Consider the following 92,601-nt stretch of genomic DNA (forward strand, 5'->3'; position numbering starts at 1 on the left):
CCCCCCCTAACCAACATATTTCAATACCTGGTTAATAAGGGCTCACAACGAGCCTGACTTATTATTCAGCTTCTACGAAGCTTTCTTCCGCTTGAACGGCCAAGTCTTGAGAACGACCTTCAGTGACAGCAGTCGCAACAGCGTTCAGGTACAGTTTAACTGCACGGATCGCGTCATCGTTACCTGGGATGATAAAGTCAACGCCATCTGGATCGGAGTTAGTATCAACGATAGAGAATACCGGGATACCCAGGTTGTTAGCTTCTTTGATAGCGATGTGTTCGTGATCAGCATCAACAACAAACAGAGCGTCAGGTAAACCGCCCATGTCTTTGATACCGCCCAGGCTGTTTTCCAGCTTGGTCAGTTCACGAGTACGCATCAGCGCTTCTTTTTTGGTCAGCTTGTCAAAGGTGCCGTCTTGAGACTGGATTTCCAAATCTTTCAAACGTTTGATGGACTGACGAACTGTTTTCCAGTTAGTCAGCATCCCGCCCAACCAGCGATGGTTCACGAAGAACTGGTCACAGTTGTTGGCAGCGTCTTTTACCGCTTCGCTTGCTGCGCGTTTAGTACCAACGAACAAGATCTTACCTTTACGGGAAGAGATCTTTTTCAATTCAGCCAGAGCTTCGTTGAACAATGGTACGGTCTTTTCCAAGTTGATGATGTGAACTTTGTTACGTGAGCCGAAGATGAAAGGCTTCATTTTCGGGTTCCAGTAACGGGTCTGGTGACCGAAGTGAACACCGGCCTGGAGCATGTCGCGCATGGAAACAGTTGCCATGATTAAAACCTCTATAGTATCAGTTGGGGTTATGCCTCCACGTGCCCCATAACGCCGACCCCATAAGCAATCGATAATAATCAAAAACTTTAGGGCACCCCGGCGTATGTGTCGACACGTGTGTGTTATTTACACATATGAGTGCGATTGGTATTACTCAGCTAAACAACCATTTGCCATCAGAGAATATGCCTCGAACAAACATTTCTCGTACAAACATAGTGCGGTTCGCCGGCGCGCTTTATACCATAAACAGCCACTACACACCAACTTTTGTTGCATTTAGTGTCGTCACTGCAAACGAAAGTTTGGCAGCAAATTGCAGGGCTGATACCATTAGCGCAGATTTTTTATTTATACCCGTCATACTTCAAGCTGCATGTGTGTTGGCTACGCTCTATCACCCGAATCACTTACTTATGTAAGCTCATCGGGACTCTCTCGCTTGCCGCCTTCCTGCACTCGAATTATTTAGGGTATATGATATTTATTTACCTGCTTATTATCACGGCGGTTGGTACTCACGGCCCCTACGGACACTTTTGCATGGCAATTTCAATCAAAACACCTGAAGATATTCAAAAAATGCGCGTTGCTGGCCGACTGGCTGCTGAAGTGCTGGAAATTATCGAACCCCACGTGAAACCGGGCGTCACCACCGGTGAACTTGATCGAATCTGTCACGATCATATCACCCACCATCAGCAGGCTATTTCTGCCTGTTTGGGATATCACGGTTTTCCTAAATCGGTGTGTATCTCCGTTAATGAAGTCATTTGTCATGGTATTCCAAGCGATGACAAAGTGCTGAAAGATGGTGATATCGTCAATATCGACGTTACCGTAATTAAAGACGGCTTCCATGGTGATACCTCAAAAATGTTTATTGTTGGCAAGCCAACCATTCTGGGTGAACGCCTATGCCGCGTGACTCAAGAGAGCCTGTATCTGGCAATCAAAATGGTGAAGCCGGGTATCCGTCTGCGCACGCTGGGCAAAGCTATCCAGCAATTTGTCGAGGCCGAGAAATTTTCTGTGGTGCGTGAGTACTGTGGTCACGGTATCGGTGAAGGCTTCCATGAAGAGCCACAAGTGCTGCATTACGATGCCGATGACAGTGGCGTCATTCTGCAACCAGGGATGGCGTTCACCATTGAACCGATGGTGAACGCAGGCGATTACCGGATCCGTACCATGAAAGACGGTTGGACCGTAAAAACTAAAGATCGCAGCTTGTCGGCACAGTATGAGCATACTATTGTAGTAACTGATAACGGCTGCGAAATAATGACGTTGCGAAAGGATGACACCATCCCCAACATCATAACGCACGAGTAATAATGACCAGCCGGCACCCGCCGGCTTTTTTATGGGCTGCGTCCTTCATCTGATTATTTATCCTCGGGAAGTATATGTCTGACAACCACACTGAGCACCTTCTGTCGCCGACGCTCACACCGGTCATTTCCGAGCAGCCCGCCCCTCCCAGTACCTATCTTGATAGTGAACTTAATTGCCCACAGCTCAAGCAACGGCTTGAGGCTTTCCAGTTGTGGCTCGCCGAGGCATTCAATGGCGGAGTCAGTGCTGAGATATTAATTGCTGCGCGCAGCGATTACATCGATCGTTTGTTACGCCGACTGTGGACTTTCTACGACTTTGATGATGTGCCGGAAACCGCGCTGGTCGCCGTCGGGGGCTATGGTCGTGGTGAACTGCATCCGTTGTCCGATATTGATGTATTGGTGTTAAGCAAGCAGCGCCTGAGTGATGAACATGCACAGCGCGTTGGCCAATTAATCACTTTGCTGTGGGATCTGAAGCTGGAAGTGGGTCACAGTGTGCGCACCCTGGAAGAGTGTTTACTGGAAGGGCTAGCCGATCTTACCGTCGCCACCAATATGATTGAGTCACGCTTAATTTGCGGCGATGTTGCTCTATTCCTACAGATGCAAAAGCACATTTTCAGCGATAATTTCTGGCCCTCTCCCCAATTTTTCCATGCCAAAATCGTTGAGCAACAAGAGCGCCATAAGCGTTATCACGGTACCAGCTACAATCTGGAGCCGGATATCAAAAGTAGCCCCGGAGGTTTACGCGATATCCATACCCTGTTGTGGGTTGCCCGCCGCCACTTTGGTGCCACATCGCTAAGTGAAATGGTTGATTTCGGTTTTCTGACCAAAGCTGAGCGTAACGAACTCATTGAAAGCCAAAGTTTTTTGTGGCGCATCCGTTTTGCACTGCATCTGGTATTGACCCGCTACGATAACCGTTTGCTATTTGATCGTCAGCTCAGTGTTGCCCAGCTTTTGCAATACCAAGGTGAAGGCAATGAGCCGGTCGAACGCATGATGAAAGATTTTTATCGTATGACGCGTCGGGTCAGTGAATTGAACAATATGCTATTGCAGCTGTTTGATGAAGCCATACTGGCGCTGGATACCAATGAAAAACCACGTCCACTGGATGATGAATTTCAGTTACGCGGCGATTTAATAGATCTGCGTGATGAGAACCTGTTTGTACAGCATCCTGAAGCGATTATGCGCATGTTCTACCTGATGGTGCGTAATCAGGACATCAAAGGCATCTACTCCACCACGGTACGGCGCTTGCGCCATGCCCGCCGGCACCTAAAACAGCCGTTATGTAACATCCCTGAAGCCCGTAAGCTGTTTATGGCCATTTTGCGCCATCCGGGTGCCGTTTCGCGCGCATTATTACCGATGCATCGTCACAGTGTCCTGTCGGCCTATATGCCGCAATGGGGCAGTATTGTCGGCCAGATGCAATTTGACCTGTTTCATGCTTATACCGTCGATGAACACACCGTTCGGGTTTTACTGAAGCTCGAAAGTTTTGCCGATGAAAACACTCGGCCAAAACATCCCCTCTGCGTCGAGCTTTATCCTCGCTTGCCTCAACCCGAATTGCTGCTGCTGGCGGCACTGTTTCACGATATTGCTAAAGGGCGTGGTGGCGATCACTCCATTCTCGGCGCACAAGATGTGTTGGAGTTTGCCGAGCAACACAGGCTTAGCTCACGCGAGGCTCAGCTTGTTGCCTGGTTAGTCCGTTGCCATTTATTGATGTCAGTGACTGCTCAACGTCGGGATATCCAGGACCCAACCGTTATCCAGCAATTTTCAGCCGAAGTGCAAAGCGAAACCCGCTTGCGCTATTTAGTCAGCCTGACAGTGGCAGATATTTGCGCCACCAATGAAAACCTGTGGAATAGCTGGAAACAAAGCCTGTTACGTGAACTTTATTTTGCGACAGAAAAACAGCTCCGCCGTGGCATGCAAAATAGCCCGGATTTGCGCGAGCGAGTTCGCCATCATCGGCTACAGGCCCTGGCGCTGCTGCGGATGGATAATATCGATGAAGAAGCGCTACACCGCATCTGGAGTCGCTGTCGGGCGGATTACTTCCTACGTCATTCGCCTAATCAATTGGCCTGGCATGCCCGCAATTTACTGGAACATGACTCAACCAAACCACTGGTGTTGGTGAGCCGCCAGGCAACCCGCGGTGGGACCGAAATATTCATCTGGAGCCCAGACCGCCCATCACTGTTTGCTGCGGTGGTCGGTGAACTGGATCGCCGTAATCTGAGCGTCCATGACGCGCAGATTTTCACCAATCGTGATGGCATGGCGATGGATACTTTTATCGTACTGGAGCCGGATGGCAGCCCACTGGCACAAGATAGGCATCCCATCATTAGTCACGCCTTGCAACAAGCTATGACCCAGCCAAACTATCAGCATCCACGAGTCAGGCGGTTATCGCCTAAATTACGGCATTTCAGTGTACCGACTGAAACCAATTTCTTGCCGACCCACAACGAGCGTCGTACTTATCTGGAGTTAATTGCGCTGGACCAGCCGGGCTTACTGGCTCAAGTGGGTGGAATTTTTGCGGATTTAGGCTTATCACTGCATAGCGCACGTATCACCACTATTGGCGAACGGGTGGAGGATTTATTTGTGTTAGCAGATAAAGATCGACGCGCTTTAAGTGTCGAAACCCGTCGCGAGTTAGCACAACGGTTGACAGATACCCTCAATCCGAACGATAAACTGTGATACAAATAACTTTTTAATCATTAATTTTTCTTACAACCTATTTTAAAAGGGAACAGGATGCAGCAACTACAGAACGTTATTGAAACCGCCTTCGAACGCCGTGCAGACATTACTCCGGCTAACGTAGACACCATAACGCGCGAAGCGATTAATCACGTGATTGATCTGCTGGATACCGGCGCTCTGCGCGTTGCAGAAAAGATTGATGGTCAGTGGGTCACTCACCAATGGCTGAAAAAAGCCGTGTTGCTGTCTTTCCGCATCAACGATAACCAAGTCATGGAAGGTGCAGAAACACGTTACTACGATAAAGTGCCAATGAAATTCGCTGGTTATGATGAAGCACGTTTCCAACGTGAAGGCTTCCGTGTCGTACCACCAGCAACCGTACGTAAAGGCGCATTTATCGCCCGTAATACCGTATTGATGCCTTCTTATGTCAATATTGGCGCTTTCGTCGATGAAGGTACCATGGTCGACACATGGGCAACCGTCGGTTCTTGCGCGCAAATTGGTAAGAACGTGCACCTGTCTGGCGGTGTTGGCATTGGCGGCGTACTGGAGCCACTGCAAGCCAACCCAACCATTATTGAGGACAACTGCTTTGTCGGCGCGCGTTCAGAAGTGGTTGAAGGGGTTATCGTCGAAGAAGGCTCCGTTATTTCCATGGGCGTATTTATTGGTCAAAGTACCCGTATTTACGATCGTGAAACCGGTGAAATCCATTATGGCCGTGTTCCGGCGGGTTCAGTGGTCGTATCAGGCAACCTGCCCTCGAAAGACGGCAGCTACAGCCTATACTGTGCGGTTATCGTGAAGAAAGTCGATGCGAAAACCCGAGGAAAAGTCGGTATTAATGAGTTATTACGCACCATCGACTAAGATTTAAGATAGCGGGCTAATCACCCGCTATTGTTTGCTTTACGAAGTTATCGCCTACAATCACATACTTTGGCAAAATTTACCGTCATAATCATAAACTGTGGAATATAAAATCAAAAAGGTGGCGCTATGTATGACAACCTGAAAAGCTTAGGAATCACACAACCAGAAGATGTCGATCGCTATAGTCTGCGTCAGGAGGCCAATAACGACATTCTGAAAATTTACTTCCGCAAAGATAAAGGCGAGTTTTTTGCTAAGAGTGTGAAATTTAAATATCCACGCCAACGCAAAACCGTAATTGCTGATAATGCCGGCCATGGTTACAAAGAAATCAATGAAATCAATCCGAATCTACGTTATGTCATTGATGAATTAGATCAACTGTGCAAACGTGACAAAATTGAAGTAGATTTGAAACGTAAAATTTTGGATGACTTGCGTCACTTAGAAAGCGTTGTCGCCAATAAGATTTCTGAAATTGAATCTGACCTGGAAAAATTGACCAACGGCCGTTAAATCGGGTGGTGCAGGTTATATAGCCGAAGTCATTGGCGTTACAGGTAAGCAGCGTATTGTGGCAGCAACGTCACACCACAATACGCTATTCATTAACCCATTAAGCCAACAACAACTTTATTCAAGTAAACGGCCCCACTGCTCTACCCACGAACTCGAAATAACTTCTGGCTCCGGGTGCTCCATAGCATCAATTTCTAAGCGTTCGCCAATCCGTGTCGCACCTTGCTCTTGCAGCAATTCATCGAATACACGCCCAGCGCCACAGAAATTATCATAACTGCTGTCACCCAGCGCAATGACACCATAACGTAGCTCTGGCTGGAACCCCACGTGATCACGCACCGCGACAAAGAGCGAGGCAATGCTGTCAGGGAAATCACCCTGCCCGGTGGTTGAGGTAACCACCAGTGCATAATGTTGACGATAATACTGCCAAGCCTCTAAGGTGCCCTCGTCAAACAATTTTACCTCGTGCCCCTGCTCTTTCAGTATGTTCTCAGCTTCTTCTGCCACTAATAACGCATTACCGTAGACAGTGCCGACAAAGATCCCGACCTGAGCCATAAACAATGTTCCTTTTTAACTAGAAAAAATCATTCACTATCCTGACCCGCAGTGGCCGGAAACTCAACCCTTTCAAGATTAGGGGCAATGCCTGACCAACCAAAATGTGACATCAATCCTTGCCAGGCGTCATCCCAACGTGCGGTTAACGTGAGCACCGCACCGGTCACCGGGTGATTCAGGTATAAATGGCTGGCGTGCAACATAAGCCGAGGGCAATCAAAATGTTGTGCAATGCCTCGATTCTGACGTAAGTCACCGTGGGCACTATCACCGATGATAGGGTGGCGAATATGCGCCATATGCCGCCGTAGCTGGTGCTTACGCCCCGTTTCCGGTTTCAGCTCCAACAAGCTGAAACGCGCAGTATCATAGCGCCCGATGGCAAGAGGAACGTCTACTTGAGCCAGGGGTTGATAGTGAGTGACTGAAGGCTGAGGCGCTTTATCTTGTTTAGAATGTTTATCCGCAATTTTATCCAACTCTTCGGCCATCGCGTAATCAACAGTGCCATCTTCCAGCACATATCCACGGACCACTGCATGATATGTTTTCTGGATCTGATGCTGTTCAAACTGCAAAGAAAGCGCACGGGCCACATCACTGGATAGCGCCATAAGTAGCACCCCGGATGTCGGACGATCCAAACGGTGGACGGTATAAACATGCTGCCCAATTTGGTCGCGCACCGTTTGCATCACAAATACAGTTTCATGACTGTCTAGCCAACTACGGTGCACCAGCCAACCGGCCGGTTTATTTACCGCAACTATATGTTCATCTTGATAGAGTATTTCCAGCATTAGTTACTTTCTTTATTCAGCAGGTCATCGAGACGCTGTAATTGTACCAACAATGCAGTGCAATCTGGCCGGTCATCGCCACTTAGGGCCTCTTCGAAGTACGGCGTAATGGCAAAACGCAGAGGAAATGGACTATTCGACGCCAACAATGCATACATCCGGGGAATAAGTACCCATTGCAACCACTGCTCAGCATCCATGGTATCGATGCTGAAAGGTTCATTACTTTCGAAAGCTTCAGCTGGCGGCGGGACCGTTTGCCAAAGTGAGATAGCCCGCATAGCAAGCTCGATATCTTGAAGGATCTGACGCACCTGATTTTCTGTATTCATGATTATACTCTCAACCAAAAAACAGCCATTCACCGGGCTGGTTCAACGGCGGCCAAGCATATCATTGAAGACGATGATGCCCAAATTCACAGCATAGATAACAGCGGTGAATTAAGATCAATGAGAATAAAAAAAGGGGTACTGTTTTACCAGTACCCCTCAATTCGTTTCATAGCAATCCCGCTAAAAGTAATGCTCCCTGCTCAATCCTTGAAAACTTTTCCGTTTAGTCATCCTGACCAGCAATCCGTTGCAGTGTCCTACACCATCCCGATGCTAATCCTGAGGTTATCCTAACCCACCGTTCATCCTGAACCGGCTCTCAATCTCCATCCTGGAGGTGTCCTTTGTTTCATCCTGAAACATCCCTTCACTCATCCTAAGCAGTCCCTTTGTTCTTCATCCTGAAGTGGTAGCATCCATATACCGTCCTTCTCCGCCAGATCCTATCCGGCACTAGAAGGATCGCTCAATCGACAAAGGGAGACAAGGTACTGAAGAATAATGAGGCAGGCACTTTTATATATAAAAATATGAAAATTTGTAACAAATTGATTTTATTGAAAATATATTTTAAACCCGAATTTTACATATGAGGAATAGAAGTGATGTCGCACAAGCGGTGTGCGAGATATCTCACACCACTTGTGCGCGAAGAAGCAATATCCATTTATTTATTCAGGTAATACAGGCCGTAATGCATCAAGGAAATGTATCAGTGTTGAGGCTAACAATGTACGTTTCTCGCTACCGAATTGCTCTAACACTACATTGCCACTGACATTACACAATGAGGCCATGGTCATTTCCGAGGTGGTCGTTGCCAAAAACAGTGTCGGCGAAAGTTTCAGCCTTTTTTGCGTGACCAGGTGGCCAATCAGATTCTCCTGCAAACGGATAAAATCATCTTCACTCCACACTTGCAGCAAGGTAAAACGGTGATCACCTAAGTCAGCCATCATGTCACCCGCATATTGGTGGGTGTAAAATTCATGAATATCTGGGTGAAGCTGAATCTCTAGCGCCCGTTCAATATTGCCCAACGTCGCACCGGCAACAAAAGGCTGAGGTAACCAAACCACCTGATTATTCTGTGCTTCTACAATGCAGGGTGAAGGTACGCCATAGAGTTCTTCACTGACGGGCGGATGCCCGGTTTGCTGCTGCCATAAATCAATATAGCGTTGAGTAAAGCTATTCAGTGCCGTTGAAACGTTCTGGTCCATTCTTAATTCTCAGTATCGCGGCGGCTTGTGCTGTACCAGAGTGGAAATTGCTCCCACTCAGAAATGCAGTTAATCGCGGCATAAATTGATAAACTAACGCTATTGTACCGATCTCTCATCATGGGAACAGCATGTCTTCATATCAAGACCACAAGGCTCTGGCGGAACTGACGTTGGGCAAACCGACCGCTTATCGCGATCACTACGATGTCAGCTTGTTACAGGCAGTGCCACGCAGTATGAACCGTGAGCCTCTCGGTTTATATCCGGATAGCCTGCCTTTTCATGGTGCCGATATCTGGACACTCTATGAATTGTCCTGGCTAAACAGTAATGGCCTGCCGCAAGTTGCCGTGGGTGAAATCAGCCTGAATGCCGATAGTGTGAATCTGATTGAATCAAAAAGCTTTAAACTCTACCTCAACAGCTTTAACCAAACCGCTTTTACTGACTGGAAAAGTGTACGCACTACTTTGCAACGTGATTTAGCCGCCTGCGCTCAAGGTGAGGTCAGTGTCACGCTATATTCACTGGACGAAATAACCCATCAACCGATTGCCAATTTTTCGGGGGAATGTCTGGAGCAACAAGATATTCGCATTGATAGTTATGAATTTAGTGCAGATTATTTACAAGGCGCGGCGGGTACAAACCGTGTGGAAGAGAGCCTGGTGAGCCACCTGCTCAAATCTAACTGCCTGATAACCCACCAACCCGATTGGGGATCAGTGCAAATCAACTACAGCGGCCCACAGATTGATCGGGAAGCACTGCTGCGCTATCTGGTCTCTTTTCGGCATCATAATGAATTTCACGAACAGTGCGTAGAGCGTATTTTCAATGACATCATGCACTTTTGTCAGCCTGAAAAACTGTCGGTCTATGCTCGCTATACCCGTCGAGGTGGGTTAGATATCAACCCTTGGCGCTCCAATACTGACTTTGTTCCATCTACTGGCCGCCTGGCACGGCAATAAATGCGCGCATGTGCGCAACATTTCACCCCAGCGCACATTAATATTGGTAAAAATAGAGGGACAACGTTAAGGTTAATTACAGTATCGTTATGCAGTTTCCAGTAGAAAAATCAGTGGCGGATACTTAAAGATCTCTTTGAGATGCCACAGCAAAACAGAATATACACGGACACAACCCCTCAGGGGTGTAAAGGAGTAACTTTGATTACACATGTCAGCCCACTCGGCTCAATGGATCTGTTGTCACAGCTAGAAGTGGATATGCTCAAGCGTACAGCCAGTAGTGATCTGTACCGTTTATTCCGTAATTGCTCATTGGCGGTTCTCAATTCAGGTAGCCTGACTGATAACAGTAAAGAGCTTTTATCACGCAATGAAACCTTTGATATCAACGTACTGCGTCGTGAGCGAGGTGTTAAACTCGAACTGATTAATCCGCCAGAACACGCATTTGTTGATGGTAAAATCATCCGTTCATTGCAAGCAAACCTGTTTGCCGTTCTGCGTGACATCTTATTTGTAAATGGTCAAATTGTGAATGCTGAACACTTCCAGAATCTGAATACGGAAAATTCCATCCATTTGACCAATTTGGTCTTCTCTATTTTACGCAATGCGCGCGCCCTGCATCTTGATGAAGACCCGAATATGATTGTGTGCTGGGGCGGCCATTCAATCAATGAAACTGAATACTTGTATGCCCGTAAAGTGGGGAGCCAACTGGGTTTACGGGAGCTAAATATTTGCACTGGCTGTGGGCCAGGAGCGATGGAAGCACCAATGAAAGGTGCTGCGGTTGGTCATGCCCAACAACGTTACAGAAATGGCCGTTTTATCGGGATGACCGAGCCTTCGATTATCGCCGCAGAACCGCCAAATCCACTGGTTAACGAACTGGTTATCATGCCAGACATTGAAAAACGGTTGGAAGCCTTCGTCCGTATCGCCCATGGCATCATTATCTTCCCAGGCGGTGTAGGTACGGCTGAAGAGTTACTTTATCTGTTAGGTATTCTGATGAATCCGGATAACAGTGAGCAGGTGTTGCCATTGATCCTCACCGGGCCAAAAGAGAGCGCGGATTACTTCAGCGTGGTGGATAAGTTCATCATAAATACGCTGGGTGATGAAGCGCGTAAATACTACACAATCATTATTGATGACCCGGATGAAGTCGCCCGTCAAATGAAAAAAGCGATGCCATTGGTGAAAGAGAATCGCCGTAATACCGGTGATGCTTATAGCTTCAACTGGTCTATCCGTATCGAGTCTGATTTGCAACACCCGTTCGTGCCAAACCATGAAAACATGGCGAATCTGGACTTGTCTCATAATCAGCCACCAGAGAAGCTAGCCGCAGCACTGCGCCGAGCATTTTCCGGAATTGTGGCGGGTAATGTTAAAGAAGTCGGGATCCATGCTATTGAGGCTCACGGGCCATTCAAATTACACGGTGACCCGCAACTGATGAAGCAAATGGATAACCTATTGCAAGGCTTTATCGCTCAACATCGAATGAAGTTACCGGGCAGTGCTTATACCCCTTGCTATGAAATCTGTAGCTAACCTAAGCAAAACCTTCACCGGGCAACATTACCACTCAATACATTGGCTGATGTTGCCCGACATTAATCTGGCTTAATGACTATCCAGCCCTTAGCTCTCGTATAAGACAGACTATGCAAATCCACCTTCTTATCGTCGATGCCCTTAATCTGATTCGCCGCATTCATGCCGTTCAGGGTTCGCCATGTATTAATGCTTGCCAGCATGCATTACAGCAATTGATTCAGCACAGCCAGCCCACTCATGCTGTCGCAGTTTTTGATGAAGATGATCGCTCTGACAGTTGGCGTCATCAATGCCTGCCGGACTACAAAGCAGGCCGCTCACCAATGCCAGATAACCTGCAACAGGAAATGCCCCTTATTCGTGAGGCCTTCCGTTCACTAGGTGTCTCTTGCTGGCATTCGCCAGGTAATGAAGCCGATGATCTGGCTGCTACGCTGGTAACCAAAGTTGGTGGTACCGGGCATCAGGTGACGATTGTTTCGACCGATAAAGGCTACTGCCAACTGTTAGCACCAAAGGTGCAGATTCGTGATTATTTCCAAAAGCGCTGGTTGGATATGCCATTTGTGAAGCAAGAATTTGGCGTATTACCGCACCAGTTACCTGACTATTGGGGGCTTGCCGGGATAAGTAGCAGTAAAATCCCTGGTGTCGCGGGTATCGGAGCCAAAACGGCCGCATTGCTATTGCAACAAGCCAGTAGCCTTGAGGCGCTTTATCAAAATCTGGAGTCCGTCCCGGAGAAATGGCGTAAAAAGTTGCAGCAACACCAAGAGATGGCATTTATCTGCAAGCAAATCGCCACACTGAAAACCGATTTGCCATTAAGTGGTAACTTACAGCAACTTCGTTTACATAAAAATTAAGGGGCCAAACAGCCCCTTCAGACTGCTGACAAACCTCGACGATTCGATCTTACGAGGTGAGGACGGGTAGAGAAGTAAAGCGTCCGCGTCAGGGATGGCGCGGCTCGAGCCTACATGGATGTATTTACGGCGTCTTTACGATCTGCCTGTTTTCACCGCCGTGGGCACTTTGTCATTGACCTCAAGGGGCCAAACAGCCCCTTGAACATAATGCTATACCCAAAGTCATTGGAAGTTGCAGGTAGACAGCAAGCGCCCCCGCAACTTCAGCTAAAGATATAGGATTACTCACGCTCATCACGGCGGCCAGGTGCGCCAGACCAGATACGGCGTACATGTACCGTCACTTCTTCACGGTCATGATAAAGTTGCTTAGCCTGAATATGGGCATTGATTCCATTTTCCTTCAATTGCTCATCCATCATTTCCAGATTTTCCAAAACGATTTCAAAACGTTTCTTCATCGGCAACTTCAGGTTAAAGATCGCCTCACGGCACCAACCGTTTACCAACCATTTGATGATAAGTTGCGTCACTTTGGCCGGTTTTTCTACCATATCGCACACTAACCAGTAAATATTGCTGCGCGTTGGCTCATATTTAAAACCATCAACACGATGATGTGTAACCTGCCCAGTATCCATCAAGCTTTGTGCCATGGAACCGTTATCAATGGCTTGCACCATCATGCTACGTTGCACTAGTTGATAGGTCCAGCCACCGGGACACGCACCTAAATCTACAGCATGCATCCCACTTGCCAGACGCTCTTCCCATTCATCTTGTGGGATAAATACGTGGAAAGCTTCTTCCAGTTTTAACGTTGAACGGCTTGGTGCGTCTGATGGGAATTTAAGACGCGGGATCCCCATATAGAACGGGGAGTTATTATTGCTATAGGAATAGCCGACATAACAACAACCCGATGCAATAAAGAACACATGGACCACTGGCCGGTGCGCATTCTCACGGGCTGATAGAATTTTCTGTTCACGCATCGCACTACGCAAAGGAACCGTCAGCTTACGACAGAACTTAAGTAACTCTTTGCTTTCGTTAGTATCAGCGACTTCAACACGTAATTCACCGGCTTTTTCAATAACGCCGACCAACATCCCCACAATCGGTGAGACACGGTCTTCCGGTGGCAAATCTTTCAATAACTCACCCACCACCATCATCTGGCGGGCAAAAATCAATTCACGAAATGGGACTTCACGGATCAAGCGATCAGCATCTTCCAACTGATAACACTCAAACATTACATAACCGCTGTTGTCTTTTACCCGGGCGAAACCAAAGATTTCAAGCTGTGCCGCTCTCGCGGTAATTTCCGCCGCACACTCTTTTTCAAAGCCGGAGCGACAATATAAAGCAATTTTATTATTCATGGCGTTCTGCCCTTTTTCTTAGACGCAGCGCGCCAATCAACATCAAAATCCATCCCGCCAGAAAACATACTCCGCCCACTGGCGTGATATATACCCACAGTTTCAGGTGTGATAGAGCCAGGCAGTATAAACTGCCACTAAAGAGTAGTATTCCGAGCGCTAACAAGGCCCCACTCCAGTAAAACCAAATACTTATCTGCCGTTGCATCGCAACGGCTAATGCTAGAATTGCCAGCGTATGGAGCCCTTGGTACTCCAGCCCGGTACGGATCCAGGCCATCTCATTTGGCCCCAACGTAGAACTCAAAACATGAGCACCAAAGGCACCGAGAGCGACGTAGAAAAACCCGCTCAGCGCGGCAAATATCAGCATTAAACGACCATTCATCGTATTAACCTTACATTAAATAGAGTTATATCCTTCGTACTTGACGTTGCACAAGTGCTAGCTACGATTTCAATGACGTTGGATATGTCGTTATATCACCCGACAATGACCCATTTTATCGTAGCGGGTTACCATCGTGAATGGGTTGTCATTACTACGCAGATACCGTGATCAGCCAGGGTTCGATGATTGATCAGTTGTCATAGCGAAAACGCAACTTTTCCTGTTCGCTGGCGGCCTTTGCCAATATCCACTGACGAAAGGCGGCTATTTTACCCAGTTCTGCCTGACTGTCATGACAAACCAGATAAAAAGCATTTTTACTTACCAATACATCGTTAAACGGACACACCAATCGCCCAGCTTCAATCTCGGACTGAGCCATAACGTTATTCACCAGCGCAATACCTTGGCCATGGACTGCGGCCTGAACCACCATTGCACTGTGGCTAAATATCGGGCCTTGTTGCACATTAATCTGCGGTACACCCAGTTGACGGGTATAGGCCATCCAGTCACGGCGGGAAGTATCATGCAACAGAGTGTGATTAGCCAGATCTGCCGGTAGTTTTAATCCATGCTCGCCCGTTAACAAGCTCGGAGCACACACTGGAAGTAAGAATTCGGCATATAAACGTTCAGTACGCAAACCGGTCCAGTTACCCCGGCCATAAAATATCGCCACATCGACGTCATCAGCGAGTTTGTCCTCTTCCCGATCAACCGCTTGGATCCTGACATCAATTCCGGGATAAGCCACATTAAAACTTGAGAGGCGAGGAACCAACCATTGAATGGCAAAACTGGGAGGCAAGCTGACAGTCAACGCACCTTTCGCACTGCGGGCCTGTAATTTTCGGGTTGCCTCGTTGATTGAGGTGAAAATTTCTTTGATGTCGAGGTAATAGCTCTGACCTTCTTCGGTCAACAGCAAAGAGCGGTTACGGCGACGGAACAATTTTAGTCCGAGAAAATCCTCCAGTGACTTTATCTGGTGGCTAACGGCGGCTTGAGTGACAAATAATTCCTCAGCAGCTTTAGTAAAACTCAGGTGGCGTGCGGCTGCATCGAAAACCCGCAAAGCATTCAGAGGTGGTAATCGTTTTGACATGAATTGGATACTTTTTTATAACGGCTCATCTTTAGATGAAACCCTTTGTTTACTTATTAGTTTTTGTAATCCGAGACATTATAAATTGTCCGTTGATGATGCGCCAGCAAATACCTATAGTGGCGGCACTTCCCAAGCCGGAACGAAAAGTAGGTTTAGTATCCAGGTACTGAAATGCTTTTGGCTTTGTGGTTGTGATGTTGTGTTTGCAAATGGTCTGGTGTACCAGACATAGTAGCTAAGCTACTGTTTTTTTTCACTTCCTGTACATTTACCCTGTCTGTCCATAGTGATTTTATGCAGCACCGCTATTTTGCGGTGCTTTTTTTTACCCTATTTTCAGGGATTACTTATTTTTAGAACCTAAGTGTAAGCGCCACTTTGCATTGCACAGAGTCAAAGCTTACATTTAAGTTGCTGTCGAGGGTTGCCAAGCTGAGTCAGGTTTCTGTTCAACAACGGCTTAGCACTGCCCTAATTAGCCTCAGCCATTTCTTTTATTTCTGAACGATTAATTTGCTGCTCGGTACCATTAGCATCGGTGTAGCTTATCATTCCAGTGTCATCATCTACTTTAGGTTTACCATTAGCAACGATAGTGCGACCATCATTAGTGTGCATAACATAGTTGCTTGAACAGGCTGCTAAGGTAAAGGTGAGCATAAGTGCGGAAATTACGGCAATTGTTTTTTTCATGAGTGACTCCGTGCAGATTAAAATGCTGAAAATTTCATTTCCATTACCAAATAAATGGTTCCGTCCATTACCATTCAGCATAACCTGCTTGTGACATATATCCAGCAAACAGAGCCATAAGTGGACGAATTATAAACAAAATGCGTCAGAATGAGACAGTTCCGAAGTAACCTAAAGGATACGAACAACGGTATGAAGGCTTTTAATCCAACGGATTTTCGTCAGGAATTCCCGGCGATCAGTGATGAAATAACCTATCTGGACAGTGCAGCAACTGCCCTCAAGCCCCATGCCATGATTGAGGCAACACAGCAGTTTTATCAGCAGGATTCCGCGACAGTGCATCGCAGCCAGCATCAATCGGCATTGTCATTGACGGTTCGTTTTGAAGAAACCCGTCAACAGGTGGCTGACTTTATTAATGCTCCCGCAGCAGAAAATATCATTTGGACGCGAGGCACTACCGAAGCCATTAATCTGATAGCGCAGAGCTATGCCCGCCCCCGTCTGCAAGCGGGGGATGAAATTATTGTCAGCGAAGCAGAGCATCATGCCAATCTCATCCCCTGGCTGATGGTCGCGGAGCAAACAGGTGCCAGAATGGTTAAATTGCCTATCAATCCTGATAACCTACCCGACTTACAACAATTGCCGCAGTTACTGAACAATAAAACCCGCATATTAGCGCTAGGGCAAATGTCTAACGTGACTGGCGGTAGCCCGAATTTGGCTTATGCAATCGAACTCGCCCATCAATATAACTGCGTGGTCGTCATAGACGGCGCACAGGGGATCGTTCATAGCCCGGCTGATGTTCAGGCTCTTGATATCGATTTCTATGCTTTTTCTGCCCATAAATTATATGGGCCAACCGGCATTGGCGTGCTGTATGGCAAATCTGAATTGCTCGAAGAGATGCCTGCCTGGCAAGGTGGCGGTAAAATGCTAACTCATGCTGCATTCGACGGTTTTACTCCCCATGAGGTGCCCTATCGCTTTGAAGCAGGCACGCCTAATATTGCGGGTGTGATTGGTTTATCGGCGGTACTCAGTTGGCTGGAGCGTATTGATCTGGAAGAAGCCGAGGCTTATAGCCAAAGTTTAGCCACGCTGGCAGAGCATAAGCTGGCTAAATTACCAGGGTTTCGTCACTTTCGTTGCCAGCAATCCAGCCTGTTAGCATTTACTTTTGATGGCGTTCATCACAGTGATTTAGTCACGCTGTTAGCCGAACAAGGTATTGCGCTGCGCGCCGGACAACATTGCGCACAGCCACTAATGGCAGCACTGGGGGTCAGTGGTAGCTTGCGTGCATCATTTGCACCTTACAATACAACTAAAGATGTTGAAACACTGTGTACCGCTATCGCTAAGGCATTGGAGCTATTGCAAGATTAAGTGACAACGGATGATAATCTCAATAAATAGCTATCTGTAATAATATGAGAATATGATGATTGCTCCACATCCTTTTGGTCACGACATTACTGCCGCTAACCTGTTAGAGATATTCAGTACTCATAAACAGTGGGAGGATCGCTACCGCCAGTTGATTTTGCTGGCTAAGCAACTCCCGCCGTTACCGGTGCCATTAAAGCAGAATGAACTGGAGTTGACCGGTTGTGAAAACCGAGTGTGGCTTGGGCATCAGCGTCTACCGGATGGCAGTTTACATTTCTATGGCGACAGTGAGGGCCGGATTGTACGCGGATTACTGGCAGTGATTTTGACCGCCGTAGAAGGTAAAACCCCACAGCAGGTATTGGCAGCAGATCCATTAGCGCTGTTTGATCAGTTAGGGTTACGACAACAACTCAGTACCTCACGCGCCAACGGTTTACAGGCTTTGGCGCTGGGGGTACAGGCAATTGCCGCCCAATATGTAGATTAAGGGTTACTTCTCCTGGCGGGCTGCTTTCGCCATCATTTTTTTCAATGCATGGGACACCGCAACAAAGCCAAATGTGGCGGTGACCATAGTTGCGGAACCAAAGCCTGAAGTGCAGTCCATTCTTTTCGGCCCTTCAGCGGTACTGCGAGATGCACACACCGAACCATCGGCCTGTGGATAAACCAATGGTTCGCTGGAAAAAACGCAATCGATCCCCAGTTTACCTTTACTGTTCTTCACCACGTTAAAATCATTTTTCAGCCTTTCACGCAACTTGGCCGCCAGCGGGTCCTGAATAGTTTTCGCCAAATCAACCACCGTAATACGCGTTGGATCAATTTGCCCCCCCGCACCACCCGTCGTCACCACTGGGATTTTGTAACGACGACAATAGGACAACAGCGCAGCTTTCGGGCGGACACTGTCTATAGCATCAATGACATAGCTGAAATTATTATTTAAAAGCTCCGCAACATTATCTGCGGTAATGAAATCATCAATACAAGTCACACGGCATTCAGGATTGATTGCCAGAATACGTTCCGCCATCACTTCTGTTTTAGCCTGCCCAACATTGTGCCGCAAAGCATGGATCTGACGATTGGTATTGGTGACACAAACATCATCCATATCAATCAATGTGATCGCGCCAATACCGGTGCGAGCCAGTGCTTCCGCCGCCCACGAACCCACACCGCCAATGCCTATCACACCAACATGAGCCTGTGAGAAAAGCGTCAGTGCCTGCTGCCCATATAGGCGCGCAATACCACCAAAACGCTGTTGGTAAGCGGCGGAAAAGGCAGTGTCCATAATCTTGTTACCTTAATGAGTTAGAAATAAGAGATGGCTTTAATGTAAGAAGGGGATTTACTGGCCCTGATTACTCACCAGTAGCGATGATCCATTACCCGTTGGTGCGGTTTTAGCACCACCTTGATAAGCCGTAAACAATGGCCCGTTGCTTTGGGCGTTTTTCAACACCCAAACTCGACCATAATGGTTGTAGAACCCGGCAGCTTGCCCTGCTTCATGGCCAATCCCCTGATAGATATCAAAGTGCTGACCTTTAATAGCACCACCGACATCCAATGACACCATCAGGCGCATCTGATATTGACCGGTAAATTTCCCCTGATTATCCAGCAAAGGCACTTCGGCCAATAACGTGGTACCCGGTGGGATCAATGAACGATCAGACGCAACCGACGCTTTAGCTATCAATGGAACCGCACTGGCTCCTTTCACTGGCGCGTACATTTCCGGCTTGAAGAAGACAAAGGACGGGTTCTGCTCCAAAAGCTCTCTGACTTCAGCTTCACTATGAGTTTCAGCCCAGTGGCGGATGGCCTGCATTGACATATCAGCTTTCGCCACTTCACCACGATCAATCAACACTTTACCGATACTGCGATAGGCATGACCATTTTTGCCGGCATAACCAAAGAAGGTCAGCGGCCGGCCATCACCATAATCAACATAGCCACTGCCTTGCACTTCCATCATAAAGTTATCCACCAACGAATTGGTGTAAGCAATAATTAAGTTACGGTCATCCAAAGCGCCAGAATAAATAGCGGCACGATCAGGTAAACGGCGTTTGCCTTTAGCTGGCATACGATAAAGTGGATGGCGGAATTCACCTTGTGGCGTATAGCGAGCCTGAAGTACCGGGGTGTAGTAACCGGTAAATTGCACATTACCGAAATTATCCACCCCTTCCATCTGGTAAGCATTCAAACCAAACAGACTTAACTTACTGGTATCTGCCCCAGCTAACATCCAGTTTTCAACCGCATTAAAGGTGCTGCTGTTGCGGTTATACAGACCCGGTGAAGATTGGTTAATCACTTTCACCTGATCAGAATAATCTTTTGCGTTGACTGGCTTACCTGTTGCGTGTGGTTCATTCACCAACTCCAGTGGATGCTCCAGACGCCCATCCTTATACTGTTGCCCACGATCAGTTGGCCGCGATTGGCAACCTGCCAGAACAGCAATCATTATTCCACTTAGTAGGTATTTGCCCCAACGACTTGTCATTTCACGCCTTCTCTTACTCATTTTATCTACCGGCGAACGATAACAAACACCTATAGATAAAGGAATCAGCAGGCGGAAAAAAATCCCCTGATGCCATTATGGGGAAAAAGGAAACAGATAGTTGATAAATTAATCGAATAACTCTATTTACCCTAATTAAGTGGTAAAACTACTTGCAACAGATCTCATCCAGAGTATAGTGCGCTCAATCGGACGCGGGGTGGAGCAGCCTGGTAGCTCGTCGGGCTCATAACCCGAAGGTCGTCGGTTCAAATCCGGCCCCCGCAACCAACCGATACTGATTACCAGCAGTATCAAATGTCGTCCGATAGTCTTGAAAGTTAAGATGAATTGAGTACAATAGCGGCTCGAAGTATGTAGTTAAAGATAAAGTGTAGTGACGGACGCGGGGTGGAGCAGCCTGGTAGCTCGTCGGGCTCATAACCCGAAGGTCGTCGGTTCAAATCCGGCCCCCGCAACCAATTACACTATTAAGTGATAAAAAGTAGCATTAAGATAGAAAAGTATTAAGACGGACGCGGGGTGGAGCAGTCTGGTAGCTCGTCGGGCTCATAACCCGAAGGTCGTCGGTTCAAATCCGGCCCCCGCAACCAATTCTTAATCATTTTATATCAACATCAGACACCCTCAAGGGTGTTTTTTTGTTTCTGGCTTGCAATGAATGACCGCCCCTTGAGCAAGAGCTATCTCCCGCCCTTACTACAAATTAATCCCCCCCATCTACGTTAGAGCCGCGCCATCGCCCCACCATTGGCAAAATAAGCTTTGATACCGGCAAAAATAGATTCAGCGACTTGTTGTTGAAAACGACTGGTACGCAATTTTCGCTCTTCTTCCAGATTGCTGATAAAAGCCGTTTCAACCAAAATTGACGGAATATCAGGTGCTTTCAATACAGCAAAGCCGGCCTGATCCACACGATTTTTGTGTAGCTTATTAATTTTCCCCATACGGTTCAGTACTTCTTTACCAAACTTCAGACTGTCATTGATGGTCGCCGTTTGCAGTAAATCAATCATGGTATGGTCCAGATAGCGATCGCCGCTCTTGCTGACACCACCAATCAGGTCCGCTTCATTCTGTGTTTGAGCCAGAAAACGTGCCGCAGTACTGGTTGCCCCTTTGGTCGACAACGCAAAAACCGAAGACCCCCTGGCTGCCGGACTGGTAAATGCATCGGCATGAATCGAAATAAATAAATCTGCATGAAGTTTGCGGGCTTTTGCCACCCGCACTTTCAGTGGGATGAAAACATCTTCATTACGGGTCATAAACACCCGCATATTGGCTTCTTTCTGAATCAACGCCCGCAGTCGGCGAGCAATTTGCAGCACAATATCTTTCTCGCGGGTTTTATTTCTACCAATGGCCCCAGGGTCTTCCCCACCATGTCCGGGATCTAACATGATAACTATCGGCCTATCCCGCCCTGCTTTACCTGCTTTTGGTGTCTCTGTTGGTAAATTACGCTCCACGTTGCCTTTATTATAATCTTCCAGTAATGCCAACAATGGATCGTCTTCAGCCGAAGTACCGCCTTGGGCAGGATACAAGTCCACCACCAAACGGTTACGAAATTCAGCAAAGGGTTTTAGCGCAAATAGCTGTGGGCTGATGCTTTGTTTTAATTCCAAGACCAGACGGACGGTATTTTTATCAAACTGCCCTACTCGCGCCTGTTTCAGGTAAGGATCACCGGACTGAACCTGATTACTGATCTCTTTCAGTACACTATTTAAATGCACGCCTTCAATATCAACCACAATACGATCAGGATCCGTCAGCGCGAACTGGCGATACTTCAACGGAGTATTGGATTCTAGTGTCACCCGCGTATAAGTTGAAGAGGGCCAGACCCGGACCGCGATGATATGTGAGGAAGCAGCAAATCCAACCCGGCTAACACTCAGCATCCAGGCGCTCGCAGCACCTTGCAAGAGACGACGACGCCCAGAATTATGATTTGAATCTGCCATATAACTCCAAAGTAACTGCCAAAAAATGAATAAAAACAAACAAAAAAGTTATGAGGAAAAACTTTAACGAATCAATCCTACGCTGTCACCAGAAAAACATTTTTATGTTATTCAATTTATTAATACTTATGTGTCATACATATGCATTTGATAGCAATTTGTTGCTTGCCATCTTGGTAAAAAAAGAATAAAAATACAAAAATACCGAATAAAAATTCAAAGAGGGTCTGCCGTGAAGGAACGTAGTACTGAACTGGTCCAGGGATTTCGCCACTCAGTTCCCTATATCAATGCGCACCGTGGCAAGACATTCGTTGTCATGTTGGGTGGCGAGGCGATTGAGCATGAAAACTTCGCTAGCATCGTCAACGATATCGGCTTATTGCATAGTCTGGGGATCAGGCTGGTCGTGGTATACGGCGCACGTCCACAAATCGACAACAATCTGGCGCAGCATAACTACGAACCTATTTATCACAAGCATACCAGGGTAACCGATGCTCGGACTCTGGAAATGGTTAAACAAGCGGCTGGCTTATTGCAGTTGGATATCACTGCAAGATTATCAATGAGTCTGAATAATACTCCGCTACAAGGCGCGCATATCAATGTGGTCAGCGGTAACTTCATTATTGCTCAACCGCTGGGGGTTGATGATGGTGTGGACTATTGCCATAGCGGGCGTATTCGGCGGATCGATGAAGAGGCTATTCATCGTCAATTAGATAATGGCGCTATCGTGTTACTGGGGCCGGTGGCGGTGTCAGTGACCGGTGAGAGCTTTAATCTCACGTCAGAAGAAGTTGCCACACAGTTAGCTATCAAACTGAAGGCTGAAAAGATGATCGGTTTCTGCTCATCCCAAGGGGTGACAGACAACGAAGGTAATATTATTTCAGAGTTGTTCCCCAATGATGCTCAAAAACGGATCGAGGATTTAGAGCAAGAAGGCGATTACAACTCGGGTACTGTGCGTTTTCTACGTGGAGCGGTGAAAGCGTGCCGCAGCGGCGTGCGTCGCAGCCATTTACTCAGCTATCAGGAAGATGGTGCATTGGTGCAAGAGCTGTTCTCACGTGATGGTATCGGTACCCAGATTGTTATGGAAAGCGCAGAACAGGTACGCCGCGCCACCATCAATGATATTGGCGGCATACTAGAGCTGATTCGCCCACTGGAACAGCAAGGCATTCTGGTGCGCCGCTCACGTGAACAGCTTGAAATGGAAATAGATAAATTCACCATTATTGAACGGGATAATCTAACTATTGCTTGCGCCGCACTTTATCCATTTCCTGAGGAACAAATAGGTGAAATGGCCTGTGTCGCGGTACATCCGGATTATCGCAGCTCTTCCCGTGGTGAAATGCTTTTACAGCGAGTGACCAATCAGGCACGACAAATGGGCCTTAAAAAGCTATTTGTCTTAACCACTCGCAGTATTCACTGGTTCCAGGAGCGCGGTTTTACTCCGGCAGAAGTTGAAGTTTTACCGATTCAGAAACAAGAGTTATATAACTATCAGCGACGCTCAAAGATTATGTTGGCTGACCTGTAGCAGCTCGGTTGACTAAACCCAATTCTGTAGCAACATAGGTTATAGCGTTGCGACCAGGCATTCCATCAGGGGGCCTTTGCCCCTTGAGTTTTCTTTAATTTAACGCATTCAAACGATCCACTAATCCACTGAGACGACGTGTCGGTGTCCGTATCGCATGACTCAATACCGCATCGCTGCAATACAGTGTTAAGCGCTGGCGGGCGCGGGTTATTGCGGTATAGACCAATTCACGGGTTAACACCGGCATAGCGGTATTAGGTAAGACAAATGCCGTATGTTCAAACTCCGACCCTTGAGATTTATGGACCGTCATAGCATAAGCAGTTTCATGACTGGGAAGACGGCTAGGTTGCACCGATTTTATATTGCCATCTGGCAACTGAAAATGTACCCGTAGCTCCCTCTCAGCATCATATAAAGCGATACCAATATCACCATTGAACAGGCCAAGAGCGCTGTCATTAAGCCCAATCATCACCGGCCGACCGACATACCAGCGGCCAGATGGCCCCGGCGTACGTTCAATCAACCTTTTACGATGTAAAAGCTGCTCAATTCGCTCATTTAGCCCACTGACACCAAATGGCCCGGTTCGCAGTGCACACAGCAGTTGATAACGGCCAAAGGCCGCCAGTACATCACCGGCATCTGCCCCTGTTACTGCCAATTGGAGATAATGCTGATAGCCAGAAGCACACTCTTCCAGCAGCACCTGATAATCATCCGAATCGGCCAGAGAGAAATGTTCAACATCTGAATATGCACCGTTTAATACTGATAATGCATCCCGATACCTCCCCGCATTAACCGCCAAAGCGAGTTGCCCAATGCCAGATTTTTCATCAAAACGATAGCTCTTACGCAACAAACACAAACTATCGCGAACATTGACCTTGTCCGTGGGCACTTCACCAATAGGTATATTACCGGTCAATGAGTATCCGGTTAGCCGCGCTAACTGCTCAGCACGGGGTTCGCTGTAACCCAATTCAGCAAAACGGCAAATATCGCCTAATACCGCACCAGCCTCAACTGAAGCCAGTTGGTCACGATCGCCGAGAAAAATAACCTGCGCTTTGGTGGGCAATGCTGCAATTAACCGCGCCATCATGGGTAAATCCACCATAGACGCTTCATCGACTACCAGTACATCAAGGTTTAGTGGATTGCCGCGATGATAACGCAAGCGCTGGCTGTTCGGTTGAGCCCCCAGTAAACGGTGCAAAGTGGACGCCTGATCGGGGAATAACGTGCGCTCAGCATCAGTCAGTGAGATCTGCCGAATTGCGTTACTCAGTGACTCGGTCAACCGTGCGGCGGCCTTGCCGGTTGGCGCGGCAAGCTGGATACGTAGACGCTGCCCTTGGCTAAGCTGTATCAGCGCGGTTAATAACTTTGCCACGGTGGTCGTTTTCCCCGTACCCGGCCCACCGGAAATCACTGAGATACGGCGGGTAGCAGCAACGGCTGCGGCCATTTTCTGCCAGTCAACTTCAGTACCGGCCAGACCAAAAAGGCGATCCAGTGTTTCTCTTAATAAGGTTTCGTTTACCTCTCTGGTTTCATTAACAAATGAAGCCGTATTGTCACTGGCAATAAACCTGACCACATCCCCTTCGTATTGCCACATCCGTTGCAGGTATAAACGTTCATTTTGTAAAACCAACGGAGTTGGTTGTGAGCCATCACTGACTGCCGGAGCGTTATTTAACGCCTGTATCCAACGCGACAGGTCAGGAGCACCAGCAGCTTGCCACAGTGCTTGAGATAAACCCGGTTGCCGCCCGCCAAACAACTGATCTGGCTGCAAATAGCTTAATGGCAGGCATACATGCCCGGCCCCCGCTTCTGCGCTGAGAATAACTGCAGCCAATTGCAGCATTGGGGCATCATCGCCGGCTATCATGCGTGAGAACTGAACATCCAGTGGGCGTAGTAAGTGGTCACGGACAGCTTGATCCAGTAGCGCCATCATATTGATGAACCTTCATCTGTGTGGGCAACGCCGCTGTTGTCATTAGGACGCGGGTCTGTTCCATGGCCACTGAATAAATGGTCCATCCCTTCAATCAAGCCAAACTCAGGGCGGCAGCTAAAGATGCCATTACCCGCATGTCGTTTATCAACACCACGCAAGAAGAGATAAATGACACCGCCAAAATCACGTTGATAGTCATAATTACCCAACCGATGACGTAAGTAGCGGTGCAATGCCAAAGTATAAAGCTGATATTGCAGATCATAGCGGTGTTCAGCCATGGCTTGAGCCATCGCATCGTAGGTGTAGGCGCTACTGTCTTCACCCAGCCAGTTAGATTTGTAATCCAATAAATAATACTTACCCTGCCAGCAGAAAACCACGTCGATAAACCCCTTAAGCATCCCTCTGACTTGCTGAAAATCCAGTACCGGACATTGACGAGAGAGCGGATCATAGTGCTTGATTAAGGTATCTAATTCGCCTGCACGTAGCAGGGTATCGATGGGCAGATAAAATTGTAATTCCGCCTGCTTGCTCTCTGGCTTCAACCCCGCCAGGGTGGCACCCGCCTCATTAAGGGGGACCTGTACAATATCATTTAGCCACTGATACAACATTGGCGACCATTGCTCACCAAAACCCTGTTGTTGTAATTGTTCTGTCAGCCAATCCGGTTCGATGGCTTGGCTAAAATCCAAAGGTTCAAGTAGATCATGTAGGAAAGTACCCGGTGCCGCGCCACGAGGGAAAGTATGGGGGGTTAAATCAGCATCCGTTATTAATGCCTGCTCACCGACAGCATCTGTGTCCAGCCGTGGCAATAACTCCTGTAGAGGCACATTCAAAACCTGCGGGATGCCGCCTTTAGCAGAACCATGCTGTTGTAGGCCGGAGTAGCTGGTAACACGCCAATAATCGTGTATTTGTCGGTTAAACTGACGCGCAGCAAGCTCTGGCAAGATTTCCGACTGCGGCTGCCAAGGTGTATCATCGGGGCGAAGTGCCAGTGAAACAGCAATATCACCGTCCGCTGATGCCATTAATTCTGCTAATTTGTCGGCCAGATATTGTGCATCTCCAGCGTGGCCCTGTTGCACCAGATAGCCTAACGCGCTGTGATGCATGTCACTTTCGCCCTGTTTTTTCCGCCCGCCTTTAATCAGCGGCGCGATACCAATGCTGCAATGATAAACCGCACGGGTCAGCGCAACGTAAAGTAACCGTAAGTCCTCCGCCAGCCGCTCTTCTTCTGCCAAAGCCTGACTCTCTTCATCGGCATTCAGATCAAGCAATGCCTCAAAGCTGTGGCGATCGTGGTACAGCACGTCCTGCTGCTGGCGAAAATTGCCCACAAAAGGTAGCCAAACCAACGGATATTCCAGCCCTTTCGACTTATGGATGGTAATAACCTGTACCAGATGGCGATCACTTTCCAAACGCAATTGTTGGTTATCTGACTGATGATTTGGCTGGGCTATTTGTTGTGCCAACCAGCGGATTAGTGCGTGCTCACTATCGAGTTGTGACGCAGCCTCTTGCAATAGCTCCCCCAAATGCAGCACATCGGTCAGCCGACGTTCTCCACCCGGTGTCGCCAGCAGATTTTCCGCTAAATGGCGGTGAGCCATTATCTCCCGCAGCATAGGGAGCACGCCACGGCGCTGCCAATGTTGGCGATAGCCATCGAATTCATCGACCAGAACATCCCACGCGCGCTCATCGTGATTCAGCTCATCCAACATTTTTGCATCCAGCCCTAGCATCCCTGTGGCCATAGCACTGCGCAATGCTCGCTCCTGCTCCGGAGCCAGAACTGCCTGCAATAACCACAGCAGATCTTTGGCTTCTGCGGTATCAAACACGCTGTCACGATTGGATAGATAAACCGACGGAATGGCCAATGCACTAAGAGCATCACGCACTAATGCGGCCTCTGCGCGGCTGCGTACCAGTATGGTGATATCAGATGCCTGAACGGGTCTGGAGCCTGTCGCGGTCACTAATTGAGCCAATCCATTCTGACCGGCAGTTAACCAGTCCCGTATTTGGGCGGCACACTGTCGAGCCATCAACTGTTGGTATTCACTAACCCCAACACCATCCCCCGGTTGTAACCAAAAGGATATAGCGGGTTGTTTCTTCCCATTAATTTCAAAAGATAGACAGCTATTTTTCTCAGCAGCAGCCACATTTATAAAGGGGATCTGTTCAAACAGGAAAGGGACTTCAACCAAATTAAAGAGTCGGTTCACTGATTGCACCATCGGGAAAGAGGAGCGCCAGTTTGTCTCTAATGTGTAGTGGGCACTTACTTCTGAACGCGCACGGATATAGGTAAAAATATCCGCACCACGGAAAGCATAAATAGCCTGTTTGGGGTCACCAATCAGTAACAGGCCGCACTCTCCTTGTCCGCCATAAAGCGCGTGGAAAATACGGTATTGCTGCGGGTCGGTATCCTGAAACTCATCAATCATTGCTACGGGATAACGGGTGCGAATAGATTTAGCCAACAGCTCACCACCCGGTTGCTGTAACGCCGCATCCAGTTTGCTGAGCAGGTCATCAAACCCCAACTCCGCCCGTTGCCGTTTTTCCTGCTGAACGGAAGTTCGTATCTCGCTAATCGCTCGGGCTAAAATCAGATCTCTTAGCGTCAAAGGTTGCTCGAATATGCGGTCTATCGCACTGAACAGAGCATGTTGTGGTGCCACACCCTTTTTAGTCTTTTCAAATAATACCGACTGGCGAAACTTTTCTAGTTCTTTGGGTAACTGATAATCACCCGTTTCCTGCTCTGCCCATATACCAACTTTTTCCAGCCAATTAGGTAAATAGCGGGTACTGTAGCTGCGTTTATCAACACCAGACCTACTGATTAAGTCCTCTAACTCAGGCGCTGCCGCACGCCATTGCGCTTTGACCGCGTCAATTTGCACGATTATCTGCTGATGGCGACTGAGTATTGTTTCATCATCACCGGGAGTCTGGCGAAATTTGGGGGTTTCACCTTGCAAATAAGCAGAAAGGTCTTTGAGCAACGCTTCAGGCCCACTCCATTCTTGGCTGATAGCCCGTGCAACCGCTAACGGGAGCGGATAACAATGACGCCGCCAGAAATCAGCGCAAGCTTGCCGACGCAATGGCAGTTCATCCTGCACTAATGTTTGCTCGAATAAGATGCCAGATTCAAAAGCATTATTAGCCAGCATTCTCTGACAAAAACCGTGAATGGTATAAATTGCCGCTTCATCCATCTGCCGTTCAGCGGCTAAAAGCTGTGCTGCGGCCTCTTTCAGATCAATGATTTCGGCTAATAGAGCCTTATGCATTGGATCATTGCTGACTCCCCGCACGCAAGCGATACGCAACCCATGAATATTGTCGCGAATTCGCCCTCTTAACTCTTCGGTTGCTGCCTCGGTAAAGGTCACCACAAGGATTTCCTCTACCATCAGGGGGCGACTAAACGCAGCCTCCCCGCCCAAGCCAAGCAGTAATCTCAGATAAAGAACCCCGATGGTAAACGTTTTACCGGTACCGGCGGAGGCTTCAATCAACCTCTCGCCATAGAGGGGTAACGTCAGCGGCTCCAACCGCTGGGGAGTCATTGGTGTCATGGAGCCAATACCTTCTGCGGCAAGGTAGCCTGTAAGGCAGAAGTTGTTGGATACGTGGTCCATCCTTTAAGAACCGCATACCCACCTGTTGTTTGCCCCTGGCCTTTAACCTGAGAAAGCAGCGCCAAACCTTGTGGTTTAATCACCGCTTGTTGGAAGAAATTGGCCAATGCGGTGTTAGTCAGCAACTTCACCTGAGTAATCATTTTCTCACGGCTATCAAACGCAAAATTATTACGATTGAAATCATTGCTGTAACGGCTGGCCTCTTCATCCAGTGTTTGTGGCCGTTGCAGTAATTGGTTGATTAACCCTTGTTTATATTGTTCAAAATCAGCCGACTTCATTTCACGCAGGCGCTTTTCAGCCTGTGGATAGAAGGCAAGATATCGCTGATAAAGATAATCAGGCTGTTTACTGTTACTTTGCAGTAAGAAGCCTAAGCCCCACTGACGCCCAACCGACATCGGGAAGGCAAATACCGCATAGCCGAGCTGTTCTTCCGTCCGCAATTTATCATAGAACCACGGTTGAACAATTTGCCCCAGCAAAGCACTGTGCGCCATACCATCAATTTCTGTATAACCGGTAGGAACATAGACCGCCGCCAGTGCCGCATCTGAGCTACTACTGAGCCGCTCCATGTTGGCTAACTGAGTCTTATCAACCACCACATCTTCGCCGGTCCACCAAGTAGTACCGGTCAAACTCAATTGTTTTTTCAACGATTCAGCCAATGAGGTAACTTGTTGGGCTGTCATGTTACCGACAGCCAACACTTCGACGGCAGATTGTTTGAGTAAGTTATCGCGATAGGTCACGATATCTTGCACGCTAATCGTATCGAGCAATTCGCGTCGTTCGCTGCGTTCTGAATAAGGGACATGGGATAGCAGCTTAGCTGGCTGAATTGCCAGTTCATAAGCTTTACCCTTCTCGGCAACTTCCAGTTGTTCACGATACCAAGACTTGGCCTGTATCAATTGATCTTCTGTTGGCGTGAAACCGGAGTAACCTTCAACCAGAGAACTTAGCAACTGCGGCATCCGCTGTGTGAAGCCATTTGCACTGACATATAACCCGTTGTTTGGCGCGGTAGAGAAGCTAATCCCGCCAATAGAAGCCTGATAACTCAATTCGTCGAGTGACAGACCTGCCAGATAATCAGTCAGAGCAAAAAGAACCTGATGACGGGCAGTATCCAATGCATGCGGGTTACGGAAAGCAACCGAGATATCGGCTTTCGGTTCCTCTGCAAAATACTGACTTGGCATATAAAACACCCGTAATCCCGGCTGTTCTGCGACTTTCTGCGGTCGGGTAATATTTTTATCTGCTTTGATTAAAGAGAAGTTATCCGGAATATAGGGGTTAAGCGCCGGTAGGCTCAAGCTGATGTCTTTCCCCAGTTGCTGCCATTCTTTCATCTCTTGTGGGCTGATCTTATTGACCTGATAAGGGGCATCGACAAAATAGGCCACTTTGTTGTGAGGTTCTTCAGGGCTGACAAACCAGATACGGGCATTTTCAGGGGTCATTTCAGCCAAACGGGCTGCAATGGCTTTTGGATCATAATGATCGGCCAAATAAGGCGCATCTAGCACATGTGTTACCGGCACCCGCAGCATCATATCCACCAACCACTCGATATAATCCATATCCCGCGTGATAGAGGGATAGCGGAAATCGAGATTCAGTACATGTGCAATTTCATCAAAATAGCTCTTTTTAATGCCATCTTTGTGCAACATATTGATGTAATCAAAGATAGCCGCCACAACCACATCACGTTTAGCCAAACCTTTATCGGTGAGGGATACCGAGATGGAGAACACACCACCATTTCGGTCGACCATTGGGTCAGCACCGGCATTAATTGCCTCTGCCAACCCCTGTTTTTGCAGCCAATCTGACAAGGTATCTTTACTGCGATTACCGATCAAATAACTAATATAGGTATCTGTTTTGCTACGAAACTCTGCACTGTTATTCTCAATGCGGAATTCTACTTTTAACTGCTTACGAGGTTGCGCCGGAACATAGTGAATAATGATACCGGTTTGATCCGCTGTTACAGCGGGTACCGTAATCGGTGGTACTTTTGCATCCCGATTAGGAATTCGACCAAATGTATCAGCCGCTAATTGTGCTAACTGCTCCAAAGACTGGTTGCTATACAGCACACCCACCATCAGATTGGCTGAATAGTAATGATGATAGAAGTTCAGTAGCTCATCATGTAATTTGCCATCAGGCTTATCTTTAAGCGTATCCAGATTCCCCCCCGAGAAACGCGCACTTGGATGAGCCGGATTGAGGGTTTCTGCATTCACCTGCGCCATGCGCATACCGTCACGAGAACGGGCCATGGTTAATTCAGCGTTAACCGCATTACGCTCACGATCGGCATTAATCGGATCTAACAGTGGTTCGGCAATCGCATCGGCCAAGCGCTCAACTGCCGGTGCCAGGGCATCATTTTCAATTTCAAGATAAAAGGCAGTTCGATAAGAAGCAGTGCTCGCGTTATGGCTACCGCCATGTTTCTTCAGAAACTCGGAGAAACTGCCGGGTTCAGGGAAACGTTTAGACCCCATCAGGACCATGTGTTCCAAATAATGGGCTAAGCCAAGCTGGTTATTCGGATCCTCCAGTGAACCGACAGGCAACGCCAGTGCTGCCAAGGACTTAGGCGCTTGCGCATCAGAAACCAATAATACTGTCATGCCGTTAGGCAGCTTTATTGCCTGATATTTACGCAGGTCATGTTCACTTTTGTGAATAGCTTCTGCCAGTGGTTGCCACGCAGGTGCTGCGGCCCAGCTCAGTGGGGCCAGCAAACCTAATAATAAAAATATGCCAATGATGCGGGCAAACTGTTTATGCATTCCGTTTCTCCCTTAACCTCTTAAAATTGCCGCTAAAATAGGTATTCGGCATTCTTGTATTGAATATGTACGAAAACCTAGCTTAATAATAAACCGCTCTCACGCCTTATTATGGCGGGCAATCGGTAATAAATAACGTTCCGTTTCGTGTAATATCATGTCTAGATGTTGGTTATCCATCAGACGCAACACTCTTTGTACGTAGTTATCCTCGCCTTCTCCGGCAACACGTTGATCACCTTGCCAAACCTGCAAAAATTTCATCCGTGCTTTAGCTTGTGTTTCGTCATCCCACAAAATCTGGTCAGATTCGCGATCAAAGCACTGGCTTAGCCATGCCCAACCACTTTTACTCAACAGCAGCAGCGGTTCACACATCCCTTGCTGATACCCGGTGATTAACTGCTGCAAGTATTGTCGAGCTTCATCGCAACCCAAAGAATCGTAGCGCCATGCGGTTCCTTTACGGCCATACATTCGACTTTCGCCCTCCCCCCCTGCGGCGCAATACACCAAATGCTCAATCCACAATAAAAGCCCATCAACTGCCGTCAATGCCGCAGGACGCCAGCGAATTAAACCATCTGCCTGCACCTGATGAATCCAGCCCGTAAGAAGGGTATCGTCAAAGTTAATATTAAGCTCAATGCTATGATGTTCTTTACGTTCAGTACGAATTTGTTCGGCCAACGGCACCATTTCCTCTTGTTGGCTTTCCCAGTAAAGCTCACCGAATGATCCATAAGGCAGGCTACCGGCCGCACGGGCGCGAGTAAACACGGTATTAATATCACCGTTATCGATCAACGTATTGAGTAATTGGGTATTAAATTGGTAACGGTTAAGGTTATCTAAGGTAAATGGCTCTTCATCAGGCAATTCTGTTTCTTCAATAACAAAGTTAACCCCTAAACGTAGCTGGAAGAATGCCCTTACTGGATGACGATAAAAGCGGATTAACTCATCCAGAGTAATTTCAGGTAAGGGTTCAGGCGACAAGGGTTGATTAAACTCTGGGTGTGCCTGTCCTTTGGCTCCAGCAGAGGGTAGCCATTCAGCAGCATAGCTCTGTAATTCACTGTGTTGAATAAAGTTTTCCGCCGCAAATGGCATACGTGCATGCAAGCAGAGTAAATGTTGAACCACCCGCTGGGCGCTATCATCAGCGCTGAGCATTTCATCACCCGGTAGATGGTAGCTTTGTGATATGTATTCAATCAGTTCACTGACCAATACTGAAGGGTAACGTTTACTGTTGTCTTGAATCGAGCGCCCGATATAACTGATATAAAGCTGCTGTTGAGCAGAGAGCAATGCTTCAAGGAACAGATAGCGATCATCGTCACGGCGACTGCGATCCCCACGCCGAACTTGTTTTGCCATCAAATCAAATCCCAGCGGCGGAAGTGTTCGTGGATAAACACCGTCGTTCATACCCAATAAACAAACAACGTTAAATGGGATGGAACGCATAGGCATCAGGGTACAAAAGTTGATTGGCCCAGCCAGAAACCGCTGGCTAATGCGCTCATTGTCTAAACGCGCGGCCAGTTCATCCCGCAGTAGATTAAGCGGTACGATATCCGGATATTGAGCCGCAATACCGTAACTGATCACTTTCTGCCACTGCTGCTCAATGAGTACCAAAACCGCTTCCGTATCATTATCGGGTTCGAAGAAGGTATCCAATAATTGGCGGCATAATGGCAACCATTCGCTAAGCGCTCGGGACTCACTTAATTGCTGCCGCCATTGGCTCAGTTGCATCAACATGTCAGCTAATTGCCCAGCGAGAACCGCCGCCAAACCACTTGATTCATCATACGGCAGGACACCTTGCCAATCCCCGGCGCTGCTATCCATGGCATAACCCAGTAACATGCGGGTGATACCGAAATGCCAGGTATGCTGGCCTGTCGCGGGTAAGGATAGCTCCCGCACATTGTCATCATCTAACCCCCAGCGAATACCCGATTCCCCAACCCATTGCCGTAAACGGCGCAATCCATCTTCGGTAATACCAAATTTATTCGCTAAAGCAGGCACCTCCAGTAGTGCTAATACCTGTTCAGAAGTAAAGCGGCTCTGGGGTAAATCCAGTAAGGTAATAAAAGCCTGTAACGCCGGATGGGCCTGACTGGCCTTACGGTCTGAAATCGCGAAGGGTAAATAACGTTCCCCCGTTGCATTACCAAATGTGGCCTGAATATAGGGGGTATAGCTGTCAATATCTGCCACCATCACAATGATGTCGCGTGGGGTAAGTTCAGGGGAGGCAGCTAATAATCTCAGCAGGTTATCTTGTAAGACCTCAACTTCCCGTTGGGGGCTGTGGCAAACATGCAGGCTTAGAGATCGATCCGTGGGATCTAATAACCGTTTTTGATCACTACTGGCTAATGTTTCCGGTGTGGTGCCAATAATGGCGTGGTCTTCCAGCTCCAACATATCGTGCTGAATAGCATGTAGTAGATTATCTGGCTCGATATCGACAAAGGCATGAACCTCTTGAATATCATCAACCTGAGACAATAAATACATATGATCCCGCCCTAACCGACCCCATGAGGCTAAGAGCGGGTTACTGAGTTCTTGTTCACCCTCTGCATTAAATAGCTGTTCGGCTTGCTCTGGGTGGCGAAACAGATTCACTTCAATCGATTCACGATAATGTCTGCGTTTGCGGCTTTGTAATTTGGCGAGAAAGGCATAGTCCTGAATATCGCCCCAGAAGTAGCGACAGGGGTTGGTAAACATTAAATGAATATCAATGTGCTTACCCAGTGCTTGCAGTGCCTGTAAATAGATCGGAGGTAATGCCGATATACCGCAAATAAATACCCGCTTTGGTAGCCCGACTGGGCAAACATCGGATTCGAGTAGTGTACGAATAAAACGCTGATAGAGATTGGCTCGATGCCATTCGGGTTGTTCCAACTCGCGAGTATAACGTGTCAGTTCGCCCCATAATTTGGCTTGCCACAACTGGGCCTCATCCAGATTATCAATTAATTGCCCCCGTTCCCAGCTAGCTAGCCATTCCGGGCGATACACCAAATACTGGTCAAAAAGGTCAGCAACCCGTGCTGCAAGTTGGTGAATTTTACGCTTATCGCTATCGTCACTTAAATAGCGTTTCATGGGGGAAAATACCGGATCATCCAGTAAATCCGGTAGCAACCACATGAGCTTCCATGTCATGGCATCTTTGCTGAATGCACTTTCTTTTGGGATCCCAGGCAACACACGGGTAAACATGTCCCAGATAAAGGTCGCGGGCAATGGAAACTCAATATTGGCTGCAATGCTGAATTGTTGTGCCAGTTGCATTTGTAACCATTGGGCCATACCGGGGCTTTGAACCAGTACCACTTCTTGCTGGAAAGGGTTATCCAACGGCTCTCGTTCTATCAGCGCAGTCGTTAGCGCTTTGAGTAAATCCAGTTGATTAGAATGATAAACCGTGAACATGATGACTCCCTTAAGGCACGGTGGAAAATATCCATAAATAATTAAACCAATTTATTATTACTTGTGGATAAATCCTGAGGTTTAATACTTTAACTTGATAATGAGTCAACGCCAATTACCTTGGGTATATTTGCATACTTACTCTCTCACATAGCAAAACCAGCGACTTAATTCTGCGCTATAGTCTTGCTGAATAGTGAGAGTAAAATTAAATTCAGTGCACTCCCCATCAGTTCTACCAATAGACTGCCGGTACTGCCAACCAGGTTTCATTTCAGCATGGCGCGGCCTTTCCGGTAGTCCGTCAACCACACTTTCAATATGCTGATGAAGCAGTGTCCAAGCTTGACGCCGTTGCCACAGAGATGAAAACCCCTGCAAAAGGGCCTGATGGTATTGCAGCAAACCCAGTAGTGAGACGGAGAAGAATAGCGCCGCAATCAATGCTTCAGGTAAGCTAAATCCGTACTGATAACACGGGTGGCGCTTAATACCCCGCCTTACTGCGAGTTGCCAGTATCGAGTTCTGGTGATTAATAAATACAAAACTGTTCATCCTTATCCGGGCAGAAATCCAGCCAACCGTTAGGCACTTTAGCCAATTGGTAGCGGTTCTCACTCCCGGCGACTGCATCCATTCTGACCCGTTGATAAAGCATCAAAGGTGAGTTCTGCCCAACGGGACGGTTCTCCCCTCTAAGGATAAAAGAATCAGCCAAAGATGACGGTTTAATACAGGCGGTTAAGCCATATTCCTGATGCGCCATACACTGCCATGCTGAACCAGCCTGCCCAGGCTCCGTCAGTACCCAACGCTGGCTGCCCCCCCAATTTAATGATGAAGCTGCCTGCTGGTATGCGCGCAAATGCTGCTGTTCCTCAATTGTAATTTGGTGAATATTATCTAACTGACGTTGCAAGGCCGACAACGCGAACAAACCGAGTGCAAAAAGTGTCATGACCACAACCAATGAGCTGCTACCACGCTGCTGTTGCTGACTCACAAATTATTACCACGCACGATATTCGTTATCTGATGACTAATAGCAGGGTTACCTGTTTTTTGCCCTACCAAGCGAATGCTGAAAAACTTGTCTGATGTTTGCCAGGATACATATTTGACTGAAAAATGCGTTACGGTCACATCTTGTGGGTCAAATAATCTTTCCCACCCCTTGCCATCACAATTCAATTCACCGCGTTGCCCTTCCAATGCTTTATTACGCAGACGGTAACCAAAATACTCAGACTCTTGATGTTTCGCGCCCTCCCATCGGCCATTACGATTGAGGTCATAAGCCACGATCAAACAAGAATCCGCAGTTTCTCGCTGATAATTACCGGTGGTCACAGCCTTGCCCTGACACTCTCCATGGCAAAAACCTGCTCTTTGTAGATCCTTTTCCAATACAGCCATCACCTGCCTCATGACCAATTCCAGACGATAGTGTTGTTGTAATATCGATACCTGCTTGAGTAATTTGGGAAAAACCTGAGTGGCACTCAACACGATCAAACTGCCAATACTCAATGCCAGCATCACTTCTGGCAGAGAAAAACCCGTAGCTGGCGTTTTACCTGTTCCGACGACTATTAACATAAATGAATACCGGAAAGTGATTGCCCCTCGCTACACAACCTCATCCGCCCTCGGCCAGAGATAACCAGGTGTATTCGCCCCGCCGGATTACTGAGTAGGATGTTGCCTGCTTGTGCCGTATTTCTCACCCCATAGAAACCGATTTCTTTTTGCATCGAAATTGAGATAGCAATATCAGAATAAGGGGGAATAAACACGGTACCTGTTTGTGCCGAACAAGGGGCTACCGGCTTATCTCCGCTGCCTAAACACCCTTGCCCGTGCGGTTGCGCCCATAATAATGCGGTGCGGTTATTGCGATTAGTCTGCGCTTGTAAGTGAGTTAAGAAGCCCAGTAATTGACGTGCACTATCAGCCAGCCTTTCCCGTTGGCGATAATGATGCCAATTTGGTGCTGCCCATACAGCCATACAACCGACCAGAACAATGACCAACAACAGTTCAATAAGGCTGATACCTTGTTGTTTGATAAGAGAACACTTACAGATAAGAGGTGTTCTCTTTGATCTTATATTCGTTTCCATGCTGCGAGTTTACGCGGCTGGAATTTGAGGTCTAGTGGCTAATTATCAGGGCTGGAAACGGGGCGCAAAATTTTATTAACGCCGACATAAATGCAAAAAAGAGTGCGGCACGGCTCGCATTTTTATGGCAGGGAAGATGCTGGTAATAGAGAATAGGTTGGTCATGACGCTGATCGGAGCCATTGCGGCTCCGATCAGAACTAGATAGCAATCGGCGCTTTAATGCCTGGGTGAGGGTCGTAGCCTTCAATTTCAAAATCGTCGAAACGATAATCAAATAATGAAGCAGGTTTACGTTTGATAATCAGTTGCGGCAATGCCCGCGGCTCACGGTTTAATTGCAGATTTGTCTGCTCAATATGGTTGCTGTACAGGTGTGTATCGCCACCGGTCCAGACAAAATCACCCACCTGTAAATCACATTGTTGCGCCATCATATGCACCAGTAGCGCATAGCTGGCAATGTTAAATGGCAAGCCGAGGAACACATCACAAGAACGTTGATATAGCTGACAAGAAAGCCGGCCATCTGCAACATAGAACTGGAAGAAAGCATGGCACGGTGCCAGCGCCATTTGGTCCAGCTCACCGACATTCCACGCAGAAACAATGATACGACGTGAGTCTGGATCTTGTTGGAGCTGTTCAACAACCTTGCTCAGTTGGTCAATCTGGCGGCCATCGGCAGCACCCCAGGCACGCCATTGCTTGCCATATACCGGACCAAGGTCACCGTTCTCGTCAGCCCATTCATTCCAGATTGAGACATTATTTTCCTTCAAATAGGCGATATTGGTATCACCATTGAGGAACCATAACAGCTCATGAATAATTGAGCGCAAGTGGCAGCGTTTGGTGGTTACCAATGGGAAGCCATCTTGTAAATTGAAACGCATCTGATGCCCGAAAATCGACACCGTACCGGTACCGGTACGGTCAGCTTTAGGGGTGCCTTCTTCCAGCACTTTTTTCATCAAATCCAGATACTGTTTCATGTTACCTCACGAAAGTTGTTGCACAGGGCGACGATACGCCCAAATCATCATAATGATGCCGGCCAAAATCATAGGCACAGATAATATCTGTCCCATGCTGATCACGCCGTCGAACAAGCCGAGTTGAGCATCTGGCTGGCGGAAGCATTCCACGATAATACGAAACGCACCATAACCAATCAGGAACAGGCCCGATACACTGCCCATCGGGCGCGGCTTGCGGATAAATAAATTCAGGATGATAAACAACACCACCCCTTCAAGGATCATTTCATACAGTTGTGAAGGATGACGTGGCAATACACCATATTGGTTGAATATCGCCTGCCATTTAGCCGGATCAGCGGCCACGATCGCAATATCTTCACCTCGAGAGGTTGGGAATAGCATCGCCCATGGCGCATCGGTAGTGACACGGCCCCATAGCTCACCATTGATAAAGTTACCCAAACGACCGGCACCCAAGCCAAAAGGAATCAGAGGAGCAATAAAATCAGCAACCTGGAAGAAATTGCGCTTGGTGCGGCGGGCAAACCACAGCATCACACAGATAACGCCAATCAAACCACCGTGGAATGACATACCGCCATCCCATACCTTAAACAGATACAGCGGATTATCGAGAAACATCGGTAGGTTATAGAACAGAACATAACCCACTCGCCCACCGACAAACACCCCAAGGAACCCGGCGTACAGCAGGTTTTCAACTTCTTCTTTGGTCCAACCGCTGCCGGGCTTATTTGCCCGACGAACCGCCAACCACATGGCGAAGACAAAACCCACCAAGTACATCAGGCCATACCAATGAAGGGAAACCGGGCCAATTGAAAAAATGACCGGATCAAACTTAGGAAACGCCAGATAGCTATTGCTCATCGATCACCACGAAATGTCTTTTGTTTTAAGAAAATAACTTGTTTTGAGAAAATTATTGTTCTGCCCGTTTAGGGCTATAGGTAGCGCATAATAGCATAGGCCAAGGGTTGTCTGGGACTCCCTCAGGAAAAGTTCTGTAAAGCAAAAACACGCTATCCAACTGTGTTACTTGCCTCCCCTAATCAACCCACCTAAACCACGGCGTTCCATAAATGCGGCGGTTAAATGACGCACATCCGTAGTCATTTGGGCGCTCAATACTCGTTCGGCCAATGCTGTCGCATCCGCTAAATCGATATTGCGCAGCAGGTATTTAATTCGCGCCACACTGCGACCGTTCATACTGAGATTGCGATAACCCAGCCCGACCAGCAACAACGCGCCCATCGGGTCACCGGCCATTTCACCACATAAACTTACGTGTAAACCGGATTGTGTCGCCTGTGTCAAGATGTGGCTAAGCACTTGCAGCATCGCCGGGTGCAGGCTGTCATACAGTGAAGCGACGCGAGTATTGTTACGATCCACTGCCAGTAAATATTGGGTCAGATCGTTGGTGCCAACCGAGATAAAATCGACCCGCGATTTCAAGTAGGGCAACATAAAGATCATCGCAGGCACTTCGATCATCACACCCAGTTTTGGCTGTGGCAGTTCATACCCCAGAACTTCTTGCACTTCGCGCCCGGCGCGGTCAATCAAGCGTTTTGCTTCATCGACTTCTTCCAGACTGGTAATCATCGGCAATAAAATACCGAGGTTACCGGTTCCGGCATTGGCCCGGAGCATTGCTCTGACCTGGATCAGAAAAATCTCTGGCTGATCCAGCGTTACACGGATACCGCGCCAGCCCAGACAAGGGTTCTCTTCGCTGATGGGCATGTACGGCAGTTGTTTATCGGCACCAATATCCAAAGTACGTAAGGTCACGGGCTTGTTAGGATAAAGCTGTAACATGCCTTGATATTGCGCAACTTGTTCTTCTTCCGATGGGAAACCACTTTGCAACATAAAAGGAATTTCTGTGCGGTAGAGACCAACACCATCAACCCGCCCGCCCAGTAATTGTTCATGTTCCGGGCTAAGACCCGCATTCAACATTACCTGGATCCGTTCACCACTTTTCAGTGCCGCAGGCTGTTCGACATCGTCTTCAGCCAGTTTGCTGAGTTCAATCTCTTCAGTGACCAGCCGTTGATACTCTTTGACTAACAGCGGCTCAGGATCAACCAGCACCTCGCCACGGTAACCATCAACAATCAACAGCCGCTGATTAAGCAACGCTGGCTGAATATCCGCGCCCATCACTGTCGGGATACCCATAGCTCGCACCAAAATGGCAGCATGAGAGTTAGCAGCACCATCACGGACCACGACACCGGCCAGGCGATCTTGTGGCACCTCGGCTAATAGTGTGGCGGTTAGTTCGTCGGCAACCAGAATAAAACGCTCAGGCCATTGGCTGGCCCCGGAAGTACTGTCGTCGAGGTGGAACAACAAACGTTGGCCTAATGCCCGCAGATCACTGGCACGCTCGCGCATATAGGTGTCTTGCAGAGTGGCAAATTGCGCGGCAAATTGTTCCACCACCTGTTTAACCGCCCATTCCGCCACAGAACCGGCGTCAATTTGTGCGAAAAGCTCACGCTTCAGACGGGCATCATTTAACAAGTGGGAATAGAGATCGAAAATTGCCGCGCTCTCTTTTTGTGAGCTGGCGGCAAAGCGCTTGCTGAAGCGACGGAACTCAGCCGCAGCTTCTTCTAATGCCTGGGTCAGGCGCTCACGTTCTTGAACAGTATCGAGCGTCGAGGCTTCATAAACCAGATCAAGGGAAGGCTGCGAGGTGTCCTGCCAAGCTTCAGCGACAGCCACACCAGGGGCCGCTGCCAAAGCGCGAATTCGTGTTTGACGATATTGGCCAAAAATCGCATTCAGTTGCGATTGAGATAGGATCCCCGCCAGTTGCGTGGCCAGCGTGACCATGAACGACTCTTCGCTCTCATCAAACTGACGATGTTCACATTGCTGAACCACCAGCACGCCAAGCAACTGGCGACGATAGATAATAGGCACCCCGAGAAACGCGCGAAAGCGATCCTCTTTGACGTGCGGAACATATTTAAAACTAGGATGACTCTGAGCATCAGCCAAGTTAATGGGTTCGGCCAAACGCCCCACCAGCCCGACGATACCTTCATCAAAAGCCAGCGTAATGGTGCGACCACGAGGTTTTTTCAAACCCCGTGTCGCCATCAAGTAGTAACAACGGCGGTCATTGTCTGCCAGATAAATCGAGCAAACTTCCGTGTCCATCGCCAGACAGGTTTCATTGACCAACAGCTCTAACGCATCCGTTAGGCTGGTTGCCATCGCCACTTTCTCTACTATTTCTCGCAAACGCGTGAGCATAATCGGCTTAACTTAACCTCTTTTACGGCGATAAGCGGGTGATACCCGGGGCGGAGCGACCTCCTGCACAGGCATTACGGTTGCAGCAAACTCTTTCATCACACGGCGATAAACATCACGTTTGAAGGACACCACCTGACGCACCGGATACCAATAACTGACCCAGCGCCAGCCATCAAACTCCGGAGTACTGCTGCGTTGCATGTTGATATCGGCTTCATTACACATTAACTGTAGTAGAAACCATCGTTGTTTTTGGCCGATGCACACCGGCTTTGTATCCCAACGCACCAAACGCTTGGGTAATTTGTAACGTAACCAGTTACGGGTTGAAGCCAGAATTCGGACATCCTTTTTGTGAAGTCCTACTTCTTCAAAAAGTTCACGATACATTGCCTGCTCTGGTGTTTCGCCGGGGTTTATCCCCCCTTGGGGAAACTGCCAAGAATGCTGACCGTAACGCCTGGCCCACAACACTTCTCCCTGCCGATTACAAATTACGATACCCACGTTCGGGCGGTAGCCATCATCGTCGATCACCGGACTACCTCGATAAGCTTAAAACTCAAAGATGCTCTGATTGTTTCACACTAGCAACAGGCGGTAAACCACTGCTTATCAGCCAGCCAAACCTGATAACTCTGGGATAACTCACAGATATTAGCAAAGTTATAAACACCCTAAGGGTCAGGCTCGACATTTTATTCACTTTTTCTGTGGATATAGGTGTGTAGAACTCAGGGGAAAAGCAGGTACAACTCATTTTAACGTAATCATACGACAAAAATATCTAAAAAAATAAGCTATTGATTTCAACAAAATAACAGGTTCCACACAGGTATTCATGGTACTAAAATGTGATCTAAATCCGTTTTGGATCTGCAATTGGCTAAAGATCCATCAATGTAGTTTTTATCCACAGATAATGAGGTAAAGTTATGCAAAAAAGGGGGAAACTCGCAAAAAAAGCGGTCGTCAAGGCTGTAAATTGAACCAGTGATCGTGATTTACTGAGGTTATCCAATAAATCTGTGGATAAATAGGTGTAAGATCCTGTTCATTATTGCTGTCAGCAGGTGTACAAGATAATCAAAGTAAAAGTTTTTCCTCCGTGGAAGGAAAGAAAACTTCCTTTAAATCATGCTATTATTCATTTCTGCTGCACTGAATAACAATACATATACCGTCACTTTTAATTCAGCTTGTTTTTTAACCTACTTTAGCAGGTTTCCACTAATGTCTGTTTATTCACTGCCACCGGCACCGCCCGTCGATGAACATCAACTTTTTCAACGTGCTCAGGCCTTGTCGGGTTTTACCCTAGGCGAGCTGGCAGCCCGTGCTCAATGGGTCATCCCGGCAGATTTAAAGCGAGTAAAAGGCTGGGTTGGCATGCTATTGGAGTTCTATCTGGGGGCCAGTGCTGGCAGTAAACCTGAACAAGACTTCGCTGATATCGGTATTGAGTTGAAAACTATTCCTATCAGCGCTCAGGGTAAACCATTGGAAACCACCTTCGTTTGCGTCGCTCCGCTGACCGGTAATAGCGGTATCACATGGGAAAGCAGCCATGTACGACATAAACTGGCCAGAGTCTTGTGGGTACCGGTCGAAGGGGAACGACAAATCCCCTTATCTGAGCGTAGAGTGGGTGCTCCCTTGCTGTGGAGCCCGAATGCAGAAGAAGAAGAGTTACTGCGTCGCGACTGGGAAGAGTTAATGGATCTTATCGTTCTGGGCAAAGTAGAAACGATCACTGCCCGTCATGGTGAGGTATTACAATTGCGCCCGAAAGCCGCTAATAGCCGTGCACTGACAGAAGCTATCGGCGAACACGGGCAACCTATCATGACCTTACCCCGTGGTTTTTACCTGAAAAAAACCTTTACCGGCCCAATGTTGGCCCGGCACTTTTTGCTTTAACAGATAAATCCTATTATTCCGATTAATGAATAAATGCGTATAATTATGTTTTTGTGTTTCCGTAAGGTCTAAAGCGCAATGTTTGAATGGATTGTCGATCCAAATGCCTGGTTGGCGCTAGGTACTCTGACTATTCTTGAGATTGTTCTCGGAATAGACAATATTATTTTCCTTTCGTTGGTGGTCGCAAAATTACCTAAAGCGCAACAAAACAAGGCCCGCCGTCTAGGTTTGGCAGGAGCCATGTTAATGCGCCTGGCCTTGCTGGCCTCAATTGCCTGGGTTATCCGTCTAACTCATCCCCTGTTTACGGTGATAGGTCACGATGTCTCCATGCGGGACTTGATCCTGTCACTGGGGGGGTTATTCCTGATTTGGAAAGCCAGTAAAGAAATTCATGAAACCATTGAGGGTAGTGATACTGAACACACCAGTAATGTCAGCTCTTTCTTCGCTGCCATCGTGCAAATTATGCTACTGGATATCATATTTAGCCTGGATTCGGTAATAACGGCAGTCGGGCTGTCGGATCATCTGTTTATTATGATGGCAGCTGTGGTTATCTCTGTGGGCGTGATGATGTTTGCCGCCAGGCCAATTGGCGAATTTGTTAATCGTCACCCATCAGTCAAAATGCTGGCACTGTCTTTTCTGATCCTGGTCGGCTTCACGCTGATGTTAGAAAGTGTCCAGATCCACATTCCAAAAGGCTACATTTACTTCGCCATGTTCTTCTCAATGGGGGTTGAAACCCTGAATTTGATGCGCGGAAAAAAAAACAAGCCTACTAATAAAAAAGCATAATGTTCTCGGGTGCGGTTCGCCACACCCATTTCCCGTTTTTTTCCACACTTTTGTCTTGTACGCTTCCCCCTGTCGCGCCGCTTGGTTATAGTCGGATAAGGCGGGTTTGACTTAGCCTGATAATTTCAGACATTAAGGAAGGTCGGCAATGCAATATCATCGTATCCCCCACAGTTCATTAGAAGTCAGTCTGCTGGGTCTGGGCACCATGACTTTTGGTGAACAAAATAGTGAAGCCGATGCCCATGCTCAACTGGATTATGCCGTTGCAGCCGGCATTAACTTGATCGATACCGCAGAAATGTATCCAGTCCCCCCAAGGCCAGAAACCCAAGGGTTAACTGAGCGATACATTGGTAGCTGGATAAAAGCACGCGGTAACCGAGACAAAATCATTTTAGCCAGCAAAGTCTCCGGGCCATCACGAGGTAGTGATCAACCGATCCGCCTTAATATGGCACTGGACCGGAAAAATATCCGCAGCGCGCTGGAAGATAGCCTCAGACGCCTCAATACTGATTATCTCGATATTTATCAATTACATTGGCCACAACGGGAAACTAACTGTTTTGGTAAATTAAGTTATCGCTACAGCGAACAAACCGCCGTGGTTACTTTGCTTGATACATTAGAAGCCCTGAACGAGCAAGTGCGAGCCGGTAAAATCCGTTATATCGGCGTATCAAATGAAACGCCCTGGGGCGTGATGCGTTATCTGCAACTGGCAGAAAAACATGACTTACCGCGCATTATCTCAATTCAAAATCCCTACAGCTTGCTTAACCGCAGTTTTGAAGTGGGTTTGGCCGAGATAAGCCAGCATGAAGGCGTTGAGCTGCTAGCTTATTCCAGTCTGGCATTCGGCACCCTAAGCGGCAAATACCTTAATGGCGCAAAACCTGCCACGGCCCGTAATACTTTATTCAGCCGTTTCACCCGTTATACTGGGCCACAAGCCGAATTAGCGGTCGCTGAGTATGTTGCACTGGCAAAACGCCACGGTCTGGATCCGGCGCAAATGGCACTGGCTTTCGTACGGCAACAACCCTTCGTTGCCAGCACACTGTTAGGTGCAACCACGTTGGAACAACTGAAAAGTAATATTGATAGCCAAAATGTCGTATTGAGCCAGGAAGTGCTAAATGCATTGGAAGAGATCCATACTCGCTTCACCTTCCCTGCACCTTAAGCTGCGCCAGGTCCAAATAGCCAATGCGGCCTCAGACGGCTGACGAACCCCGATGACTCGATGTTAGGCGGTGAGGATAGGCAGAAGAGTAAAGCGTCCGCGCCAGGGATGGGTTTACGGCGTCTTTACTGCCTACCTGTTCTCTCCGTGGTGAGCACGTTGTCATCAACCTCAGGCCGCAGATGCGGCCTGTTCAGTGATTCAATGATTCAATGATTAAACTGCTTTGCGCCGTAGTTGCCGCCACTGCCATGCCCACAGCAGAGCAATAGCCAGTGCGAATATCACGCCGAAGCCGACACCCACGGCTACCACCGGCGCACCCAGTTTTACCACCACCGAGTATAGCCCCAGCATCAACAGCATCGCGGTATTCTCACCCAGATTCTGCACTGCAATTGCATTCCCCGCCCCGACACTGTTTTTACCACGTTCTTGTAACAAGGCATTCAGCGGAACCACAAAGAAACCGCCTAAAACCCCGATAATAATCAACAGCAGATAAGCCATTGGCATACTGTGTTGCAGTGAGAAAATCGCCACCACCACACCAATCAGTACACCCGCAGGTAAACAACGTTTCACGGTTTTAAGTGTCACAAAGCGGGCCGCAGCACCCGCCCCAACCACAATCCCAATTGCCACCATGGCATTGAGTAGCGTCGGAGTGGCGTTATCGGTAATCCCCAATGCGACGGGTACCCACAGCACTAACAGGAAGCGCAGCGTTACCCCTGCGCCCCAAAATAGGCTGGTTCCCGCCAGTGAGAAACGGGTTTCACTATCACGCCATAGGATCTGACCCGCGGCGAAGAAGCTGCTGGTCATCGCCCAAGGACGCCATGAACTGCCCGAACGGGCGGCGGCTAAACGTGGGATAAATAAGTTGGCAATCACTGCAATGGCGTACACCAACGCACACAGACCTAACGCAGCAATTAAATGCCAGTCGGCCAGCACACCACCGGCAACTGAACCGATTAAAATAGCCGCAATGGTCGATGCCTCCATCATACCGTTCGCTTTAACCAACTGCTCGCCAGAGGTGATTTCACCCAGAATGCCATATTTAGCCGGCGAATAAGCCGCTGCGCCCACGCCCACCAGGCTGTAACCCAGAAACGGATTTAAACCAAAGCAGATAACCAGTGCGCCAGCCAATTTCAAGCCGTTAGCCACCATCATCACTCGCCCTTTGGCAAAACTGTCGGCAATCTGCCCGACAAATGGGGCCAAAATAATATAGGTCGCGACAAACGCCATTTGTAAAATTGGCTGGCTCCAGTCGGGGTATAGCTGCTGTTTAATTAATGCCAGCGTGGCAAACAACAAAGCGTTATCACCAAAGGCCGAGAAAAACTGAGCACAAAGTACCGCAACCATCCCTTTTGATAACAAAGGCTTATCTGTTAATTCTGGCTGACTCATAAGCTCATCTCCGGGTCTTGTGCCATTTTACTTAACGTAACAAAGTCAGGTTTACCGCTACCCAGCAGGGGCAAGGCTTTCACCAGCCGAATATCACGCGGCACGGCCAACTCTGGCACACCGCCCTCTCGTGCCACTTTAATCAAGCGTTCGCGGGTAATCTCACTGTCGGTGGTAAATAGCACCAAGGCTTCACCTTTAGCGCTATCAGCTTTAGTCGCCGCCGCATGTTGCCCTTCCGGTGAAATTAACAGTGCAAGCTGCTCGACACTTTCGAGTGATACCATTTCTCCGGCTAATTTGGCAAAACGCTTTATCCGCCCTTTGATGGTACAGAACCCTTGCTCATCAATGGCAACAATATCACCGGTGTCATACCAACCGGCCTCAAGCTCACCCTGTGCATTTTCAGCGGAGGGTTGCTCCAGTACACCCGGATCCTCTACCCGTAGATAGCCACACATAATATTAGGCCCACGTAATTGCAAACGCCCGCCTTGTTCTATACCTGGCACCTTGATCAACCGGGACTCCATTCCTGGCACAATGCGCCCTACGGTATTCACTTTCGCCGCCATAGGGACGTTTATAGCCACAACCGGGGCACATTCAGTGACGCCATATCCTTCCAGAATGCGAATGCCAAATTTATCCTGCCAAATCTGTTTAGTGCTATCGGCTAATTTTTCAGCGCCAGCGACCACATAACGCAAACGGGCAAAGTCATACGGATGGGCAAAACGGGCATAATTTCCGAGGAAGGTAGAAGTGCCGAATAACACGGTGCAGTTACGGTCATACACCAATTCGGGGACTACGCGATAATGCAGCGGATTCGGGTAAAGAAATATGCGGCTACCGGTCATCAACGGTGTGAATAATCCAACCGTCAGGCCAAAAGCATGAAATAACGGCAGTGATGACATAAAGCGATCTGCGGGGATAAAGTCAGCAATGGTGCGGATCTGTTCGACGTTTGCCAATATACTGGCATGTGAATGTACCACGCCTTTGGGATTACCTTCCGAGCCGGAGGTAAACAAAATCAAAGCACTATCGTCTGCCTGCTGTGGCACCATCGCCCGCAGTGGGCAACATAAATGGAATAAAATCCATAATTTATCCGCTAAGGTAACCGTGTCTTTTACATCTTCCAGATAGACCCAGTTTGCCTCAGTAACCTGTTCCGGCAAATGTGTCAGCTTGCCTTTTTCCAGAAACTGACGCGATGTGACGATAGTTTTCAATGACGCGGCAGTAATCGCACTCTTTAGCCCTTTGGCACCCGAAGTATAATTCAGTAGGGCCGGAATACGGCCACTTACAGAGGCACCCAAAATCGCCGCCGCCGTGATGGTGGCATTCGGTAGCAGCATCCCAATATGCTCACCCTGCACCGTAAAACGTTGCAGAATACGGCTGACGCCAAGGATTTTCTTCAGCAGAGTGTGATAACTGTCTTCTTTAAAAGAAATATCTTCGATGCAGGGTTTAAAACGCCCGTAACGAGCTTGTGCTGACAGCAACGCTTCAAACAGAGTTTGCCGTGGCACAATCGCCATACGTGCCGCCATCATAATGGCATGTAACTGTTCACCTGCCAGCACCCGGCGGTCGCGCGAGCGCGGAGCTTGTGGCATGGGTAACGTGGTCGCCGGTAACACATGAATGCTAATTTTTGGGAACCAGCGTACTTTCAGAACCCCCCCCGCGCGGCCAAAGCGACTAAATTCAGGGCCTTCCAAGCGGATCGGGACAACCGTAGCACCTGATTTGGCGGCAATAAATGCAGCACCATCATAGATTTTCATCAATGAACCGGTCACGGTGATACGCCCTTCAGGGAAGATCACTACCGGCCTGCCCTGTTCCACCATCCTGACCAAATGTTTGATTGCCATTGGTTTGGTAGGATCAAGGGCCACAAAATCGACATAAGGTTTCAACCAGCGCATATACCAGCTTTCAGTAACACTGGTATAGACAGCAAAAACCGGCTTGATCGGTAGAAACAGCGCTAACAAAGCACCATCAAGGAAAGAGACATGATTCGGCGTAATAATCAGTTTTTGATGGGTGAACTGGTCAGTGACACCATCAATGGTGACACGAAATAGCCAACGAAAAAGAGTGCGCAGCAAGCGATAAGCCATGTCTATTTCTCTATAACTCAATGAATAAGAAGGGGAGAGAATACTATAATAGTGACTTACATATCGTTAAGAGGAGGCTGATAATTGCGGCAAAGAGCAGAAATAAAAAAAAACCTACGCATCTGCGTAGGTCGGTGCAAATAAAAAACGGGCTTTTAATACACAGCGTATGTTGATTATTCACCAATTAATACCTCTGGGATGACTACTGTATCCGTTTCTGTGAGGCGACAGCCAGCATACAATCGCAACATTTACGCGCAAAGTGTAACCAGTAGTGCACATGGTCAGAAACGCGAAATAGGTTTGTAATTCATAGAAGTGCAGAGCCTATTAATACAGCGCGACTTCAACTAAACAACTCATCGCATTTGGGCCTTGGGTCAGGCGTGAGGTACCAATATCCAAAGTCAGCACATTGGGGTTACCAGATTGTTCTACTTTATGCTGCTTGCCACCAAAGCCGGGATCAAACCAGGCACCGGTTGCCATCAATACCACCCCACGGGTAACCCCGTCGGTGATACGAACCCCCGCCAAACAATTACCGCGTAAGTTGCTCACCTGAACCTGACTGCCCTCGGTAATTTCACGACTGAGAGCGTCTTGCGGATGCATATACAGCGTTTCACGGCCTGCGGTTTTATTGCCCTGCGCCAATGGCGCGGGATCAAGCTGGCTATGCAGACGATCCTCCGGTTGAATAGAGATAAGATGCAACGGCCACTGCTTAGCCTGCGGGGCACCCAACCATTCGACCGGCGGCTGCCATTCAGCGTGGGGGGCAAAATCGTCATACTGATAACGGGCAATCTTCTCACTGAATAACTCGATTTTGCCACTTGGGGTCTGAAGCGGATTAGCCTGTGGATCATCGCGGAAGCTATCAAAGAAGACGAACTCTTTCTGTGGTGCCGGTAAATCAACATGACCGCGTTGCCAGAAAGTATCAAAATCAGGCCACTCCACCCCGTGTGGGTGTTGTGCCACACCGCACTCTTGATAGATATGCCGGATCCACGCCATTTCATCACGATGCTCGGTAAAAGTATCGCGATAACCCAAGCGTTCAGCCAGATCGGCGAAGATATCAAAATCGTTACGAGCCTGATGTTGTGGCGCAATCGCCTGATGCATTGCCAAGACATAACGATCCCGTGACGACCCGCCAATATCATTACGTTCCAACGAGCTGGTTACCGGTAGCACGATATCGGCCATTTTAGCCGCCGGAGTCCACCAGATATCCTGCACAATGACGGTATCCGGTTTTTGCCACCCCTCCACTAGCCGATTCAATTGTTGATGATGGTGGAACGGATTCCCACCCGCCCAGTGCACCAGATGAATATCCGGATAGGTGTGGGTTTCCCCCTGAAACTGGTAAGACTGCCCCGGTTGCAGCAACATGTCACAAATCCGAGCCACCGGAATAGCCAGCCCTGACGGGTTTTTACCCACCGGCATACTGGGTCCAGGGGTGTCTATACGTGGATTACCGACACCATTCATGGAGCCATGACCAAATGAGAACCCCCCGCCTGGAAGCCCCACTTGCCCCAACATGGCTGATAACGCAATAACCATCCAATAAGGCTGTTCACCGCGATGTGCACGCTGTACCGAGTAGGAACAGGTCATAAAGCTACGCACACCGATAAGTTGCTGCGCCAATTTTGAAATTCTTGCCGCCGGAATACCGGTAATTTCACTGGCCCAGTCCGGTGTTTTAGCAATACCGTCACTCACCCCACGAATGTAATCAGCTAATTGCTCATAGCCCACACAATGGGTGGCAAGGAATGCTTCATCCTGGCCGTCAAAACGCTGGATTTCATAAGCCAGTGCCAGCATCAGCGCAACGTCGGTATTCGGGCGAATCGGTATCCATTCCGCATTAACAAAGGCCGGGCAGTCGTCGCGCATCGGGCTGATGTTAATCACCGGCGTACCTTTTTGTGCCAGTTTCTCCAGCCAGGGTTTTAATGAATGTTCAGCCGAACCACCGGAGGATACTTGGGCATTTTTCAGTGCCAGTCCACCAAACGCGATAAACAGCTCGCAATGCTCTACCACACTCGGCCATGACGTTACCCTGCCGGTGAGTGGGCTAAAAGTACCAATCACATAAGGGAGAAAGAACTGTGCTGAACCCCAACTGTAATTGCCCAGTTGATCAACACCGCCGCCGCCGCTGAAATAGAAACGTCGGACTAATGAGCGGGCATGATGTAAACGCCCGGCAGAAGACCAGCCATAGGAACCCGTAAACAGCCCGGAAGGGCCGTATCGGTCCCTGACCCGACGATTTTCTTCTGCGACCAGATCCAGCGCGACATCCCAGTCCACCTCAACAAAGTCTTCCCGCCCACGCAGAGTGCGATCACTTTTCTCCCGCTGCTGTAGCCATGAACGGCGTATTGCCGGTTTGCGGATACGTTTATCGGAATAAACCATCGGCGTGATGGATCCTAATAACGGTGAAGGGTTAGGATCATCGGCAAATGGCTCGCAGCGGATAAGTTTGCCATCTTCAACTACTGCGGTGTAAGCGCCCCAGTGGGCAAGCTGGGGGTAACGGGTGATGGACATGGCAATCTCAGGCAGTAAAATAGAACATAAAAATAACACTCACCCAGTCATAAAACCAAAGCACAATTTTGACTAACTATAATCATTTTGAACGAAGAGGTTATTGGCGAAAGCGCGAGCAGGCGGCGAAAACAACAGTTAATGCGCCTAATTTCCTTTTCTTTGGTTTTTTCTCACCAAGTTGCGATCATCCCCCCTTGCGGATGGCCCTGTTTTCCGCAAAACTGAGTGATGTAAGCGATTACCCTGAAAATATCTGGAAGAAAAATGGCCACTATTAAGGATGTAGCCAAGCTGGCGGGTGTTTCCGTCGCAACGGTATCTCGTGTTATCAATAATTCTCCTAAGGCCAGTGAAACATCACGTATGGCGGTATGTAACGCCATGGAACAGCTGCAATATCACCCAAATGCCAATGCCCGGGCGCTGGCTCAGCAATCCACCGAAACCGTGGGCATGATTGTTTCTGATGTATCCGATCCGTTCTTTGGTTCAATGGTCAAAGCAGTAGAGCAAGTCGCTTACGCCACCGGTAATTTCTTGCTGATTGGAAACGGTTACCATGACGCAGAGAGAGAGCGCCAGGCTATTGAACAGCTAATTCGCCATCGCTGTGCAGCACTAGTGGTTCACGCCAAAAAATTATCCGATGAAGAATTAACGTCATTAATGAAGCAAATTCCCGGAATGGTGTTGATTAACCGCACTCTGCCCGGTTTCGAAACCCGCTGTGTCGCATTAGATGATCGTTATGGTGCCTGGCTGGCAACCCGCCATCTCATTCAACAGGGTCATAAGCGGATAGCCATTATTTGCTCCAATCATCAGATTTCTGATGCTATTGATCGCCTGCAAGGCTATCTGGATGCACTAAAAGAATTTGATATTCCAGTGGATGACCGCTTAATTTCTTACGGTACGCCGGATGAAATAGGCGGCGAGCAAGCCATGACTGACCTGCTTGGTCGGGGTAAAAATTTCACCGCCGTCACCTGTTATAACGACTCCATGGCCGCTGGCGCATTGTCGGTTCTCAGTGATAACAGCATCGAAGTACCGCAAGAGATCTCACTGATCGGTTTTGATGATGTATTAATTTCCCGCTATCTGCGCCCTCGGTTAACCACGATCCGTTACCCGGTAGTGGCGATGGCAACACAAGCCGCCGAATTGGCACTGGCGCTGGCCAACAAAACCCCACTGCCAGAAATTACTAATATGTTCAGCCCGACGCTGGTGCGCCGCCACTCTGTCGCCAGCCCACAAACGCCAACAGATGACTGAGTGGTTCGCGGGTTGGTGACAAGGTGCCTGCACGGAGAGAACAGGCAGATGGTAAAGACGCCATCAGGCTCGAGCCGTGTCATCCCTGGCGCGGACGCTTTACTTTTCGGCCTATCCTCACCGCTTCAGATCGAGTCATAGGGGTTTGCCTACCGTGTCAAAACTAGATCTGTTCTAATGCAATCAGTTCTTCGATGGTTTGCCGACGGCGGATTAAACGTGGCTGTCCTTGCTCAAACAGCACTTCTGGCAATAGCGGGCGGCTGTTGTAGTTAGAAGACATCGACGCCCCATAAGCTCCGGTATCGTGGAACACCAGATAATCGCCTATCTGAGCCGCAGGCAAGGCTCGGGTTTCTAATCCCCCCCCCGCTTCTTGAGTGAATACGTCACCTGACTCGCACAGCGGGCCACCAACCACGGTCTCAATCAACGGCGCAGACGTGAGTGAGCGCCCATCAGCAGGCAGCAATGAAATATGGTGGTAACTGCCATACATTGCAGGCCGCATCAAATCGTTAAAACCGGCATCGACTAACACATAATGCCGACTGCCCATATTTTTAACTGCCCGCACTTGTGCCACTAACACCCCTGATTCTGCTACCAGGAAGCGGCCCGGCTCAATTTCAAGACTGACCGGATGGCCCAAATGCGCGGCAATTTGCTCGCGGGCTTTATTCCATAAGCCATAATAATGCTCGGTATCAATTTCATCGTCACCAACCTGATAAGGGATCGACAGCCCGCCGCCAGCAGAAATAGCGCTGATATCCTGCCCAAGAGTAATGACCTGTTGCACCATGGCATCACAGACTTGCTCCAAATGCTGATAATCAACACCCGAACCAATGTGCATATGAATGCCTATCAGCGTTAAACCGTATTGCTTAATTTTATTAATGGCTTGTGGCAAATCTTGATACCAGATGCCGTGTTTGCTGTTTTCACCGCCGGTATTGGTTTTTTGGCTGTGGCCATGGCCAAAACCCGGATTGACCCGCAACCAGACCGGGTGACCGGCTGCATGTTGCCCCAGTTGATCCAGCATATCGATGGAACCGGCATTAACCGGAATACCTAACTCCGTCACCCTTAATAAGGTTGCCTGATCCAGTAGATCCGCAGTAAACACAATTTCAGCTGGTTCTTGCCCCGGTTGAAAACCGGCATGTAAAGCGCGTTCAATCTCACCCAACGAGACTGAATCAACCTTGACCCCTTGCTCACGCATCAAGTGCAGAATATGAATATTCGAACAGGCTTTCTGAGCAAAGCGGATCACGTCAAAGTGCCGTAATTGATTGATACGTTGAGTAATAATTCCGCCATCATACACCCACACCGGGCAACCAAAACGTTCAGGCAGAGCAATCAGATTTTGAGCGGTCAGTGCCGATGAAGTATCGTGAAGTGAGCGTGGCATGGTTATTTCCTGGTAATTAAATTATCAATATGTTGGGCGAAAGAGAGTGATTTCGCTGATAGGTTATTATTAACCATCGAGGACTTGTTAGGAAAATATCTATTTACCCTCAGTCTATTCATTTATGATATGGGTTAGATTAAATCGTCGCCCGTTCAGGAGTGTTGTGATGCCCGCGATTTCCCTACGACAAATTGAGATTTTTCATGGTGTCATGACCACCGGTAACCTGACGGAAGCCGCCTTACTACTCCAGACATCACAACCCACGATCAGCCGTGAACTGGCGCGCTTTGAACAATTGATTCAATTAAAACTCTTTGATCGTGTGCGTGGCCGCCTTTACCCAACGGTACAAGGCTTGCGATTATTTGAAGAGGTTCAGCGCTCTTATTACGGCCTTGACCGTATCAGACAAGCCGCTGAGGGGATCCGCCAATTCCAACAGGCACAGTTGTCGATTGCCTGCCTGCCTGTGTTTTCTCAATCATTGCTACCTGCGGTGTGCAAACCCTTTATTGAAAGCTACCCGGAAGTCAGCTTGAGTGTTATCCCACAGGAATCACCGTTATTGGAAGAGTGGCTTTCGGCTCAGCGCCATGACCTTGGCCTGACCGAGAATACCCAGACCCCGGCAGGCACCTTGCGCCATGCACTGATGACCGTTAATGAAGTGTGTGTATTGCCTGGCGACCATCCATTGCGAGCAAAAGCGCTACTGACACCGCAAGATTTCCAAGGTGAGAATTTTATTAGCCTGTCAGTAACCGACAGTTATCGCCAGTTACTGGATAATCTGTTTAATGAACAAGGAATTAGCCGCAGGTTGGTGCTGGAAACGCACAGTGCAGCATCGGTATGCGCCATGGTGCGGGAGGGAGTGGGTGTATCAATCGTCAATCCACTTACGGCATTAGATTACATCAGTAAAGGTAATACCCAAGGCGTTTGCGTACGGCCATTTAGTGTCGAAATCCCTTTCACTATCAGCCTGATACAACCAATGCATCGTCCATCATCAACCTTGGTGGATACTTTTATCGAGCATTTGAAACAGCAGGCAATCACTTTCCAGCAGCGTCTGGATACCGTGATTGCCCAGCAATATTAAGTTATCCCTTCAGCTTTCACCTTACTGGCACGCGCACGGGAAAAGGTAAACAGACACAACAGCAATCCCATAACCGCCAGTGCGGCGGCGGCCAAGGGGACGGCTGTCAAACCTAGCCCACCAGCAATCACCACACCGCCAACCCATGCGCCCAAAGCATTGCCGACATTGAACGCCGCAATATTGAGCGTGGAGACCAGGTTAGGCGCTTTTTTGCCATGAGTGACCACGTTGATTTGCAATGCAGGCACTGCAGAGAATGCCGCCGCCGACCACAGGAACAGTGTCACTTCCGCCGCCAGTAAAGAATAACTGGTCCAACTGAATAGGGCAGAAAGCACCGCAATAAGCAGGAAAGTCATCGCCAGGCTGACGGATAAACGCCAGTCAGCCAGCCACCCTCCGACAATATTACCCAGTGTCAGCCCCACGCCCATCAACAATAACGTCCAACTGACACCATGTTCAGATACCTGCGTCACTTCTATCAGGATTGGCGCGATATAAGTAAAGAGGGAAAACATGGCGGCGGCAAAAAAGACCGTCATCAGCAAAGACAACCAGATACCGCCACCACGCAAGGCAGCAATTTCCTTACGTAACTCGGTAGGTGCCTCCTGCTGAGAGGAAGGTAATTTGCTGTAAAGCGCGGCCAGTGAGAACAAGCCGATGACTGAGACGACCCAAAATGTCGAGCGCCAGCCAAATGCCTGCCCCAGAGCGGTCCCCAATGGAACGCCGAGTACATTGGCCAGCGTTAGGCCAGTAAACATCAGCGCTACCGCTGAAGCCCGCCGATTTGGCGCGACCAGATTAGAGGCAACCACCGCACCAATGCCAAAAAAAGCACCGTGGCACAGCGCCGTAATCACTCTGGCCAACATCAGAAAATCATAGCTATATGCCAATGCGCACATGATATTACCGATGATAAAGATCACCATTAACAGTAATAATGTCTTTTTACGGGGTAATTTGGCGGTCAGTACCGCCATGATAGGTGCGCCAATAGCGACTCCCAGCGCATAACCACTGATTAACCAACCGGCAGTTGGGATCGAAATGTGCAAATCGCCCGCGACCTGAGGCAGCAACCCCATGATCACAAATTCGGTAGTACCAATCGCAAAAGCACACAGTGCCAATGCCAGTAGCGCAACAGGCATGATACACGCTCCCAGTCAGACAATATCTCGCCGCCATCAGTGACAGGCAAATCAAATTGTTGCCAGTAATAATGAATTAACCGGCAACATGTAGTTAGTAGCAGACTTATAGCAAGGCAGCAAATAAATAAATCCCGGTGAGTTGACTCATGTCAGTGATTCGGGTGAGTAAATACAGCTACAACGTCAAGTAGGCAGGGGGTTGGTAGCAAACCACTCCACCAGGAAATCCAACATGGTCCTCAATGTGGCTGGCATTTGCCGCCGTGAAGTATAGATACCGTAAATACCCATGGCTTGCGGTTGGTAATCAGGTAATAACTTTATGAGTTCACCGCTGGCAATATAAGGAGCGGCAGAATAGCTGGGCTGCAAAGTAATACCCGCTCCCTTTAAGGCTCCGCTCAGCAACACAACCGACTCATTGGCGCTCAAATTACCACTCACTGCGGTGGATGATTTAACGCCATGCTGGTCAAAATGCCACAAGCTTTTGCCAAAATAGGAATATGTCAGGCAATTGTGTACCGCCAAATCATGGGGTGCTTTCGGTATCCCCCTGACAGATAGATAGCTCGGTGAGGCACAGACGACTGAATGACAAGTCGATAACGGCCGAGCTATCAGGTTAGGGTCTAACTCATTAGTAATGCGTAATGCCAAATCAATACGCTCTGCTACCAGATTTATAGCCCGATTATTCATTTGTAAATCCACTGCGACCTGTGGATAACGGCTTAGATAATCGGTTACTGCAATCACCAATGCGCTCTGCCCCAGAGACTGAGAACAACTAATTCGGAGTAAACCCCGCAATTCGTCACTTCCCTGCCCCTCAACCACACCCATATCCTGAGCAAACTCAAGCATACGGCGACAGCGTTCGAGTGTGGCTTCTCCGGCATGGGTCAGACTCAATTTTCGAGTTGTCCGATGCAATAATCTCGCCCCTGCCCACTGCTCCATCTCCGCCAAATAGCGTGTCACCATTGCGCGCGACATCTCTAATGCTTCCGCAGCAGCAACCATACTACCTCGCTCAACAATCGCGACAAATACCTCAGCGGCAGTGACCCTATCCATGATTAGCTCGATTTAAGCAACAAATAATTGCTTATTATCGGGTTTTTCTATCGATATATGCAATCTATTATCTAACCCATACCCCAGTCACTCTCAGGAACTAACATGTCTAACAAATCGCTATTACAGATGAGCTTCGCCAGCCTGGTGATTTTATCTGCTGCATCAACAGCTAACGCGGCCGAGCCGCTGAAAATGGAAGTCTATAATCCAGGGGAAAAAAGCATCTTCCCAGTTTCTTCTGAAATTATTACTGGCAAGACTGAAGTTGTTTTGATTGATGCACAATTTCAACGCAATGATGCCGAAGCTCTGGTCAAGAAAATCCAGCAAAGTGGTAAGAAACTGACCACTATTTATATCAGCCAGGCAGATCCTGATTTCTATTTCGGCCTGGATGTCATCACCAAAGCGTTCCCACAAGCTAACGTGCTCGCAACACCGCAAACTATCGAAGAAATCGAGGCCACCAAAGACGGTAAAATAGCTTATTGGGGGCCGATTTTGAAAGAAAATGCACCAACTCGAGTGATTGTCCCACAACCGCTACTTGGCAAAAGTTTCACCATTGATGGGCAAACAATTAACATTGAAGGGCTCGATGGCCCATCCCCGGAGAAAACATTTGTCTGGATCCCATCATTGAAAGCGGTTGTGGGCGGTGTCGCTGTCTCTGGTAATATCCATTTATGGGTGGCTGATACTCAAACAGTTGAATCACGCCAGCACTGGCTGACAACATTGGAAAAGATTAAAGCATTAAAACCAGTGACAGTGGTTCCGGGGCATTATCTGGGTAACGCGCCACAAACATTGGCATCAGTTACCTTTACTCAAAATTATTTAACAACATTAAATGCAGAGATTCCTAAAGCCAAAGACGCTGCTGCACTGATTGCCGCCATGAAAAAACATTATCCAGAGCTGAAAGATGAATCCAGCTTAGAATTAAGTGCCAAGGTACTGAAAAAGGAAATGAAATGGCCGCAATAAAGTTACATTACATTTTCGATCCGTTATGTGGTTGGTGCTATGGCGCGGCATCACTGGTACAGACAGCGCAAAGCATTCCTGAGCTGACATTAATATTACACGGTGGCGGCATGATGTCCGGGTCCAATCGCCGCCAGATAGATAACCAATGGCGTGATTATGTTATGCCCCATGACAAACGGATTGCAGAGCTGAGCGGACAACATTTTGGTGACGCTTATTTTAATAATTTGTTGAATGACACCTCAGCAATTATGGACTCCACTCCCCCCATTACAGCTATTTTGGCGGCAGAAGAGCAGGCCAGGCGCGGAGCTGATATGCTTCATCGTATCCAACAAGCGCATTATATAGAAGGCCGCCGTATCGCAGATACTCAGGTATTAACTGAAATTGCTGCTGATATTGGCCTGAGCAGTGACGCGTTTATCCCCGCGTTCAAAACCGCCCAGACAATATCTGCCCAGCATATTGCTGAAAGCCGCGCTTTACTGGCTAATGTACATGGCCACGGCTTCCCGACATTCGTGCTGCAAAATAAACAGGGAAAGATGACCGTTTTGCCGATAAGTGAGTATTACGGTAACCCGACAGGTTGGGCCGAGAGACTAAAAGTCAGTATGGCGCGCTAAACATTAACAGAAACCTCCTACTAATACCTGCGGAGGTTTCTATTTATCAGCTCGAGTCAATAAACGCAAACTATCGACAGGATGCCCTTGAGATTGCTCTAAAAAAATAGTATTCCTATTTAATCTATAGAAAATAGGATGACTTATAGTATATGGCGTATTAAGAAAGTCATTTAGATACTTACTATCATCATTGTTTATTATTGAGAGCGCCAACACCTTGCCGGTGAAAATATTATTACTAACATCTAAAACACTAAAAACAATATCTCGCCTCGCCTTCACTCGGTGGCTAGCATCGTAAACATCAGCAGATGATTTTATTTCTCTCTCCATAATATTGATTCTTGAATAAACATGATAACTATTAGGCGAATGATTAAAACAACAATTCACCTCCCAATAACCTTCAATATCCTTCATTGGATGGATATAAGAATAGACTCGCCCGAAGCATATCCCAGGCTACCGGCTAAAAAAACGCTCACACAGATAATTAATATCATTTCTTTTCGCATATCAATTCTCCCTCCTGATATTTACAAGCAACATAACCACCACTCTTTATTTTTTTTAGAAAAACATAGGGTTCTTTCTGATAAGAAGATAAGAAGATAAGAAATCCTTATCGCGAACATCGTCCAAGCCTATTAATATTGGCGAATTTTTAATGTCTATTATTTTAATTTGATAACGACTCGAGGTAATTTGAAATGAAGTGAAAAAACAAATAAAAGAAATAACCAGTATAGCGACTTTATGAGGGGACTTAACAAACCCCAAACATGATGATATTATTTTAAATTTAATATCATCAATTAAATCACCCTCAGTAACTAACAGTTCTTGTAGTAAATTATTTGAAATAAAGTCGGGTTTAACACCAATACAATACCCTTTTTTGGGAATTGTCGTGACTAGCTCATGCTTCTTATCATCTAATGCATTACGCAAATTACTAATAGTTTGTGTGAGTGTATTATCTGTAACATAACTCCCCTCCCAGACTGCCTTTTCAAGGTCCTCACGAGAAAGAGATGATGGATAGTGGTGACACAGTAAAAACAACAGTTCTGATTCTTTATTTCTTATTTTAACCATACTGCCACCTTTATTAATCATTCTTTTTTTCGGAGTGAATATAATATCCCCAATCAGTATTTCATCCATTTGCCTGCTCATCCTTAAAATAATTCCACAAAGATAAACAGAAATAACACTGACTCACATTCACTCGCAAGTATCAATAAATTCAAAAACTACAGATTTCATGAAAAAATGAAATTATATATAGAAAAAATAGTTACATATAAAAGTCTATCAATAAATATCAATCACTAACAAAAAATATCCATTATCACATCATTAGTATTGAGGTATGCTTTAACAGCTCTAAAAACCGTAAAATAAATCACTGCAATATATTACCCAAGAATTTATTAGCGGAGTTTAAATGGAAAACAAAACTATAAAATTCACAATATTACTCATGGAATTGTACGTATCAACTGTTTTAGCTGATAAAGCACAAGTCTGCTTCTTTGAAGATGATAGATACCACGGTAACTATTTTTGTGTCATAGCGGGCAAAAGTGAAATAAATATATCTCCAAGCATGAATGATAAAATATCATCAATAAAGGTACCCTTTGGCATGGAGGTCATCGTATATAAAGATAATAATTTCTCAGGAACTGAAACCAAGCTAACTGATAATATAGACAAAGAAGAGTTAACCAAGCTAAACCTTCATGATGAAATTAGTTCTTTCAAGGTTACGCCTGCAAGTTGTTTTTATTCACTGTCTGATTTTAGCGGTGAGTCTATTTGCTTATCGACGGGGAAAAGCTTAGATATTTATAATGAAAATAAAAATAGAATTTTGCAAAGGAGACCGGTACTTCCCGTATTAAATGACAATATAGATTCTATAGAAATTCCTGAAAAAACACAGGTAAAAATATACTCGAATGATAGCTTTAAAAATGAGTCTTACGAACTCATTGAGAGTATAAATTATGATGATCTTCTCAGTATAGGAATGAATGAAAGGATCAGTAGTATAAGAACACGCGAGTGGGCTGGCCTGAGCTGTAATTTAGACTGTGTTATCTTAGATAAACACAATCTCGACCTGGCAGAGATTTTTTCTGAAAGCTGGCATGATAGCCATCTTCCAAACAAACAGCTACTTCTCAGTTTTAATAAAAATGGCCATAGGGAAAATTTTGATATTAACATATCAAAAAACATAAGAGTATCGAAAGAAAAAAATGTAATAATCATCAACAATACAGATACAAACAGTGCTTTCCTATTTTATTCAAGTTACATAGCAGATACATTTTCTTTATTACTGCAAATAAAAGACTATCAACTTCAAATCATGTATCTAGAAACACTGAAAAATAAACTCATTAAATCATCTCCACTAATTTCATATGAATTTGATTTTGAAGAAAATAATTTATTAAAAATTAAAAACCTAAAGAATCAACAGCCATTAATTATGAAAAAAGCCGTTGCCATCGCCGACAATGGTCAGCGCTGGTCTAAACGAGATGGATTAGGCCAACTATTTTGTTGGTCAAACCCGCTGTTTAATGTGTATAATTATATTATACAAGGCCGCTGCAACCAGTTAGATAATATAGTCTATAATATTACTAAATACTTACAGGAAAATTATACTGGCAAATCATTACATATTGCAGGTGAAGCGTCCCCCCTTTCCCCAGTAGATATTTCTGAGGTACAGCAAGATACTGATTCCAAACTCACACTTACCTATATTAATAGTAGTCTCAATAAACACTCTATCTCTTTACCCGCTACAGCCAAAGCATGTCGAGTTTCTCTGTATCCACTGCTATCAGTACGACAAATTAGGCAGATACGTCCATCTTGTGTTACATGGACATTGGATGTACTAACTGATTTTACATTACTTTTTGGCCATAATCTTGACAGATGGAATAGTGATTACTTTGGGCAAGTTATTGAATCTATAATTAAAAATGGCAATACGGGCAGTGACATAACAGACATGGAAGTTGAAAAACGTTTCATTAATAGTGTTAAGATTCAATTATTTCACCAAGAGCCGTCAGCAGTTAATGAACATTTAAAATCAGCATTTGATTATGCCCAACTAAGCTATACCAATTATATAACCCGCAATGATAGTGAATCAGCTACGCTAGCTCCACAGGCTGTAGAGCAACTGCAACTGGGTATCTATGAATTAGATCTTATAAATTATATACACCAGGAAACAATACCTCGAATTTATGAACAAGGTCACTGGGTTCTGCATCCTGAATTAACATTTGAAGTAGAGATTTTTGAAATACCGATCACAACTGAAGAGCACTCAGGAACAGAGTCAACAACAGTTCCACGGCAAAATGAAGGTCTGCGTCAAAACATCATGCGTGTTGCCAGCCAATGGACAGAACAATATGAATCCAGTCAAATTCCTGCTGAGTCAAGTACTGAAACAATAGATAAATACAATAAGCTTGTGCATGCTGGACGGGTTGTTACCGGGATAATTCAACGACGATTACAGATTCGTCGTGGAGGAGAGATCTTTGTTGTTGTAAAATTACTCGGTGAAGTAATTACAATAGCACTCGCTGATAGCTTTCTCAGTGGGCATGATATTGAACTTGTGGCTACCGCTACCAATCCGCGGTATGTGCTGACACCTGATGCAGATAATACAGTCAGAGAAGGTGGGACTGTCGCAACCCGATATTTAGCCAATTATTTAAAACAAAAAGGAGCCAGAGCTCTCATTGCTGAAGTTATTTCACATCCATCAGCACGCGTGAAACAAAAAGTGGGGTTTAATTTTAAAGAGGAGTTTTGACCTATAGTAATATAATAAAACCACAAAAAACAGTATGTAATGAAATTTATAATATCATTAAAAAACACTATACAAAACATGAGTCATTGTATTTAAAATAGCCAAGAGGGAATATGGGAAAGGTAAATATCAAGCTGGCAATATTTCTTACACCAATAATTTTCGGATGCCAATCACATAACAATGATGAACAATCTCAAAAAAATAAAGTAAAACAAATAACTGCATTGACCTCTGGAATACGTTATCTAAATGAAATATGTGGTATGGAAAACTTACCAGATGAAAATAAAATAATTAAAAAGGCAATAGAAATAATGGGAAGTAATGAAATAGATAAGTCACAGCATAAAAATGCGTCACTTTCGGAACTGACTGAAATAAGATATAAAAAACTGAGATCTGACGGTATAGATAATAATTATAAATGCAAGGAACTGAGTCAGATTTTAAATATATTTATAGTGAAAGTAGATTAGTAATATACTCGCCCATAAACAGATAACCCCCTCCAGCCAAAGCAATGTACGGGCCAAAGGCAATGTATCTTATCTCCTTTTTAGATAAACGAGAAATAGCGATGGAGATAATGATACCCAAACTAGAAGATAGCAATATCAATATCGGTATTGCAGATACACCAAACCAAGCGCCCAGGGCTGCCATTAACTTAAAATCACCCTGCCCCATTCCCTCAATACCCTTGATGAATTTAAACAACCAAGAAGGTAGCCAAAGAAAAATATAACCGACGGTAGCACCTAGCACAGCAAAAGATAAAGAACAAAAGGTATGGTTTATATTAATGATCAGACCTAGCCATAACAATGGTAATGTAATGCAATCAGGGAGAAGATAGCAATCAAGATCAATAAAAGATAATGTAATTAGCGACCAAATTAAAAAAAGACTAATAACTGCTAAATAATCACTTTTAGAACAAAGCACAACTATCAGAGTTAAAAAAGCAGTCAATAGCTCTACAATTAAATAGCGAGGGTTAATCTTTTTATTACAACATTTTGTTATGCCTCGTAAAAATAACCAACCAAAAATGGGTATATTGTATTTTACCGGTAAAGGACTATAACAACCTGGACAAAATGACTTGGGTAAACATAAATTAAATTTATTTTTAAATATATCATTTACAGCACAAGGACTACTGACAGTGTTTTTCAATACTGACCTGGAAAGCATAATAGGCAGGCGGTAAATAATAACATTCAAAAAACTCCCCACACAAACACCGATAACAATATAAATAAAAACAGATAGATACATCATTATTTTACTCTATCCTCTTAGCCAGTTTATTGAGTGAAATAATAGCCCCAATAATATAATCACCATTTTCATTGACTTTTTTATGTATTTTTACATGACTAACCTCAACTTTTTCATAGTAATAAAGAATTAGTAATAAATTCAACACATCAGACAGTTGTGCATTATCAATATTTATTGACAGGGAATTATGTTCCAATAAGGAAACCTGATATGTAATACCTTCCTTATCGAGAATATCAACTATATGTGTATAAAACATATTACTAGAATAATTAACATACTGTGAAATGTTATTTTTTTTCATTTTAAGATCCTTAGCCACAGAAGAATAATACACAATATCACTCTTTAATGAGTGATATTTTTTTGATAAATTTTTACTTTCCCATGACAAGATAACAATATAGAAAATAATAATTATTAATATGAAAAAAGGAAGGGTAAGTTTAGGTATTCTAACAAAGTAGACACCAGGGATAAGTTTCCAACTCATGGTATAAATTTAAAAACAATATCGTGTGTCCCATCATCATTAGAGGATATAGATATATTAAAACGCTTAAGTTTCTCATCTCCCCCCTCTAACACTTTATCTTTAACTCCGCTGCCTATAGTTACTGTATTAAAGGAAATGGTCTGCTGATCTCGCTCAAAATAGATATTATTTACATCAATATCCATATCCATATCCATATCCATATCCATATCACTAAAAATATGGCCTGATGAATACAACAAACTAAAAAAATCAGGCTCAAGTGATTTTACATTATAATTAGAAACATATTCAATAAAATCACTTTCTTTATTTAAATGATCTTTATTTTCGGGGGCAAAGTTATTATAGAATCCTTGCGACACATGATTTAACACATCAATATCCTTTTCTATTTTATATTTATCAAACAAATAATTCAAACATATTACAGTAGATAATATCAGACAAAGACAGATGACTCTGAAAATATAATTGTTATCAACTAGAATGACCTTATGGTGATTATACTTACCACTAAGAAAATTGACATCACTACCTTCAATGTTTTTAGCCATAATTCGAAGTACTTCGCAATATTTTGTGGTTGGCCATGGCCAACTTATCTTTTTATTATTAGAAGAAATAAATGTATTCATAGAAGATGAAAAAAAACCTGATGAATATATTTTTTCTAATATATTCTCACTAACAGAAAAGCCAGACATTTCATTTTTTCTGATTAACCATTCGTTATTAAGTTTGAATGCAGACCATTTTCCATCGCTAAAAGGTAGTGTTAATACATCGGGCATCATAACTTCCGCGTAAATATTAGCCCTCGTTAACCACCCTAGCCAAAGGTTCATCAACTCGCATTCAACAGCGGCTATGTAGCAAAAATCACCATCGCATTTCAAATTAATGATGTGGAAATTATCAATATTACCAAAAATTGTCTTCTCAATTAAGAATTCAATGGTTTTAATATTCTTTTTTATCTTTATATTTTTGACATCAAGTCTACGAAAAATAATATGGTTTGCTGATACCAATACTTTAACCTTGTAATTAAAGTATATTGAAATATTTTTTAGTTCCGTATGATTTTCTAGCTTACCATATTTACTATTATTACCATCATGCATTATCATATACCAGTAAATAGGGTCACTTACATAACTTCCCAGTCGAATGAGAAGCATTCCTTGAGAGACATCCCTATTCATTATATTTATCATTAATTTCATACCTCCGTCGTAGTACAGTAACTTTTTTCTGTTTAATATGAAAATAAGTCGTCAATTGATAATACGCATCTTTATTTTTCAACCAAAGTACTGATGAAATAAAATATTCATCTAGCGAAAACCTTGACATAACTATTTCTTTTACTTTGCGCACATCACTTATTTCTATAACCGCATTATTTAACATGCAATCAAGGAAAGTGGGTACACTGTCCCAGCCATTATCAGGTTTAGATCGAATAGTTTTGATAATATCTTTTTCATTAATTATATTCATGAACATCGCCTGAACTAGCTTACTATGACCAGTTTCTAACATGTTTATGTTTATTAATAATGAGTTGTCATTTCTAATACAAAGTAATGGCGCTATTTGTAAAAAAAAATCCTTGTCGATATCAGATATCGTATCGATTAACACCTCAAACAAATGGTCTTTTTTTAAAATAAACATTGGATTACTATTTTCTTGGTCATTAACACCCTCACTTAATTTTAGTTTAAAATAATATCTTATTTTTTCTATGACATCATTAAATTCCGGGGTCACAATACTACTTTCACTCAGTAAATTTTTAAAAACCTCCCATGAATATACATTTCCCCCCTCATCACTAATTAGATACTCTTTAAGAGTATTAATATTAAAACAGTTCGTTTTATCAATTAACTTATAATAAAAACCTCTGTTATTTACATTAACTAATTGTGAGTATTCTCGCATCCCTGTAGCTATACTTTCCGAATAGGTATTACTCGGTGGTATTTCAAACATCTCAGCTAACAGTACTGTTTCACTGCCTAATAACAGCCATTTTTCTAATTTTATTTTTTTATTACTTTCTGAAAGAGAATACATTTTAGACCAATGGTAATGCGATGTAGTAACCATTCCACTCATTAACAGTAGAATACAGAGTACTAATAATAAAGCGATCCCTCTCTGCCTCATTAACTTTATCTCAATTTTAGAGTGCCATTATTTAAAAATAATCACTCGCCGCACTATGCCAATGTCTTCCAATTCAATAATCATCTCAATCCCTTGCGGTGGAAAAACATTTTCATTCCATATAGTTAGCCACGTACCCTGGTGATATATACGCATACGGAATGCTATAACACCATTAAGAATTTTTGAAATATTCAATTGTTGTTTATCGCTATTTTCAGATACTACATAAGACAATCTTTCTAAGCTTTTATTTTTCAACCTATAACCAACATTTTTTGATTGATAGTAAAAAGGGAAATCGTCACTAATACTTTCATTACATAATAAATAAAAACCAACACCATCACTTTCCAATAGTTTTGGACCCATATTAAAACAAACCTTAGAGGCATTGGTTAATAATGACTCTGGGTATGTTAATACATTAGAAATATCGTATTCTAGTATACTAATCGCTTTTTGTAATGAATTAATTATGTTGAATTTATTATTAACTGTAGCACTCCCTTTAGCAACAAGCATCAGAGTTTGATAAATAGCCAAGCTCATCACAGTAAAAATAATAACAGCAAGTAACATTTCCAACAAAGTAAAACCATTGAATCTGCGATTACTCATTGATAGCACGATATCCTTCAAGCATAAAATCGGGAGTGGTATTACTTTCTTGGCTGCGAACCTCTACAATAATTTTATTTACGTTTTCATTCTGAAGCTTTATCTCTTTATATTGCCAATACCATACTTTATTCATCATGATTTCCTGCCCTTTTAGCCAATTATCTGTTTGTTTAATTTTTACTAATTTCATTTCAGCTAAAACGTTATCAGCAACCCAGGATGAGACTATTTTATTTTCCAAAACCTTGCTCCATATTAACTTCTCATTAATTACCTTCATAATCCCAATGCCAACAATAGAAAAAATCGCTAATGAAACCATAACTTCCAATAATGAAAAACCCATATAATTACGCAAGTTATCGCCTATTTTTCGGTGTGTAATTTAATATGGCTGCAAAATATCACACTATGTTTTTACTTATCATTAATTTAACCAATTACCAATATCATCCTCAGTTTCCAGAACTCTATCTGGCCCGGCCGAAAATATATCTATTTCTCCATACCTTCCCGGATTATTCATCTGATAAGAACTTCCCCATGGATCTTGTGGTAATCTACGAATATATCCATATTGGGGATAGATTTTGGGGATAGGTAACAATATTGGTTTAATAATCAATGCGTTAATTCCTTGTAACTCTGTGGGATAAGCGCCATTATCCAGTTTATACATCTCTAATGCATTTTCCAGAGAGGCAATATCGCTTAATGTCTTTTGTTTATCCGCTCTATTTTTATTGGACATCAAACTGGGTACGGTTAAACTTGCCAGAAGGCCTAATATAACGATCACCACCATAATTTCTAATAAAGTAAATCCACCTGTTTTAATATTACTCATAAATATCCTTATAAAGCATCACATAATTAAACTATTAACTTGCAATATTGGTTGGAATGTAGCCAAAACAATAAAAAGGATAAATGTAGCCATGAAAACCATGATTATTGGTTCCAATAAGGTTATAAATATATTTATCTGAATAATTAGCTCATCCTCTTGAATAACAGTAGCCTTTTCCAACATGATTTCCAGTTTCCCACTACGCTCACCTGATGAAATTATATGTAATATGATAGGAGGGAACACTCGGCTAAGGGCCAATGAAGAGGTTAGATCACCACCTTCACTAACTAATTTGCTTGAATTTATCAGCTGTTTTTTAATATATAAGTTAGTTAATACAGCATTACTTATTTTCATTGCCTGTATTAAGCTAATACCATTAGACGTTAAAATAGTCAGAGTTCTTAAATAGCGCGATATGTTTAATCTAAAAATTGCTTTTCCTAACATTGGTAATTTCAAATAATGACAATCCAAAAACTCCTTTACACTTTTTATCTTTAAAAATTTAGTCAACCCGACCCAACCTATAATAATTATCGAAATTATCAGGAAGGTGTTATTATTCATACAATGACTTATATTCATTAAAATTCTGGTTGATACTGGGAGTGCATTAATATCGAAAGAAAATTGTTCTATTATGTTTGGAATCACTATAGATAATAGTATAACTATGACACCTATAGATATAAAAATTAAAACGGTAGGGTATATGAGCGCCTGTACTACTTTCTTTTGCAAACGCTGTGTTTGTTCAATATGATCAGCAAGCCGAGACAGCACCATTCCTAAATGACCTGATAACTCACCCGCAGCGATCATCGACCTATATAATGAATTAAAAATCGTCGAAAAATATGATAGCGAATCTGAGAAAGAATAGCCTTCAGTTATTTTCTTCCTAACATCATGAATCACACGATTGATATTGCTTTTCTTGTTTTGTCTCTCAATTATCTCTAGAGACTCATCTAAAGGTATTGCCGCATTGACTAATGTAGACATTTGCCTGGTAACTAATACCAAATCGTTGCTATTAACTATTTTAAAACTCCTTATTATTTTTATGATATTATTTACTTTATGAGTTTTTATTTTTAATATCTTCATTTTCCTTTGGTAAAGAATATGTCTGGCCGCTACAATATTTTCAGCATTAACATTTCCTGTTACTTTAATCCCATGATCATTAATAGCTACATATTTAAATACACTCATGCTGATCCTCTAAGCTTATCGTGATGACTTCCTCGATCGTTGTTAAACCAGCGATAACTTTATCTATACCATCTTGTTCAATGCTACGTATCTTCCCTTGAGCCAACTTGCCTAAATAGAATTCGCTATCTCCTTTATAAATCCCTTCTCGCAGTTGATTATCTACTATCAGGAGCTCATGTAATGCTATTCTACCGCGGTAACCTGTGGCATTGCATTGACTACACCCCATAGCGGAGTATCCATATTTTTTCGCCACCATCTGATAATGAGCACCTAGATTTTGTAGTGCCTCAGGTGTCAATAAATAGGTCTGTCGGCACTCAATGCATAATTTTCTAACCAAGCGCTGAGACAAAACAGCCAATAATGAACTTGATAACATAAATGGTTCAACCCCCATATCTTTGAGCCTGGTGACTGCACCTACAGCACTGTTAGCATGTAATGTTGATAAAACTAAGTGGCCAGTTAACGAGGCTTGCACTGCTATTTGGGCTGTTTCCACATCCCGTATTTCACCAATAAGAATGACATCTGGATCTTGTCTCAGTATTGCTCTTAAGCTACGGGCGAAAGTCATCCCAATCTTTGAATTTACCTGTGTCTGAGAAATCCCATCTATATCAAATTCAATAGGATCCTCTACCGTCATAATATTACGTTTATGCGAGTCGATTCCCATTAAGGCCGCGTAGAGCGTTGTGCTTTTTCCTGCTCCGGTAGGGCCGACAATCAAGACGATGCCGTGTGGCTTAAGCACGAGTGTTTTCATTGAGCTACAATTTGTTTGTGACATTCCTAAAGATTGTAGATCTAATTTAATGCTACTCTTATCCAGCAGACGCATAACTACACGCTCACCATGATTTGACGGTAGAACCGAAACCCGTACATCTAAAGCCCGCCCTGCTAAATTCAACGTAATTCGACCATCCTGTGGAATACGTTTTTCTGCAATATCTAGTTTAGCCATAACCTTAATGCGTGAAATCAATAATAACGCCACACTGCGTTGCAACTCTAGTATATTCCGTAATACACCATCAATACGAAATCTTATAATCAGTTTTTTATCAAACGATTCTATATGAATATCTGAAGCCAACTCTTTAATTGCTTCAGCTAAAACTGTATTAATCAATCTAATTACTGGGGCCTCATTATCAGTGTCTAATAAGTCCTCATCACTCGGTAATTCACCTGTAAATTGATAAACAGCCATTTCATTACTTATGGCATTCATTATTTTATATGATTGTGTTGAACTATTCTGGTATACAGTAGATAGGTTATTATCAAACTCATCATCAGTAACAAAATCAATTCCCACTGGTTGATTAGCTATTCTATTGCCTTCAAGTATTGCTTCAAGAGAAGCTGAATAACGGCAAATAATTCGATAGCCAGAATCTGCTGGTAATAAAATAACACCATTATCTCTTGACCAGCTAAAAGTTAAGGGTAGTGACTCATTTCCATCTTGAATCATAATTTTATCCCTACTGCATTATAAAAACTCATCACATCTTTTTTAATATTATTAAATTCATCATAATTAATTGTGTTCACCATCACTTCATGTGAGAATTCATTAAATCCACCGATGACCTCTTTACTTATATTGCTTTTATTATACTCAGTGTACTTCTCTGCTGTTGCTAAGCTATATTCATCGGTATCCCTGAGTATTGTTGGCTTAATAAATAAAATCAGATTACTTCTTTCAATTTTCTCCTTACTTTGCCTGAATAAACCACCTATAAATGGTATACTTCCTAATATCGGAACTTTATTTATTGTTTTATTCACTTTCTTATCTAATAATCCACCAACAACAACGGTTTCACCACTTTTTACCAATACTGCATTATTAACAACTCTTTTGTTAAAAACTGAACCTAAGCTATTGGCATTAACATCAGAAGCCTCCGCAACACTTGATACCTCCTGCCTTATTTCAAGCAGAACTGAATCCCCTTGATTTATCTGTGGTTTTACTTTCAGCATGACACCAATATTTTGCCTTGATATAGCGTTATATACCTTATCTGTAGCCGTTGTTTGCGTCGATGTCAGTACTGGAACCTCCTGACCCACATTGAATTCAGCTTCCATATTATCCAAGGTGACAATACTTGGTGTGGCAAGAATATTATTATTTGAATTGGTAGCCAGTGCAGTAAATAGGCCACTCCAATTCCCTTTATAAAAACCAGTGGTTAATCCCGCGATAACCATGGGCAAAGACTGCCCACTACTGTCTCTTGCACTGCCTGAATTCTGGAGAAAATTGACTCCGCCATAGGTGCTATTAGCCCATTGAATACCAAGATTCAGCCCTTCACCATTTTGAGTTTCAACAATGATGGCCTCAACTAATACCTGGGCACGTCTAACATCCAATTTTTCAATAACCTGTCCGAGTTCTTTCATCATCTTTGGATCTGCTGTAATAACTAAAGCATTAGTCTGGTCATATGCTTTAATAGCAACATTTCTATTCTGATTTTTACTCGATAGATTTATCTTTTTGTCACTAGATTTCCCCTGACTTACTCCATTTAGCACATCCAATAGCTTTGATGCTTGGGCATATTTCATATAAATAACTTTCGTTGTGCCATCGCTATTTTCTTGATAGTCAAGATTCTTTATCATTTTTATGGCTTTTTCTCTAATGTGGCTATCACCGCTTATTAATACTGAGTTGGTTCTATCATCAGCAATAATTTTCCCTGTATTAAATGACTCTTGTTTGCCAGAATTTATTGGATTTATCACTTCACTTACCAGTTTCGTCACATTACTTGCAACTGCATGGCTCAGTTTATAGCGTTCAATATCTGTATCTCCGGCTTGGTCTAATATATTTACAATTGAATATAAGCGATTAACCACAGCAGCACGCCCCGTAATTAATATAATATTTGACGGTTCATAATGGATAATACTTCCGAATTCAGAATTATCATTTAACTGCCGTAGTAATGGAGCCAGGTTCTTAGCTGAAATATATTTAAGAGTAAATATTCTATTGATAAACTCATCACCATTAGTTTCTTCAGAATTCTTTAATATAGGAATAACTGAACCTTTAGCACGCTTCGATGGTATTACCTTTAAGATATTGTTGGGCATTTCTACCACTGTATATCCATAAACATCCAGGACATTAAGGAAAAACTGATAGTATTTATCTTCATCCAATAACTCATAACTCCGGACACTGACTAAACCCTTAACTTTAGGATCTATTATTATAGTTTTATTTATATTCTTACTGACTGTATTGATAAACTCTTTTATATCTGCATCGATGAAGGAGACTGAGAAAGTAGCACTATTTACCTCTATGGAAAAAAATATAATTAATGTTATTATTTTTACTTTTATTAACCTTACAATGGTGCATTTTAAAATAAACTTAGTCAGCCTGAGATAAAAACCCCATGTATAAATATTGCAGTACATAGATACTCCCCTTCCGTCATAATTCAGGGTGTGTTTATCATTATATATTCAATGAGTAATAAGACTCGTTTTCATTGATTATGATCCTATCTATAAGTATTTTAATTATAGTAACAGCACTCTTATTTACCGCTACTCTATCGTTAATAAAATATGTTTTCTGCATCCCATCAAATTCCAGTATTACGATAGATTTAGATTCTCCCGCATGTTTAAGCACTCCAACCAGTTTCAATTTCCCGGTATAAATCGGCGCATTAATAACATCGTTAATAGTTTTAATTTTTTTATTTATTTGGTTATCGCTGGTTTTTTCTCTAAAAATAATAAACTGTTTTATTTCCTCTATCATTTTAATTCTATCATTTAAACTGTCATCATCTCCGCTGTAACCTTCATATAATATTGGAATAGGCGCTTCCGACTTATTTACCATTGAATAAAATGCAATATAGAGTTGATATAGAATCAATGAAGTTATAAATAATAATAGTAAATCTTTTTTACTATTCATCAATTTTCGGCAGGGTGTTATTATTATCCTATTAAACAATGATAACACCCTTACCTCTCATTCATAATGAAAAATTATTGCCTATTCTTAATAACCAACAAATCTATCACCCATCGTATTTGACACCATGGAGTTCAATATTCCAGAATCAAGCCTAAGACCATATCTGTTTATAGTTTTAACAATGCCATCGGGTATGCCTGCACTTTTTAAATGCGCTCTAAATTTATGTACCAACTGGTGATAGTTATTATCAGAGATACTTTTATGGTTTTCATACCATACAACCTTGATAATATCTTGCTTACGGTTTACATCATTAAATAAACACATGACCAATCTCTTTTGCTTTTCATTAATATCAATAGTCAGTTTTTTAGTATGAAAATGAATCTTATTCATACAGCAATCCAGTGATATCTCTTTTTCATAATCAATCACCCCTTTTCCATTAATATCAATAAACTTGCTACCGGAAACAACAGAGACTGTATCAACATACATAAAAAACCCCTTAAATACATTCACTCAGTTAATAACAACCAATCACACTATTAATGTGATAAGAGAATAAGTGATTATTATTGATTTCATTTGATGAATAAACAAATTAAATTATATATTTTAATTATATTTAACAACTAATTTATGCATAAAACACTATCATTAATAAATAAAATGACCCGATCATAATTAGTCAAGATAATAGCAACGCGTAATGTTTTATTTAAATACATAACATACAATAATAACTATAAATCCATATCATTAACATTCTTATTTTGAATGTTTAAGGCTTATTTCATTAATTTAGAAAGTCATATGTAATCACTGAGGTTAAAATACAATAATGATGAAAAAATTCAAGGGATAAATATTATTTAATAATATCGACTCAAGTTATTCACTAAAGAAACAAAATAATAACATATATATGTACTATCTTTACAGTTATCCATAGCTTAATTTTATTAGTTTATATAAACCATATAGTACACCGCTAAATTTTAATCATCATAGACATATAGACTCTATTTGTGACAAACATATTACAACGCTGCCTTTACTCATATAACCACAAATATCATCTTCCGCCAAGGATCGGCGAGCAATAAAAAAAATAAAAGGCAGGTTAATTTAACAGTATCGGAGGAAGTCATCGTGGATATTCCCCTCGGTATTACTCAAGGGGAGGGGAATAGGATAAAACTGTAGGTGTTACATAAAGAACTCGACTACACCATCATTTAGATTGTACATACTACCCACTATTTTTACTTTCCCTTCTTGTTCTAGATTTCTGATTATTTCACTATTTTTACGTATCTCATCAATAGTGTGCTTCACATTATTTTTCGCTACTGCATCGACATATTTTTCATTTTTACTGCTTTTTTCACCATCAAATTGGGTCGACTCGATTGCTGGCTTAATTTTATTGAGAAGGCCAGTTAGATTTCCAAGTTCAACGTTATCGATCGCACCTTGAATTGCACCACAAGCTGTATGCCCCATCACTAAGATAACTTTAGCGCCCGCAGCCGCACAAGCAAACTCCAGGCTACCTAATAAATCATCATTAGCGATGTTACCTGCAATTCTGGCATTGAATGTTTCACCGATGCCTGTATCCAAAATAATTTCTGCTGGGGCGCGGGAATCAATACAACTCAAAATGACAGCTGCGGGGAACTGCCCTTCTGCACTGCCACGTTTTTGTGCAAGATAATCGTGCTGTTGCATGTTACCGGAAACAAACCGTTTATTACCCTGTTGTAAACTTTCAACTATTTGAGCTGGCGTTAAATTATTTCGTTCTTCTTTGGTCAGAGCGGCGGCATACGATATTTGAGGTAAGCCTAGCCCAATCCCCCCGATGACACTCGCAGCGGTGATACCCAATGCGGCTTTTAGCACGTTCCGTCGGCTATTCGGGTGATTATCTTCTGAACAACAACCAGTTATTTTACTCATACTATCTCCTTGAAACTATTGTTGCCATCTTTGATACTGCATTATTAGTCAGCAGCCTACTAAATGTAGTACATACCACTCGTGTTACGCGACTACCAAGAGATTAATTATTAAATAATCAGCCTATTCTCGATTTTATTATGATTAATGCGACAAACTGCTATCGAGATCCTGGTGATGATCCCGCCTCGGTGACCCTTTAAGGTTGTTATAGCCAGAGCATGGGGAGAAACACCTGTTTTAGGGCAATTTCCTGAGCCGGTGCAGTTGAACGGTGAAACAGTGATATATACTCTTTATTATCAATCAGTTAATATTTTTAATAAACAGAGTCTGTCATAGACAGTCTCTGAGTCGGGTTGGCCTGCATAAGCACCAACCCGTCGCGATAATATTAAGATGTTTGCAAAAAACGATCGAGCTGCCTGCGCAGTAGATCGTTTTCTTTTTTTAGCTGCTCAATTCTTTCAAGCAGCGTCAAGGTCATCGCGACCCCAGACCAGTCCAGATCCAACTCATTTTGCAGGCGCTGAGCGCGTTTAAGGCAGCTCAAGGCATCGGCGTCAAAAATCCAGACGGTATCTGAGGGGTCTAACGGCACAATCACACCCAGCCCGACGACCTCGACAAGTTCATCCTGCATAATGCCCGTTGACTGACATAATTCAGTCACCGTGTAGGTAATTTCTATTTCAGCCATAATCTGTTACTCCCACCCGGTCCGAGGATTAAATGACGCCTGCTCTGACAGTTGTTGCCAAAGTGCCCGCATTTTCTCATCCGGTTTCGGCGGCATAACCACTTTGAGAATTGCGTACAGATCGCCAGTCCCTTTCTTGCTGACCAGACCCTTACCTTTGATACGCAATCGCTGACCACTTTGGCTACCCGCCGGGATCGTTAAGGCAATTTTTCCCGTCAGTGTCGGTATCTCAACACTGGCACCCAATGCCGCTTCCCATGGGGCTAACGGCACCACTATTTGTAAGTTCTGACCATCAACATCAAACAACGGATGCGGCGCAAGACGAATAATCAGGAATAAATCGCCGTTGGCACCACCAGCAAAACCAGGGGCTCCCTGCCCTTTAAGACGAATACGTTCACCGTCCCTCACCCCCGCAGGAATTTTTACCTTCAGCGTTTTTGATGTCTCAGCCCCCGGATACCCCGAAGCATCAATGGTCGGTATCTTGTAAGAAATTGAGCGTGACTGTTCTGCTAAGGTTTCGTCTAAAAAGACGGGTAACTCCATCTCAAGATCCTGGCCACGTACACCCCGAGACTCCCGATGAGTTGAATGATGAGTCGAAGAGCCACGGTTAGCAAAGAAGGATTCGAAGAAATCCGAGAAGTCCTGAGAGCCACCACCCGCACTGTTGTGCCATTGTTGACCACCTGAATTATAGGCGGCCTGTTGCTGCGCAAAACGGGGGTCATTGCGATGCAGCCTTAACTCGTCGTATTCGGCGCGACGTTCAGGATCTTTTAATACTTCGTAAGCCTCGGCTACCTCCTTAAACTGACGTTCAGCATCGGGTTCAGAGCTGACATCAGGGTGGTATTTGCGCGCCAACTTACGATAAGCTGTTTTAATCTCTTTTAGGGAGGCTGTTGGTTCTACTCCCATCACCGCATAATAGTCTTTAAATTCCATGTGGTAATATCCTTACATTCAATATTTGATTAGGTATATCCCCATCAGACTTAGATAAAACCTATTTATGTCTATTCCCGATTTTTTTCAACCCCATCCAGCGGGTAACCTTAACTGTAAACTATAGCGGTAACTGCCTACTTGTGGGTGATCGGTCTCTATTTTCGTAAAACTATTCTGACATCGTATAAGCGTTACAAATCATATAATTGATCCGCGGGCTTATTCGCTGTAGGCATCGCTCTTTTCTGATTAATTTGTTTCACCGAGGAACGGATCACTAGCTTCCCCTGTAATAAGGTATTACTGAAGGGAGCATCTGGGCGTAATAAGCGCCGTTGTAATAACTGAATAGCCTCTGCCCCTAACTCGTCACGAGGCACATGCACCGCAGTCAGCGGAACGTCATGAATATCGGCCAGATTAAAACCGTCCATACTCATTACGGATACTCTATCAGGTACACTTATTCTCAATTTATTCAGCGCATTAACCGCACCAGCTGCCATATAATCGCCGCCTGCCAAAATCGCCGTCGGCAGTTGGCTCTTATCCTCACAGACGATGAAAACTGCGGTTATCGCCTGCTCGGCTTCTTTCGCACCAAAGCCATGAGTGATTACCAGATGTTGGTTATCATCAAAACTCATATTATTGCTGGCGAAGGCCTCTTTAATCCCCACCAACCGTAGCTCCATGGTGTTACGGCGTAGACATTGTAGGGTCAGAATACGCCGATGCCCCTGTTGGATCAGGTAGTTAGTAGAAAACTCACCAATCAATTGATGGTCAGGTGATACGCTATCCAGTGACATTTCTTTATCACGGCAATTGATTAAAACCGATGGCTTATTCACTCCAGCCGCTAATGCATGAATACGCGGATCATCGATACCAATAATGATTGCCGCCTCGGTTTGGGGATTGGTCATTTTCTCCAGGAACAACGAAATATCACTGTGGGTTTCAGATAACCCACAGTAACGGATCATGACTTCATGTTGGCTAACCGCTTCGGTAATACCCTGAATGACTTTGTAGTAAAAAATATCGGTACGAACATCAAAGGCCCGATGTGGGGCAAATACCATAATGTTATTTAGCATCAGCCGCCCACTGGACAAATTCTGCAAAATTCCCTGCGATTGTGCATATGCCATTACCTGCTGTTTCGCTTTCACACTGGTATTGGCTTTACCCGCTAATACTCTCGATACCGTGCTAATTGAAAGACCGGTTTGATTGGCTATTTCTTGTATTTTTAGCTTTCCATTCATTTTGTGATCTCTCTCAAATTAGCAGATGAAAAAATTTTCATGGTGGGCAAATGGCTTATTTAGGCTATTACCTAATATAAAGGCTGAAATATCACTCAGCCCATGAAAATCCTTTCAAAAAAACGCGTATTAAAGCCAATTTAAGCTAGTTACCTTATTTTGGTAAACCAATTTTAAAAATATATCAGTCCGATTATCTTAGGGTAAAATATAAAAAACCAGATATATCAATTGAATGGATTTTATTTGTTGATTTCATTGTGATGGGCGTCACATTAAAACTCAGCATAATCTTAATCATCAAAAATGGATCATACCAAAACAATAAGTTGGTTCGGCTAATTTGTTACCGACTAACATCAGGAGGCAGGGATGAGTGTTGAGATTAATCAATCCGCTAAGGTTATCGGGCGGCGAAAAGTAAAGTCACTGCGCTGGTGGATGCTGGCACTATTTCTACTTGGGGTCACAGTTAACTATATTACCCGTAACTCTCTGGGTATCCTCGCCCCCGAGCTAAAGACCAGCCTGAATATGACCACGGAACAATATTCATGGATAGTGGCATCTTTTCAATTGGCCTACACCGTTTTTCAGCCACTCTGTGGTTGGTTGATCGATGTCATCGGTTTAAAGATGGGATTCCTGGTCTGCGCCAGTGTCTGGGCGGTGGTATGCATGATGCACGCTGGGGCTGGTACCTGGTTCCAACTGGCAGTGTTGCGCTTCTTTATGGGCAGTGCCGAGGCTGCGGCAACACCGGCAAATGCCAAAGCGATTTCTGATTGGTTCCCGAAAAAAGAACGTCCCATTGCGGCGGGTTGGGCAGGAGTCGGTTTCTCTATTGGTGCGATGTTAGCGCCACCGATTATCGTACTGGCACATGTGGCTCTGGGCTGGCAAGGCGCATTTTTATTCTCCGGTGCATTGGCCATGATTTGGGTTCTGTTATGGTGGCGTTTTTACCATTCACCGGATACGCATCCAAATCTGAGCAAAGAAGAGTTTGAACTGATTCATCAAGACAATGAACCTGTACTCCCTCGTCTGCCTTTCCTTAAATCGTTAGCTATTTTAAGCAAGAATAAGAAATTTTACGGTATCGCTATCCCCGCTTTTCTGGCAGAACCGGCATGGGCAGTATTCAGTTTCTGGGTACCACTTTATCTGGCAACCGAGCGGGGCATGGATCTGAAGCAGATCGCCATGTTCGCCTGGCTCCCTTTCCTCGCCGCAGATATCGGTAGCGTCGCTAGTGGCTATTTGACCAAGCTCTATCAGAAGTGGTTCGGTTGCAGCCGTGTCAATTCCGTAGTTGCCAGTTCGGTAACCGGCGCATTTATGATGATTTCACTGGCATTTGTTGCCATCACCAAAGACCCTTATCTGGCAATTGCTTTAATCTCCATCGGCGGCTTCGGGCATCAGGTTATTTCCTGCATGCTTAGTGCATTAGTGGTCGACTCTTTTGATAAAAACCAAGTGGCTACCGTCAATGGTCTACGTGGTTCTTCCGCCTGGATTGCCAGTTTTATGTTTACCTTATTAATTGGCGCGGTTTCCGACACCATCGGCTTTAACCCGCTGTTTATTGCCATGGGTTTTTTCGATCTAATTGGTGCTGTGTTCCTGATTGCACTGTTTGCTGAGCGCCGCAACAAAACCCAACCGGCCGCCTGATGCTATTCCTTTTAAGAGATAAGCTGTGATGAAAACATTAAAAAACTGGCAGTTAATAAATGAATTTCCCGACCATCTGGAATTACTGGTTGATGACCGTCATATATTTTGTCTGTATGTATTAGAGCCTAACCTATGTCGGGTGCTGATTAAACGCAATGGCGAGCTGGCATTAAACCGCACCTGGAGTATTGCCCCACAGGGGGATGTTCCGTGGTCGGGGCGCGATCGCTTAAGCCTGACCGGTTTTTCCATTCCGGGGTATCAATTGGAGCGGCAGGAGCAACAGTTGAGAGTCACCACTGAATGCCTACGAGTAACCATTCACCAACCTCTATATCTGGAATGGGAATATAAAAATCAACAGGGCGAATGGCAACCATTGGCAGCGGACCGGCCGACCAGCGCTTATTTACTCAGCCCACAAGGAGAAGCGATTGCTCACTATCAGCGACGTTATCCCAATGAGCAATATTATGGGCTGGGCGAAAAAGCCGGTGATCTTAACCGTGCAGGCCGCCGCTTTGAAATGCGCAATTTAGATGCCATGGGCTACAACGCCGCCAGTACTGACCCGCTCTACAAGCATATTCCGTTTACCATCACCCGTCGTGATGATGTCAGTTTTGGTCTGTTTTATGACAACCTAAGCAGTTGCTGGTTGGATTTGGGTAACGAGATAGATAACTACCATCTGGCCTATCGACGCTATCAGGCTGAAGCAGGTGACCTTGATTACTATATATTCCTCGGCCCAAAAGTGTTGGATGTCACTAAAGCCTTTGTCCGCCTGACCGGCAAGACCCAATTTGGCCCAAAATGGAGCCTTGGCTACAGCGGTTCAACCATGCATTACACCGATGCCCCTGATGCACAGCTGCAATTGCAAAAGTTTATTACTTTGTGTCAGCAGCATGATATTCCCTGTGATTCTTTCCAGCTCTCATCTGGTTATACCTCCATCAAGAACAAGCGTTATGTTTTTAACTGGAATTACGACAAAGTGCCGCAACCCAAGGTCATGAGCCATTCATTCCTACAGGCGGGGATCAGGTTGGCGGCCAATATTAAACCTTGTTTGTTACAGGATCATCCTCAATATCAGAATGTTGCAGAAAATGGGTTATTTATCCGTGATGGTGAAACTGGGTTGCCAGAACGATCTTCATTCTGGGACGACGAAGGCTCTCATCTTGATTTCACTAATCCTGCAACCGTGGATTGGTGGCAAGAGAACGTCACTAAACAACTGCTGGAACTGGGGATAGGTTCGACCTGGAATGATAATAATGAATACGAAGTGTGGGATGGTGAAGCACGCTGCTATGGATTCGGCGAATCTATCGCGATCAAACATATCAGGCCAGTAATGCCCTTACTGATGATGCGTGCCTCAATGGAAGCTCAACAAGTATTTGCTCCAGATCTACGCCCATATCTGATATCGCGCTCCGGTTGCGCCGGTATGCAACGCTACGCCCAAACCTGGAGTGGCGACAACCGTACCAGTTGGCAAACACTGCGTTACAACATCCGCATGGGGCTAGGCATGAGCCTGTCCGGGTTATACAACCTGGGTCACGATGTCGGCGGTTTTTCTGGCGATAAACCAGAAGCGGAGCTGTTTATCCGCTGGGTACAAAACGGTGTGATGCATCCACGATTTACTATTCATTCATGGAATGAAGACAACACGGTAAATGAGCCTTGGATGTACCCTGCTGCGACCCCGATGATTCGTGATGCCATGGCGCTACGTTACCGATTATTGCCGTATTTTTACACGCTGCAATGGCAAGCCACTCACGATGATGAGCCGATGTTACGCCCTACTTTCCTCGATCATGAACAGGATAGCCACACGTTTAAAGAAAATGACGACTTTATGCTGGGCCGTGATTTACTGGTCGCGAGCGTGGTGGAATCAGGCCAACGGCAGCGTGAAGTTTATTTACCGGATAATAATATTGGTTGGTATTGTTTTCATACCGGGCAATGGTACAGCGGTGGGCAAACTATCATTTTAGAGGCACCACTGGAGCGCTTGCCATTATTGGTACGGGCCGGTGCCGCGCTGCCGTTGTCACGACGTATTGCCTTTGTTAATGCCAGCCTGGACTCTCAACGCGAACTGGCACTTTATCCGACCAAAGGGGGCGGCCAATCCAGTGGGATACTGTTTGACGATGATGGTGAAAGCCACCGCTGGCAGCAAGGCCATGCATTGTGGTTGAGTTGGCAGGTGACGACCGATAATCACCGCATTGATATCACTTTTGAGCGCACTGGCAGCTATCGACCGGCATGGCATGAATTAACGATTAACCTGCCAACTAATGAACATCGCGAGTTATATATTAACGGTGTCGCCGGTAACCTATTACAATTAAGTCAGTTAATTTAACCAACTGATAGTCAATAAGAAACGGGTTCCATGTCAGAACCTGTTTCTTTTCCATTTATAACCCTGCCTGACTAGCGCCGCTAGTCTTAACGCCCCGGTCAGTGAGCGTACGCTGCACATTGGTAAAAACTGTAGTGATGTGAGGGACGCCCCTTCCTAAGGTTCGGGAGGAAAACAACGATTGTCCTCTGTGACAAAAAACGGCAATCGTAGCCTGAGAACATTAATCATCCATGGCGCACGGTCAGTGATGCGATGTATGAAAAAACGTGATGACGGTGTGGGTCTGTGGCTGAAAAAGCTTGAGGCCCGGCGAGGGTTCCTGAAAACCACAGTGGCGCTGGCCAATAAGTTGACACGGGTTATCTGGCGAATATTAACCGATTGCGTTGATTTTAATATGAATAAGGCTTTTGCAGCGAGTTGATTTAATGCTGCGTTGAAGAAAATATATCTCTCTGAGTTTGCAAGCACTGATGAGAAAACGGCTACCGTCCCTGTAACAGCCTGAAGTTGACCTGGGTAATCAAATACCGGTGTAGTGATAAGGAGACAGGGTTCGGATTACATCATGGCGCAGGTAAATTCACCGACTATGACGCCGGATATATGGTCGCAAACCGTATCGAACCAGTACTTGTAACACCCGGGGCGTCCATATAGGGTCAACAAAATTTGGCTGCGGATTTAGCGTTTTTCCAGAACAATCGTTCTGATTCATTCGGCGTCAAACCACCATTATATTGATGAGGTCTGAGCTGGCTGTAATATCCCGTGATGTAATGCGTTATCGTTATGCTGGCCTCGCTAAAATTCACGTATCCATTATCCGGCACCCACTCCGTTTTCAGGCTTCTAAAAAAACGTTCCATTGGGCTGTTATCCCAGCAATTCCCCCGGCGACTCAGGCTTTGCTTTATCTGATATCGCCACAGTCACTGTCTGAAATTCCTGCTGGTATAGTGGCTACCTTGATCCGAATGATACAGCAAATTAGCGGGTTTTCCTCGCGCTTCCCAGGCCATAGACAGCGCTTTACCTGTCAATGCAGAGTCCGGGAAAAATGACATCGCCCAGCCAACCGGTTTACGGGAAAACAGATCAAGCACAACGGCCAAATAAGCCCAGCGTATTCAGGTGGCCAAATTTAGTGTGCCATTACAAACTCTCAACTGAGTGGCATTATAGGCAATTGAGTATTGAGTTGAATCGAAGGGGATTTCGTACATCTGAACTGCAAGGATTAGTAGAACGTGAAAAATCTTTAATTTTGGATAAGATTTTTAGCACAATGCGCGCGAAAGGGATAAAAAGAGGAGAGATTCTCGATCAACTTTCTTTGCCGTTAGATGAGATAAGTACACTAACTTTCAATAATAATTTCTTTATGGAAGCTATTGAGGGTTCAGGGAACAATGTAACCCTTAAACCTAAAGATACTTTCCTCAAGTTGGTAAAATAAAACATTGATATTTAAGTTGGCGATTCAACATCGCCAACTTATTTAGCTCAAACTTCAAATCAAAAATCTGGAATAAACCCCTCTTTTCGCAAAGCATGAATGACACCACGCATCAGATCTGATTTCGAAAAACCGGCGGTATAAATTCGAGATCCCACTTCAACCGGTTGCAAAAGGCCACGATCAACTAACTTACCAATCTGATAGGTAATTTGAGCCGACTTAAATCCCGGTAAAACCTCTTTTAAATCATTGGCTTTTACCGTTCCCTGGCTAATGGTTCGCTTAAGAATTGTAGATTCCGTTTCATTGATTACTCCTCGCCCCTTAGAATACTCGAGCGCTGGATAAAGAATTTTTGAGTTTAAAAAGTGAAGATTAGAGAGCTTATCGACTTTCTTTAACTCCGCCGATATACCGGTAAGAACATATAGGCACCATTGCTCTAGCCCCTCAACAGCCCCCGTATCCGCTTCGGCCAGCATCGAGTAATAGCGCTCACGATCATTACAAAAAACCGCTGTTGGGTTTAACACCCGCCCACTGGTTTTCACATTAAAGCCGTACTTTATCAGCAAAGAATAAGTCAGCAGGCGCACCGTTCTGCCATTGCCATTACCAAATGGATGAATCCAACCAAAACGGTGATGCGCGAGAGCCACTTTCATCAGATCATATTTTGGCGCGTCTGCACGGTTCATAAACTCGACCAATTCCTGCATATAAGCCGGAACATGGATGAATTCAGGCGGCAAATGAGTTGATTGAGCAATACTCACTCCGTGACTGCGATAAGCACCCGGCGTTTTATCCCCTTCCCGTTCAAGCCCATTTACCGTCATGGCGTGCAGTTCTCGGACAAAATACTCCGTGATATCTTCACCAGCATGTAGATGCTCATCAATAAAGTTCATGGCATGTTCGATGTTGCCAATCTCTTTCAATTGATCCGTGGAGTCCTCAGCCCCTTCAACTTTACTTTCAACGTAATCGGCTAACGTTGTATGGTTACCTTCGATTCTTGCTGAACCCAAGCTTTCCAGCATATGAAAAATACTTTTTAGCTGGGCAAACAGCAGAGGATGCACGGCGGTTTCAAGGCGCAGGTGTCTCAGTAACTCAAGCTCAGTCAACGCATCAACCAGTGGCGAGTCGAAACTGGGGTTTAACAGTGCTAAATCATAGTGATTAAATTTAGGCATAAAGTTAGATTATCTCAAATGTGTAAATATTATTATCTTAAAAATAGATTAAAAAACACTTTATAGCCATTATGTTAACAGATAATCATTTGTAGATTATCTCAAAAGTAACTTTATGATTATCTCAAAAATCCGTGGCGATACATCCTATTGAATATCACTGTATACCGAACTGAAATCAACACCATCCCCCTACTACTTTCACTTTGAACCATTATGTTCGGTATCATTCAAAGCAGGGCCAACCAGAGATAACAGGAGTAATCTCATGATAAACCCAGCGGAAAAGCTCAAGGCAAAGCAGCAGGAATTTATCAGTATCAGGGAGTTGATTGAGCGCATTTCGCGTCTCCACCCCGCGATGAGTCAGGCACAGATAGCTAACTGGCTGCTAATAGAATTGACGGATGCCAGGCCAGTTACAGCGCCGTTATTGATTCAGGACGCGCTCGGCGTGATCCGCGCCCCCAGCTTTGATGACCCCAAACTTTGCTATTTTGATCTGCTCTCGGCAGCGATGGCCAACCCTAAAATGGATGGAGCGCCTTGTGATGGATGGATACCTGAAAGTTATAAACCCTGCGAATTTAATCACCGGCCCGATGAGGAGGATGATCACGAACTTCCCTTCTGAGGTATTAACCGCATGAATTGTTATGATTACATCGGGTTTAACCGCACTGAAATAGAACAACTTTTGCAGATTAACCTGCGCGACAGTGACGAAGAATATCAAAATATTCTCAAAGATAAATTGCCAAAATGGTTAACGCCATTTATATCCAGAATCAATATTACAATAAAAGAAACTGCGGCATTAATTGTCGGGGTGATACCTTATTCTATTCAAACTGATGATATAGGAATGGTAATAATTAATTATGAAAAATCATTATGGGATGCAGTGGATTGCAACCTATTAAGTTGTCGAGATATTAGTTACACCAATGCGAATAAAGATATTCGTCATGACGGTTATTTATTAAGATCAGAAGTGGAGGGCTGGCTTAAGGCGAATGGTTTTCACTGGCCGCTGCCGCCAGGCGCTGTACGGGTGGCAACTCAGGCTATGCTCAACGCGGGTTTCAGCGGGGAAATGGTGACCGAAAAGCAAATGAGTAACTTGATCAGCGAGGCGCTGCTCACTTCGCTGCCCGAGGCCGATAATCCATAGATAAGCGGAAATTCATTTCCAACTCGGCGCTATTCGCTTCCAACTAACGTATTCGTGTTACGGATTGACCTAAAATCAGCGGAATAAAGGTTCTTCTTATTTATTGGTCACTTCCCCCTATTACGGCCTGATTTTGTTTCAATTAATTCAGTAACCACCGAGAGATAACAGGAGTCATGGAATGACCTATTCATCATTAATCCGATTGCCAGAAGTATTAAAACGTACCGGTTTTAGCCGACCTTGGATTTATAAACTCTTAAAACAAAAACGATTCCCACCACCGATAAAAATAGGAGGGCGGGACATCGCTTTTGTTGAAAGTGAGGTGAATGACTGGATTGAACAGCAAATTGCACATTCACGGAAAAATAAGCAATGAACACGCTGGGGAATTATTCGGAATGTATTTCTTTTAGCGTTTCATCAATGATGGCGAAATCCTGGCGCTCCAGCCGCTCGTATTCTGCCCTCACGGCCGGTTTCTTTAGCATCCGGGCGACCACTTGCTCATGGGACAGGCTGGGGGGTTGGCGTTTATTATCCAAATCGCAACTCCTTCATTCGTTTGGCAGCTTTGCCTTTCTCTTTCCACGGCATATAAGCCGTTTTTTGCACCACAATGTGCAAAACAACAATCTGCCAGTCTATTTGTGCCATAAAAATGACGCGGTTCCAGTCTTTCGGCTCATAAAAACACAGCTCAAACACATCTTCGTCGTAATGCCTCGGACGGCATCAATCATCTTGATACCGTAGCGCTTCATGCGGTTAGCCAGGCTAATAAAATTGGCCTGCAAGCTGATGGGTTGGGCAAGAAGCTGGGTGATAACGTCATCATCGTAATATTCAATGGTGTAGTTCATAGGCTAAAAAATAACAGCAACGTTATTTTCCTCCGGCTGCGGATATATCGAAAGGAACGCCCCGACAAGCCTCAATGCCATCGGGGCGTTTATCCACCACGGAGCAAGGTTGACGTGGTGGATGCAGAGAGTCTACGAATATTCCCACCGGGTTCAACCACTGAACAGCAAAATCAGATTATCTGCATCTCATTGATATATAACTTATATATATACCTATTATTGTATTGATATGCGTACTACAACAACCGAAAAATGGATTTTATCCGCCGGATAACAGAGCATAAAAAGGAAAAGTCATGAATCGATTTATTGCCGAGGTCGCAGCTCAGGCGTGCGGGAAATGGAGCTTTATTCTGGATGCGCTGGCGATCAGCCGCAGCAAACAGCACTCCGCCTGCCCGGCTTGTGGCGGTAAAGACCGCTTTCGTTTTGATGACCGTCAGGGTGCGGGAACGTGGTTTTGTAATCAGTGCGAACCGCGATCCGGTAACGGTTTAGATTTGGTGAAAAATGTCCGACAATGCTCGCTAACTGAAGCCGCGCAGCTGGTGGCCGATATTCTCGGTATCTTACCCAAACCTAAAGCGCCGGATCTGGCCTCTTTGATGGCGAAAACCACACCAGGGGAATCTCGCTATTTAATTAATAAAGGTCTGAGCGGCCATAAATTACCTATTCTGCCGGATGGCTCGTTATTGCTGACATTACAGAATATGGCGGGCGACAGCACCGGCGTACAGATTATCCGGCCTGATGGCACAAAAAAGCTGATCGCCGGTAGCCGCAAAAAAGGCGCGTTTATCCCACTCAAATCGCTGCCAGCACAGGCTGAAACCCTGGTGCTGGCCGAGGGTTACGCCACGGCACAAAATCTGGCGTTGTTGCTACTGGCCGCCGTGATTATCGCCGCCATCAATGCCGGTAATCTGTTGCCGGTGGCACAGGCATGCCGCACCCGTTGGCCTGGCGCGAAAATCATCATTGCGGCTGATAATGATGTGAACCCGCAAGGTGCTGCTAATACCGGCCAACTGGCCGCAGAAAAAGTGGCCAGCGTGGTCGATGGTTGGGTGACACTGCCGCCGACCCCGTATAAAGCCGATTGGGATGATTACCGCCAGCAAGCCGGTACCGGGCAGGCGCGTAACAGCTTCTATCATGGTTTGTATCAGCCGCCGTCGGAGAGTCAAGCATCTAAAAATAAAGGGTTATATCCGACATTATCGCAAATGGCCGCCAGCCAGCGCGGGCAGTTATTGGCCGAACATTACGGGCAGATTGCGGTGCATACCGAGAGTGAAACGGTTTATCACTATGATGGCGAGCGCTGGGATAAGCTGCCCGATGGTGTGTTGCGGCGCGAACTGGTGATGATTTTCAACGCCAACGACACGCCTTATTCACCGGCTGGTATCCGCAATGCCATTGAAGCGATGAAGCTGCAAATCCCGATCATGGCCGAGCCGCCGCGTCACCTGACCGGCTTTCAGAATGGGGTTTATGACCTGAAAGCCAGACAGTTCCGGCCGCATAGCGCCAATGATTGGTTACAGCATCATAACGACATCATATTCACCGAACCGCGACCAGACGAAAATCTGGCACGCCACGCCCCCCATTTCACCAAGTGGCTGGCCCATGCGGCCAATGACGAATTACCCAAAATGGCCCGCATCAGAGCCGCGCTGTTCATGATCCTGTCTAACCGCTTCGACTGGCAATTATTCCTCGAGGTCACCGGCGAGGGCGGCAGCGGGAAATCGGTATTCACCCACATCGCCACCTTGCTGGCTGGCCGCCAGAACACCGCCTCCGGCAATATGGCGGCGCTTGATCAGGCCAGAGGGCGCGCGCAGTTTGTCGGCAACAGCCTGATTACGCTGCCCGATCAGGTGAAATATGTCGGTGAGGGGGCGGGTATCAAGGCCATCACTGGCGGAGATTTAGTGGAAATCGACGGCAAATATGAGAAACAATTCAGCACTTTAATAACCGCCGTGGTGCTGGCGACCAATAACGAACCGATGAGTTTCACTGAGCGGCAAGGCGGTATTGCCCGACGGCGGGTGATTTTCGCGTTCAACCATCCAGTGAAAGAGGCGGATAAAGATCCGCTGATCGGCGAGAAAATCGCGGCAGAACTGCCGGTGGTGATCCGCTGCCTGCTGGCCGAATTCGCCGATCAGGACAATGCGCGAAAGTTGCTACTTGAGCAGCGAGATTCACGGGAGGCTATGGGGGTTAAGCGGGATGCCGATCCGCTTTATGGCTTCTGCGCCCACATTGTCGAGCTGGGCGAAGCGGTCGGTATGTATATGGGAACGCTGGCAATTTCCCCGCGCGCTCCGCGTATTTATCTGTATCACGCTTATCTGGCTTATATGGAGGCTTACGGCCATCAGCGTTCATTATCGTTAACCAAATTCGGCAAAGACTTTCCCAAAGTAATGAAAGAGTTCGGCGCAGAATACAAAAAAGCCAGGACCGACAAAGGCTTCCGCTACAACATGGATTTATCCGATACCGCCAATGACTGGCTCCCGGCCCTGGCACTGCCCCACCATCCGCAACCGGAAGAGCCACCCTACTAATTATTTCTCACCTCTGGCTTATTCAGAGTGTTCAGGAATAGATTTAATTAATTGAAATACAAAGATAAAAACAGACTGATTAGTTTACCAATAACTGTTCAGTCAGTATTCAGAGGTATTCATTAATTCGTGGATGGTAGGTATTAAAAACTGAACACCTGAACAGTTGCTGAAGAGTCTGAGGGGGAGTGTTCAGAGAGGCTGAGGCCAGAGCGGGCAAGGGGTGCGGGTGCAATCGATTCTGTATTAACCATTTTTCGCAAAAGCATTGTTTTTGCTGCATAGGTATCGGACTCAGCTTCAGTCATGATTGTTTCACCACATGCCGGGCAATGCTGTCCTATCACGCCTTCGACGATGAACTTACGCCCTTTATAGGTAAAGGGGACGTCACGCGCTTCGTGGATTAATTCTGCACCACCACAAACTGGACATTTCATCATTAAAGCTCCTTAAACGAGACAATCAAAACATCATCGATAACCGTGATTTTCAAATAAACTCTACCGCACGAAAGCATGGGGCGGTAAACATCCTGCCAAATCGTATCATCTTGATGTGTCGTCATACTTTTATAAAAATCGGGGCTAGTCAGTTCGCAAACTACATCACACATATCCCTAAAACTCAGCCCCAGCTCTTCAGCGCCATCTCTGGCAGTTCGAGTCGATTTAACATTCCCTTTCAATATCAATTCTTTTACTTTTACTTTTACTTTTACTTTTACTTTTAGTAAACGAGTATGCGGAGTCCGTTTCTCCATTTCATTGCCATCCTTGAGCAAGTTTTACTCAACAAATATAACCTAGTAGGTTTGTTTTACATATAATTTAACAAATATCAATGAGTTATGGTTATTGAGGTGACGAAGCCAGTCATTTTTATTACAGCATTTACAAAATCATCTGTGCTGCCCGGCATTTATAAATTTCTGCTAATTTCTCTCTGGTTTTCTTCTGTGGGCGAGAATCTACGGCTTCCCATTGGGATACAGCAGATTGGGTGGTGCCAAGCAGTTCTGCTATTTCATATTGCGAAAAGCCACGGTAGATACGCCATGCAGCCAGCAAACTGACACCATCGTTTACCATGATTTGAACAACTTCATTCGGGATGGTCTGATCATCATCGTGATCAGCAACATAGGGAATATCATCGTACTTCGCATTAGAGATAAGTTGCTGGTATTCGGCAATGGGTAAGACCACAAACTGAGGCTCTCCTGCTTCATCATGAATGTATTGTAGTTTTGCCATCTTATTCACCTTAGTTTAGAAAAATAACACCATGCCTTTGAGAGGAAATCTACTGAGCCAGCCTACTAATAGGTCGTTGTGGTTCTGCGTTTAACTTCCTGGATCGTACATATCACAGGGGTTCCCTCTATAATCTGAAAAATAATCCTGTAATTCCCCACTCGCATCCGATATTGGCTATCACCGGTCTGTAACTTTTTGATATCCAAATCAACAGCAGGGAAATTTGTCAGTTTATTCACTTTTTCACTGATGGATTTTCGATATCTGACATCTATTGAAAGTAACTGCTTAACCGCTTTCCTCGACCAGTCAACCTTGACCATCGTTTCCTCACTTTTATAAGTGATCACATCCGCTGTTATGGTCAAATAGTAGAGCTATATGTAAGTAGGGTCAACACAAAAATCTAATTATTTACTAATTTTAATCTTATTAAAAACTGATTTTTGAATCCAAATAATAAGTGATATCGATGCATTACATACATATTTCATCCACAAATGCGGCCCCTCTCGCATCTACAAAAATGTTTGTCCTAATTTACCACTGGTTAATTGAACAGTAGAGAATGGCCGGATATAGTGCCCCCGCAGCGGCAAAATCCGTTGCTGGGTTTAGCAGCCCGAGACAAAACAAAGCGCACAACCGCGCAGGCGGTTACTATGTGCGGG

At 45.2% G+C, this 92,601-nt stretch carries 80 protein-coding genes, 3 tRNA genes and 7 pseudogenes; 34 read left to right on the forward strand and 56 right to left on the reverse strand.

Annotated elements, in window-relative coordinates; all coding sequences use genetic code 11:
• Positions 1-61 precede the first annotated feature (61 nt).
• Entirely contained in the window at positions 62-787 is a 726-nt protein-coding gene (gene rpsB, locus AEP37_RS06750; protein ID WP_049611750.1) for a 30S ribosomal protein S2, read from the reverse strand.
• Between the two features lie 546 nt (positions 788-1,333).
• Here rpsB and map point away from each other — a divergent pair.
• From map to AEP37_RS06770, 4 genes are all read left to right on the forward strand, one after another.
• The gene (map, locus tag AEP37_RS06755; protein WP_049611752.1) at positions 1,334-2,125 is read left to right on the forward strand and encodes a type I methionyl aminopeptidase; all 792 of its coding nucleotides are present in this window, start codon (positions 1,334-1,336) and stop codon (positions 2,123-2,125) included.
• 74 nt (positions 2,126-2,199) lie between these two features.
• Positions 2,200-4,878 carry a bifunctional uridylyltransferase/uridylyl-removing protein GlnD gene (gene glnD / locus AEP37_RS06760; protein ID WP_049611753.1) on the forward strand — a complete coding sequence of 893 codons (2,679 nt, stop codon included), beginning with the start codon at positions 2,200-2,202 and terminating at the stop codon, positions 4,876-4,878.
• 57 nt (positions 4,879-4,935) lie between these two features.
• Complete coding sequence (gene dapD / locus AEP37_RS06765) at positions 4,936-5,760, forward strand: 2,3,4,5-tetrahydropyridine-2,6-dicarboxylate N-succinyltransferase (protein ID WP_049611755.1); 825 nt, start codon at positions 4,936-4,938, stop codon at positions 5,758-5,760.
• 129 nt (positions 5,761-5,889) lie between these two features.
• Positions 5,890-6,279, forward strand: coding sequence for a DUF3461 family protein (locus tag AEP37_RS06770; protein ID WP_049611757.1), 390 nt, complete (start codon positions 5,890-5,892; stop codon positions 6,277-6,279).
• A 117-nt stretch (positions 6,280-6,396) separates the two neighbouring features.
• On the opposite strand, the gene AEP37_RS06775 is transcribed toward AEP37_RS06770, so the two are convergent.
• The 4 genes from AEP37_RS06775 to syd all read right to left on the reverse strand — a co-directional run bounded on the left by AEP37_RS06775 (position 6,397) and on the right by syd (position 9,207).
• Positions 6,397-6,846 (reverse strand): flavodoxin, encoded by a 450-nt coding sequence (locus AEP37_RS06775; RefSeq protein ID WP_049611758.1) that lies wholly within the window; start codon positions 6,844-6,846, stop codon positions 6,397-6,399.
• 29 nt (positions 6,847-6,875) lie between these two features.
• Positions 6,876-7,649 carry a tRNA pseudouridine(65) synthase TruC gene (truC, locus tag AEP37_RS06780; protein ID WP_049611760.1) on the reverse strand — a complete coding sequence of 258 codons (774 nt, stop codon included), beginning with the start codon at positions 7,647-7,649 and terminating at the stop codon, positions 6,876-6,878.
• Positions 7,649-7,981: a YqcC family protein gene (locus AEP37_RS06785; RefSeq protein WP_049611762.1), complete on the reverse strand. Its 333-nt coding sequence runs from the start codon at positions 7,979-7,981 to the stop codon at positions 7,649-7,651. Before AEP37_RS06785 ends, truC begins: the two co-directional genes overlap by 1 nt.
• A 674-nt stretch (positions 7,982-8,655) precedes the next feature.
• A complete protein-coding gene (syd, locus tag AEP37_RS06790) occupies positions 8,656-9,207 on the reverse strand; it encodes a SecY-interacting protein (protein WP_049611763.1) in 552 nt (183 codons plus the stop codon).
• A 131-nt stretch (positions 9,208-9,338) separates the two neighbouring features.
• Between syd and queF the strand changes: the two genes are divergently transcribed.
• The 4 genes and pseudogenes from queF to AEP37_RS27850 form a co-directional block, all read left to right on the forward strand.
• Positions 9,339-10,184, forward strand: a complete 846-nt coding sequence (gene queF, locus AEP37_RS06795; RefSeq protein ID WP_049611765.1) for an NADPH-dependent 7-cyano-7-deazaguanine reductase QueF — start codon at positions 9,339-9,341, stop codon at positions 10,182-10,184.
• Between the two features lie 201 nt (positions 10,185-10,385).
• A complete protein-coding gene (gene ppnN / locus AEP37_RS06800; protein ID WP_049611767.1) occupies positions 10,386-11,750 on the forward strand; it encodes a nucleotide 5'-monophosphate nucleosidase PpnN in 1,365 nt (454 codons plus the stop codon).
• A 113-nt stretch (positions 11,751-11,863) separates the two neighbouring features.
• Entirely contained in the window at positions 11,864-12,622 is a 759-nt protein-coding gene (gene xni / locus AEP37_RS06805) for a flap endonuclease Xni (protein ID WP_049611769.1), read from the forward strand.
• A gap of 114 nt (positions 12,623-12,736) precedes the next feature.
• Positions 12,737-12,806, forward strand: a pseudogene (locus tag AEP37_RS27850) (gluconate 5-dehydrogenase); the annotation flags it as partial.
• A 100-nt stretch (positions 12,807-12,906) separates the two neighbouring features.
• On the opposite strand, the gene rlmM reads toward AEP37_RS27850, so the two are convergent.
• From rlmM to AEP37_RS06825, 4 genes are all read right to left on the reverse strand, one after another.
• Positions 12,907-14,013 carry a 23S rRNA (cytidine(2498)-2'-O)-methyltransferase RlmM gene (gene rlmM / locus AEP37_RS06810; protein ID WP_049611771.1) on the reverse strand — a complete coding sequence of 369 codons (1,107 nt, stop codon included), beginning with the start codon at positions 14,011-14,013 and terminating at the stop codon, positions 12,907-12,909.
• Entirely contained in the window at positions 14,006-14,401 is a 396-nt protein-coding gene (locus AEP37_RS06815; protein WP_082170709.1) for a DUF423 domain-containing protein, read from the reverse strand. The genes rlmM and AEP37_RS06815 overlap by 8 nt, the downstream gene beginning before the upstream one ends.
• Positions 14,402-14,594: 193 nt before the next feature.
• Positions 14,595-15,512, reverse strand: a complete 918-nt coding sequence (locus tag AEP37_RS06820; RefSeq protein WP_049611773.1) for a transcriptional regulator GcvA — start codon at positions 15,510-15,512, stop codon at positions 14,595-14,597.
• A 474-nt stretch (positions 15,513-15,986) separates the two neighbouring features.
• On the reverse strand, positions 15,987-16,208 hold the full coding sequence (locus AEP37_RS06825) for a YgdI/YgdR family lipoprotein (protein ID WP_049611775.1): 222 nt from the start codon (positions 16,206-16,208) through the stop codon (positions 15,987-15,989).
• Between the two features lie 192 nt (positions 16,209-16,400).
• On the opposite strand from AEP37_RS06825, the gene csdA reads away from it, so the two are divergent.
• Complete coding sequence (csdA, locus tag AEP37_RS06830) at positions 16,401-17,606, forward strand: cysteine desulfurase CsdA (protein WP_049611777.1); 1,206 nt, start codon at positions 16,401-16,403, stop codon at positions 17,604-17,606.
• Between the two features lie 52 nt (positions 17,607-17,658).
• The gene (gene csdE, locus AEP37_RS06835; protein WP_049611779.1) at positions 17,659-18,099 is read left to right on the forward strand and encodes a cysteine desulfurase sulfur acceptor subunit CsdE; all 441 of its coding nucleotides are present in this window, start codon (positions 17,659-17,661) and stop codon (positions 18,097-18,099) included.
• A gap of 3 nt (positions 18,100-18,102) precedes the next feature.
• On the opposite strand, the gene tcdA is transcribed toward csdE, so the two are convergent.
• Together tcdA and mltA are read right to left on the reverse strand one after the other, a co-directional pair.
• The gene (gene tcdA, locus AEP37_RS06840; RefSeq protein ID WP_049611780.1) at positions 18,103-18,912 is read right to left on the reverse strand and encodes a tRNA cyclic N6-threonylcarbamoyladenosine(37) synthase TcdA; all 810 of its coding nucleotides are present in this window, start codon (positions 18,910-18,912) and stop codon (positions 18,103-18,105) included.
• Between the two features lie 57 nt (positions 18,913-18,969).
• Positions 18,970-20,142 (reverse strand): murein transglycosylase A, encoded by a 1,173-nt coding sequence (gene mltA, locus AEP37_RS06845; RefSeq protein ID WP_049611783.1) that lies wholly within the window; start codon positions 20,140-20,142, stop codon positions 18,970-18,972.
• Positions 20,143-20,356: 214 nt separating this feature from the next.
• On the opposite strand from mltA, the gene AEP37_RS06850 reads away from it, so the two are divergent.
• From AEP37_RS06850 to AEP37_RS06860, 3 genes are all read left to right on the forward strand, one after another.
• Positions 20,357-20,433 (forward strand) — tRNA-Met (locus tag AEP37_RS06850).
• Positions 20,434-20,547: 114 nt separating this feature from the next.
• Positions 20,548-20,624, forward strand: a tRNA-Met gene (locus tag AEP37_RS06855).
• Between the two features lie 55 nt (positions 20,625-20,679).
• A tRNA-Met gene (locus AEP37_RS06860) sits at positions 20,680-20,756 on the forward strand.
• Positions 20,757-20,888: 132 nt separating this feature from the next.
• Here the strand turns inward: AEP37_RS06860 and amiC are convergent.
• Entirely contained in the window at positions 20,889-22,139 is a 1,251-nt protein-coding gene (gene amiC / locus AEP37_RS06865; RefSeq protein WP_049611785.1) for an N-acetylmuramoyl-L-alanine amidase AmiC, read from the reverse strand.
• A 232-nt stretch (positions 22,140-22,371) separates the two neighbouring features.
• On the opposite strand from amiC, the gene argA reads away from it, so the two are divergent.
• Positions 22,372-23,697 (forward strand): amino-acid N-acetyltransferase, encoded by a 1,326-nt coding sequence (argA, locus tag AEP37_RS06870; protein ID WP_049611787.1) that lies wholly within the window; start codon positions 22,372-22,374, stop codon positions 23,695-23,697.
• A gap of 94 nt (positions 23,698-23,791) precedes the next feature.
• Here the strand turns inward: argA and recD are convergent, their stop codons facing one another.
• From recD to rppH, 12 genes are all read right to left on the reverse strand, one after another.
• Positions 23,792-25,675, reverse strand: a complete 1,884-nt coding sequence (gene recD / locus AEP37_RS06875; protein WP_049611789.1) for an exodeoxyribonuclease V subunit alpha — start codon at positions 25,673-25,675, stop codon at positions 23,792-23,794.
• Complete coding sequence (gene recB, locus AEP37_RS06880; RefSeq protein WP_049611791.1) at positions 25,672-29,301, reverse strand: exodeoxyribonuclease V subunit beta; 3,630 nt, start codon at positions 29,299-29,301, stop codon at positions 25,672-25,674. Before recB ends, recD begins: the two co-directional genes overlap by 4 nt.
• On the reverse strand, positions 29,298-32,189 hold the full coding sequence (gene ptrA, locus AEP37_RS06885; protein WP_049611792.1) for a pitrilysin: 2,892 nt from the start codon (positions 32,187-32,189) through the stop codon (positions 29,298-29,300). The genes recB and ptrA overlap by 4 nt, the downstream gene beginning before the upstream one ends.
• A 99-nt stretch (positions 32,190-32,288) precedes the next feature.
• Positions 32,289-35,660: an exodeoxyribonuclease V subunit gamma gene (gene recC, locus AEP37_RS06890; protein WP_049611794.1), complete on the reverse strand. Its 3,372-nt coding sequence runs from the start codon at positions 35,658-35,660 to the stop codon at positions 32,289-32,291.
• Positions 35,661-35,798: 138 nt separating this feature from the next.
• A complete protein-coding gene (locus AEP37_RS06895) occupies positions 35,799-36,152 on the reverse strand; it encodes a prepilin-type N-terminal cleavage/methylation domain-containing protein (RefSeq protein ID WP_049611882.1) in 354 nt (117 codons plus the stop codon).
• A 41-nt stretch (positions 36,153-36,193) separates the two neighbouring features.
• Positions 36,194-36,664, reverse strand: a complete 471-nt coding sequence (locus AEP37_RS06900; protein WP_049611795.1) for a YgdB family protein — start codon at positions 36,662-36,664, stop codon at positions 36,194-36,196.
• On the reverse strand, positions 36,661-37,260 hold the full coding sequence (locus tag AEP37_RS06905) for a prepilin peptidase-dependent protein (RefSeq protein WP_049611796.1): 600 nt from the start codon (positions 37,258-37,260) through the stop codon (positions 36,661-36,663). Before AEP37_RS06905 ends, AEP37_RS06900 begins: the two co-directional genes overlap by 4 nt.
• A complete protein-coding gene (locus AEP37_RS06910) occupies positions 37,254-37,784 on the reverse strand; it encodes a prepilin peptidase-dependent protein (protein ID WP_049611797.1) in 531 nt (176 codons plus the stop codon). Before AEP37_RS06910 ends, AEP37_RS06905 begins: the two co-directional genes overlap by 7 nt.
• 200 nt (positions 37,785-37,984) lie before the next feature.
• A complete protein-coding gene (gene thyA, locus AEP37_RS06915) occupies positions 37,985-38,779 on the reverse strand; it encodes a thymidylate synthase (RefSeq protein ID WP_049611798.1) in 795 nt (264 codons plus the stop codon).
• Positions 38,780-38,785: 6 nt separating this feature from the next.
• Positions 38,786-39,658 carry a prolipoprotein diacylglyceryl transferase gene (gene lgt / locus AEP37_RS06920; protein ID WP_049611799.1) on the reverse strand — a complete coding sequence of 291 codons (873 nt, stop codon included), beginning with the start codon at positions 39,656-39,658 and terminating at the stop codon, positions 38,786-38,788.
• Between the two features lie 165 nt (positions 39,659-39,823).
• Complete coding sequence (ptsP, locus tag AEP37_RS06925) at positions 39,824-42,070, reverse strand: phosphoenolpyruvate--protein phosphotransferase (RefSeq protein WP_049611801.1); 2,247 nt, start codon at positions 42,068-42,070, stop codon at positions 39,824-39,826.
• Between the two features lie 12 nt (positions 42,071-42,082).
• The gene (rppH, locus tag AEP37_RS06930; protein WP_049611803.1) at positions 42,083-42,610 is read right to left on the reverse strand and encodes an RNA pyrophosphohydrolase; all 528 of its coding nucleotides are present in this window, start codon (positions 42,608-42,610) and stop codon (positions 42,083-42,085) included.
• 696 nt (positions 42,611-43,306) lie between these two features.
• Here rppH and mutH point away from each other — a divergent pair.
• The 3 genes from mutH to AEP37_RS06945 all read left to right on the forward strand — a co-directional run bounded on the left by mutH (position 43,307) and on the right by AEP37_RS06945 (position 45,986).
• Complete coding sequence (mutH, locus tag AEP37_RS06935) at positions 43,307-43,993, forward strand: DNA mismatch repair endonuclease MutH (protein WP_049611805.1); 687 nt, start codon at positions 43,307-43,309, stop codon at positions 43,991-43,993.
• Positions 43,994-44,071: 78 nt separating this feature from the next.
• Positions 44,072-44,797: a TerC family protein gene (locus tag AEP37_RS06940; RefSeq protein ID WP_049611807.1), complete on the forward strand. Its 726-nt coding sequence runs from the start codon at positions 44,072-44,074 to the stop codon at positions 44,795-44,797.
• A 148-nt stretch (positions 44,798-44,945) separates the two neighbouring features.
• On the forward strand, positions 44,946-45,986 hold the full coding sequence (locus AEP37_RS06945) for an NADP(H)-dependent aldo-keto reductase (RefSeq protein ID WP_049611809.1): 1,041 nt from the start codon (positions 44,946-44,948) through the stop codon (positions 45,984-45,986).
• A gap of 216 nt (positions 45,987-46,202) precedes the next feature.
• Here the strand turns inward: AEP37_RS06945 and lplT are convergent, their stop codons facing one another.
• The 3 genes from lplT to AEP37_RS06960 all read right to left on the reverse strand — a co-directional run bounded on the left by lplT (position 46,203) and on the right by AEP37_RS06960 (position 52,159).
• Positions 46,203-47,414, reverse strand: a complete 1,212-nt coding sequence (gene lplT, locus AEP37_RS06950) for a lysophospholipid transporter LplT (protein WP_049611811.1) — start codon at positions 47,412-47,414, stop codon at positions 46,203-46,205.
• Positions 47,411-49,567: a bifunctional acyl-ACP--phospholipid O-acyltransferase/long-chain-fatty-acid--ACP ligase gene (aas, locus tag AEP37_RS06955; protein ID WP_049611813.1), complete on the reverse strand. Its 2,157-nt coding sequence runs from the start codon at positions 49,565-49,567 to the stop codon at positions 47,411-47,413. The genes lplT and aas overlap by 4 nt, the downstream gene beginning before the upstream one ends.
• Before the next feature lie 333 nt (positions 49,568-49,900).
• Positions 49,901-52,159, reverse strand: coding sequence for a molybdopterin guanine dinucleotide-containing S/N-oxide reductase (locus tag AEP37_RS06960; RefSeq protein ID WP_049611815.1), 2,259 nt, complete (start codon positions 52,157-52,159; stop codon positions 49,901-49,903).
• Between the two features lie 68 nt (positions 52,160-52,227).
• On the opposite strand from AEP37_RS06960, the gene AEP37_RS25995 reads away from it, so the two are divergent.
• Together AEP37_RS25995 and galR are read left to right on the forward strand one after the other, a co-directional pair.
• Entirely contained in the window at positions 52,228-52,440 is a 213-nt protein-coding gene (locus AEP37_RS25995) for a hypothetical protein (protein WP_156168544.1), read from the forward strand.
• Complete coding sequence (gene galR, locus AEP37_RS06965; RefSeq protein ID WP_049611816.1) at positions 52,427-53,443, forward strand: HTH-type transcriptional regulator GalR; 1,017 nt, start codon at positions 52,427-52,429, stop codon at positions 53,441-53,443. Before AEP37_RS25995 ends, galR begins: the two co-directional genes overlap by 14 nt.
• A 163-nt stretch (positions 53,444-53,606) precedes the next feature.
• Here the strand turns inward: galR and lysA are convergent, their stop codons facing one another.
• Positions 53,607-54,869 (reverse strand): diaminopimelate decarboxylase, encoded by a 1,263-nt coding sequence (lysA, locus tag AEP37_RS06970; RefSeq protein WP_049611818.1) that lies wholly within the window; start codon positions 54,867-54,869, stop codon positions 53,607-53,609.
• A 169-nt stretch (positions 54,870-55,038) separates the two neighbouring features.
• On the opposite strand from lysA, the gene AEP37_RS06975 reads away from it, so the two are divergent.
• Positions 55,039-55,980, forward strand: a complete 942-nt coding sequence (locus tag AEP37_RS06975; RefSeq protein ID WP_049611820.1) for a LysR family transcriptional regulator — start codon at positions 55,039-55,041, stop codon at positions 55,978-55,980.
• Here the strand turns inward: AEP37_RS06975 and AEP37_RS06980 are convergent.
• Together AEP37_RS06980 and AEP37_RS06985 are read right to left on the reverse strand one after the other, a co-directional pair.
• Positions 55,977-57,146: an MFS transporter gene (locus tag AEP37_RS06980; RefSeq protein WP_049611822.1), complete on the reverse strand. Its 1,170-nt coding sequence runs from the start codon at positions 57,144-57,146 to the stop codon at positions 55,977-55,979. The two genes, AEP37_RS06975 and AEP37_RS06980, sit on opposite strands and share 4 nt — an antisense overlap.
• A gap of 186 nt (positions 57,147-57,332) precedes the next feature.
• Positions 57,333-58,229: a LysR family transcriptional regulator gene (locus AEP37_RS06985; RefSeq protein WP_049611824.1), complete on the reverse strand. Its 897-nt coding sequence runs from the start codon at positions 58,227-58,229 to the stop codon at positions 57,333-57,335.
• Positions 58,230-58,334: 105 nt separating this feature from the next.
• On the opposite strand from AEP37_RS06985, the gene AEP37_RS06990 reads away from it, so the two are divergent.
• Positions 58,335-59,222, forward strand: a complete 888-nt coding sequence (locus AEP37_RS06990; protein ID WP_049611827.1) for an MBL fold metallo-hydrolase — start codon at positions 58,335-58,337, stop codon at positions 59,220-59,222.
• Complete coding sequence (locus tag AEP37_RS06995; RefSeq protein ID WP_049611829.1) at positions 59,210-59,854, forward strand: DsbA family protein; 645 nt, start codon at positions 59,210-59,212, stop codon at positions 59,852-59,854. The genes AEP37_RS06990 and AEP37_RS06995 overlap by 13 nt, the downstream gene beginning before the upstream one ends.
• A 39-nt stretch (positions 59,855-59,893) precedes the next feature.
• On the opposite strand, the gene AEP37_RS07000 is transcribed toward AEP37_RS06995, so the two are convergent.
• Positions 59,894-60,190 carry a hypothetical protein gene (locus AEP37_RS07000; protein ID WP_235801383.1) on the reverse strand — a complete coding sequence of 99 codons (297 nt, stop codon included), beginning with the start codon at positions 60,188-60,190 and terminating at the stop codon, positions 59,894-59,896.
• 166 nt (positions 60,191-60,356) lie between these two features.
• A pseudogene (locus AEP37_RS07005) lies at positions 60,357-61,024 on the reverse strand (winged helix-turn-helix domain-containing protein).
• Between the two features lie 283 nt (positions 61,025-61,307).
• Here AEP37_RS07005 and AEP37_RS07010 point away from each other — a divergent pair.
• Both AEP37_RS07010 and gspS read left to right on the forward strand, forming a co-directional pair.
• Positions 61,308-63,728 carry a peptidase inhibitor family I36 protein gene (locus tag AEP37_RS07010; protein ID WP_049611833.1) on the forward strand — a complete coding sequence of 807 codons (2,421 nt, stop codon included), beginning with the start codon at positions 61,308-61,310 and terminating at the stop codon, positions 63,726-63,728.
• 113 nt (positions 63,729-63,841) lie between these two features.
• Positions 63,842-64,207, forward strand: coding sequence for a type II secretion system pilot lipoprotein GspS (gene gspS / locus AEP37_RS07015; protein WP_049611834.1), 366 nt, complete (start codon positions 63,842-63,844; stop codon positions 64,205-64,207).
• Here the strand turns inward: gspS and AEP37_RS07020 are convergent.
• The 16 genes from AEP37_RS07020 to AEP37_RS07095 all read right to left on the reverse strand — a co-directional run bounded on the left by AEP37_RS07020 (position 64,188) and on the right by AEP37_RS07095 (position 79,289).
• Complete coding sequence (locus tag AEP37_RS07020) at positions 64,188-65,015, reverse strand: prepilin peptidase (RefSeq protein WP_049611837.1); 828 nt, start codon at positions 65,013-65,015, stop codon at positions 64,188-64,190. The genes gspS and AEP37_RS07020 overlap by 20 nt on opposite strands.
• Before the next feature lie 4 nt (positions 65,016-65,019).
• A complete protein-coding gene (locus AEP37_RS07025; protein ID WP_049611839.1) occupies positions 65,020-65,322 on the reverse strand; it encodes a hypothetical protein in 303 nt (100 codons plus the stop codon).
• A 185-nt stretch (positions 65,323-65,507) separates the two neighbouring features.
• Positions 65,508-66,743 (reverse strand): type II secretion system protein GspL, encoded by a 1,236-nt coding sequence (gene gspL, locus AEP37_RS07030; RefSeq protein WP_082170711.1) that lies wholly within the window; start codon positions 66,741-66,743, stop codon positions 65,508-65,510.
• On the reverse strand, positions 66,715-67,635 hold the full coding sequence (locus AEP37_RS07035) for a type II secretion system protein GspK (protein ID WP_162208240.1): 921 nt from the start codon (positions 67,633-67,635) through the stop codon (positions 66,715-66,717). Before AEP37_RS07035 ends, gspL begins: the two co-directional genes overlap by 29 nt.
• 87 nt (positions 67,636-67,722) lie before the next feature.
• Positions 67,723-68,316: a type II secretion system minor pseudopilin GspJ gene (gene gspJ / locus AEP37_RS07040; protein ID WP_049611843.1), complete on the reverse strand. Its 594-nt coding sequence runs from the start codon at positions 68,314-68,316 to the stop codon at positions 67,723-67,725.
• The gene (gspI, locus tag AEP37_RS07045) at positions 68,309-68,677 is read right to left on the reverse strand and encodes a type II secretion system minor pseudopilin GspI (RefSeq protein WP_235801382.1); all 369 of its coding nucleotides are present in this window, start codon (positions 68,675-68,677) and stop codon (positions 68,309-68,311) included. The genes gspJ and gspI overlap by 8 nt, the downstream gene beginning before the upstream one ends.
• A gap of 69 nt (positions 68,678-68,746) precedes the next feature.
• Positions 68,747-69,166, reverse strand: coding sequence for a type II secretion system major pseudopilin GspG (gene gspG, locus AEP37_RS07050; RefSeq protein WP_049611844.1), 420 nt, complete (start codon positions 69,164-69,166; stop codon positions 68,747-68,749).
• Between the two features lie 18 nt (positions 69,167-69,184).
• Complete coding sequence (locus AEP37_RS07055) at positions 69,185-70,393, reverse strand: type II secretion system F family protein (RefSeq protein ID WP_049611845.1); 1,209 nt, start codon at positions 70,391-70,393, stop codon at positions 69,185-69,187.
• Positions 70,380-71,885 carry a type II secretion system ATPase GspE gene (gspE, locus tag AEP37_RS07060; RefSeq protein WP_049611846.1) on the reverse strand — a complete coding sequence of 502 codons (1,506 nt, stop codon included), beginning with the start codon at positions 71,883-71,885 and terminating at the stop codon, positions 70,380-70,382. The genes AEP37_RS07055 and gspE overlap by 14 nt, the downstream gene beginning before the upstream one ends.
• A complete protein-coding gene (gspD, locus tag AEP37_RS07065; protein WP_082170712.1) occupies positions 71,882-73,867 on the reverse strand; it encodes a type II secretion system secretin GspD in 1,986 nt (661 codons plus the stop codon). The genes gspE and gspD overlap by 4 nt, the downstream gene beginning before the upstream one ends.
• Before the next feature lie 40 nt (positions 73,868-73,907).
• Positions 73,908-74,381 carry a type II secretion system protein N gene (locus tag AEP37_RS07070; protein ID WP_049611848.1) on the reverse strand — a complete coding sequence of 158 codons (474 nt, stop codon included), beginning with the start codon at positions 74,379-74,381 and terminating at the stop codon, positions 73,908-73,910.
• A gap of 87 nt (positions 74,382-74,468) precedes the next feature.
• Positions 74,469-74,885, reverse strand: a complete 417-nt coding sequence (locus AEP37_RS07075; RefSeq protein ID WP_049611851.1) for a winged helix-turn-helix domain-containing protein — start codon at positions 74,883-74,885, stop codon at positions 74,469-74,471.
• Positions 74,886-75,599: 714 nt separating this feature from the next.
• The gene (locus tag AEP37_RS07080) at positions 75,600-76,355 is read right to left on the reverse strand and encodes a carbonic anhydrase (protein WP_049611852.1); all 756 of its coding nucleotides are present in this window, start codon (positions 76,353-76,355) and stop codon (positions 75,600-75,602) included.
• A gap of 394 nt (positions 76,356-76,749) precedes the next feature.
• On the reverse strand, positions 76,750-77,055 hold the full coding sequence (gene cbpM, locus AEP37_RS07085) for a chaperone modulator CbpM (RefSeq protein ID WP_049611853.1): 306 nt from the start codon (positions 77,053-77,055) through the stop codon (positions 76,750-76,752).
• Positions 77,056-77,061: 6 nt separating this feature from the next.
• A complete protein-coding gene (cbpA, locus tag AEP37_RS07090) occupies positions 77,062-78,012 on the reverse strand; it encodes a curved DNA-binding protein (protein WP_049611854.1) in 951 nt (316 codons plus the stop codon).
• 194 nt (positions 78,013-78,206) lie between these two features.
• Positions 78,207-79,289, reverse strand: a complete 1,083-nt coding sequence (locus tag AEP37_RS07095) for a LacI family DNA-binding transcriptional regulator (RefSeq protein ID WP_049611856.1) — start codon at positions 79,287-79,289, stop codon at positions 78,207-78,209.
• A gap of 372 nt (positions 79,290-79,661) precedes the next feature.
• Between AEP37_RS07095 and AEP37_RS07100 the strand changes: the two genes are divergently transcribed.
• From AEP37_RS07100 to AEP37_RS27185, 4 genes and pseudogenes are all read left to right on the forward strand, one after another.
• The gene (locus AEP37_RS07100) at positions 79,662-80,969 is read left to right on the forward strand and encodes an MFS transporter (RefSeq protein WP_049611857.1); all 1,308 of its coding nucleotides are present in this window, start codon (positions 79,662-79,664) and stop codon (positions 80,967-80,969) included.
• Between the two features lie 28 nt (positions 80,970-80,997).
• Positions 80,998-83,373, forward strand: a complete 2,376-nt coding sequence (locus tag AEP37_RS07105; protein ID WP_049611859.1) for a glycoside hydrolase family 31 protein — start codon at positions 80,998-81,000, stop codon at positions 83,371-83,373.
• A gap of 175 nt (positions 83,374-83,548) precedes the next feature.
• Positions 83,549-83,626, forward strand: a pseudogene (locus tag AEP37_RS28040) (hypothetical protein); the annotation flags it as partial.
• Between the two features lie 6 nt (positions 83,627-83,632).
• Positions 83,633-83,800 (forward strand): hypothetical protein, encoded by a 168-nt coding sequence (locus AEP37_RS27185; protein WP_235801453.1) that lies wholly within the window; start codon positions 83,633-83,635, stop codon positions 83,798-83,800.
• A 238-nt stretch (positions 83,801-84,038) separates the two neighbouring features.
• Here the strand turns inward: AEP37_RS27185 and AEP37_RS24680 are convergent.
• Positions 84,039-84,503, reverse strand: a pseudogene (locus AEP37_RS24680) (IS3 family transposase); the annotation flags it as partial.
• Here AEP37_RS24680 and AEP37_RS26000 point away from each other — a divergent pair.
• Positions 84,437-84,835, forward strand: coding sequence for a hypothetical protein (locus AEP37_RS26000; RefSeq protein WP_049611861.1), 399 nt, complete (start codon positions 84,437-84,439; stop codon positions 84,833-84,835). The pseudogene AEP37_RS24680 and the gene AEP37_RS26000 overlap by 67 nt on opposite strands.
• A gap of 59 nt (positions 84,836-84,894) precedes the next feature.
• Here AEP37_RS26000 and AEP37_RS07115 read toward each other — a convergent pair whose 3' ends face one another.
• Positions 84,895-86,037, reverse strand: coding sequence for a Fic family protein (locus AEP37_RS07115; RefSeq protein WP_049611866.1), 1,143 nt, complete (start codon positions 86,035-86,037; stop codon positions 84,895-84,897).
• Positions 86,038-86,305: 268 nt separating this feature from the next.
• Here AEP37_RS07115 and AEP37_RS07120 point away from each other — a divergent pair, with 268 nt between their 5' ends.
• From AEP37_RS07120 to AEP37_RS07130, 4 genes and pseudogenes are all read left to right on the forward strand, one after another.
• The gene (locus tag AEP37_RS07120; RefSeq protein ID WP_049611868.1) at positions 86,306-86,671 is read left to right on the forward strand and encodes a hypothetical protein; all 366 of its coding nucleotides are present in this window, start codon (positions 86,306-86,308) and stop codon (positions 86,669-86,671) included.
• 12 nt (positions 86,672-86,683) lie between these two features.
• Positions 86,684-86,917: pseudogene (locus AEP37_RS26500) on the forward strand (hypothetical protein); the annotation flags it as partial.
• Positions 86,918-87,031: 114 nt separating this feature from the next.
• Positions 87,032-87,211, forward strand: a complete 180-nt coding sequence (locus tag AEP37_RS26505) for a hypothetical protein (RefSeq protein ID WP_082170717.1) — start codon at positions 87,032-87,034, stop codon at positions 87,209-87,211.
• A 181-nt stretch (positions 87,212-87,392) separates the two neighbouring features.
• Positions 87,393-87,593 carry a helix-turn-helix transcriptional regulator gene (locus AEP37_RS07130; protein ID WP_049611870.1) on the forward strand — a complete coding sequence of 67 codons (201 nt, stop codon included), beginning with the start codon at positions 87,393-87,395 and terminating at the stop codon, positions 87,591-87,593.
• Positions 87,594-87,606: 13 nt separating this feature from the next.
• On the opposite strand, the gene AEP37_RS26510 is transcribed toward AEP37_RS07130, so the two are convergent.
• Both AEP37_RS26510 and AEP37_RS26010 read right to left on the reverse strand, forming a co-directional pair.
• Positions 87,607-87,759, reverse strand: coding sequence for a hypothetical protein (locus AEP37_RS26510; RefSeq protein WP_167337931.1), 153 nt, complete (start codon positions 87,757-87,759; stop codon positions 87,607-87,609).
• Positions 87,752-88,077, reverse strand: a pseudogene (locus AEP37_RS26010) (type II toxin-antitoxin system RelE/ParE family toxin). The gene AEP37_RS26510 and the pseudogene AEP37_RS26010 overlap by 8 nt, the downstream one beginning before the upstream one ends.
• 299 nt (positions 88,078-88,376) lie before the next feature.
• Here AEP37_RS26010 and AEP37_RS07140 point away from each other — a divergent pair.
• Positions 88,377-90,671, forward strand: coding sequence for a primase-like DNA-binding domain-containing protein (locus AEP37_RS07140; protein ID WP_049611872.1), 2,295 nt, complete (start codon positions 88,377-88,379; stop codon positions 90,669-90,671).
• Positions 90,672-90,847: 176 nt separating this feature from the next.
• On the opposite strand, the pseudogene AEP37_RS07145 reads toward AEP37_RS07140, so the two are convergent.
• The 4 genes and pseudogenes from AEP37_RS07145 to AEP37_RS07160 all read right to left on the reverse strand — a co-directional run.
• Positions 90,848-91,114, reverse strand: a pseudogene (locus AEP37_RS07145) (type II toxin-antitoxin system MqsA family antitoxin); the annotation flags it as partial.
• Positions 91,114-91,434: a type II toxin-antitoxin system MqsR family toxin gene (locus tag AEP37_RS07150; RefSeq protein WP_049611874.1), complete on the reverse strand. Its 321-nt coding sequence runs from the start codon at positions 91,432-91,434 to the stop codon at positions 91,114-91,116. The gene AEP37_RS07150 and the pseudogene AEP37_RS07145, both read right to left, overlap by 1 nt.
• A gap of 130 nt (positions 91,435-91,564) precedes the next feature.
• Positions 91,565-91,927, reverse strand: coding sequence for a helix-turn-helix domain-containing protein (locus AEP37_RS07155; RefSeq protein WP_049611876.1), 363 nt, complete (start codon positions 91,925-91,927; stop codon positions 91,565-91,567).
• Between the two features lie 65 nt (positions 91,928-91,992).
• Positions 91,993-92,253, reverse strand: coding sequence for a type II toxin-antitoxin system RelE family toxin (locus AEP37_RS07160; protein ID WP_049611878.1), 261 nt, complete (start codon positions 92,251-92,253; stop codon positions 91,993-91,995).
• Between the last annotated feature and the right edge of the window lie 348 nt (positions 92,254-92,601).

It is taken from the genome of Yersinia pekkanenii, from assembly GCF_001152565.1.
Classification (GTDB): domain Bacteria; phylum Pseudomonadota; class Gammaproteobacteria; order Enterobacterales; family Enterobacteriaceae; genus Yersinia; species Yersinia pekkanenii.

Excerpts from the sequence above, each read along its gene's own strand:
- gspE (WP_049611846.1), bottom strand. The coding sequence starts at position 71,885 with ATGATTCAAGATGGAAATGAGTCACTACCCTTAACTTTTAGCTGGTCA.
- lplT (WP_049611811.1), bottom strand. The coding sequence starts at position 47,414 with ATGAGTCAGCCAGAATTAACAGATAAGCCTTTGTTATCAAAAGGGATG.
- AEP37_RS06905 (WP_049611796.1), bottom strand. The coding sequence starts at position 37,260 with ATGTTAATAGTCGTCGGAACAGGTAAAACGCCAGCTACGGGTTTTTCT.
- amiC (WP_049611785.1), bottom strand. The coding sequence starts at position 22,139 with ATGGCAGATTCAAATCATAATTCTGGGCGTCGTCGTCTCTTGCAAGGT.
- ptrA (WP_049611792.1), bottom strand. The coding sequence starts at position 32,189 with ATGCATAAACAGTTTGCCCGCATCATTGGCATATTTTTATTATTAGGT.
- AEP37_RS07105 (WP_049611859.1), top strand. The coding sequence starts at position 80,998 with ATGAAAACATTAAAAAACTGGCAGTTAATAAATGAATTTCCCGACCAT.
- AEP37_RS06990 (WP_049611827.1), top strand. The coding sequence starts at position 58,335 with ATGTCTAACAAATCGCTATTACAGATGAGCTTCGCCAGCCTGGTGATT.
- AEP37_RS06960 (WP_049611815.1), bottom strand. The coding sequence starts at position 52,159 with ATGTCCATCACCCGTTACCCCCAGCTTGCCCACTGGGGCGCTTACACC.
- gspD (WP_082170712.1), bottom strand. The coding sequence starts at position 73,867 with ATGTACTGCAATATTTATACATGGGGTTTTTATCTCAGGCTGACTAAG.
- lysA (WP_049611818.1), bottom strand. The coding sequence starts at position 54,869 with ATGCCACGCTCACTTCACGATACTTCATCGGCACTGACCGCTCAAAAT.
- syd (WP_049611763.1), bottom strand. The coding sequence starts at position 9,207 with ATGGACCAGAACGTTTCAACGGCACTGAATAGCTTTACTCAACGCTAT.
- AEP37_RS07150 (WP_049611874.1), bottom strand. The coding sequence starts at position 91,434 with ATGGAGAAACGGACTCCGCATACTCGTTTACTAAAAGTAAAAGTAAAA.
- cbpA (WP_049611854.1), bottom strand. The coding sequence starts at position 78,012 with ATGGAATTTAAAGACTATTATGCGGTGATGGGAGTAGAACCAACAGCC.
- dapD (WP_049611755.1), top strand. The coding sequence starts at position 4,936 with ATGCAGCAACTACAGAACGTTATTGAAACCGCCTTCGAACGCCGTGCA.
- csdE (WP_049611779.1), top strand. The coding sequence starts at position 17,659 with ATGATGATTGCTCCACATCCTTTTGGTCACGACATTACTGCCGCTAAC.
- AEP37_RS07000 (WP_235801383.1), bottom strand. The coding sequence starts at position 60,190 with ATGGAGAGAGAAATAAAATCATCTGCTGATGTTTACGATGCTAGCCAC.
- recB (WP_049611791.1), bottom strand. The coding sequence starts at position 29,301 with ATGACACCAATGACTCCCCAGCGGTTGGAGCCGCTGACGTTACCCCTC.
- AEP37_RS07025 (WP_049611839.1), bottom strand. The coding sequence starts at position 65,322 with ATGAAAAAAAATAACATTTCACAGTATGTTAATTATTCTAGTAATATG.
- AEP37_RS06815 (WP_082170709.1), bottom strand. The coding sequence starts at position 14,401 with ATGAATGGTCGTTTAATGCTGATATTTGCCGCGCTGAGCGGGTTTTTC.
- AEP37_RS06980 (WP_049611822.1), bottom strand. The coding sequence starts at position 57,146 with ATGCCTGTTGCGCTACTGGCATTGGCACTGTGTGCTTTTGCGATTGGT.
- mltA (WP_049611783.1), bottom strand. The coding sequence starts at position 20,142 with ATGACAAGTCGTTGGGGCAAATACCTACTAAGTGGAATAATGATTGCT.
- AEP37_RS07035 (WP_162208240.1), bottom strand. The coding sequence starts at position 67,635 with ATGGTTACTACATCGCATTACCATTGGTCTAAAATGTATTCTCTTTCA.
- AEP37_RS07160 (WP_049611878.1), bottom strand. The coding sequence starts at position 92,253 with ATGGTCAAGGTTGACTGGTCGAGGAAAGCGGTTAAGCAGTTACTTTCA.
- recD (WP_049611789.1), bottom strand. The coding sequence starts at position 25,675 with ATGATGGCGCTACTGGATCAAGCTGTCCGTGACCACTTACTACGCCCA.
- AEP37_RS07020 (WP_049611837.1), bottom strand. The coding sequence starts at position 65,015 with ATGATGTATCTATCTGTTTTTATTTATATTGTTATCGGTGTTTGTGTG.
- AEP37_RS07010 (WP_049611833.1), top strand. The coding sequence starts at position 61,308 with ATGGAAAACAAAACTATAAAATTCACAATATTACTCATGGAATTGTAC.
- thyA (WP_049611798.1), bottom strand. The coding sequence starts at position 38,779 with ATGAAACAGTATCTGGATTTGATGAAAAAAGTGCTGGAAGAAGGCACC.
- gspG (WP_049611844.1), bottom strand. The coding sequence starts at position 69,166 with ATGAGTAATATTAAAACAGGTGGATTTACTTTATTAGAAATTATGGTG.
- AEP37_RS07140 (WP_049611872.1), top strand. The coding sequence starts at position 88,377 with ATGAATCGATTTATTGCCGAGGTCGCAGCTCAGGCGTGCGGGAAATGG.
- gspS (WP_049611834.1), top strand. The coding sequence starts at position 63,842 with ATGGGAAAGGTAAATATCAAGCTGGCAATATTTCTTACACCAATAATT.
- gspJ (WP_049611843.1), bottom strand. The coding sequence starts at position 68,316 with ATGAGTAATCGCAGATTCAATGGTTTTACTTTGTTGGAAATGTTACTT.
- galR (WP_049611816.1), top strand. The coding sequence starts at position 52,427 with ATGGCCACTATTAAGGATGTAGCCAAGCTGGCGGGTGTTTCCGTCGCA.
- AEP37_RS07095 (WP_049611856.1), bottom strand. The coding sequence starts at position 79,289 with ATGAATGGAAAGCTAAAAATACAAGAAATAGCCAATCAAACCGGTCTT.
- gspL (WP_082170711.1), bottom strand. The coding sequence starts at position 66,743 with ATGAAATTAATGATAAATATAATGAATAGGGATGTCTCTCAAGGAATG.
- AEP37_RS07055 (WP_049611845.1), bottom strand. The coding sequence starts at position 70,393 with ATGAGTGTATTTAAATATGTAGCTATTAATGATCATGGGATTAAAGTA.
- ptsP (WP_049611801.1), bottom strand. The coding sequence starts at position 42,070 with ATGCTCACGCGTTTGCGAGAAATAGTAGAGAAAGTGGCGATGGCAACC.
- AEP37_RS06975 (WP_049611820.1), top strand. The coding sequence starts at position 55,039 with ATGCCCGCGATTTCCCTACGACAAATTGAGATTTTTCATGGTGTCATG.
- tcdA (WP_049611780.1), bottom strand. The coding sequence starts at position 18,912 with ATGGACACTGCCTTTTCCGCCGCTTACCAACAGCGTTTTGGTGGTATT.
- AEP37_RS07080 (WP_049611852.1), bottom strand. The coding sequence starts at position 76,355 with ATGAGTAAAATAACTGGTTGTTGTTCAGAAGATAATCACCCGAATAGC.
- AEP37_RS06820 (WP_049611773.1), bottom strand. The coding sequence starts at position 15,512 with ATGTCAAAACGATTACCACCTCTGAATGCTTTGCGGGTTTTCGATGCA.
- AEP37_RS06985 (WP_049611824.1), bottom strand. The coding sequence starts at position 58,229 with ATGGATAGGGTCACTGCCGCTGAGGTATTTGTCGCGATTGTTGAGCGA.
- AEP37_RS06825 (WP_049611775.1), bottom strand. The coding sequence starts at position 16,208 with ATGAAAAAAACAATTGCCGTAATTTCCGCACTTATGCTCACCTTTACC.
- AEP37_RS06910 (WP_049611797.1), bottom strand. The coding sequence starts at position 37,784 with ATGGAAACGAATATAAGATCAAAGAGAACACCTCTTATCTGTAAGTGT.
- AEP37_RS06940 (WP_049611807.1), top strand. The coding sequence starts at position 44,072 with ATGTTTGAATGGATTGTCGATCCAAATGCCTGGTTGGCGCTAGGTACT.
- xni (WP_049611769.1), top strand. The coding sequence starts at position 11,864 with ATGCAAATCCACCTTCTTATCGTCGATGCCCTTAATCTGATTCGCCGC.
- rlmM (WP_049611771.1), bottom strand. The coding sequence starts at position 14,013 with ATGAATAATAAAATTGCTTTATATTGTCGCTCCGGCTTTGAAAAAGAG.
- AEP37_RS06770 (WP_049611757.1), top strand. The coding sequence starts at position 5,890 with ATGTATGACAACCTGAAAAGCTTAGGAATCACACAACCAGAAGATGTC.
- AEP37_RS07115 (WP_049611866.1), bottom strand. The coding sequence starts at position 86,037 with ATGCCTAAATTTAATCACTATGATTTAGCACTGTTAAACCCCAGTTTC.
- glnD (WP_049611753.1), top strand. The coding sequence starts at position 2,200 with ATGTCTGACAACCACACTGAGCACCTTCTGTCGCCGACGCTCACACCG.
- cbpM (WP_049611853.1), bottom strand. The coding sequence starts at position 77,055 with ATGGCTGAAATAGAAATTACCTACACGGTGACTGAATTATGTCAGTCA.
- AEP37_RS07120 (WP_049611868.1), top strand. The coding sequence starts at position 86,306 with ATGATAAACCCAGCGGAAAAGCTCAAGGCAAAGCAGCAGGAATTTATC.
- AEP37_RS06995 (WP_049611829.1), top strand. The coding sequence starts at position 59,210 with ATGGCCGCAATAAAGTTACATTACATTTTCGATCCGTTATGTGGTTGG.
- truC (WP_049611760.1), bottom strand. The coding sequence starts at position 7,649 with ATGCTGGAAATACTCTATCAAGATGAACATATAGTTGCGGTAAATAAA.
- AEP37_RS07075 (WP_049611851.1), bottom strand. The coding sequence starts at position 74,885 with ATGTATGTTGATACAGTCTCTGTTGTTTCCGGTAGCAAGTTTATTGAT.
- recC (WP_049611794.1), bottom strand. The coding sequence starts at position 35,660 with ATGTTCACGGTTTATCATTCTAATCAACTGGATTTACTCAAAGCGCTA.
- AEP37_RS26000 (WP_049611861.1), top strand. The coding sequence starts at position 84,437 with ATGACATCGCCCAGCCAACCGGTTTACGGGAAAACAGATCAAGCACAA.
- AEP37_RS06785 (WP_049611762.1), bottom strand. The coding sequence starts at position 7,981 with ATGAATACAGAAAATCAGGTGCGTCAGATCCTTCAAGATATCGAGCTT.
- AEP37_RS07100 (WP_049611857.1), top strand. The coding sequence starts at position 79,662 with ATGAGTGTTGAGATTAATCAATCCGCTAAGGTTATCGGGCGGCGAAAA.
- map (WP_049611752.1), top strand. The coding sequence starts at position 1,334 with ATGGCAATTTCAATCAAAACACCTGAAGATATTCAAAAAATGCGCGTT.
- AEP37_RS07130 (WP_049611870.1), top strand. The coding sequence starts at position 87,393 with ATGACCTATTCATCATTAATCCGATTGCCAGAAGTATTAAAACGTACC.
- lgt (WP_049611799.1), bottom strand. The coding sequence starts at position 39,658 with ATGAGCAATAGCTATCTGGCGTTTCCTAAGTTTGATCCGGTCATTTTT.
- AEP37_RS06775 (WP_049611758.1), bottom strand. The coding sequence starts at position 6,846 with ATGGCTCAGGTCGGGATCTTTGTCGGCACTGTCTACGGTAATGCGTTA.
- AEP37_RS07155 (WP_049611876.1), bottom strand. The coding sequence starts at position 91,927 with ATGGCAAAACTACAATACATTCATGATGAAGCAGGAGAGCCTCAGTTT.
- aas (WP_049611813.1), bottom strand. The coding sequence starts at position 49,567 with ATGGCTTATCGCTTGCTGCGCACTCTTTTTCGTTGGCTATTTCGTGTC.
- rpsB (WP_049611750.1), bottom strand. The coding sequence starts at position 787 with ATGGCAACTGTTTCCATGCGCGACATGCTCCAGGCCGGTGTTCACTTC.
- csdA (WP_049611777.1), top strand. The coding sequence starts at position 16,401 with ATGAAGGCTTTTAATCCAACGGATTTTCGTCAGGAATTCCCGGCGATC.
- AEP37_RS27185 (WP_235801453.1), top strand. The coding sequence starts at position 83,633 with ATGAAAAAACGTGATGACGGTGTGGGTCTGTGGCTGAAAAAGCTTGAG.
- AEP37_RS06945 (WP_049611809.1), top strand. The coding sequence starts at position 44,946 with ATGCAATATCATCGTATCCCCCACAGTTCATTAGAAGTCAGTCTGCTG.
- queF (WP_049611765.1), top strand. The coding sequence starts at position 9,339 with ATGTCTTCATATCAAGACCACAAGGCTCTGGCGGAACTGACGTTGGGC.
- AEP37_RS07070 (WP_049611848.1), bottom strand. The coding sequence starts at position 74,381 with ATGAATAGTAAAAAAGATTTACTATTATTATTTATAACTTCATTGATT.
- mutH (WP_049611805.1), top strand. The coding sequence starts at position 43,307 with ATGTCTGTTTATTCACTGCCACCGGCACCGCCCGTCGATGAACATCAA.